Raw genomic sequence first — 108718 nt, forward strand, 5'->3', positions numbered from 1 at the left:
CAGGGGGGACCCTGTGGGAGAGTAGGACGCCGCCGAACAATCATTGTGGGAAAGCCCCGCACCTTATGGTGCGGGGCTTTTCTGCGTTCCGGACCAGGGGCCGCCACCCCTGTGCTCGTCACCGTCGTGGCTGAAGGTAAGGTCAGGGGGCATCATCGGCACGTTCCCACAGGAGGCCCCCGGGTGGAGGTCCAGGAGACTCGCGTTCAGACGGAACGGGTCCTCACCATCCCCAACATCCTCAGCATGGCTCGCCTCGTCGGCGTGCCGCTCTTCCTGTGGTTGATTCTCCGACCCGTGTTCGGTGGTCCCAACAGCGACGGCTGGGCTCTGCTGGTACTGATGCTGAGTGGCATCAGCGACTATCTCGACGGGAAGCTCGCCCGCCGCTGGAACCAGATCAGCAGCCTCGGCCGGCTCCTGGACCCGGCCGCGGACCGGCTCTACATCGTGTCCACCCTCATCGGGCTCACCTGGCGCGAGATCCTGCCGCTCTGGCTGACCGCCGCCCTATTCGCCCGCGAGCTGATGCTCCTGGTGATGGTGGCAATCCTCCGCCGGCACGGCTATCCGCCGCCGCAGGTGAACTTCCTCGGCAAAGCCGCGACTTTCAACCTGATGTACGCCTTCCCGTTGCTCCTGCTCAGTGACGGAACGGGCTGGCTTTCGTCACTCGCTGAAGTTTTCGGGTGGGCCTTCGCCGGATGGGGTACAACTCTGTATTGGTGGGCAGGGATCCTCTACGTGGTCCAGGTCCGTCGACTCGTGAAGGCGGATACCGCGGCCGATTGAGCCCGTCTGTCCCGTGCCGTGCAGCGTCGCCGGCATGTACGAGGACGTCCGAGGGCAACCGAACGGACAGGTGAGGTCGGCCGGACCGTCGTCTCTTCAAGGAGGACGCTTCCGACATGAAGGCCGTCGTGATGGCCGGTGGCGAGGGAACTCGACTTCGCCCCATGACCTCGAGCATGCCCAAGCCTCTTCTGCCGGTGGCCAACCGGCCGATCATGGAGCATGTCCTGCGACTGCTCAAGCGGCACGGTCTCACCGAGACCGTTGTCACGGTGCAGTTTCTCGCCTCACTCGTCAAGAACTACTTCGGCGACGGCGAAGAACTCGGGATGGAGCTCACGTATGCCAACGAGGAGAAACCGCTCGGTACCGCGGGGAGTGTGAAGAACGCCGAGGAAGCGCTGAAGGACGACGCCTTCGTCGTCATCTCGGGCGACGCGCTCACCGACTTCGATCTCACCGACCTGATCGCCTTCCACAAGGAGAAGGGCGCTCTGGTCACCGTCTGTCTGACCCGGGTGCCGAATCCTCTGGAATTCGGCATCACGATCGTGGACGAGGAAGGGAAGGTCGAACGCTTCCTGGAGAAGCCGACCTGGGGACAGGTCTTCTCGGACACCGTGAACACGGGTATCTACGTGATGGAGCCCGAGGTCTTCAACTACGTCGAAGCGGATGTTCCGGTCGACTGGTCGGGTGACGTCTTCCCGCAGCTCATGAAGGAAGGCAAGCCGATCTACGGCTATGTCGCCGAGGGCTACTGGGAGGACGTCGGCACCCACGAGAGCTATGTCAAGGCTCAGGCCGACGTGCTCGAGGGGAAGGTCCAGGTCGAACTCGACGGCTTCGAGATCTCCCCGGGCGTCTGGGTCGCGGAGGGCGCGGAGGTCCACCCCGACGCCGTCCTGCGCGGACCGCTCTACATCGGCGACTACGCCAAGGTCGAGGCCGGCGCCGAGATCCGTGAGCACACCGTCATCGGCTCGAACGTGGTCGTCAAGAGCGGTGCCTTCCTCCACCGGGCCGTGATCCACGACAACGTCTACGTCGGTCAGCAGTGCAACCTGCGCGGATGCGTGATCGGGAAGAACACCGACGTCATGCGGGCCGCCCGCATCGAGGACGGCGCCGTCATCGGCGACGAGTGCCTGATCGGCGAGGAGTCGATCGTCCAGGGCAACGTCCGGGTCTACCCCTTCAAGACCATCGAGGCCGGCGCCTTCGTCAACACCTCGGTCATCTGGGAGTCCCGCGGCCAGGCGCACCTCTTCGGCGCACGCGGGGTGTCCGGCATCCTCAATGTGGAGATCACGCCCGAACTGGCCGTGCGGCTCGCCGGCGCGTACGCGACGACCTTGAAGAAGGGGTCCACGGTCACCACGGCGCGTGACCACTCCCGAGGCGCCCGGGCGCTCAAGCGCGCGGTGATCTCGGCGCTGCAGGCGAGCGCCATCGACGTGCGCGACCTGGAGAACGTACCGCTGCCGGTGGCACGGCAGCAGACGGCGAGAGGCAGCGCGGGCGGGATCATGCTGCGGACCTCGCCGGGCGTCCCCGACTCGGTCGACATCATGTTCTTCGACGAGCGCGGGGCCGACCTGTCGCAGGCGGGACAGCGGAAGCTGGATCGCGTCTTCGCACGTCAGGAGTACCGGCGTGCCTTCCCGGGCGAGATCGGGGACCTCACCTTCCCGGCGAGCGTCTACGACTCGTACACCGGCTCCCTCCTGCGGAACGTGGACACCACCGGCATCGCCGAGGCGGGGCTCAAGGTGGTCGTCGACGCGTCGAACGGCAGCGCCGGTCTTGTTCTGCCGAGCCTGCTCGGACGGCTCCAGGTCGACTCGCTGACGATCAACCCGGGCCTCGACGAGTCGCGGCCCACGGAGTCGGCCGAGACCCGCAGGGCCGGACTCGTCCGGCTCGGCGAGATCGTCGCGTCGGCGCGGGCGGCATTCGGAGTCCGGTTCGACCCGGTGGGCGAGCGGCTCTCCCTCGTCGACGAACGCGGGCGGATCATCGAGGACGACCGATCACTTCTGGTCATGCTCGACCTGGTCGCCGCCGAGCGGCGCTCGGGGCGGGTCGCGCTGCCCGTGACCACCACCCGGATCGCGGAGCAGGTCGCCGCGTACCACGGGACCCAGGTGGAGTGGACGACGACCTCGCCGGACGACCTCACCCGGGTCGGCCGGGAAGAGTCGACGATCTTCGGCGGGGACGGGCGCGGCGGGTTCATCATTCCCGAGTTCAGCAGCGTCTTCGACGGTGCGGCGGCCTTCGTCCGCTTGATCGGCCTGGTCGCGCGGACCCAGCTCACGCTGAGCCAGATCGACGCCCGCATCCCGCGGGCGCACGTCCTCAAGCGGGACGTCGCGACGCCGTGGGCCGTCAAGGGCCTCGTCATGCGCCGGGTGGTGGAGGCGGCCGGCGACCGGTCCGTGGACACCACCGACGGCGTCCGGGTGGTGGAGGCCGACGGCCGCTGGGTGATGGTGCTGCCCGACCCGGCCGAGGCCGTCACCCATCTGTGGGCGGAGGGTCCCGACGACACCTCGGCCCAGGCACTGCTCGACGAGTGGTCGAGTGTGGTCGAGAGCGCAGGTCAGTAGCCGGATGTGACCGGTGGACCGGGTGGTGTCCGAGTGACACCCCCCGGTTCCCGGTGGGGCCATTCGGCGGTAGCAGTCGCGACGTGCGACGATGTGCGGCATGTCGCAGCAGCCCCCCGTTCGGAGCACCGGAGCACCGCCCCCGCGTCCGGACGCCTCCATGTCGCTGCTGAACAACGTGATCGACCACGCGCTCGACGACGGATACGCGGAGGCGTCCGCCCGGCGCGAGGCGGAGGGCGGCGGCGGTCTGCCGCGGACCCTGCGTGCCAAGCTCGGTCTGGCGGCCGGCCTCGTGCTGGCCGCGGCCGTGGTCACGGTCGGAGCCGCCGAGGCGCGGATCTCCGCGCCGGTCATCGCCAAGGAGCGGCAGGAGCTCATCGACCGGATCGACGCCGAGTCCTCGGCGGCCGACCAGCTCGAGCAGGACGTCGAGAAGATCCGGAGCGAGGTCGGGGAGCGGCAGCGCAAGGCGCTGGAGCAGCACGGCGGCGACCAGGCCGAGCTGGTGGCGCTCCTCTCGGGCGCCACTCCGGTGCACGGTCCCGGGGTGAAGCTCGTCGTCGACGACGCCAAGGGCACCGACTCGGGCGGTGGCGGCCCCCGGGAGAGCAGCGGGTTCACCGACACGGGCCGGGTGCGCGACCGGGACATGCAGCGGATCGTCAACGGTCTGTGGGAGTCGGGCGCCGAGGCCGTCGCGATCAACGGGCAGCGGCTGACGTCGCTCTCGGCGATCCGGGCCGCCGGCGACGCCATACTGGTCGACAACAAGCCGCTGGTGCCGCCGTACACGGTGCTCGCGGTGGGGGACGGGCAGCGGCTCAGTACCGCGTTCCAGGACAGCGCCGACGGTCAGTACCTGCACGCGCTGCAGGAGAACTTCGGCATCCGGACCCGTATCTCGGCCGAGGCCGACGTGCGGCTTCCGGCAGCGCCGAGCCTGATCGTTCGCACAGCAGAGCCGAGGGGAGCCGGGGCGGCCAAGCCCACCGGGCGGGCCACGGCCGACACAGGGAAGGGCACATCTTGATCGCCGTACTGGGCCTGATCGTGGGAGTGGTGGTCGGACTTTTGGTCCGGCCCGAGGTTCCGGCGGTGGTCGAGCCCTATCTTCCGATCGCCGTGGTGGCCGCCCTCGACGCCGTCTTCGGCGGTCTGCGGGCCATGCTGGACGGGATCTTCGTCGACAAGGTCTTCGTGGTCTCCTTCCTCTCCAACGTGGTCGTGGCCGCGCTGATCGTGTTCCTCGGCGACAAGCTGGGCGTCGGCGCGCAGCTGTCGACCGGCGTGGTCGTCGTCCTCGGCATCCGCATCTTCTCCAACGCGGCCGCCATCCGGCGGCACGTGTTCCGGGCGTGAGGCCGATGAGCGACCACAGCGACGAGCACAAGCCGAAGCACGCCGGCGGTCATCCGCCCCGGCACCGCGACGAGCAGTCCCACCGGCACGCCGCCCCCCAGCACGCGCAGGGTGACGAGGACACGAGGCGCGACGGCGCGGAAGGCCCCGAGGGCGTGACCGGCGCCGAGAACGGTGCCGCGCCCGTGGACGGCGACGCCCGCCCCGAGGGTTCCGCCCCGACCGCCCCCGCGACGCCTGTGGGACCTGCCGGCCCCGGGGCCCCCGCCCGGCCCGCCGTGCCCGGCGGCACCGGACGCCCGCCCGCTCCCACCGGTCCCGGAGCTCCCACCGGTCCCGGCGCCCCCACGGGCCCCGGCACTCCCGAAGGCTCCGCTGCGCCCGGCCGCCCCGCCGGTCCCGGTGCGTCCGGCCGTCCTGCCGGTCCCGGAGGACCTGCCGGGGCGGGAGCGCCCGGCGGCCCCGCCCGTCCCGGTGCGCCCGGCGGCCCCGGCGTACCCGGGACACCGGGCCGTCCCGCCGGTCCCGCCCGTCCCGGAATGCCTTCCGGCACAGGGGGTCCCGTCGGCAACGCTCGTCCCGGTGTTCCCACCGGTCCCGCGACGCCGCCCGGCCACGGAGCTCCCGGTGTATCCGGAGCTCCCGCCAACCACGGAGGCCCTGCCCGGCCCGGCGTTCCCGGAGCCCCCACCAACCACGGAGCCCCCGGCGGTCCCACCGGCCCCGGGGCTCCCCGCCCCGTCGGCCCCGTCGGCCGGCCGCTCCCGCCCGCCCAGAGCGCCGCGGAAGCGCCCGCCGCTTCCGGGGACCCGGTCCAGGACGCTCCCGAGGGGTCCGAGCCGGCGCTGACGGGTCGGCAGCGGCTCGCCGCCGGGCTGTGGCCGCCGCGCGTCAGCCGGGCCCAACTCATCGTCGCCGTGCTGCTGTTCGTCCTCGGCCTCGGGCTCGCCATCCAGGTCCGGTCCACCAGCGACAACAGCGCGTTGCGCGGCGCCCGCCAGGAGGACCTGGTGCGTATCCTCGACGAACTCGACGACCGCACCCAGCGTCTGGAGGACGAGAAGACCCGCCTGGAGAGCCAGCGCTCCGAGCTGGAGTCCAGTTCGGACCAGGCCGAGGAGGCGCGCAAGCAGACACAGGAGAAGGAGAGCCAGCTCGGCATCCTCGCCGGCACCGTCGCCGCCGAGGGCCCGGGCATCACGCTCACCATCGACGACGGCTCCGGCGCGGTCGAGTCGGACATGCTGCTCGACGCCATCCAGGAACTGCGGGCCGCCGGCGCGGAGGCGATCCAGGTCAACGACGTACGGGTGGTCGCGGACAGTTACTTCTCCGGTGGGGACGGTGACATACAGATCGATGGAACGAAGGTGACCGCTCCGTACGTCTTCAAGGTCATCGGCAAGCCCGAGGATCTCGAGCCCGCGCTCAACATCCCCGGTGGCGTCGTGCAGACGCTGGAGAAGGAGCAGGCCACAGCCACGGTGGCCCGGTCCGAGAAGATCATTGTGGATGCCTTGCGACCTGCGAAGCGGCCTGACTACGCTCAGTCGTCCTCGCAGTGAGGCGGGGGTGGATGGCGGTCGCGCGACATGGGGATGACGTTGCGGGGGGTCGCCGCACCACAAGCGTGGTGCGTGGTGGAAACTGTCCGGAGGGTATGGACGTTGTGAAGATGTCCCGGTCGGCAGGTGTGTTGAGTCAGGGTTCGTCCTGCCCCACGGGCGGGTCTGTTTCAGTCAAGGGGAATCGCCCGTGAAGTGGTTTGCGAAGTTGTTCGGCAAGAGCGCAAGCGAGGACGGCGGCAACGCCAGGCACCGCGCTCCGCGTCATGCCCAGAGTGAGGAGCAGGGTGGCGAGCGCCCGCTGTTCCGCGACGAGGTCGGTGGACACGGCGCGTCGTCTGTTGACCCTGCCGGTGCCGCCCGCATAGGTTTCGGGGATCCATCAACCTCAAGTACGGGTGGAGGGTTCACCCCCGACCCGTACGCGACCCAGGCCTCCGCGGGTCAGCCGCGGCAGGAGGATCCGTCCATGCCGGTGTGTACGAGGTGCGGTCACCGCAATGCCGCGGACAGTCGGTTCTGCTCCCACTGCGGCGCGCCGCTGCGGGGCGGGGTCGCTCCGGAGCGACCCTCCGAGACCACGTCGACGATCTCCATCTCGGGCCTCGAGGCCTACTACGACTCCGAGGCCACCGGTCAGACGGCGGTTCCGTCGCTGTCCCCCGAGGCCCTGGCCGCCGTCGAGGCGCTCCCGCCGGGTTCCGCCCTGCTGGTGGTGCGCCGGGGGCCGAACTCCGGCAGCCGCTTCCTGCTGGACAGCGAGCTGACCACGGCCGGCCGGCACCCGCAGAGCGACATCTTCCTGGACGACGAGTCGTCGTCGGTGTCGCGCCGCCACGTGGAGTTCCGCCGGCAGCCCGACGGCACCTTCGTGGTCGCCGACGTCGGCAGCCTCAACGGCACGTACGTCAACCGGGAGCCGATCGACGCGGTCGTGCTGTCCAACGGCGACGAGGTGCAGATCGGCAAGTACCGGCTGGTGTTCTACTCGAGCCAACGGGGCGTGTGACGCCTCGGGGAAGCCGTCAGGGAAGGTCCATGCTGCGTACACCGACGGGCGGTGCCGGACACGGCACCGCCGCCGCGGGAGAGCGGCTGGTCAGCATCGGGACGGTGCTGAGCCAGCTGCGCGACGAGTTCCCCGAAGTGACCATCTCCAAGATCCGGTTCCTGGAGGCCGAGGGGCTCGTCGAGCCCCGGAGGACGGCCTCCGGATACCGGAAGTTCAGCCCGGAGGACGTCGAGCGCCTCGCTCGGATCCTTCGGATGCAGCGGGACCACTATCTTCCGCTGAAGGTCATCCGGGAGCATCTCGACGCCCTCGCCCGGGGCGAGACGGTCAAGCTCCCGTCGCCCAGCCCGCAGCGGGACCTGCTGGACGGGGCCTGGGACGGTGACCCCGACCGGCCGACCGCCGCACGGGTGGGTCGTGCCGAGCTGCTCGCCGCCGCCGAGGTGGACGAGTCGGAGCTGGCGGAGTGGGAGTCGTACGGACTCGTGACGCCGGGACCCGAGGGCGGCTACGACGCCGAGACGGTCACCGTGGCGCGACTTGTCGCGGATCTGGGGAGATTCGGTCTGGAACCTCGTCACCTTCGAGCCGTCAAGGCCGCCGCGGACCGTGAGGCGGGGCTCGTCGAACAGGTCGTCGCACCCTTGCGCCGGCACCGTAACCCGCAGACCAGGGCCCATGCGGAGGCCACGGCGAAGGAGCTCGCCGGGCTCTCCGTCCGGCTTCACGCCGCCCTGGTCCAGACCGCCCTGGGGCTCCGTCTGCCGTGATCTTGGGGGAGCCCGACTACCCAAACCGGTCGGGCACGTCCTAGGGTTGCTGTGTGAACGAGCTCGACGTTGTGGGTGTCCGGGTGGAAATGCCCTCCAACCAGCCGATCGTGCTCCTGCGTGAAGTGGGAGGCGATCGGTACCTCCCCATCTGGATCGGACCGGGGGAGGCGACCGCGATCGCCTTCGCCCAGCAGGGCATGGCTCCCGCCAGGCCGCTGACGCACGACCTCTTCAAGGACGTGCTCGAGGCCGTGGGGCAGGAGCTGACCGAGGTCCGCATCACGGATCTCCGTGAAGGGGTCTTCTATGCGGAGCTGGTCTTCGCCAGCGGTGTCGAGGTGAGCGCGAGACCTTCCGACGCAATAGCGCTGGCTCTGCGCACGGGTACACCGATCTTCGGAAGCGACGGTGTGCTCGACGACGCCGGTATCGCGATTCCGGACGAACAGGAGGACGAGGTGGAGAAGTTCCGCGAGTTCCTCGACCAGATCTCCCCCGAGGACTTCGGGACCAACAGCCAGTGAGCCGGGCCGGCCGCTGATCCGGACCGTTCGACGGTCCCGGGTCGGTGGGCCGGCCTCTCGCTTCCGATGGCCGGAAGTCGACTGCCGTTGACGGGGTGCTGTCAGAGCATTCGAGTAGCCTTTCCCGGAAGAGAGACACGGGAAACCACTCTCAGGGTGATTATCACTCGGCGTGCCGAGTGTGGCGATCGTTGACGCACCCCGAGCGACTGCCTACCTTCGTGTGGGCAGGTCAAGGACGGAGGGTCGGCGTGATGAGCAGCGGCGACGGTACGGCAGGGGGCTCTCTCGGGCGGGCGCCCGCGGAGAGCGGTCCGTATCCGCTTCACGGCAGGGCGGGCGACCTCGGGACGGATGCCGGTGCGGTGACGGACACCGTGGGATACCGCGGCCCGACCGCGTGCGCGGCGGCGGGGATCACGTACCGCCAGTTGGACTACTGGGCCCGGACGGGGCTCGTCGAACCGAGCGTACGTGCCGCCTACGGCTCCGGGACGCAACGGCTCTACAGCTTTCGGGACGTCGTCGTCCTCAAGATCGTCAAGCGCTTCCTCGACACCGGGGTCGCGCTGCAGAACATCCGCGCCGCCGTCCAGCACCTCCGCGCCCGCGGCTTCCGCGATCTGGAGCGGATGACGCTGATGAGCGACGGGGCGACCGTCTACGAGTGCTCCTCGCCCGACGAGGTCGTGGACCTGCTCCAGGGCGGGCAGGGCGTCTTCGGTATCGCGGTCGGCGTGGTCTGGCGTGACGTCGAGTCGGCGCTGTCGCAGCTGCACGGGGAACGCGTCGACACCGGCGAGACCCTCGTCGGGCACAACCCGGGCGACGAGCTCGCGCGACGGCGCCGCGACCGGGCCGTCTGAGCGGGCGGGTGTCCCGGCCCGCGCGTCCTGGGGCGTCGGCGGGAGCCCGGTCTTGGGCGGGGGTCCGATTGTCAGTGGCGTAGGGGAGCATCGGAGATGTGAGAGCCGCGCCGACGATCCTGCATCTGGACATGGATGCCTTCTTCGCCGCCGCCGAGCAGGCCGCGAAGCCGAGTCTCCGCGGGAAGCCGGTCGTGGTCGGGGGCCTCGGCCCCCGTGGCGTCGTCGCGACCTGTTCGTACGAAGCCCGCCGTTTCGGCGTCCATTCGGCGATGCCGATGGGGCAGGCCCGCCGGCTGGCGCCCAACGCCGCCTATCTCGTGCCGCGCTTCGCCTTCTACCGGGCGATCAGCGAACAGGTCATGGAACTGCTCGGGCGGCTCTCCCCGCTCGTCGAGCCGCTGAGCCTGGACGAGGCCTTCGTGGACCTGGAGGCCGGGGGCGCGGCCGAGGACGCCGCGAGCGCGCGGGAGGCCGGTGAGCGGCTGCGCAGGGACATTCTCGGGGCCACGGGGCTGACGGGGTCGGTGGGGCTTGCGGGTTCCAAGATGATCGCGAAGATCGCCTCGGAGGAGGCGAAGCCCGACGGGCTCGTGCTCATCCGACCCGGGACGGAGAGGGAGCTGCTCGGCCCGAAGTCCGTGCGGATCCTGCCCGGGGTCGGACCGGCGACCGGGGAGCACCTGCGGAGGGCCGGGATGACCACGGTGTCGGACCTCGCGGAGGCGGGCGAGGACGAGCTCGTACGCCTGCTCGGACGGGCGCACGGGACGTCCCTGTACCGGATGGCCCAGGGGTACGACGACCGGCCCGTGGTGGCCGAGCGGGACGCGAAGTCGGTCTCGGTCGAGGACACCTTCGACGTGGACCTGCACGACCGGCTGCGGATCCGCATGGAGGTCGAGCGGCTGGCGGAGCGCTGTGTGGGCCGGCTGCGGGGCTCCGGGCACTCCGGGCGCACGATCGTCCTCAAGGTGCGGCGGTACGACTTCTCGACCCTCACGCGGTCCGAGACCCTGCGCGGACCGACGGACGACCCGGTGGTGGTCCGGGAGGCGGCGGGCCGGCTGCTGGAGTCCGTGGACACGACGGGCGGGATCCGGCTCCTCGGCGTCGGCGTGAGCGGCCTGGCGGACTACACCCAGGAAGACCTCTTCGCCCAGGCGGAGGCGCGGGCGGAGGAGACGGGGACGCGACCGGGTTCGGCGGACCCGGCGGGGGCGGATCCGGAGACCGGCCCGGCGGCACGGGAGGCCGAGACGGCCGTGCCGGAACCGGAGCCGTCCGCCGCCGAGCGCCGCTGGGCACCCGGCCACGACGTGCGGCACTCCGTGTTCGGCGCCGGCTGGGTGCAGGGCAGCGGAGTGGGGCGGGTCACCGTCCGCTTCGAGGAGCCGGGCTCGGCGCCGGGCCGCGTACGCACCTTCCTCGTCGACGACCCGGACCTGGCGCCGGCGGACCCGCTGCCCCTGGTCGAGGGCGGGCCGACGGGTGTGGCGGCCGCCCGGACGGGGCCGGGGCCCGGAGGGCCCTGACCCTCGCCGCGGCGACGACCCGGAGGCCGGTCAGGCGTCGCCCTGCCCCGCCAGGCGGCCGAAGTCGCGGTCCGGGGGCGGCGGGGGGAGGGCGATGTCGTAGTGGCGGTAGAGCTGGAGCTCCTGCTCGGGGGAGAGGTGCCGGCCCACGCCGAAGTCGGGGGCGTCCTTGATCAGGGCGCGTTCGAACGGGATGTGGAGGCCGTCGCCGACCAGTTCGCTGGGCTCCAGGGGGACGAAGGCGTCCCGGCTGAAGAGGCCCGTACGGACCGCCGCCCATTCGGGAACTCCGGTCGCGTCGTCCAGGTACACCTCGTCCACGGTGCCGATCTTGTGTCCGTTGCGGTCGAACGCCTTGCGGCCGATCAGGCTGCGCGGATCGATGTCGGTCTGCACGGTCCCTCCAACTGGTCGCAACTGCTCTACAAGGACTACGAAAGTGCACATCTGGGATGTCGGCCACTTGAGCGACGGGGAGCGGAACCTCGCTGGTAGGCTGGCTGTGGCTGCTGACCCCGTGCGGGAGAGTCCTCCGGAGAAACCTTTCGGAGGCGCCGAAGGAGCAAATCCTCCCCGGAATCTCTCAGGCCCCTGTACCGCACGGACGAGGTCACTCTGGAAAGCAGGGCGGGAGTCGTCCATCGACCTCCGCCCTCACCGACGGTGAAAGCCGGCGTGCTCCTTCGGCATGCCGGTGAAACTCTCAGGTTGAGATGACAGAGGGGGAGGCCGTCCGGGTACCCGCGCCGTGGTGCCCCTCGCAGGTCGTGACGACCAGGAGGCCTCCGTACATGACCGCCAACCGCACTCCGCTCTCCGAGCTCGAACAGGGCATCCCGTTCGAGCAGCGGCACATCGGGCCCGACGCCGAAGCCCGGGCCAAGATGCTCGCGCAGGTCGGCTACGGCTCCCTCGACGAGCTCACCGACGCCGCGGTGCCGGACGTGATCAAGAACGCCGAGGCGCTCGGCCTGCCCGCGGCCCGCACCGAGGCCGAGGTCCTCGCCGAGCTGCGCACCCTCGCCGACCGCAACCAGGTCCTCGCCCCGATGATCGGCCTCGGCTACTACGGCACCTTCACGCCGCCGGTGATCCTCCGGAACGTGATGGAGAACCCCGCCTGGTACACCGCGTACACGCCGTACCAGCCGGAGATCTCGCAGGGCCGCCTGGAGGCGCTGCTCAACTTCCAGACGGTGGTCGCCGACCTGACCGGTCTGCCCACCTCCGGCGCCTCCCTCCTGGACGAGGGCACCGCCGCCGCCGAGGCGATGGCGCTGTCCCGCCGGGTCGGCAAGGTCAAGAACGGCGTCTACCTCATCGACGCCGACACCATGCCGCAGACGATCGCCGTCATCGAGACCCGCGCCGAGCCGACCGGTGTCGAGGTCGTCGTCGCCGACCTCGGCGAGGGCATCCCGGCCGAGATCGCCGAGCGCGGCGTCTTCGGCGTCCTCCTCCAGTACCCCGGTGCCTCCGGCGCCGTGCGCGACCTGAAGGCCGTCGTCGACCAGGCCCACGAGCTCGGCGCCATCGTCACCGTCGCCGCCGACCTGCTCGCCCTCACCCTGCTCACCTCGCCCGGTGAGCTCGGCGCCGACATCGCCGTCGGCACCACCCAGCGCTTCGGCGTCCCCATGGGCTTCGGCGGTCCGCACGCCGGCTACATGGCCGTCCAGGACAAGCACGCCCGTTCGCTGCCCGGCCGCCTCGTGGGCGTCTCCGTCGACGCCGACGGCAACCGCGCCTACCGCCTGGCCCTGCAGACCCGCGAGCAGCACATCCGCCGCGAGAAGGCCACCAGCAACATCTGTACGGCCCAGGTCCTGCTCGCCGTCATGGCCGGCATGTACGCCGTGTACCACGGTCCGGACGGCCTGAAGCAGATCGCGGAGCGCACCCACCGCTACGCCGCCATCCTGGCCCGCGGCCTTCGCGACGGCGGCGTCGAGGTCGTCACCGACACCTTCTTCGACACCGTCACCGTCCGCGTGCCCGGCAAGGCCGACGAGGTCGTGGCCGCCGCCCGCGAGGCCGGCGTCAACCTCTACCGCGCCGACGCCGACCACGTGTCCGTGTCCTGCGACGAGACCACCGGCCGCGCCCAGCTCGCCGCCGTCTGGTCCGCCTTCGGCGTCGAGGCCGACGTCGCGGCCCTGGACGCCCTCGCCGAGGACGCGCTGCCCGCCGGACTGCTCCGTTCCGACGCGTACCTGACCCACCCGGTCTTCCACGCGCACCGCTCCGAGACGTCGATGCTGCGCTACCTGCGCAAGCTCGCCGACCGCGACTACGCCCTCGACCGCGGCATGATCCCGCTCGGCTCCTGCACCATGAAGCTGAACGCGACCACCGAGATGGAGTCGGTGACCTGGCCCGAGTTCGGCCAGATGCACCCCTTCGCGCCGGTCGAGCAGGCCCAGGGCTACCTCACGCTCATCACCGAGCTGGAGGAGCGCCTCGCCGAGGTCACCGGGTACGACAAGGTGTCGATCCAGCCGAACGCCGGTTCGCAGGGCGAGCTGGCCGGCCTGCTGGCCGTCCGCGCCTACCACCGCGCCAACGGCGACCTCCAGCGCACCGTCTGCCTCATCCCGTCCTCCGCGCACGGCACCAACGCCGCCAGCGCCGTGATGGCCGGCATGAAGGTCGTGGTCGTCAAGACCGCCGACGACGGCGAGGTCGACATCGAGGACCTGCGGGCCAAGATCGCGCAGTACCGCGACGAGCTGTCCGTGCTGATGATCACCTACCCCTCCACCCACGGTGTGTTCGAGGAGCACGTCGCCGACATCTGCGCCGAGGTCCACGACGCCGGCGGTCAGGTGTACGTCGACGGTGCCAACCTCAACGCCCTGGTCGGTCTCGCGAAGCCGGGCCGGTTCGGCGGCGACGTCTCGCACCTGAACCTGCACAAGACCTTCTGCATCCCGCACGGCGGCGGCGGCCCGGGCGTCGGCCCGGTGGGTGTGCGCGCCCACCTCGCCCCGTACCTCCCGAACCACCCGCTGCAGCCCACCGCGGGCCCGGAGACGGGCGTCGGCCCGATCTCGGCCGCCCCGTGGGGCTCGGCCGGCATCCTGCCGATCTCGTGGTCGTACGTCCGCCTGATGGGCGGCGAGGGCCTCAAGCGCGCCACGCAGGTGGCCGTCCTGGCGGCGAACTACATCGCCAAGCGCCTGGAGCCGCACTACCCGGTGCTCTACACCGGACCGGCCGGCCTGGTCGCCCACGAGTGCATCGTCGACCTGCGTCCGCTCTCCAAGGCGACCGGTGTCAGCGTCGACGACATCGCCAAGCGCCTGATCGACTACGGCTTCCACGCGCCGACGATGTCGTTCCCGGTGGCCGGCACGCTGATGATCGAGCCGACCGAGTCCGAGGACCTCACCGAGCTCGACCGCTTCTGCGACACGATGATCGCCATCCGCGGCGAGATCGAGAAGGTCGCGTCGGGCACGTGGCCGGCCGACGACAACCCGCTGCACAACGCGCCGCACACCGCGGCGGCGCTGGGCGGCGAGTGGAACCACGCGTACACCCGTGACGAGGCGGTCTTCCCGGCCGGCGTGTCCGCGGCGGACAAGTACTGGCCGCCGGTCCGCCGGATCGACGGGGCCTTCGGCGACCGCAACCTGGTCTGCTCCTGCCCGCCGATGGACGAGTACGACAACTGAGCATGAATGAGGGCCGGTTCGGAGATTCTCTCCGGGCCGGCCCTTTGTCGTGCGGGGCGCCGCCGGACGGGGCGGAGCCGGGGGCCGCGGTCTCGCGCGGCCTCTCGCGCGCGGTGGCTGCCGTGCGCGGCGGTGGCGTGCGGGGGATCAGGCGGCCTGGGCCACCTGGCCCGCCGTCAGCGGGCGGTGCGGGGCGATGATCTGCCCGTCGGGCAGCAGTTCACCGGTGTCCTCGAAGAGCAGGACGCCGTTGCACAGCAGGCTCCAGCCCTGCTCGGGGTGGTGTGCCATCAGACGGGCCGCCTCCCGGTCGGCGGAGTGGGCGGTCGGGCAGGCGGGCTGGTGCTGGCACATGGATGGGTTCTTTCGCTGTGTCGTGGTGTGTGTCCTGCGGCTCGACGCGGTGTTCATGGCCGCTCCCCGTGGTCGGTTCGGTTGGTCCAGTCTTCCCCTACGGACGTCGATCCGCAGGGATTTCGCGGCAGCTCTTCCTACTGCATGAAGACGTATCACCCGCCCGGGCGGTTCAAGTCAACTGGGCCATCTCTTCGGGTGGTTCGCTATGGCCCGGGTGGGCTAGTCCGTCCGGGGGGAGGTGTTCGAGGCGTCCGTTCGGCGCCCGTGTTCGACCTTCCGGGCGCAGAACAGTGCCCCGCGACGCGGACCGGTCGCGGGGCTCGGGGCTCTCGGAGTGACGGCTCAGGCCGGCGCCGGAGTGCCGAACAGCGGCGGTGGCGCGAGCCGCAGGGTCAGGACCGGCAGCAGGTCGGCGACCCGGTGCGGCAGATGGGCGGCGATACCCGGCGGTGCGGGCGCGAGCGGGATGAGCAGGTCCGCGGGGTCGGGCGCGGAGGTGCCGTCCGCGGCGGTGTCGCCGTGCAGCCACAGCGTCAACATGTAGAGCTCCGGTACCGACAGCAGGCGCGGCTGGTAGGGCGTGGCCAGCGTCTCGGCCTGGAGCAGGGCGCGTTCGGTGGCCGTGACGTAGGGCCCTTCGAAGAAGTGCGAGAAGGTCCAGCCGTCCGGGGTGAGCATGGTGTCCGCCGCGGCGACGGCCCGCTCGGGTCCCCGGATCAGGAAGCGCCAGCCGACGAGCCTGGTGCGCGGTGCGTGCCCCGGCGGGACGACCTGGTCCCGTACGTCGAGGACGTGGACGGGCAGGGGCAGTTCGGGGCTCAGCGGTCCCTGGGCGGACCGGAGGGCGGGCGTTCGCGCCTCGCGGACGGCGGTGGGGGAGCCGAGCGCGGCGAGGACACTACGCAGTGCCGGCGCAGGGGCCGGGGAGGGTCGGAGCATGATGGGTCGCCTCTCACTCAGGAGACACGGTGTTGCGTGGGCAGGTACGACGGCGCTGTCGGCTGCCGGGCCGGAGGGGAGTCAGGATCCACGGCCGGGCGCCAACACTCTGCCTCGTTCGCGGAGTTTATACGACACGTGTTCACACGATGTTTCCGCTAGCCGTCGCCGATATTGCGGACAAGGCTTCATCCGGCCTTATTTCTACCGCGATTCCGAGGATTTATGAAGAGTGTGCGTCGCCTGCCTGCGACGCTGCCCGCACGGCGGACGGCCGGTTCACGACCCTTGCTTCCGGGCTCGTATGACTCCGGAATATGTCCATTGCCGGGTGCCTGCGGAATGTGCCCGTCGGATGCTTCTCCCAGCCTACCGTCGAAGAGGGGTGTCGCACAGACGTTATGGATCAGTCGGCCGGGGCATCATCGTCCGTGACGCGCGGCCTTCGCCGCAGCCGCCGGAATCGAGGAGGGACGCTTCCATGGGGGAGAAGGTCGTGGCAGACGGGTTCGGCCTGTCCGATCGGCAGAGGTACCGCAGGAAGCTCCAGCAGTGTCTGGCGGGACTCGCGAGGCTTCTGGCGGAGAAGAGGTTCGACCGGCCGCAGAATCTGATGGGCCTGGAGATCGAACTCAATCTCGCAGGATCGGACGGTATGCCGCGCATGGTCAATGCGGCCGTGCTCGACCGGATCGCGAGTACGGATTTCCAGACCGAACTGGGAATGTTCAACCTCGAAGTGAACATCGCCCCGCACCGGATCGGCGGCCGGGTTTTCGACCGGCTCGCCGAGGAGCTCAGGATCGGTCTGGGATATGCCGATCGCAAAGCCCGGGAAGTCGATGCCGGCGTGGTCATGATCGGAATTCTGCCGACGCTCGCGCAGAGCGATCTCGTCTTCGAGAACCTTTCGGACGTGGACCGCTACACGCTTCTCAACGATCAGATAGTCGCCGCCCGGGGGGAGGACTTCGCCCTCGACATCCAGGGGGTGGAACGGCTGACCTGCACGTCGACCTCGATCGTGCCCGAGGCGGCCTGCACCTCCGTCCAGCTGCATCTGCAGGTCACCCCGGGCCGGTTCGCCTCGGTGTGGAACGCCGCGCAGGCCGTGACCGCGGTGCAGACGGCGGTCGGGGCCAACTCGCCCTTCCTCTTCGGCCGTGAGCTGTGGCGGGAGTCGCGTCCTCCGTTGTTCCAGCAGTCCACGGACACCCGGCCGCCGGAGCTCCAGGCGCAGGGCGTTCGGCCGCGGACCTGGTTCGGCGAGCGCTGGGTGGACTCCGCGTACGACCTGTTCGAGGAGAACCTCCGGTACTTCCCGCCGCTGCTCCCGATCCTCGACGACGAGGATCCGCTGCGCGTCCTGGACGAGGGCGGCGTGCCGCGACTGCAGGAACTCGTCCTGCACAACGGGACCGTGTACCGCTGGAACAGGCCGGTGTACGGATGGGTGGACGGGGTTCCGCACCTGCGGGTGGAGAACCGGGTGCTGCCGGCCGGGCCGACCGTCACCGACGTCGTCGCCAACGCCGCCTTCTACTACGGCCTGGTCCGCAGCCTGGCCGAGGAGACCCGTCCGGTCTGGAAGCGACTGCCGTTCGAGGACGCGGCCGCGAACTTCGACGCGGCCTGCCGGTACGGCATCGAGGCCGAGCTGCGCTGGCCCCGGCCGGGACGCTCGGGCGGCGTGGCGAGCGTCCCGGCCGTCCGGCTCGTCCTGGACGAGCTGCTGCCGCTGGCCGCGGCGGGCCTGGACGCCTGGCACATCGAACCGGCGGACCGGGACTTCTATCTGGGGGTGATCGAGGAGCGGTGCCGCCGACGGGTCAACGGCGCCTCCTGGCAGGCCGACACCTTCCACAAGGCGCTGGAGTCGGGCCTGGACCGCGACGCCGCCCTGGCGGCGACGACCCGGCGCTACGCCGAGCTGATGCACGAGGGGGAGCCGGTGCACACCTGGCCGGTGGGCATCGACTGAGCGGGGCGCACGGCGGGGTGAGGGCGCCGGGCGCGGACGACCGCCTTCCAGGGGCGTCCTGCCGATCTTGCCGGGCTCGCGGTGTCCCGGCCCGATCGACAGGACACCCCCTGGGAATGGCGCCCGCGGCAGGCCGTCACGCATGATCTCCGTACCCGGAACGCGATGGGGAAGTGGAGACAGGTGTGGTGTCGGATCAACGAGTGGTCGCCGATTCGTTTCCCCCCGAAGGGCTGCCGCGCAAGGTGCTGCGGTCCGAGACGGCGATCGTGCTGGCGCTCTCCCTCGGGGCCAGCGGGGTGTCGGCCTGCATCAGCTTCATCGGGTCGCTGACCAAGCCCGGCGGCCTCAAGGAGCAGGCGGCCACGCTCAACGGCTCGTTCGCGCCCGGGCGGCCCTGGCTGGACCTGGCCTGGCAGCTGTTCAGCATCGCCTCGGCGCTGGTGCCGGTCGTCCTCGTCGCGCACCTGCTGATGCGCGAGGGCGCCGGTATGCGCTCGATCGGCTTCGACCGGACCCGGCCGTGGCCCGACCTGAGGCGGGGCGCGCTGGTCGCCGCCGGGATCGGCAGCGCCGGCCTCGCCTTCTACCTCGGGGCGCGGGCGGCCGGGTTCAACCTGACCGTCGTCCCCGAGGCGCTGCCGGACGTGTGGTGGAAGTACCCGGTGCTGATCCTGTCGGCGGTGCAGAACTCGGTGCTGGAGGAGGTCATCGTCGTCGGCTACCTGCTGCGCCGGCTCGGCCAGTTGGGCTGGACGCCGACGGCGGCGCTGATGGCGAGCGCGGTGCTGCGCGGCTCGTACCACCTGTACCAGGGGATCGGCGGCTTCGTCGGCAACATGGTGATGGGCGTCGTCTTCGTCTGGCTGTACCGCCGCTGGGGGCGCGTCGGCCCGCTGGTGGTGGCGCACGCGCTGCTCGACATCGTGGCCTTCGTCGGATACGGCCTGCTGGCGGGGAAGGTGGGCTGGCTGCCCACGGCCTGAGGGCCGTCCCGTCCGGCCGGTCCTTCGAGGACCGGCCGGCGACGAGGGCCGAGGGACGGGGAAGGGGCGTACGGCGACGGCCGTACGCCCCTTCCGGCGTTCGCGGACGCCTCAGGCGTGCAGCTCGCCGTCGACGACGGTGACGGCGTGGCCGGTCAGCAGGGTGCGGTCGCCGCGCAGCCGGGTCCGCACGATGCCGGTGCGGGCGCCGCCCTGGAAGCCGGTCAGCTCGTCGCGGCCGAGGCGCGCGGACCAGAACGGGGCGAGCGCGGTGTGCGCGCTGCCGGTGACGGGGTCCTCGTCGATGCCGACGGCGGGGAAGAAGCCGCGCGAGACGAAGTCGTAGCCGCGATCGGGCTGTTCGGCGGCGGCGGTGGCGATGACGCCGCGCCGGGAGAGCCGGGTCAGGGCCGCGAAGTCCGGGGCCAGGGCCCGGACGGTCGCCTCGTCGCGCAGTTCCACCACGAGGTCGCCGACGTGGGCGGCGGTGTCGTGCACCGAGACGACGTCCGCGCCCAGGGCCTTCTCCAGGCCCTCCGGGGTCGGGACGGCGGTCAGTGCCGAGGTGGGGAAGTCCATCGTGACGGTGCCGTCCTCGCCGGCCGTGGCGCTGAGGATCCCGCAGCGGGCGGCGAAACGGACGGTCCCGGTCGCCCTGCCGGTGGTGTGGAGGACGTGCGCGGTGGCGAGCGTGGCGTGGCCGCACATGTCGACCTCGGTGGTCGGGGTGAACCAGCGCAGCGCCCAGTCGGCCTCGCCGCCGGCGGGCAGCGGGTGCGCGAAGGCGGTCTCGGAGAGGTTGACCTCGGCGGCCACCTTCTGGAGCCAGTGGTCGTCCGGGAAGGAGTCCAGGAGCAGGACCCCGGCCGGGTTGCCGGAGAAGGGACGGTCGGTGAAGGCGTCGACGATTCGAATCCGCATGTCCGGGACGCTACCGGGCCGGCGAAGTGGCGGGCCAAGGCCAATCCCGGGTCACTGGCCCGATGTGCCTGACTCGCCCCGGTGGACGTCGACCGTCGGTCACCGACTGCCCCCGCGCCACCGGGGCGGCGACCGCCGACGCGGTGACCGCCTGGAGCCGACGGCTCTCGCACACGGGTGGGAGCGCCGGTCAGGCGAGGTAGTCCGCGCGCCCCTCGTCGTCGAGTTCGAAGGGACCGTCGGGGATGACGCAGAATTCGTTGCCCTCGGGGTCGGCCATCACCAGGAACCCGCCGTCGGCGTACTCCTCCAGCCGGCGCCCGCCGAGTGCCTCGACACGCTGCTGCTCGGCGACCGGGTCCGGTGAGCTGATGTCGAAGTGCAGACGGTTCTTGCCCGACCTGGGCTCGCCGCTCCGCTGGAAGCCCAGGCCGAGGCCCTTCTCGCGCCGCAGCCACACGTAGGGACCCATGCGGCCCACCACCGGCCTGCCGAGCAACTCGGACCAGAACGCGGCGAGCCGCTCAGGGTCGGTGGCATCGACGATGAGGGCGTTGATCTGCACTGGTGAGTCCGCCATGCCCTGATCCTCTCAACCCTTGGCAAACGAACAGTTCCGATATATCGTTGACGCATCGCGACAGATCAACGATGCATACCCGATGGAAGGAGCGTTGCGATGCGTTCACATGGACACGAACACGGACATGGCTACTGCGGACCCGGCCCTCGCGGTGACTTCGAAGGGCGGCGCGCCGCCTTCGGCCCCTTCGGGCCGGGATTCGGTGGCGGGCCCTTCCGGGGCGGACCGTTCCCCGGCGGGCGCGGCCGCGGCGGCGGTGGCCGGGGGAGGGCGCGGCGCGGCGACGTGCGCGCCTCGATCCTGGCGCTGCTCAAGGACCGCCCGATGCACGGCTACGAGATGATCCAGGAGATCGGGGAGCGCAGCGGCGGGGCCTGGAAGCCCAGCCCCGGCTCCGTCTACCCGACGCTCCAGCTCCTCGAGGACGAGGGGTTGATCGTCAGTGAGAGCGAGGGCGGCAAGAAGCTGTTCACGCTCACCGACACCGGCCGCGCCGAGGCCGAGTCCGGCCCGGAGGCCCCCTGGGAGGAGGCCGGGCGCGGTGTCGACTGGGATGCCGTGAACGAGATCCGGCAGGCCGGCTTCGGTCTGATGGAGGCGTTCGGCCAGGTCTGGAAGACCGGCAGCGCCGAGCAGCGGCAGAAGGCCGTCGAGGTGATCAACGAAGCACGCAAGAAGCTGTACCTGATCCTGGCCGACGAGGGCTGAGCGCGTACGGCCGGACGGGCCCCGCGGCGATCCGCCGCGGGGCCCGTCCTGTCGTGCCGTCCTCGTGCCGCGTGCCCCGCGCACCGGTCCCGAGGGGCCGCGTCGTGTGCCGTGTCCGGGGTGGCCGCGGTGCGACGGCCGGCGGTCCGGGACGGTGCCGTCAGGCCACCAGGCCGGCGAACTTGCGCAGCGACTCGTTCAGCGCCGCCGTCGCCGAGTCCTTGAGCTTGGTCGCCATCAGCGAGACCGCGGCGCCGGTGAACTCCCCGTCGATCCGCAGGGTGGTGGCCTCCCCGTCCGGCGCGAGCGAGTAGCGCGTGCCGACGTTGACCCCCATCGGGCCCTTGCCCCTGATGGCCAGGACGCGGACGGACTCCAGCTCCTCCACGGTCCAGGTCACCTCGGCCGGGAAGCCCATCAGCTTCATGTTCTCCGCGAAGGTGGCACCCGTCTCGAGGGTGGCCGGGCCGCCGTTCGGGAAGCTGGTGTGGGTGGCGTTCCACTCCCCGTACGAGGCGAAGTCGGTCAGCTGCGCCCAGACCCTGTCGGCCGGTGCCTCGATCCGTGCCTCCGCGCTGACTTCGGCCATACGACCACCCCTTCACACGTTCACGCGTCCGCGTGTCCTCATGGGCCTTCGGTGTCGACGGAACGTAGCCGCACGACCTCGAACATTCAATACTGATGAACCGTCAGGTCTTCGCCGTCCCCGGTCCACCAGATCCGCGCCGCGTCGAAGCAGTCCGAGGCCCGCGGGCCACGGCCCTCGTCATGGCAGTGGAAGGCGGCCCAGAAGAGGTCGGCCGGCAGCGCTGTCCGTGGCGCGTACACGCGGTAGACGTACTGCCGCCCGTCGAGAGCGAGGAGGGCCACCATCCAGAACATGCCGGGAGGACGAGACGGGAGGGGCCCGTGGTTGCGTACGGGGCGCGGCGCAAGGCGGCGCGCGCCCCCGAGGCCGGATCCGCGCGATCTCATCCCCAGGGAGGAGGAGCCGCGCACCCGTGCCCCACTCCGGTGGGATGCGGACATGCTTCTCACCGGTGACGCCGTGGCCGCCGTGACCTGATGAGGTGGGAGGGTGCAAAGTCCCGTCCCTCACGTGCCCCGGCAGCCCACGACCTGGCAGCCCGCGGCGGCGCAGCCCGCTGCCCGGTACGTCGCGGCCCGGCGTGCGGAGATCGAGGCCAGACTGACCCCCACGCTCGCGACCGTGGTCATGGGCGCCCGTCGCAGGGCGCTGCGCGACGGCGACCGGCAGATCGACACCGCCCACCTGCTGCACTCCCTCATCGAGTCCGACCCCGACGTCGGCACCGCCTTCGAGGGCGGTGGCCGGCTCGCCCGGGTGCTCGGCTATCTCGTCCAGCGGTCCATCGGGTACGGGCTGCGCTGGCAGGGCACCGTCGAGGAGGCCGGTGCCGCGTCCGTGCCGGGAGCCGGGGTCGTCCTGCCCGGCCGGCCTGCCGCCGCCCTGTCCGGCTGGTCGCCCGCCGCCGTGGCAGCGCTCGACGCCGCCCGGGAGCGGGCCGTGCGACGGGGCGAGGCGCGCCCCCGCGGTCTCGACCTGCTCGCGGCGATCGCCGCCGACGCCGACTGCCGGGCGGTCGAGGTGCTCCGCCGGGCGGGCGTCGACGCGACCGCGCTGGCGGCCCGGATCGGGGAGCCGTCTCAACAGGTGTAACGGGGGTTACGCACCTGACGCCGTCCTGTCATGATGGCCCGATGCACGCGTCTCAGGGGAGAAGCGCCGGCCTGGGACTCGCCCTGGCCTCGGCCTTCGCATTCGGTGGTTCAGGTGTGGCGGCGAAGCCGCTCATCGAGGCGGGACTCGACCCGCTCCATGTGGTGTGGCTCAGGGTGGCCGGCGCCGCCCTCCTCATGCTGCCGGTGGCATGGCGCCACCGCGACCTCGTGCGCCGCAAGCCGGCGCTGCTCGCCGGCTTCGGCCTGCTCGCCGTCGCGGGCGTCCAGGCCTGCTACTTCGCCGCGATCTCCCGGATCCCCGTCGGTGTCGCCCTGCTCATCGAGTACCTCGCCCCGGCCCTCGTCCTCGGCTGGGTGCGCTTCGTCCAGCGCCGTCCGGTCACCCGCGCCGCCGCCCTCGGCGTCGTCCTCGCCGTCGGCGGACTCGCCTGCGTCGTGCAGATCTGGTCGGGCCTCGGCTTCGACCTGCTCGGCCTGGTCCTCGCGCTGGCCGCGGCCTGCTGCCAGGTCGGCTACTTCGTCCTCTCCGACCACGGCGGCGACGAGTCCGACGCCGCCGATCCCATGGGCGTCATCGCGTACGGGCTGCTCGTCGGCGCCGTCGTGCTCACCGTCGTGGCCCGGCCGTGGGGCATGGACTGGTCGGTCCTCGGCGGCAGCGCCGACATGAACGGCGGACATCTGCCCGCCTGGCTGCTGCTGGCCTGGATCGTCCTCGTCGCGACCGTCCTCGCCTACGTCACCGGTGTCGTCTCGGTGCGCCGGCTCTCGCCCGCGGTCGCCGGTGTCGTCGCCTGCCTGGAGGCGGTCGTCGCGACCGTCCTGGCCTGGGTGCTGCTCGGCGAGCACCTGGCGGCCCCGCAGATCCTCGGCGGGGCGATCGTCCTGGTCGGCGCCTTCATCGCCCAGTCCTCGACGCCCAAGGCGCCGATGCCCGGGCCGGTGGCCGGCTCGGACCCCGTCCCGCGGGACGCCCTCACGTCCGCCGAGCGGGCGTAGGTTCCCTCCGCCGCGTACCGGCCCCTCCCACGGCCGACCTGCCGGGCCCCCGACGGGTCCCTCAGCTCGTGGGGGGACGGCGGCCCAGCTGGTGGGCCCGGGCGGCCTCGTCGCCCGGGCCCCGGCGCGCCGCGAGGCCCTCGGCGATCCGGTCCTGGACCGGCACCGGCTTGTGGTGGGCGTACTTGAACTTCGCGCGCACGTCGGTGACGTCCAGACGCAGCACCCGCAGGCCCGGCAGGAGCCGCCGGAAGGGCCCCTCGTCCGGCGCGACCGGTGCCGTGCCGCCCTCGGGCTGGAAGTGGGCGACCTGCCGGTTCAGCAGCTCCGCCTTCTCGGCCGGGTCGTCGACCACCTGCGCCGTGCAGCGCAGCTGGACGGCGGCGTAGAACGAGGTCGGCGTCCCGTGCGCGGCCGGGGCGCCCTCGGGTGCCGCCCAGGGCCCGGGGACGAACACGTAGTCGTCGACCACGCTCAGCAGCACGGTCGGGTCGGCCTCCAGGGCCGTCCACAGGGGGTTCGGGCGGGCGAGGTGGGCGAGCACCCGGCCGTACGGGCCGGGCTCGGCGTCGTACCGGAAGTGCATCGGCTGGACCCACGGCGGCTCGCCGGGCAGGCCGTTGACGGCGAGCTGCCCGAAGTCGTGGCGGGCCAGCCAGTCCCGCCACGTGTCGGTGTCCTGCACGGCGTCCCAGGGATGGACGAGCACGGCGTCGCCCTCAGCCGGCGGGGAGGTAGTCGGGCAGGGCGACGGCCGGGTCGAGGTCGTCGGCCGGGATCGGCGTGCCGTACGTCCTGGCGACAGGGACCACCCCGGTCCAGTGCGGCAGGGCCAGGTCCTCGGGTTCGTCGTTCGGGCCGCCCGTGCGGAGCTTGGCGGAGACCTCGTCGAGGTCGAGCCGCAGGACGGCGGTGGCCGCGAGCTCCTTGGCGTTGGCCGGGCGGGAGTCGCGGGAGCGGCCCGGGACGACGTGGTCCACCAGGGCGTCGAGCGCGATCCGCAGCTCCTCGGGGTCGGTGACCTGGTGAGCCGTGCCGTGGACCACGACCGAGCGGTAGTTGATCGAGTGGTGGAAGGCGGACCGGGCCAGGACCAGGCCGTCGACGTGCGTCACGGTCAGGCAGACCGGAAGGCCCGGTGCGTCGGTGCCGCGGCCCGCCATGCGCAGCGGCCGCGATCCGGTGGAGCCGTGCACGTAGAGGCGGTCGCCGATCCGCCCGTAGAGGGTCGGCAGGACCACGGGGGCGCCGTCGCGCACGAAGCCGAGGTGGCAGACGTAGGACTCGTCGAGTATCGCGTGCACGAGCGCGCGGTCGTAGGAGGCGCGGTCGCGGGACCGGGTCGGCACGGTCCGCTCGGTCGGCTCGTAGGAATCCGTCATTGCCCTCTCCATTGCACTAGTGCATAATGTGGTTTGTGCTAGGAGAGTATCGGATCGAGGGGCGCCGCGCATCGGAGATCGCCGCGAGTGTGGAGCGCGGGGTCGGCACGGGCGCGTTGGAGCCGGGCGGACCGCTGCCGCCCATGCGGGAGTTGGCGGTCACGCTCGGGGTGAACCCGAACACCGTCGCGGCCGCGTACCGGACCCTGCGCGAGCGGGGCGTCATCGAGACGGACGGGCGGCGCGGCAGCCGGGTGCGGGCCAAGCCGGCCACCACGACGCGCGGGTCGATCCGGGTGGAGGCCCCGGCCGGGGTGCGGGACGTGAGTCAGGGCAATCCCGACGCGGCCCTGCTGCCCTCCCTGGGCGAGGCGCTCGCCGCGGCGGCGCGGCGGGAGTCCGAACGGCCCGGGATGTACGGCGAGGCCCCCGTGGACGCGGACTTCGCCCGGCTCGCTCGTGCCGCGCTGGACGCCGACGGCGTCCCCGACGGGCCCGTCGGCGTCGCCTCCGGCTCCCTCGACGCGATCGAGCGGGTGCTCGCCGTCCACCTCAGGCCCGGGGACGCGGTCGCGGTGGAGGATCCGGGCTGGGGGAGCCTGCTCGACCTCGTACCCGCGCTCGGCCTGCGGCCCGTCCCGGTCGCGGTCGACGACGACGGGCCGCGGCCGGAGGCGGTCGCCCGGGCGCTGCGGGAGGGCGCGCGGGCCTTGATCGTGACCGACCGCGCGCAGAACCCGACCGGCGCGGCCGTCGGCGCGGACCGCGCGACCGCGCTGCGCCGGGTGCTCGGCGACCACCCGGACGTCCTGCTCGTCGAGGACGACCACGGGCACGGGTTCGTCGGTCTCCCGCTGCATCCGCTGGCGGGGGCGACGCGCCACTGGGCGATGGTGCGGTCGGTGGCCAAGGCGTACGGCCCCGACCTGCGGATCGCCGCCTTCACCGGCGATCCGCTGACGGTCGACCGGGTCCTCGGGAGGCAGCGGCTCGGGCCGGGCTGGGTCAGCCGGCTGCTCCAGCGGGCCGTCGTGCACCTGTGGACCACGGGAGCCGTGGACACACCGGCCGTGGCGCGCGCCTACGGGGAGCGGCGCGACGGACTCGTGCGAGCCTTGGAGCAGCGCGGGATCGAGGCGCACGGGCGCAGCGGCATGAACGTCTGGGTGCCGGTCTCCGACGAGACGGGGGCGGTCACGCGTCTGCTCGCCGCCGGCTGGGCGGTGGCCCCGGGGGCCCGGTTCCGGATGGACGCCTCGCCGGCCGTCCGGCTCACCGTCTCCGGGCTGGCCCCGGCCGAGATCGACCGGCTGGCCGAGGCGGTCGCCGCCGCGGCGGGCCCGGCGCCCGCGCGCAGTTACGGCTGAGCGGCGTGTGACGGCCGGGGAGCCCCCGACCGTCGCCGCTCAGCCGTCCGCGGATCCACCCGCGGCGACGGTCACCTCGCCGGTGCCTCGCTCGCCGTGCACGCGGCGAGTGCGGGCTCCGGGGCGGCCGGGGGAGCGGCGACGGTCGGGGGAGCGGCGGACGCGGGCACCGCCTCCGGCCCTCCGGCCGTTCGGTCCCGCTTCCGGCCCGAGGTCCGGGTCTGGGTCAGGGCCGCGCCCGCCAGCACGATCACCGCGCCGACCGGGGTGTTCCAGGTGAGCCGCTCGTCCAGCAGGGCGACGCCCGCCGCCGTGGCGATGACCGGGATGAAGTACGTGACCATCGCCGCCGTGGTGGGCCCCACCTCGTCGACCACGCCGTACTGGAGGAGCATCGCGTACCCCGTGCCCAGCGCGCCGAGGGCGATCACGGCCAGCAGGGGCAGCAGCTCGACGGACGTCGGCAGCGAGGTGAACAGCGGGGTCACCACGGCCAGCTGCAGGGTGCCGAGCGCCACCTGGGAGCCGGCGAGGGACAGGTGGGAGACGCCGGTGCCGGCCAGGGTCCGGCGGACGTAGATCCAGCCGACCGCGTAGCTGGCGGAGGCGAGCAGGGCCAGCGAGGTGCCCGTGACGTCGAGACCGGAGAAGCCCTGCCAGGCGCCGAGGACGGTCAGCACGCCGACGAAGCCGATGCCCAGACCCGCCGCCCGGACCCTGGTCGGGCGGTCCTCGGAGAGGGCGACCATCGACAGGACCATCCCCCACAGCGGGGTCGTGGCGTTGCAGATGTCCGCGAGCGTCGAGGGGATCGTCAGCTCCGCGTAGGCGAAGAGCGAGAACGGCAGCGCGTTGAGCAGGAACGCGGCGACCGCGAGATGGCCCCAGGTGCGGGCGCCGCGCGGCAGGCGTTCGCGCTTGACCGCGATGGCGACGGCGAGCACGACCGTGCCGAAGAGGAGCCGCCCGAAGGTGACCTGGAAGGGCGCGAAGCCCTCGGTGCCGACCTTGATGAAGAGGAAGCTGAAGCCCCAGATCAGGGCCAGGACGCCGAAGCGGACGCGCCAGTTCAGCATGCGCGGGAGGCGGGCCGCGCGTGAGGTGCGGGGGAGGGGCCGGGGCGGGGTGGCGGAGCTCATGCTCCTCAGGGTGACTCCTCGGATCTCTTAGAACAAGCGAGAATTCCTGGAGGTGTCGCCGTAGTATCGCTTACATGTTGAATCTGGAGCGCCTGCGCACCCTGGACGCCGTCGCGCGGCACGGTTCGGTGAGCGGCGCGGCCGACGGGCTGCACGTGACCACCTCCGCCGTCTCGCAGCAGCTGTCGAAGCTGGAGCGGGAGATCGGCCAGCAGCTCCTCGCCAAGAACGGCCGGGGCGTGCGCCTCACCGACGCCGGTCTCCTTCTCGCGGAGCACGCGGCGCGGATCCTCTCGCAGGTGGAGCTGGCCCAGGCGGACATCGAGGCGCAGCGCGGACAAGTGGTGGGCGAGGTCCGGATCGCGGCCTTCCCGACGGCCGCGCGCGGCCTCTTCCCCCGGGCGCTCGGGGCCCTGCGCGTCGCCCACCCCGAGCTGCGCGTGAGGACCTCCGAGCTGGAGCCCGAGCGGGGCATCAGGGAGGTGCTGCGGGGCGACGCCGACCTCGCGATCGTCCTGGACTGGAGCAACAAGCGGGCACCGGTGCCCGGCGGCCTGGAGCGCGTCCATCTGCTCGACGACGCCGCGGACGTCGCGATGCCCGCGGGGCATCCGCTGGCGGGCCGCGAGGTGGTGGACCTGGAGGACTTCGGCGACGACGACTGGGTGTCCTGGCCGGAGGGGGAGTTCTGCCACGACTGGCTGATGTTCACCCTGCGCTCGCAGGGCATCGAACCGCGTATCGCCCACCTCGCCGGGGAGCACCACACCCAGCTGGCCCTGATCGCCGCCGGGTTCGGCGTCTGCGTCACCCCACGGCTCGGCCGCGGCCCGGCCCCGGAGGGCATCGCGTTCGTGCCGGTACGGCAGAAGATGAAGCGGCACATCTACGCGACCTGGCGCACCGACGCCGGCCGGCGCCCGTCCATCCGTGCCGCCGTCGAGGCGCTGCGGGCGGCCGGGACGCCGCTGAACAGCTGACGGCGGGGCGTCGTCCGTCCCCGGGACGCGGGTTCGGCCGGAAGGCGCCGGTCCCCGCCGGCCCGAGCCGGCCCGGACGGTGCCGCCCGTCCGGGCCGCTCACCCCCCCGGGCGCGGTCCCTCAGAGCCCGGCCAGTTTGCGGAAGTCCCACGAGGCGACCGCGTCCGGCGTCAGCTTCAGCCAGGCGTGCCGGCCGTCGTGCGGCATCGTGTCGAGGCCGAAGTTCTTGGCCGCGAAGAGCCTTTCCGGCACGTCGAGTTCGGCACAGGGCTCACCCGTCCGCGGGGCCTCCCCGACGAAGACCGCGGTGCCCGACAGCTCGGCGCCGCGCAGCTCGCCGTAATCCTCACCGTCGTCCACGACCACGGCGATCCGCGGATCGGCCCGCAGATCGGCCCAGCGCCGGCTGCGGGTGATCGAGTACAGCCACAGCGAGGTCCCGTCCCAGACGTACCAGAGCGCGCCGACGTGCGGGCGCCCGTCCGCGGAGACGGTCGCGACCCGGCAGGTCCGCTGTTCGGTGAGGAAGGTGTCGAGCTCGGCCGGGGTCATCATGATCCTGCGTCCGCGACGCTGTGCGACGGTCATCGTCCCGCCCCTCGTAGAGTTCTGATGAAGTGTCAGAAATCATGGAGGCTCTTCCCTCCGCAGGCAAGGGTGGTTACCCTCGCCCGCCCGGAGTGCGCAGAAGGGGAGGACCATGACCGGCAACGCCCAGTGGGAACGGCTCCAGGAGCAACTCGACCCCGCCACCACGGTACTGCTCACCGTCGAATGCCAGGAAGGGGTCGTCGGCCGGGCCGGAGCGCTGCCCGAACTCGCCGCCGCGGCCCGCGCGTCGGGCGCTCTGGGCCGGGTGGCCCGGCTGGTCGGGGCCGCGCACGAGGCCGACGTGCAGGTGATGCACGCCGTCGCCGAACGGCGGCCGGACGGGCGCGGGGCCAACGGCAACGCCCGGCTGTTCCGGGCCGCCGCCCGCCTGCCCGTGCAGCAGCACAGCGGCAGCACGGCCGTCCGGATCGCCGAACCCATCGAGGTCGCCGACCAGGACCTCGTCGTCCGCCGGCTGCACGGGCTCTCGCCCCTCGCCGGCACCGACGTCGACCCGCTGCTGCGCAACCTCGGCTGCCGGACCCTGGTCGTCACCGGGGTGTCGGCCAACGTCGCCATACCCAACGCCGTGTTCGACGCGGTCAACCTCGGCTACACCGTGGTCGTCCCCGGGGACGCCATCGCGGGGGTGCCGGCCGACTACACCCCCGCGATGATCCGTCACACGCTCGCGCTCGTCTCCACCGTCACCACCACCGAGGAGGTGCTGCGCTGCTGGAAGAGCCCGCGTCGCGTCACCCGTGCGTGATCGAGTCCCCTTCGACCTTGATCGGCGCCGGCGGCAGCGGGCTGGGGGCGGGGCCGCCCTTGACGCTGCCGTCCGAGGCGTCGAAGAGGCTCTGGTGACAGGGGCAGCTGATGACCCCGTCGCTGACGCCGCTGACGGCGCAGCCCTGATGGGTGCACTTCGAGGAGAAGGCCTTGAACTCGCCGGCCGTCGGCTGGGTGATCACCACGCCCTGGTCGGCGAACACCTTGCCGCCGCCCACCGGGATGTCCGCGGTCTTCGCGATCGGGCCGCCCCCCGCGCCGCCCGCTCCGCCGTCCGCCGCGCCCGTCGTCCCGCCCGAGCCGCCCGCCTTGTCGTCCGTGCCACCGCCGCAGGCGGTGAGCACCGCCACCACGCCCATGCCCCCCGCTGCCGAGACGACTGTCCGGCGTGCCACTGCGCTCATACCGTTCCCCTTGCGTTCCGTCCGCATCGACCTGATCACTGTGTCAGCAGAAGGTACGCGGACGGGAGCGGGAACGTTCATGCCCCCCGAAAGAAACCGGCGTCCGCCTGGTGCCGGCCGGACGCGCCGGCCCGCCCGGCGGTCCGCGCACTCTCCGATCAAGAGGCGGCTTCTCCCGATAGCCTGGGGAAATGCTTACAGAAGTGACGGCGACCCGCTATGTCACGCCCTTGCGTGAGGGCGGCTCGCTCCCCGGCATCGTCGAGGCCGACGATCTCGGTACGTACGTCATGAAGTTCACCGGCGCCGGACAGGGGCGCAAGACCCTGGTCGCCGAGGTCATCTGCGGACAGCTCGCCCGCCGCCTCGGCCTGCGCGTACCCGAACTGGCCTCCATCCAGCTCGACCCGGTCATCGGGCTGTCCGAACCGGACCAGGAGGTGCAGGAGCTGCTCAAGGCGAGCGGTGGCCTCAACCTGGGGATGGACTACCTGCCCGGCTCCCTCGGCTTCGACCCGCTGGCCTACGAGGTGGACCCCCGGGAGGCCGGCAAGGTCGTCTGGTTCGACGCGGTGATCAACAACGTCGACCGTTCGTGGCGCAACCCCAACATGCTGGTCTGGCACGGCGACCTGTGGCTCATCGACCACGGGGCCACGATGATCTGGCACCACAACTGGCCCGGCGCCCAGGCGTCCGCGGCCAAGCCGTACGACGCCTCGGACCACGCCCTCGCGCCCTTCGGGCCGGACGTCGCCGCCGCCGCGGCCGAACTCGCTCCGCTGGTCACCGAGGAGCTGCTCACCGAGGTCGCCGCCGACGTGCCCGACGAGTGGCTGGTCGACGAGCCCGGTTTCGACACCACCGACGCGCTGCGGCGCGCCTACGTGGAGGCGCTGCTCCCGCGTGCCGCCACGATCCACGAGCGGATCACCCTCGGCCCGCGCGCGGAGCGCCGGGTCTCGCAGGCCCCCGGCTGGCTGACCGACCACCTCACCGACTGGCCGCACCCCACCAAGAAGGACCGCACCGGCACGAGCGAGGGCGACGGACAGTGAGCAAGCGCGATGTCTTCGAGTACGCGCTGCTGCGCGTGGTGCCGCGCGTCGAGCGCGGCGAGTTCTTCAACGCGGGCGTGGTGGTCTACTGCCGTGCCCGGTCCTTCGTGGCCGCCCGTACCCATCTGGACGAGACCAAGCTGAAGGCGCTCGACGCGGGCGCGGACGTGATCGGCGTCCGGGCCGCGCTGCACGCGGTCGAGGGGGTCTGCCGCGGTGGCGACGACGCGGGGCAGGCGGCCCGTGACGACGCGGGACGGCGCTTCCGCTGGCTGATCGCCCCCCGCTCGACGGTCGTCCAGCCGGGTCCGGTGCACACCGGCCTGACCGAGGATCCCGCGGGCGAGGTCGAGAGACTGCTCGATCTGCTGGTGCGCTGACCGCCCGCGGAGGGGCCGCGGCCCCCGCGGGTGCGCCGTGGCGATCGGGCCGGATCGGCGGGACGCGCCCCGGGTCCGGCCGTGCCGCGCCCCGGCGCGCGGCGGAAGGTGATCGGGTGCACCCGGTGGGCCGTTGACACCGGGTGCCAGGGCTTCTAGCGTCTCGTCTACTGAAGGTACTAAGCGGTCGCTCATGTGCGGGACGTACCGGGCCGGCCGCATCCAGTCATGATCCAAGGGCGAGGAGAACCAGCATGTCCACCACCGAGCAGCGCGTGGCCGTCGTGACCGGCGGGGCGCGCGGTATTGGCGCCGCGACCGCGGTGCGCTTGGCCGCGGAGGGTCGCGCCGTCGCCGTACTCGACCTCGACGAGGCGGCCTGCAAGGACACCGTCGAGAAGATCACGGCGGCGGGCGGCACCGCCCTCGCCGTCGGCTGCGACGTCTCCGACAGCGCCCAGGTGGAGGCGGCCGTCGCGCGCGTCGCCGCCGAGCTCGGCGCCCCGACGATCCTCGTCAACAACGCGGGTGTGCTCCGCGACAACCTGCTCTTCAAGATGAGCGAGTCCGACTGGGACATCGTCATGAACGTCCACCTCAAGGGCGCGTTCCTGATGGCCAAGGCGTGCCAGAAGCACATGGTGGACGCGGGCTTCGGCCGGATCGTCTCGCTGTCGTCCTCCTCGGCGCTCGGCAACCGCGGCCAGGCCAACTACTCCGCGGTCAAGGCCGGCCTGCAGGGCCTGACCAAGACCCTCGCCAAGGAGCTCGGCAAGTTCGGCGTCACCGCCAACGCCGTCGCCCCCGGCTTCATCGTCACCGAGATGACCGCGCAGACCGCCGAGCGCGTCGGCATGGGCTTCGAGGAGTTCCAGGCGGCCGCCGCCTCCATGATCCCGGTGCAGCGCGTGGGCTACCCCGAGGACATCGCGAACGCCATCGCCTTCTTCACGGGCGACGACGCCGGCTTCGTCTCCGGCCAGGTCATGTACGTGGCCGGCGGCCCGCTCAACTGACGCCCGAGCGGAAAAGGAGACGAGCATGAGCAGCAAGGAGCTTCCGGAGCTGTCCGGCAAGGTCGCCCTGGTCACCGGCGCCAGCCGGGGCATCGGCTACGGCGTCGCCGAGGCGCTGGTCGCCCGCGGCGACCGCGTCTGCATCACCGGGCGGGGCGAGGAGGCGCTGAAGGAGGCCGTCGAGCGCCTGGGCGCCGACCGGGTGATCGCGGTGCCCGGCAAGGCCCACGACGAGGCCCACCAGGCCGCCGCGGTCGCGGCGACGATGGAGGCATTCGGCCGGGTCGACTTCCTGGTCAACAACGCCGGCACGAACCCGGTCTTCGGGCCGATGGCCGATCTCGACCTCGGTGTCGCCCGCAAGGTCTACGAGACCAATGTGATCTCGGCCCTCGGATTCGCGCAGCAGACCTGGCACGCCTGGCAGAAGAACCACGGCGGCGCGATCGTGAACATCGCCTCGATCGCCGGACTCGCCCCTTCGCCCTTCATCGGGGCGTACGGGATGAGCAAGGCGGCGATGGTCAATCTCACCCTCCAGCTGGCGCACGAATTCGCGCCCGTCGTCCGGGTCAACGCGATCGCCCCGGGCGTCGTGAAGACCAAGTTCGCCGAGGCGCTCTACGAGGGCCGCGAGGCGGAGGCGGCGGCCGCCTACCCGCTCGGCCGCCTCGGCGTGCCGGAGGACATCGGCGGCGCCGCCGCCTTCCTCACGTCCGACCAGTCGGACTGGATCACCGGCCAGACTCTGGTGGTCGACGGAGGGATTTTCCTCAACGCCGGTGTCGAGTGACCGATAACCGGACACTTTCCTGAATTCCTGACCGGATTGGCCCCGGTTGTTCGTTGAATGCCTCAAGTGCCCCGCCCGGGTCAAACATTGACCTGGCGGGGCGCTGCGGTATGGTCGGCCGACCCATGGCTGAACGAGGAGCGTGCACGTGTTCAACCGGACCAGTCTGCAGGCCGCTGCAGCCCTTGCGTCCATATCCCTGGTGTCCGGATGCAGCCTGATTTCGGGCGATGAACCCGCCGGGGAACAGAGAATCGTCATCGGTACGACGAGTTCTCCCACCACCCTCGATCCAGCCGCCGCGTGGGATAATTCCTGGGAGCTTTTCCGGAATGTCTTCCAGACGCTGGTGAGCTTCCCGACGGGTAGTACGACGCCACAGCCCGACGCCGCCGACTGCAAATTCAAGGACACGTCCAGCCAGGTCTACGAATGCACCCTCCACGAGGGGCTGAAGTTCTCCAACGGACACAATCTGGACGCCAAGGCGGTCCAGTACTCCATCGAGCGCATCCGGACGATCGACTTCGAGGGCGGCCCCAACGGCCTGCTCGGTTCGCTGGAGGAGATCGAGACCGTCGACGACCGCACCGTCGTCTTCAAGCTGAACAAGCCGGACGCGACCTTCCCCTTCGTCCTCGCCACGCCCGCCATGTCGCTGGTCGACCCGGCCGAGTACTCCGCCGACAAGATCCGCGAGGACGGCAAGCTGGTCGGCTCCGGCCCCTACGTCCTCGACGAGTACGAGGACGGCAGCAAGGCCGAGCTGACGAAGAACCCCAGCTACAAGGGATTCGCCGAACGCAAGAACGGCGGCGTGACCATCCGGTACTTCAAGGAGTCCGAGGCGATGGTCGGCGCGCTGAAGAAGAAGGAGATCGACGCCACCTACCGAGGTCTGACCTCGGAGGAGGTCATCGCCCTCCAGGACGACAAGCCGGAGAACGAGGGGCTGCAGCTCGTCGAGTCCCCCGGCTCGGACATCCGCTACCTCGTCTTCAACACGAAGGACGCGGCCGTCGCCAAGGCTCCCGTCCGCAAGGCCATCGCCCAGGTCGTCGACCGCAACGCGCTCGTCTCCAAGGTCTACCAGGGCACGGCCGAGCCTCTGTACTCGATGATCCCCAAGGGCATCGTCGGTCACACCACCGAGTTCCTCGACCGCTTCGGCGAGCCGAGCGTCGACAAGGCCCGCGCCATCCTGCGGGGTGCCGGGATCACCGAGCCCGTCCAGCTGACCTTCTGGTTCACCACCGACCGCTACGGCTCCGGCACGGCCCTGGAGTTCGCCGAGCTCAAGCGGCAGCTGGAGGAGTCCGGTCTCTTCAAGGTCGCCCTGCGCGGCAAGCCCTGGAAGGAGCTCCAGGCGGGCTTCAAGACCGGCAAGTACCCGGTGTTCGGCCGAGGCTGGTCTCCCGACTTCCCGGACCCGGACAACTTCATCGCTCCCTTCGTCGGCAAGAACAACGTGCTCCAGACGCCGTACGAGAGCCCGCGGATCACGCAGGAGCTGCTGCCGAAGTCCCGGCGCGAGAGCAACCGCGGCGCGGTCATGGACGAGTTCGAGTCGGCCGAGGAGATCATGGCCCAGGACGTCCGGCTGCTGCCGCTGTGGCAGGGCAAGCTCTACATCGCGGCCAGCGAGGACGTCGGCGGCGCCGAGCGCGCCCTCGACCCGCAGACGGTCATGCAGCTGTGGGAGCTGAGCCGCAGGACCAGCTGGTAGGACACCGCCCCGGACGCACGGAGGAGGGCGTTGTCAGTGGCCCCCGGTAGGTTCTTCTCTCGTAGAAGTGCTGTCCTACCGGAGGTTGTTGACGTGACCGACACCGACATGCTGCCCGAGTCCTGGAGCGGCGTCCTCGGCGAAGAGCTGGAGAAGCCGTACTTCAGGCAGCTCACCGAGTTCGTCGAGAAGGAGCGGGCCGGCGGACCGGTCTACCCGCCGCGCGACGAGGTGTTCGCGGCGCTCGCGGCGACCCCGTACGACAAGGTGAAGGTCCTGGTCCTCGGGCAGGACCCCTATCACGGCGAGGGACAGGGCCACGGCCTCTGCTTCTCCGTGCGGCCCGGTGTGAAGACCCCGCCGTCCCTGCGGAACATCTACAAGGAGATGCAGGCCGAGCTCGGCCACCCGGTCCCGGACAACGGCTACCTCATGCCGTGGGCCGAGCAGGGCGTCCTGCTGCTCAACGCGGTCCTCACGGTCCGCGCCGGCGAGGCCAACTCGCACAAGAACCAGGGCTGGGAGAAGTTCACCGACGCGGTGATCTCCGCCGTCGCGTCCCGGCCCGACCCCGCCGTCTTCGTGCTGTGGGGGGCGTACGCCCAGAAGAAGCTCCCGCTGATCGACCAGGACCGTCACGCCGTGGTGAAGGGCGCCCACCCCTCGCCGCTGTCGGCGAAGAAGTTCTTCGGCTCCCGCCCCTTCACCCAGATCGACGAGGCCATCGCGGCGCAGGGCCACGAGCCGATCGACTGGCGCATCCCGAACCTGGGCTGACGCCCTGCCGCCGGGCCGGTTCCCACCGCCGGGCGTCCCAGCCGGCCGGCGGTCCGGCCCGCGGCCGCCCGGCTGACAGGCCCGGCGGTGCCGCCCGAGCCTGTGCCGCATCGGCCGCGGCTGCGGCTAGCGTCGGTGCGACCCGACGGACAGCAGGTGGAGGCCGCAGTGACCGAGCAGCAGCAGATGTCGGACGACGGCCTCCTGACCAGGATCGGACAGGCGACGATGCTGCTCCACGGCGGGGACCGGGAGGAGGCGCGGAACCGCCTCGGCGAGCTGTGGGACCAGCTGGGCCCGGACGGCGACCCGCTGCACCGCTGCACGCTCGCCCACTACCTGGCGGACGCCCAGGACGACCCGGACGCGGAGCTGGCCTGGGACCTGCGGGCGCTGCTCGCGGCCGAGGGCCCGGGCGGCGAGGGGCCCGCCCGGGACGACGCCGCGGTCGCCCTGCGGGCCCTCCACCCCTCGCTCCACCTCAATCTGGCCGCCGACTACCTGAAGGTGCGGCGCCCCGACGCGGCCCGCGACCACCTGGACCGGGCACGCGCGGCCTCGGACGCCCTGGACGACGACGAGTACGGCGACGGGGTCCGCGCCGGGATCGAGCGTCTGGAGGTACGGCTCCGCTCCCTGTGACGGGCCCGGAGCCGCGCCGCGTGCGGCCGGTCGACCCGACGGGGGCGCCTCAGCGCCGGTACGTCCCCCGGCAGATCTTCGCCTGGTCGCTGTCGGGCCGCCAGCCGCCGTACCGCTCGCCCAGGTCGCAGACGTCGCCCCGGTGGCGGGGCGGCTTCGGCGGCGGGTGCTCCACGGCGGTGCGGTCGCGGGGCCCGTGCTGCTCGGGCACCGCCGACACGCGCCCCCTGCCGGGGTGCGCGGCCGGGCCGCCGGCGTTCCGTCGCTGTTCCCGCCCCTCCGGTGGGGCGCTGGGAGCCGGCCGGTCGGGCGGGGGAGCGGGAAGGGCCTCTTCGAGGGCCTCGCGGGCCGGCCCCTCGACGATCTGCGGCGCCGCGTCCTGAGTGGGGCGGCCGACGTCCCCGGGCGGCGCGGGGGCCACCGGGCGTGCCTCGACCGACACGCAGCCGGAGAGGGCGGCGACGGCCACCCCGACCAGGATCTTCACTGTGGTTCTCGTTCCGTGCACCCGCGCCACTCTGCTGCCCCGGCGGTGATCTTCACACCCCTACCCGCCGGGAATGCCTCGCACGGGTGACGGCGGCGGCGAGGGTGACCCGGGCCGCCCTCCGGCCGCCCGTCCCCCGACCCATTCGTTTGGCTGCCCGCGTCACTCCCCGCCGTCCAGCATGCCGCGGAGCAACTCCTCGAAGCCGGTGCGCAGTTCCGCGCGGCTCGGGACGGCGGAGTGGAACGAGCCCGCGGCGCAGGAGAACATCAGCCCCTCGCACCAGGCGATCAGGGACAGCGCGTGGCGCTCGGGGGCGGTGGAGCCGGCCTCCGTCATCAGCGCGATCACCGGTCCGTGGAACGCGGCGCCCGCGGTGTCGAAGAAGCTGCGCAGCTCGGGGCGGCGCGTGGCCTCCAGGGCAAGCTCGTAGCGGGAGACGAGCAGCGCCCGGTGGTCGGTGAGGTAGCGGTGCAGGGCCAGGGAGAAGGCGTCCAGCAGGGCCTCTCCGCCGCCGTCCCGGGCCGGCATCTCGTCCGGCGTCAGGACGGTCGCCTCCCGTTCGACCTGGCGTCGCACGGCCGTCTCCAGCAGGGCCTGGCGGGTGCGGGCGTGGTTGGAGGTCGAGCCCTGCGGGAGTCCCGCCCGCTCGTCCACGGCGCGATGGGTCAGTCCGCGCATGCCCCGCTCGACGAGCAGGTCGAGGGCGGCGTCGCCGATCCGCTCGGCACGCGAGGCGGCCGGGTCCGCGGGAGCGTGCGGAGCCGGGGGAGCGGTGGGGGCGCCGTCCGGGGAGCCGGGATGCGCGGGGGTGCGGGCGGTCATGGGGACAACCTACTACCGCCCCTACTACACCTGTAGTACGGTCAAGGTGTCACTACAGGTGTAGTAGCGAGGGAGAAGTCATGCACCAGCAACGGGCCGTCGTCATCGGCGCGGGCATCGGCGGACTCACAACCGCCGTGGCCCTGCACCAGCGCGGCCGGCACGTCACCGTCCTCGAACGCGCCGCGGCCCTCACCCCCGTCGGGGCCGGCATCGGCCTCGCCCCCAACGCCCAGCGCGCCCTCGACGTCCTCGGGCTCGGCGACCGTGTCCGCGCGCTCTCCGCCTGGCAGGGCGACGGCGGCATGCGCGCCCCCGACGGCCGTTGGCTCGCCCGGACCAGCGCCCGGGCCGCCGCCGCACGCTTCGGCGGCCCGCTGGTGCTCCTGCACCGCGCCACCCTCGTCGACCTCCTGGCCTCCGCCCTCCCCGACGGAACCGTGCGCACCGGCGTCACCGCCTCCCTGGCCGACCACGGCGACGACGACCGACCCGCCGTCGTCCGCACGGCCGACGGCGACATCGAGGCCGACCTGGTCATCGGCGCCGACGGCATCCACTCGGGCGTCCGCCGTGCCCTCTTCCCGGAGTACCCGGGGCCGCGCTACTCCGGATCCACCACCTGGCGCGTCGTCGTCCCCGCGCCCGAACGGCCCTTCCTCCCGCACGAGACCTGGGGTCCCGGCCGCCTCTGGGGAACCCAACCGCTCAAGGACGGCCGGACCTACGCCTACGCCATGGCCGCCGCACCGGCGGGCGCGCACGCACCCGACGACGAGAAGGCCGAACTCCTGCGGCTCTTCGGCGACTGGCACCACCCCGTCCCCGAGATCCTCGCGGCCGTCGCGCCCGAGGACGTCCTGCGCCACGACGTCCACCACATGCCCGAACCGCTGCCCGCCTTCCACCGCGGCCGGGTGGCACTGCTCGGCGACGCCGCCCACGCCATGCAGCCCACCCTCGGCCAGGGCGGCAACCAGGCGATCGAGGACGCCGTCGTGCTCGCCCACCACGCCGGCCGCGGACTCCCGGCCGGCGAGGCGCTGGCGGCGTACACGGCCGATCGACTGCCGCGCACCACCGCGATGGTGCGCAAGGCCGCCCGGACCGGTCGGCTGGCCCTGCTCTCCGCCGGTCCCGCCGTCGCCCTGCGCAACTCCCTCGTCGCCGCCGTCTCCCGCTTCGGGCCCGGGCTCGTCCTGCGCGGCTTCGACGGCATCGCCGACTGGCGGCCACCGGCCACCGTCGGCCTGCCCGCGTATGCTGACCGGCGCGAACGGCGCACGGCCGACGCGCGACGGCGTACCAGCAACAGCTAGGGAGAACCCCCGTGAAGGTCGGCTGCATCGGACTCGGCGACATCGCGCAGAAGGCCTATCTGCCGGTCCTGGCCGCCCTTCCCGGAGTCGAGCTGCACCTCCAGACGCGGACGCCGGCCACCCTGGAGCGGGTCGCCGCCGTCCACCACGTCCCGGCCGCCCGCCGGCACACCGACCTCGACTCGCTGCTGGAGGCGGGCCTCGACGCCGCGTTCGTCCACGCCCCGACCGCCGCGCACGCCGAGATCACCACCCGCCTCCTGCGGGCCGGTGTACCGACCTACGTCGACAAGCCGCTCGCCTACGACTACGACGACTCCGTGCGACTGGTCGAGCTCGCCGAGGAGCGCGGCGTCGGTCTGGCGGTCGGCTTCAACCGCCGCCTCGCGCCCGGCTACGCCCAGTGCGCCGAGCACCCGCGCGAGTTGATCCTCCTGCAGAAGAACCGCGTCGGCCTGCCCGAGGACCCGCGGACCTTCGTCCTGGACGACTTCATCCACGTCGTCGACACCCTGCGCTTCCTGCTGCCGGGCGTGGTCGAGCACGTGGACGTACGAGCCCGCGTCCGCGACGGCCTGATGCACCACGTCGTGCTCCAGCTCTCCGGCGACGGCTTCACCGCCATCGGCATGATGAACCGGATGAACGGCTCCACCGAGGAGATCCTGGAGGTCTCGGGCCAGGACACCAAGCGCCAGGTCCTCAACCTCGCCGACATCGTGGACCACAAGGGCCAGCCGACCGTCCGCCGACGCGGTGACTGGGTGCCCGTCGCGCGCCAGCGCGGCATCGAACAGGCCGTGCTCGCCTTCCTCGACGCCGTCCGGGCGGGCGAAGTCCTCAGCGCGCGCGACGCGTTGCTGACCCACGAGCTGTGCGAGCGCGTGGTCCGCGAGGCTCTGACCCAGGCATCCTGAGCGAGCCCGCGCCCTCGACGGCACCGGCCACCGCCAGCACGGCCAGCGCGCCGTACAGGGGCCAGTCGCCGAAGCGGACGTAGACGGTGGAGCCCCGCGCGAGCGGGACCTCGTGGACGGCGACGGCGCTCCGGTCGGTGCCCAGGGGCGCGCCGACGCGGGCGCCGTCCGGGCCGTACACGGCGCTGACGCCGGTCAGCGTCGCGTGCACCACCGGTCGGCCCGTCTCCGCCGCGCGCAGCGCCGCCAGCGAGGCGTGCTGCGCCGGCGCCCAGCTGTGCTGGAAGGTCGAGGTCGCCGACTGCGTGACCAGCAGCTCGGCGCCGCTCCTGGCCAGCCGCCGGCTCATGTCAGGGAACGCCGACTCGAAGCAGACCAGCGGGCCGATCCGCAGCCCCGGACGGCCGTCCTCGGCCGGCAGGTTCATCACCACCGCCTCGGTGCCCCGGCGCCGGTCCTCGCCCGCCGCCTTGCCGACCGAGGTCGCCCAGCCCAGCACCGCACGGGCCGGGACGTACTCGCCGAACGGCACCAGCCGCATCTTGTCGTACCGGTCCCCGGTCGGCCCCTCGGCGTCGATCAGCACGCTGCTCTTGAAGATGCCGGGCCGGTCGGCGCGGCGCGCGTCCACGTTCACCAGGATCGGGGCGTCCACCGCCCGCGAGAGCGCGGTCAGCCGGGCGGCCAGCTCGGGGCGGGCGGTCAGGTCGGCCCCGACGCTGCTCTCCCCCCACACCACCAGATCGACGTCCCGGCCCACCAGCGTGCGGGTGAGTTCCTCGCCCCGGGCGAAACGGCGTTCCGCCCCGCCGGAGCCGTCGAACACGCCCGGCTGGACGACGGCCACCCGGACCGTGCCCCGCTCGGACGGCGGCCCCACGCCCCACCACAGCAGACCCGTCGTGAGCGCGCACACCACGAGCGCCGCCACCATGGTGAGCCGCACGGCGGCCACCGACACCAGCAGGGCCGCGGCGGTGTTGGCCGCCACCACCAGCAGGCTCACCAGCCAGACACCGCCGACCGAGGCAAGCCGAAGGGCCGGCTCCACCTGCCACTGGCTCGCGCCGAGGAGCCCCCATGGCCCGCCCAGACCCTCCCAGGAGCGGGCGAGTTCGATCACCAGCCAGCCGGCGGGGACCACGACGAGCGCGGCGGCGGCCCGGACCGCGGACGGCTCGTACCCGAGCATCACGCGGACCAGCCACCCCCAGGGCAGCCACAGCAGCCCGAGCAGTGCGGCCAGGACGAAGAGGAAGACGTGCAGGCTCGGCAGCAGCCAGTGGTGCATGGCCAGCATGAACCCCAGCCCGCCCAGCCAGCCCTCCAGCGCCGCCCGGCGCGCGGTCGGGGCGGTGCGCAGCAGCAGCATCCACGGCACGAGCGCGACGTAGGCGAACCACCACAGACCGGGTGCGGGGAACGCGAGGGCGGGCAGGGCACCGGCCCCGACCGCACCGGCGGCCCGGGCGGCGCGCGCCCGGCGCGCGGCCCGCCCCGCCGCGTCCGGAGCCCCGGCCCCGCCGCCGCCGACGTCGTCCGCGGAACCCGCTTCGGGCCCCGGCCCGCCGTCTGCCGCGCCCCGCGTCCCGCGCCGGCCGAACGGAACCCGCATACCGCGCCTCCCGGTGTCGCCTCCAGTGTGACCGGAGTGCGCGGGACCTGCTACGACCGCCGCCACTTCTCCCGTACGGTCACCGAGCGGAGCCGCCATCCGGCGTCCGTCCGGCGCAGAACGAACGAGTACCGGCCGCCGCAGACGAAGTCCTCGCCGGACTCGAACCGCATCGGGTTCACGTAGTCGGCCTCGACCTCCGCGCTGTCGCCGGGATAGCCGCCGAGGTCCTGGATGCGGACCCGCCGGTTCACGATCAGGTGCTGGCGTACGGGGAAGAGCCGCATCGTCTCCTCGAGCCAGTCGGCGACCTCGGCCGCCGGCCCCTCCACACCTCCGGAACCGCGGTAGTCGGCGCGGCCGTCGCGGGTGAACAGCGCCCGGTAGCCGGTCCAGTCGGAATCGTCCACGGCCACCGCGTATCCGGTGACCACGTCGTCGATGGCCAAGCGGTCCATCACGGTCGCGAGATCCACGCGCTGTGTCATCGGATCAGTGTCGGCCAGCGAAGGCGCGGGGCCAAGAGCCGCGCGGGAATGGCAGCGGCGGATACCGGTCATACTTCTGGGATGCGCATCGACTTCGATCCCGACCGCAGCGACCGGAACGCCTTCTACCGGTTGCTCACCGCCACTGTGGTGCCCCGGCCGATCGCCTGGATCTCCACGACCGCGGCGGACGGGACGGACAACCTCGCCCCGCACTCCTTCTTCACGATCGCCTCGGTGACGCCGCCGGTCGTCCAGTTCACCTCGGTGGGCCGCAAGGACTCGCTGCGCAACATCGAGGACACGGGTGCGTTCGTCGTCAACCTGTCCCCGGAGCCGCTCTTCGAGCAGATCAACGCCACGGCGACGGACTTCCCGCGCGGGGTGAGCGAGTTCGACGCATGCGGCGTGCGGCGCGAGCCGAGCCTGCGGGTCGGGCCGCCGCGGGTGGCGGACGCTCCGGTGGCCCTGGAGTGCGAGCTGCACAGCACCGTGCGGATCGGCGACTCGACCGTCGTCTTCGGCCGGGTGGTGCACGCGGCGGTCGACGAGTCGGTCATGGTCGACGGCCACCCCGAGATCACCCGGATGCGGCCGCTGGCCCGTCTCGGCAAGAACGAGTGGGGCACGCTGGGCGGCGTCCGGGAACTCGCCCGGGTGCCGTACCAGGCGTAGCGACGTACCGGTACCGGCGGCGCGACCCCGGCCCTCCCGGCGGGATCCCGCCCGTCCCGGGGGGTGCGTGGGCCCTGGGCCTGGGCCCTCGTGCGCCCTGGGCCTGGGCCCTACGCGGCCTCCCAGCGGTGCGGGCGCCCTCCCCGCCACTCCACCAGGTGAGGGTCGTCCAGGATCATGTCGGCGTCCTCGAGCCCGGCCCGGCGCAGGAACTCGACGAGGTCGGTGTCGTTGTGCGCGAGGCCCACGATCGTCCCGCGGACGGTGACGCGCCGGCCGCCGCCGGGGGAGGGGCGGTGGACGACGACGGGTGCTTGCCATGCCATGGTTCCAGGGTGCTTCGGCTCGCCGGATCCCGCCCGGCGGCCGCGGCGGTGCCGCTTCGCACGGGGTGTGAACGGAACGCCTCGACCCGCATGCCGCACACGCTCGCGGACGGCGGGCCGACACGCGAGGATCGTCCTGTCCGTCCGGGTGGGTACGACCGAGAAGAGTCGCCGGATCAACCCCCCGAGTCCGGCGACCCGTCCCGATCTGGCGTGGTCTCCGGTCACCGCCCGGACGGGCGACGAGCCGGTCCGCACCCCGGTGGCCGCCGGCCGTGGGCGGGCGCCCCGCGGGCGCCGCGGCCGGGGCCGGGCCGTCGGGCGCGTCAGCCGGCCGACTCGCCCGCGTGCGGGCTCAGGACGTCCGTGCCGACCAGGACGAACAGCAGGATGCCCAGCAGGATCCGGTAGATCACGAACGGCATGAACGACTTCGTGGTGATGAACTTCATGAACCACGCGATCACCGCGTAGCCCACGACGAAGGCGATGAGCGTCGCGAAGATCGTCGGCCCCCAGGACACGTGCCCCTCGCCGGCGTCCTTCAGCTCGAAGACCCCGGAGGCCAGCACGGCGGGGATGGCCAGCAGGAACGAGTACCGGGCCGCCGCCTCGCGGGTGTACCCCATCAGCAGGCCGCCGGAGATCGTCGCACCGGAGCGGGAGACGCCGGGGATCAGTGCCATCGCCTGGCAGGCGCCGTAGATCAGGCCGTCCCGGACGCCGAGGTCCTTGAGCGTCTTGCGCTCGCGGATCGCCCGGTGGCGGCCGCCGATCTCGTCCCGGGCGGCGAGCCGGTCCGCGACGCCGAGGACGATGCCCATCACGATCAGGGTGGTGGCGATCAGCCGCAGGTCCCGGAACGGGCCCTCGATCTGGTCCTTGAACGTGACGCCCAGGACGCCGATCGGGATCGAGCCCACGATGACCAGCCAGCCCATCTGGGCGTCGTGGTCGCCGCGCATCGACTTGTCGCGCAGCGAGGCGAACCAGGCCGTGACGATCCGCGCGATGTCCTTGCGGAAGTAGATCAGGACGGCGGTCTCCGTCCCGATCTGCGTGATCGCGGTGAAGGCGGCGCCCGGGTCCTCCCAGCCCGCGAAGGCGGCGGTGAGCCGCAGATGCGCGCTGGAGGAGATGGGTAGGAACTCCGTCAGCCCCTGGACGAGTCCGAGGATGAACGATTCGAACCAACTCATGGGGCTGGGGCTCTCCTTTGGATCTTGCCGGGCTCGTGGGGCCGGTACGCGCCGGTCCCCACTCACTGATCCGGCCTGATCCCGACGAGAGGCCCTGGGGCCTTCCCGATGCGCTCGTGCGGTCGGTGGAGGGTCGCGGTGCGGTCACGCCGAAGGCCGTGCCCGTGGCTCACGCGGGGGCACGCGAGGTCACGGCGCACGGCCGTGGCGGTGGGATCGGAGATCCCCCGCCGGTCGGTGCGCAGCGTACCTTCCCAAGATGACGAGCCCGTTCCCAGGTCCGGGACGGGGTGTCCCCGGGGGCGGACCGTCCGGGCGGTCAGCCCTCGACCGGGCCCGCCGTCGTCCAGCCGGGTGCCTGCACGTGCGGGGTGAGGCTCGCGGCGTCCGCTTCGTCGCCGCAGTGCGCGCACACGACGCGGGGGATCAGCACCTCGCCGCAGCGGTGCTCCAGGAGGACCGGCCGGACCGTCCGGTCCAGATGCCGGTCGCCCCAGCTCATCAGCGTGAGCAGAACCGGCTGCAGCTCCGCGCCCGCCGGTGTCGTCCGGTACTCGAAACGCTGCGGACGGTCGCTGTACGGCACCTTCTCCAGGATCCCGGCCTCGACGAGCCGCTTCAGACGCGCGGTGAGGACGTCCCGCGGGGCTCCGGTGTTACGGGCGATCCGGTCGAAGCGGCGCACGCCGAGCGAGATCTCGCGCAGCACGAGGAGCGCGTACTTCTCGCCGACCAGGGCGAGGGCGTCGGCGATGGAGCAGGGGCGGGGAGCGGCCTTCATGAGCCCAGGGTAAGGCAGTTCACCGAGAGGGTTTGAAATTCCAACTCACTCGGTTATGTTACTCGCGAGTGTTGGTCCAGTTTTCCAACTCAGGAGTCGTGTCATGCGAGACGCCGTCATCGTCGAAGCCGTCCGGACGCCCATCGGCAAGGGCAAGGCGGGCGGAGCCCTCTCCGACGTCCATCCCGTCGCCCTCCTCTCCCACACCCTCGGCGCGCTGATCGAGCGCGCCGGCATCGACCCGGCCCTCGTCGACGACGTGATCGGCGGCACCGTCGACCAGGTCGGCGAGCAGGCCATGAACACCACCCGGTACGCCTGGCTCGGCGCCGGGCTGCCCGAGTCCGTGCCCGCCACCACCGTCGACCGGCAGTGCGGCTCCTCCCAGCAGGCCGTGCACTTCGCCGCCCAGGGCGTGCTCTCGGGCGCGTACGACATCGCCGTGGCCTGCGGGGTCGAGTCGATGAGCCGCGTCCCGATGTGGTCCAACGTGCCGCCCGGTGCGGATCCCTTCGGGCCCGGCGTCGCCGAGCGCTACCCCGAGGGCCTGGTCCCGCAGGGCATCAGCGCGGAGCTCATCGCCGCGAAGTGGTCCCTCGGCCGCGAGGCCATGGACGCGTTCGCCGCCGCCTCGCACGCCAAGGCGGCGCGCGGCTGGGAGGCCGGGCTCTTCGACGCGGAGGTCGTGCCGTACGGCGACGTCCGCCGCGACGAGTCGGTGCGGCCCGCGACCACGCCCGAGATCCTGGCGGGACTCCGCCCGGCCTTCAGCGACCCGGTCTTCGCCGAGCGCTTCCCCCAGATCGAGTGGTCGGTGACCGCCGGCAACAGCAGCCCGACGAACGACGGAGCCTCGGCCGTCCTCGTCATGGCGGCCGAGACCGCGGAACGGCTCGGCCTGCGCCCGCTCGCCCGGCTGCACAGCTTCGCGGTGACCGGGTCGGACCCGCTGCTCATGCTGACCGGGGTCATCCCCGCGACCGAGAAGGTGCTGCGCCGGGCGGGGCTGGACATCGGCGACATCGACCTCTTCGAGATCAACGAGGCGTTCGCCAGCGTCGTACTCGCCTGGCAGCAGGAGACGGGCGCCGACCCGGCCAAGGTCAACGTCCACGGCGGCGCGATCGCGCTGGGCCACCCGCTCGGCGCCAGCGGCACCCGCCTGACGACCACGCTGGTGCACGCGCTGCGGGCGCGGGGCGCCCGCTACGGCCTCCAGGCCATGTGCGAGGCGGGCGGCCTGGCGAACGCGATGATCGTCGAGGCGCTGTAGGCCGGCGGTCTTCCCGGGCCGGTGGTCTTCCCGGGCCGGAGGAGACCACCGGGACGAGACGCCCCCCGGGCAGGTCCTAGTTGTCGGCCGGCCCCGCCGCGCCCACCAGGGCCCTGGCCGGTTCCGGTGCGGCGGGGGCCGGGGCCGGCGCTCGCAGGCCGTGCCGTTTGCGCCAGGCGACGACCGCCGCGGCCAGGCCGGACACCACGATGAACCCCGTCGAGATCAGGAAGGCGGGAGAGGTCGGCGAGCCGGCCTCGCTGCCCGCCACCACGTACGCGGCGGTGTTCGGGATCGACCCGAGGCCCGTGGCCAGCAGGAACGGGACGTATCCCATACGGGACACCGCCGCGCAGTAGTTGGCCGCGGCGAAGGGCACACCGGGGAAGAGCCGGATCGCCAGCATCGACCGGAAGCCGTGCCGGCTGAGGACCCCGTCCGCCGCCTTCAGCCACCGGCCGCGCAGCAGGGGCCGCAGCGCGTCCTGGCCCAGCACCCGGCCGAGCGTGAAGGAGATGCCCGCCCCCAGCACCGTCCCGGCCACCGCCGCGACCAGCCCGGCCTGGGTGCCGAACAGCGCACCCGCCGCCAGGTTCAGGATCGGCCGCGGCACGAAAGCGGCGGTGCACACGCCGTACGCGAGACCGAACAGCATCACGGCGCCCGCGCCCGCCACCTGTGGGGGCCAGCCCTCGGCCAGCAGCCGCTGCGGCTCGTACAGCACCACCGTCGTCGCCGCGCCCAGGAGCAGCACGGCGAGCAGGGACAGGCGGGACCAGGGCGACAGCAGGCTCCGGGAGCAACGGAGCGCGAGGGAGACCGGCGGCCGGACGACGGGGTCGGACATCCGGGGAGAGTAACCGACGAGCCCGTGTGATCGCCGTAACGTCCGTCATGCCCGCGCGACCGCACGCCTACAGTGACGGCATGACCGTCACCGGGCCCGACAGCGCCCTCGCCGACACCGTGCTGGCCCGGCTCACCCGGCTGTACCCCGAAGCCGGGAACCCGTTCCGGGCCCAGGAGATGACGGCGTACATGAAGGGTGTGGCCCCCTTCCTCGGCGTCCGCACCCCCGAGCGGCGCGCCCTGTCCCGCCTGGTCCTCGAAGGCCTCCCGCGACCGGACGAGGACGACTGCACCGCGGTCGCCCTGCGCTGCTTCGCGCTGCCCGAGCGCGAGTACCACTACTTCGCCGTCGACTACCTGCGTCGCCACGTGAAGCACTGCTCGTCCGGCTTCCTGCCGGTGGCGCGGCGGCTCGTCACCACCGTCTCCTGGTGGGACACGGTCGACCACCTCGCCGCCCACGTGGTCGGCGGACTCGTCGCCGCGGACCCCGCGCTCGCGGCCGTGATGGACGACTGGATCGAGGACGACGACCTCTGGGTCGCGCGCACCGCGATCCTGCACCAGCTGCGGTTCAAGCAGGCCACCGACACCGAGCGGCTCTTCGCCCACTGCCTGCGCCGCTCCGGGCACCCCGACTTCTTCATCCGCAAGGCGATCGGCTGGTCGCTCCGCGAGTACGCCAAGACCGACCCCGACGAGGTGCGCGCGTTCGTCGAGGAGAACCGGGACCGGCTCTCCCCGCTCTCCGTGCGCGAGGCGCTCAAGAACCTGTAGGCGATCCCGCGGGGGACCCCCCGGCCGCCGGCAGCTCCGCGATCAGGGCGTAGCGCTCGTCGCGGACCGCCGCGCCCCACAGCTCGGTGCGCGGTGCGAGGTCCTCGACGCGTATCCGCCCGACCAGCGGGCGTACGGCGTCCGCCAGGGCGGCGGCGGTGACACCCCCGTGCCAGGGCAGCGCCTCGGCGCCGTCCACGTACGGCCTCGCGCCCTCCGCGGCCTCGCGCCAACGGCCCTCGACGAGCACGAGGGTGCCGCCCGGGCGCAGCCGGGCCGCCCAGGCGCGCAGGGCGGCCGACGGGTCCGGCAGCGTCCACACCAGGTGCCGGCACAGCACCACGTCGAACCGCTCCTCGCCGACGGGCGGTGCCGCCGCGTCGCCCACCAGGAACCGGCCCGGCAGCCCGGCCGCCTGCAGCTTCTCGCGGGCCCGGGCCACCATGCGCGACGACAGGTCGACTCCGGTGACCCGGTGCCCCGCCGCGGCCGTCAGTTCCGAGAGCGAGCCCGTGCCGCACCCCACGTCGAGCACGTCCGCGGGTGCGGTCGGCAGCCAGGACGTCAGCAGCCGCGACCAGGCGTCCCGGGTCGGCCGGGGCCGCAACCCGTGGTCCGGCTCGTCGTCGAAGCACGCGGCGGCGGCGTCCCAGTAGGCGGCGATGGAGGTGGAGTCGGTCATGCGCACGATTCTGCCGCCCGCCACCGACAACGGGCCCGCCTCCGACGACTTCGCGTCCGGAACCCGCCGCGGGGTGCGCCCGAGCCCGGCCCCGCCTCCGGAGGCAGCACCGGGACGGCCGGACGCGGGCCCGAGGCCCGGCACCGGCCTTCGCCGACCGCGAGCCCGCCCGGCTCCGGCACCGGGCGGGCCCCTGGTCCGAAGTCCCGGCACCCGTCCCGCCCTTGGCGACCCGCCCGGCGAAAATGGTTCGACGCCGACGGCCCCGCCCCGCCATGATCGGGGACATGTCCCGGTACGCCTTCCTCGCAGCACGGCCCGCAGTCGCGGCCGCGCCGAAGGCTGCCGTCACTCCCGGCGTGACCACGTCCGCCGAAGCCGTCACCGCAGCTGCCGCGGTCGTCGCGGCAGCCGCCACCGCCTTCGTCCTCGACGGCGCCCGAAGCTGACCCTCCCCGGATCGTCCGGCGGACCCCGCAGGGGGAGGGTCGGTCCGGCCCCGGGGTCCCCGCACACGCTTCGAGCTCAAGGAACGAGCGAACCATGTCCAAGACGGCTTACGTCCGTACCAAGCCGCACCTCAACATCGGCACGATGGGCCACGTCGACCACGGCAAGACCACCCTGACCGCCGCCATCACCAAGGTCCTCAGCGAGCGCGGGACCGGCACCTTCGTGCCGTTCGACCGCATCGACCGCGCGCCCGAGGAGGCCCAGCGCGGGATCACCATCAACATCGCGCACGTCGAGTACGAGACCGACACCCGGCACTACGCCCACGTCGACATGCCGGGCCACGCCGACTACGTCAAGAACATGGTCACCGGTGCGGCCCAGCTCGACGGTGCCATCCTCGTCGTGTCCGCGCTGGACGGGATCATGCCGCAGACCGCCGAGCACGTCCTGCTGGCCCGTCAGGTCGGCGTCGACCACATCGTCGTGGCGCTCAACAAGGCCGACGCCGGGGACGACGAGCTGACCGACCTGGTGGAGCTGGAGGTACGGGAGCTGCTGACCGCCCACGGCTACGGCGGCGACACCGTGCCCGTGGTCCGGGTCTCCGGCCTGCGCGCCCTGGAGGGCGACCCGCGCTGGACGGCGGCCGTGGAGGCGTTGCTCGACGCGGTGGACACCTACGTGCCCATGCCCGTGCGGTACGTGGAGGCGCCGTTCCTGATGTCGGTGGAGAACGTGCTGACCATCACCGGCCGCGGCACCGTCGTCACCGGGGCGATCGAGCGCGGCACGGTCAGGGTGGGGGACCGGGTGGAGGTGCTCGGCGCCGGCGCGGAGACCGTCGTGACCGGCGTCGAGACCTTCGGCAAGCCCATGGAGGTCGCCGAGGCCGGCGACAACGTCGCCCTGCTGCTGCGCGGCGTGCCACGCGACACGGTCCGCCGCGGCCACGTGGTGGCTGCGCCCGGCAGCGTCGCGCCGAGCCGCCGGTTCACCGCCCGGGTCTACGTCCTGTCGGCCAAGGAGGGCGGCCGGACGACTCCCGTGTCGACCGGCTACCGGCCGCAGTTCTACATCCGGACCGCGGACGTCGTCGGAGACGTCGACCTCGGTGAGACGGCGGTCGCCCGCCCCGGCGACACGGTCACCATGACCGTCGAGCTGGGCCGGGACGTGCCCCTCGAGTCGGGTCTCGGCTTCGCGATCCGCGAGGGCGGACGCACGGTGGGGGCCGGCACGGTCACCAGCGTCGGCTGACAGGGCGTCCACGAACCGATGGGGCCCGTGTTCCGCAGCCGCGGAATGCGGGCCTCCGTCCCGTGGCGACATGCGGCGGTCGCCGGGCGCACGAGCTCGTGCGCCCGGCGCCTCGGACCGCGGGCACAATGAGAGCGTGAACGAGCAGATACCGGTCATCCGGGACGTCGACGGGGGCACCGCCCGGCTCATGCCCGATGTGGACCGCGAGCGTGCCTGGCTGCTGACGGTCGACGACGCGCCCCAGTCGTACGTCGACCTGGACGAGCCGGCGCACCTCGAGTTCGAGTACGCGCGCCGCCTCGCCCACGTCCTCGACGGCGCCGCGGCCGACGGGGCTCCGCTGGACGTCCTCCACCTCGGAGGCGGGGCACTGACCCTGCCGCGCTACGTCGCGGCGACCCGGCCCGGCTCGCGCCAGGACGTCGTCGAGGCCGACCGGGGGCTCCTGGAGCTGGTGTCCGAACACCTGCCGCTGCCGGAGGGTTCGGGCGTCACCGTGCACGGCGCGGACGCCCGTGCCTGGCTGGAGGGCGCCCCGGCCGCGTCCGTGGACGTCCTGATCGCCGACGTCTTCGGCGGCTCGCGGGTACCCGCGCACCTGACCTCGGCCGAGTACGCGGCGGCGGCCCGGCGGGCGTTGCGACCGGGCGGGCTCTACGCCGCCAACCTGGCCGACGGAGCCCCCTTCGACTTCCTCCGTTCCCAGCTGGCGACCTTCGCCACGGTCTTCCCCGAACTCGCGCTGATCGCCGAACCCGCCGTCCTGCGCGGCCGGCGCTTCGGCAACGCGGTCCTCGTCGCCTCCGACCGTGAGATCGACACGGCCCGCCTCGCCCGGCGGGCCGCGGCGGACGCCTTCCCCGCGCGCGTGGAGTACGGGGCCGCCCTCGACCGCTTCACGGCGGGCGCCCGGCCGGTCGGGGACGCGGACGCGGTGCCGTCCCCGGTGCCGCCGTCGGGCGCCTTCAGCGTGGGCTGACGGACCGGGTGGCCGCGGGGGCGCCGAACGCGGCGGGGATCCCGGTGAGCGTCTTGTCGATCTTGCCGGGCAGCCGGGCGCCCTGCGGCGAACCGCCGCGTCAGTCCGCCGGGTGCGCCGACGGAGGTCCCGAGGGCGCCACGGGCCCCGGACCGACGGCTTCCACGGGTGCCGCCGGGCCGACGGCCTCCGCGGGCGTGATCGGCTTCGGGAGCCCGGCGGGCGGCGCCGGCGCGGTCGGCGCACCGGAGCCGTCCGGATCCGCGGGCTGCGCGGCGGCGATCCGCTTCGTCCGGCGCGTCAGATTGCGGACGTCCGGGACGAGCAGGACCAGCGCCGTGACGACCACGATCAGGGTCGCCGACCCCCACAGGGCCTCGTGCCGGCCGAAGACACCCTCGGCGGGGCCCGCGAGCGCCGTGGAGAGCGGGAGCATGGCCGTCGAGCCGAACCAGTCGTAGGCCGAGACCCGGGACAGCTTCTCCTCGGGGATCTCCTGGTGCAGCGTCGTCATCCAGGAGACGCCGAACACCTCGATGGCCACGCCGCTGACGAACATCGCCGCGGAGAGCCCGTACACGTCGAGCGGCACGGCGAGGGCCGCCGAGGGCAGCGCGATCGGGAAGACGCACAGAGTGCCGGCCAGCAGCATCCTGCGCGGCTTCCAGCGCATCATCAGCAGCGCGCCGGCCAGGGTGCCGACACCGAACGCGGCCAGCGACAGGCCCCAGGGCCGGGCGCCGCCGAGCTCGTCCCGGGCGACCAGCGGCCCGTACACCGACTCGGCCGCGCCGACCAGCGCGACCACGATGGAGAACTGGGCGACGATCGACCACAGCCAGGGGCGGCCGATGAACTCCTGCCAGCCCTCGCGCAGGTCGGCGAGCAGACCGCCGCCCGCCTCGCGCTCCCGGATGTGGCTCACGTCGAGGAACGCGCGCAGGGCGCCCGCGACAGCGAAGGCCGCCGCGTCGATCGCCAGCACCCAGCCGGGCCCGAAGGCGGCGATCATGGCGCCGCCCAGCGCCGCGCCGCCGATGCCGGCGCCGTGCATGGCCATCCGGAACAGCGCGAAGGCGCGGCTGACCTGGTCGCCGCTGACGCTGGACATCAGCATGCCCTCGGCGGCCGGGTTGAAGAACGCCTGACCCGTGCCGCACAGGGCGGTCAGCAGCATCATCTGCCACAGCTGCGGCTCGCCCGCCAGCACCAGGTAGGCGAAGACGGCCTGCGAGACGCAGTTGAGGGCGTTGGCGGCGACCATGACCCGGTGCCGGGGCACCCGGTCGGCGATCGCGCCGCCGATGAGCAGGAAGAGCACGAGCGGCAGCGTGCGGGCCGCCGCGACGAGCCCCACGTCCCCGCCGTCGCCGCCGGACTGCAGCACGGCGAACGCCGCCGCGATCAGGGCACCGTGGGTGCCGAGGTTGGTGACGACCGCGGCGGCGGTCAGCAGCACGTAGTTGCGCCCGGCCCACTCGGGGCGACGGGGGCGCGACGACGTGCGGGGGGAGGCGGCGGAATTTCTCACTCCGGGACTATCCCTGGCGCCGCCCCCCGCTGCCAAACCGTGTGCCGTCCGCCGGGCGCCCCGGCGGCTCCCGTCAGGACGCCGGGGCGAGCCGCACGGTCGTGAGGATCTGCTGGATGGTGGCGTCCGGCAGTTCGTCCTTGACCCCGTCGGCCGCGTAGATCACGAACGACGAGAAGTCGCCCTTGGCGTTCTTGAAGGAGAACGCGAGGGACTTGCCGTCCGACTCGCACTTGTTCCGCTTCTTGATCCCCGGGGCGGTGGCCGTCGACACGCTGCCCGAGAGGCCGGACTTGGTCGTGTAGGGCACCGCCTTGGTGATCTTGATGGTGCCCTTGGGCATGTGCTGGGCGTAGCCGGCCCACACCCAGTTGCCGGCCTCGTTGAAGGCGGCCTCCGCGGTGTCCTTGGCGCCCTGGCCGCCCTTGGTGCCGGCGGTGCTCAGACCCCAGGTCGACGCGGTGCCGTTCTTGTCCGTGTCGAAGGAGCACCAGTTGCTCTTGAAGTGGGCGGGCGAGGACATCGTGACGACGGGGGAACCGTCGTTCTTCTTCTCGTCCTCGAAGTACGTGATCACACCCGGCTTCGACACCTCCCACGCGGGCGGCACGTCGAACAGCGTGCCGTACTTGGGGTTGTGCACGACCTTCCAGCCGGGGATCGTCGGCTGCTGCTCGGCGTCGTCGCGCGGGTTGTCGATCGACGGCGAGGCGGACTGGGAGCCCGGAGCCGAGGCGGTGGGCTTGGGATCGCCGCCGCCGGCGTCGGTCTTCTTGTCGTCGTCCTTGCCGAGGACGAGGAAGCCGGCGACGCCGGCCGCGACCACCACGGCGGTGGCGGCGACGATCGCGACGAGGGTCGTCTGCTTCTTCTTGCCGCCGTCGGGACCGCCCGGCTGCGGGGGCCCCGGCATCGCGTACTGCGGCGCGGTCTGCTGGTAAGGGTTCGCCTGCGGGTAGGCGGGCTGCGTCGGCTGCTGCGGATAGCCGTAGCCCGGCTGCCCCGGCTGCTGGGCGGGCTGCTGCTGATAGCCCGGCTGCTGGTACGGGTTCGGCTGCTGGTAACCCGGCTGCTGGTACGGGTTCTGATTCTGGTCCTGCGGGTTCTGCTCGCCCCCGGGCGGCTGCTGTCCTGGCCACATGGCCAGTAACCATAGAGGTGCGGCGATGCCCCGGCTACGCCCGCCCCCGTACGGGCGTGCGAGAGCGGACTCTGGCCTTCCCTGCTACTCGTGGGTAACATCGGCTCATGAGCGCAGATCAGATGTCCGTCGGCGAGATGCTCGCCGCCACGGTTCCCATGGCCAGGACCCTCAAGCTGGAGTTCCTGGAGACCACTCCGGAGCGTGCCGTCGTCCGGCTGCCCGACCAGGCCGACTACCACAACCACGTCGGCGGCCCGCACGCCGGAGCCATGTTCACGCTGGCCGAGTCCGCCAGCGGCGCGATCGTCCTGGCCGCCTTCGGTGACCAGTTGAGCCGCGCTGTGCCGCTCGCCGTGAAGGCGGAGATCGGCTACAAGAAGCTCGCCATGGGCGTCGTGACCGCCACCGCCACGCTGGGCCGCCCCGCCGCCGAGGTCGTCGCCGAGCTGGACGAGGGGCTGCGCCCCGAGTTCCCGGTCCGTATCTCCCTCACCCGTGAGGACGGCGCCGAGACCGGCGAGATGACGGTCGTCTGGACCCTGCGCCCGAACTCCTGACCCGTAGGCAGCCGTCGTCCGCCCCCGCACCCGCCTCCCGGGTCCGGGGCGGACGCGTTCCGGGGCCTCCGGCCGCCCCGCCCCGCCGCGTCGGTGGGCCCCGCCGGGCGGCCTCGGGGCCGCCCTTCCGATTCGAGGTCCGGCGGGGGCGACCAGGTAGGCTGCCCCGGCGCGCGGCAGCCGCGCGCCGCGGCCACGGGCCGACACGGTCGATACGGGAGGAACCCCGCGTGCACGTCCAGGAGTGGCTGGAGACGATCCCCGCGGTCGCCGTCTACGCGCTGGTGGGAGTGGTGATCGGGCTGGAGAGCCTGGGCATCCCCCTGCCGGGCGAGATCGTCCTCGTGAGTTCCGCGCTGCTGGCCTCGCAGCACGGCGCCATCGACCCGTACATCCTCGGTGCGTGCGCCACCGTCGGGGCGATCGTCGGCGACTCCATCGGCTACGCGATCGGACGCAAGGGCGGCCGGCCGCTGCTCGCCTGGCTCGGGGGGAAGTTCCCCAAGCACTTCGGCGAGGCGAACATCGCGCTCGCCGAGCGGTCCTTCGAGAAGTGGGGCATGTGGGCGGTCTTCTTCGGCCGGTTCGTCGCCCTGCTGCGCATCTTCGCCGGTCCGCTCGCCGGCGTCCTGCGCATGCCGTACTGGAAGTTCCTCACCGCCAACGTCCTCGGCGGCATCCTCTGGGCCGGCGGCACCACGGCCGTCGTCTACTCCGTCGGTGTGGTCGCCGAGGCGTGGCTCAAGCGCTTCTCCTGGCTGGGCCTGGTCCTCGCCGTCCTGATCGGCCTCACCTCGATGCTGGTCCTGAAGAACCGCGCCAAGAAGGCCGTGGCCCGCGCCGAGGCCGCGAAGGAGCAGGCCGCCGGGGCGTCGCCGGAGCCGGTGCCGGTCGCCGACTGACGACGGCGCGCGGCGGAAGCCCGGCGACGACAGCGCGCGACGACGGAAGAAAGGGCGCGGCTCCCGGTACGGGGGCCGCGCCCTTCCGCGTGGCTCTTCGGCGCGGGCGGGTCCCGCGGGACCGCGCGCTCAGTCCGCGAAGGCCTCGGCGTGGCCCTTCGCCAGGTGCAGGTACATCTCCGCGTTGAGACGGATGCCCGCCCGCTCCTCCTCGGTCAGCGGGCGCCGGACCTTGGCCGGGACGCCCGCGACCAGGGAGCCCGGCGGGATCTGCATCCCCTGGGGCACCAGAGCCTGCGCGGCGACGAGCGAGCCGGCGCCGACGGTGGCGCCGTTCAGGATCGTCGCGCCCATGCCGACCAGCACGTCGTCCTCGACCGTGCAGCCGTGCACGGTCGCGTTGTGCCCCACCGTCACCCGGTCCCCGATGGTGACCGGGAAGCCCGGGTCCACGTGGACCGTGCAGTTGTCCTGGATGTTGGCGTCCTCGCCCACGACGATGGGCCCGCAGTCCGCGCGCAGCACCGCGTGGTACCAGACGCTGGCCCGGGCGCCGAGCGTGACCTCGCCGAGCACGACGGAGGTCGGCGCGGTGAACGCCGTCGGATCGATCCGCGGCTCCTTGCCGCCCACACCCTTGATCAACGCCTCTGTCATCGTTCGCTCCCGATCGCTCGCACGTGCGTCACGCCACGGGAACTCTAGGGGGTGTCCCATGACCGACATCACAGGGCACCGCACTGAACTGCCACGACGGCGGCGACTACCGTGTGCGGGTGCCCAGGAACAGAAACACGTTCTCGTCTCTCGCCGCCTGGCGGCGTCGTGTCGTCGCACGCGCCCTGCAGGGCGGCTGGCGCTGGGCGCAGCAGGCCGGTGCCGTGACCGCCGAGCATCCCGGGCGGCTCCGCTTCCGCCGGCTCGGCGCGGGCACCCGGCTCGCCTTCCCGCAGGGCACCGTCTTCGGCGAGGCGTGGATCGAGATCGGCGAGTGCTGCATCATCGCCGAACAGGTCACGCTCACGGCCGGCATGATGCCCGGCCTCGACCTCGGCACCGAGACCGTCCTGACCCTCGGCGACGGGGTCGTCCTCGGGCGCGGCAGCCACGTCATCGCGGACACCACCGTGACCATCGGCTCGGACACCTACTGCGGGCCGTACGTGTACATCACGTCGACCAACCACAGCTACGACGACCCGCACGAGCCCATCGGGCGGCAGTGGCCGCGCTCGGAGCCGGTCGAGATCGGGCCCGGCTGCTGGCTGGGCACGGGCTCGGTGATCCTGCCGGGCGCCCGGATCGGGCGGAACGTGGTCGTCGCCGCGGGCGCCGTCGTCCGCGGCGAGGTGCCCGACCACTCGGTCGTGGCCGGCGCCCCCGCCCGTGTCGTGCGCAGCTGGGATCCGGAGAAGGGCTGGCAGCCGCCGCTGCGGACACCGGCCCCGGTGCCGATACCGGACGGGGTGACGCCCGAACAGCTCGCCGCCCTCGCGCAGCTCGAACTCGAGGTGGACGGCGACCTGAGCGAGGCTCTGAAGGACGCATGACCGGCACGCGGCCGGGTCCCCGTGAAGTGCGCCGGGGGCCGGGGCCGTGTCCGCGTCAGCCGGTGGCGAGCAGCACGGTGCCGACCAGCGCGAGGCCCGCGCCCGCCGCCTGGACCGCGCGCAGCCGCTCCTTGAGCACCCCGCGTGCCGCCAGCGCGGTCACGACCGGGTAGAGGTTCGCCAGGACGGCGGCGACCGTGACCGGCCCGAGCTGCGCCGCGATCGAGTACGTCCCGTTGGCGGCCACGTCCGCGAGGCCGACGAAGGCGAGGGCCGGCAGGGCTGCCCAGACCACCCGCATCCCGCCGCCGTCCTCGGGCAGCGCCCGCCCGCCCCGCTTCACCGAGACGTACAGGGCGCCACCGCCCACGACCACGTTGGTGACACGCTGGACGAACAGGGCGAGGAAGAGGCCGGTGAGGGTCGAGGAGGCCTCCGCGATCAGCGCCATCACCGAGCCGAACCCGAAGGCCGCGACCAGCGTGAGCAGGACCGAGCGCCGCTGGACGGGGGCGCCGCGCAGCTCGGGTCCGCCGGCCAGGACGACGCCCGCGATCGCCACGCCGATGCCGGCGAACTGCAGCAGCCCCGGCCGGTCGCCGATCAGCAGGCCCACGGACACGGGGACGACGACCCCGAGCGAGCCGAGCGGCGAGACCACGCCCATCGGCCCGAGGGCCAGCGCCTTGTAGAAGCAGAGCATCGCCACCGGGCCGACCGCGCCCGCCGCGACCGCGTACCAGAGCTGAGGGCCCGCCTCGCTCCAGCCACCCGTGGCGATCACGACGGCGCCCAGCACCACCACGGCTACGGCCTGGGACGCGACCACCACGGTCAGCGCGGGCATCCGCCGGGTGAGCAGGCCGCCACCGAAGTCGGCCAGCCCCCACAGCAGGCTGGTGGCCAGGGCGAACAGTGCGGTCATGGAATCCTCGCGGTCGCGCAGTACAGTGCGGTGAACATTCGGGTGCACCCCACCGTAGTGCAGTGTATTGAACTATGTCATCCAAAATATTGGACGGAATGTGTCTGACCTCGATCAGCTGACGCAGTCGCTCGCGCGCAACCTGAAGCGATGGCGCAACGAGCGCGGCTTCACGCTGGACGCGCTGGCCGCCCGGGCCGGCGTCAGCCGCGGCATGATCATCCAGATCGAGCAGGCCCGCACGAACCCCAGCGTCGGCACCACGGTGAAGCTCGCCGACGCCCTCGGTGTCTCGATCACCACCCTGCTCGACTACGAACAGGGTCCCCAGGTCCGCCTCGTGCCGCCGGGCCAGGCCGTCCGCATGTGGTCCACCTCCACGGGCAGCCACACCACGCTCCTGGTCGGCACCGAGGCGCGCGGACCACTGGAACTCTGGGCCTGGACGCTGATGCCGGGCGACGGCAGCGCGTCCGATCCGCACCCCGACGGCACCACCGAGCTGCTCCACGTCAGCGCGGGGGTGCTCACCCTGGTCGTCGACGGTGAGGAACACACCCTGTCGGCCGGGACCTCCGCGGTCTTCGAGGCCAACACGCCGCACGCGTACCGCAACGACGGCGAGGAGCCGGTCGAGATGACCATGGCGGTCTCCATCCCGCCCGTACGCTGAGACGCCCGGCCCCCGGCCGGGAGGCGCTGTTAGCGTGCCGACATGCGCGCACCCATCGGAGACTTCGACGACGCCCGGCCCGCCCCCGACTGCCTCGACCTGCTGACCGAGCCGGTCGCCGCCGCCGTCCGCGCCTGGACCGGAGCCGTACCGGCCGACCAGCTCCTGTACGTGGACACCGACCCCGAGATCGCCGACACGGCCGTCTTCGTCGAGCACCACGGCCGTGAGCTGCTCGACACGTCCGCGAACTGCGTGATCGTCGCGGCCAAGCGGGGCGGAGAGGCGCGCCTGGCCGCGTGCGTGGTGCGCTCCGCGACGCGCATCGACGTCAACGGGGTCCTCCGCAAGCACCTGGGCGCCCGCCGGGTGTCCTTCGCGTCGATGGACGCCGCGACCGGCGAGAGCGGCATGGAGTACGGCGGGATCACCCCCGTCGGCCTGCCCGCGTCCTGGCCGGTCCTCGTCGACGCGGCCGTCGTCGACACCCCGTGGGTGCTGATCGGCAGCGGCCGCCGCCGCGGGAAGCTGATCGTGCCCGGCAAGGCCTTCGCCCAGCTGCCCGGCGCGGAGGTCCTGGAGGGCCTCGGCGTCCCGGTCGCCGGCTGACGCGTCAGGCCAGCCGCGGGATCTCGATGGCGGGGCACCGGTCCATGACCATGTCCAGGCCGGCCTCCCGCGTCCGCTCGTACGCCTCGTCGTCGACGACGCCGAGCTGGAACCACACCGCCTTCGCGCCGACGGCCACCGCCTCGTCCGCGATCCGCCCCGCCTGCTCGCTGTTCACGAACACGTCGACGACGTCGACCGGGAACGGGATGTCCGCGAGCGAGGCGTAGCCCTGCTCGCCGTGCACGGTCTCGGCCTTGGGGTGGACGGGTACGACCCGCTTGCCGAAGCGCTGCAGGACGGCGGCGACGCCGTACGCCGCGCGCGACCGGTTCGACGACAGGCCCACGACGGCCCAGGTGTCACCCGTGCCCGTCAGGATCCTGCGAACGGTCTCCGACTCGGTGGTCGCGGCCTCGACGCTCATGTACTGCCTCCGGTGACTGGGTTCCTGTCTGACCAGAACCGGCCGGGGCCCGGGGTGATTCCCCGTACGAGGGATCCCGCGGGCCTGCGCCCGGCCCCGGAGGCCCGCGGCCCTCGGGCCCGGACAACGCTTAGGCTGACCGGATGCAGGAGCAGTACCGCACCCTGGCCCGCGAGGGCGTGCACGAGACCGAGATCAACCGCTCGCGCTTCCTCTGCGCGCTGGCGCCCGTCGCGACCGAGCGGGAGGCACAGGACTTCGTCGCCCGCATCCGCAAGGAGCACCCGACCGCCTCGCACAACTGCTTCGCGTACGTGATCGGCGCCGACGCCGGCGTCCAGAAGGCCAGCGACGATGGTGAACCCGGAGGCACCGCCGGCGTCCCGATGCTCCAGATGCTGATGCGGCGCGAGGTGCGCTACGTCGTCGCCGTCGTCACCCGCTACTACGGCGGCGTGAAGCTCGGCGCCGGCGGCCTGATCAGGGCGTACGGCGGCGTGGTCGGCGAGGCGCTGGACGCGCTCGGCACCCTCACCCGGCAGCGCTTCCGGCTGGCCGAGGTCACCGTCGACCACCAGCGCGCGGGCAAACTGGAGAACGACCTGCGGGCGACGGGACGAGCCGTGCGCGAGGTGCGGTACGCCGAGGCGGTCACGATCGAGATCGGGCTTCCGGACGCCGACGTGGACACGTTCCGCGCCTGGCTCGCGGATGTGACGGCCGGCACGGCGTCCCTCGAGCTCGGCGGCGAGGCGTACGGCGACGCCTGAGGCCCCGGCCCGTACAGGCCGGGCGCCGGAAAGGGGATCCGGCCGTCCGGCGAGCGACTCCGGACCCGACGTGCACCCGGAGCCGGTGCCGGAAGCGGTGTGGATCATGCGCTCAGGGGCGCTAGCGTGGTTGCCGCTGACACCGGTGCCCGCGAGGGTGCCGTGACGGTGGGGGCGGAGGAACGGAACGACATGCGGGGCGGAGCGGCACCTTGAGAATTCTGCACACGTCGGACTGGCACCTGGGGCGCTCGTTCCACCGGGTCGGCCTGCTCGACGCCCAGGCCGCCTTCCTCGACCACCTCGTCACCACGGTCCGCGAGCGCGAGGTCGACGTCGTGCTCGTCGCCGGCGACGTCTACGACCGGGCCGTGCCCCCCTTGCCCGCCGTGGAGCTCTTCGACACCGCCCTGCACCGGCTCGCCGAGACCGGGGTGCCGACCGTGATGATCTCCGGCAACCACGACTCGGCGCGCCGCCTCGGCGTCGGCGCCGGACTCATCGAGCGGGCCGGCATCCACCTGCGCACCGACCCGGCGGGCGTCGGCACCCCCGTCGTCCTCGCGGACGCCCACGGGGACGTGGCCCTCTACGGCCTGCCGTACCTCGAACCCGCCCTCGTGCGCGAGCAGTTCGGCGCCGCGAAGGCGGGACACGAGGCGGTGCTCGGCGCCGCCATGGACCGGGTCCGCGCCGACCTCGCCGAGCGGCCCGCGACCACCCGTTCCGTGGTCCTCGCCCACGCCTTCGTCGCGGGCGGCGAGCCGAGCGACAGCGAGCGGGACATCACCGTCGGAGGGGTCTCCGCGGTCCCCGCCGGGATCTTCGAGGGAGTCGACTACGTCGCCCTCGGCCACCTGCACGGCAGCCAGCGGGTCACCCCCCGGGTGCGCTACTCCGGATCGCCGCTGGCCTACTCCTTCTCCGAGGCCGACCACCGCAAGACGATGTGGCTGATCGAGATCGGCGCCGAAGGCGGCATCGAGGCCGAGGAGCGGGTCGACTGCCCCGTGCCCCGGGCGCTCGCCCGGATCAGGGGCCGTCTCGACGACCTGCTCGCCGATCCCGCGCTCGCCCGCCACGAGGAGTCCTGGATCGAGGCGACGCTCACCGACCCGGTTCGGCCGGCGGAGCCGATGGTCCGGCTCGCCGAACGCTTCCCCCACACCCTCAGCCTGGTCTTCGAGCCCGAGCGCACCGAGAGCGACGACGGAGCCTCCTACGCCCAGCGGCTGCGCGACCGCAGCGACCAGCAGATCGCGGAGGACTTCGTGGCCCACGTACGCGGCGGCGCGGGACCGGACGGCGAGGAGCGGACGGTGCTCCTCGGGGCCTTCGACGACGTCCGCGTGGACACGGCCGGGCGGGAGGTGGCCCGATGAGGCTGCACCGGCTCTCCGTCACCGCGTTCGGGCCCTTCGGCACCACGCAGGAGATCGACTTCGACACCCTGTCCTCCGCCGGGCTGTTCCTCCTCCACGGACCGACCGGGGCCGGCAAGACCTCCGTCCTCGACGCCGTGTGCTACGCGCTCTACGGTGCCGTGCCCGGCGCCCGGCAGACGCCCGGCGCCTCTCTGCGCAGCGACCACGCCCCGGCCGGCACCCCCACCGAGGTCACCCTCGAACTGACCGTGGGGGACCGCCGGCTGGAGATCACCCGGCTGCCGGCCCAGCCTCGGCCCAAGAAGCGGGGCGGCGGCTTCACCACCGAGAAGGCCCAGAGCAGGCTGCGCGCCTACGACCCCGGTACCGGCACCTGGACCGGGCTCAGCAAGTCCCACCAGGAGATCGGCGAGGAGATCACCCAGCTCCTCGGCATGAGCCGCGAACAGTTCTGCCAGGTCGTCCTGCTGCCGCAGGGCGACTTCGCCCGCTTCCTGCGCGCCGACGCGGAGGCACGGGGGAAGCTGCTGGGCCGCCTCTTCGACACGCGGCGGTTCGCCGCCGTCGAGGAGCGCCTCGCCGAACTGCGGCGCGGCGCCGAGCAGCAGGTCCGCGAAGGCGACGAGCGGCTGCTCGCACTCGCCCACCGGATGGCGCAGGCCGCGGGAGGCGCGGCCGTCGAGGAACGCCCCGGCGAGCCCGGGCTCGCCGAAGCCGTGCAGACCCGGGCGGCCGTGGCGCGCTGCGAGGCTCGCGAGGTCCTCGACATCGCGGAGTCGGCCGTCGCGTCCGCCGAGGGCCGGCAGACGGCGGCCCGGCAGGCGCGCGACGAGGAGCGGGACCTCGCCGGCCGGCAGGCGCAGGCCGCCGAAGCCCGCCGCCGACAGGCGGAACTGACGGCACGCCGGCCCGAGCGGGACCGCTGGCAGGCCGCCCTCGACCGGTCCCGCAAGGCCGACCTCGTGGCACCCGCCCTGGGCCTGCGGGCCGACGCGGAGGGGGAGCACGCGGCGGCCGACGCGGCCCGCCGTCGGGCCCGCGGCGGGCTCCCGCCCGAGCTCGCCGACGCGGGTGCGGAGGAGCTCTCCGCCCGGGAGAACCGGCTGCGCGAGGAGCTGGGCGGCCTGGAGTCGGCGCGGCGGGCGGAGCGGCGCACCACCGAGATCGCCCGGGAGCGGGCCGTGCTGGACCGGCGGGCGCGCGAGGACGAGGAGATCCTCCAGGACGCGTCCGGCTGGCTCGCCGGCTGGGAGTCGCGCCGCGCGGAGCTCAGGGAGCAGGTGGAGTCGGCGCAGGACGCCGCCGCCCGCGCCGAGCACCTCGCGGGTCGTCTCGAACCGGCCCGCCGCCGGCTGGCCGCCGCCCGCCGCCGCGACGAGCTCGCGGAGCGCGTGGGCACGGCCGCCTCCCTGCTGACCGAGGCCCGCGAGCGGCGCAATGACGCCCGCGAGGCCTGGCTCGACGTCAAGTCCCGCCGTCTGCAGGGCATCGCCGCCGAACTCGCGGCCGCGCTGACGCCCGGCGACCCGTGCCGGGTCTGCGGCTCCGCCGACCACCCGGCCCCCGCCCGTACCGGCGCCGACCACGTCGACCGTGCCGCGGAGGAGACGGTGTACGCCACCTTCACGGCGGCCGAGGAGTCCCGCAGCAGGGCGGAGCGCGCCCGCGCGGTGGCCGAGGAGGCGTGGTCCGCCGCCCGGGCCGAGGTGCTGGCCGGCCGCGTGCCCGAGTCCGCCGCCGACGTGCGCCCCGCGTCGCCCGGGGACGGCGCGGTGCCCGCGGCGCGTACCGCGCCGGACGCCGCCCGCTTCCCGGGAGACACCGGCGAGCCCACCGTCTCCGAGCTGGCCCGCGAGGCCGAGGAGCTGGCCGGACTGCACGCAGAGGCGCACGCGCGCGCCGCCCGGACGCACGCGGCACGCGAGGCGCTCGCGCGCGCCGAGCGGGAGCACGAGGGACGGCTCGCGGCGCAGCGGGAGGCCGAACGCCGGGTCGCCGCCCGGACCTCGCAGCGCGAGGCGCTCGACCGCGAGCAGACCGCGCTGGACGACGAACTGGCCCGCGGCCGGGGCGAGTCGGGGAGTGTCGCCGAGCACGCCACCCGACTGGAGCGGCGCATCGCCCTGCTCATGGAGGCCGCGGGCGCGGTACGCGCCGTCGAACTCACCGCCCAGCGGCTCAAGGAGGCCGACGCCAGACTCGCCGACGCCGCCTACCGCGCCGGGTTCGACACCCCGGAGCAGGCCGCCGCCGCCCTCCTGGAGGCGCCCGAACGCCGCGACCTCCAGCACCGGTTGGACGCCTGGCAGGCGGAGGCCGCCGTCGTCGCCGACCGGCTCGCCGACCCCGGCACCCAGGCGGCGGACCGGCTCCCGCCGGCCGACCCCGAGTCGGCGGAGTCCGCGCACACCGCGGCCGAGCGGGCCCTGCGCGACGCCGCCTCGGCCCTCGCCACCGCGCGGGCCCGGTGCGCCGAACTGGCCGGGCTCTCCCGGCAGGCCGACGCCGAGGTGCGCCGCCTCGGCCCGCTGCGCGGCGCGTACGAGCGTGTGGCTCGGCTCGCCGGCCTCACCGCGGGCACCTCCGCCGAGAACGAGCGCCGGATGCGCCTGGAGTCGTACGTCCTGGCGGCCCGGCTCGAACAGGTCGCGGCCGCCGCCACGGCCCGCCTCCAGCGGATGTCCTCCGGCCGCTACACCCTCGTCCACTCCGACGCCCGGGCCGGCGGCCGGCGGGCGGGCCTCGGGCTGCACGTGGTCGACGCCTGGACGGGCCACGAGCGCGACACGGCGACCCTGTCGGGCGGGGAGACCTTCTTCGCCTCCCTCGCCCTCGCGCTCGGCCTCGCCGACGTCGTCACCGAGGAGGCCGGCGGTGTACGGCTCGACACCCTCTTCATCGACGAGGGCTTCGGCAGCCTGGACGACCAGACCCTCGACGAGGTGCTCGACGTCCTGGACTCCCTGCGCGAACGGGACCGCAGCGTCGGCATCGTCAGCCACGTCGGCGATCTGCGCCGCCGGATCCCGGCCCAGCTGGAGGTCGTCAAGGAGCGGAACGGCTCGGCCGTGAAGCTCAGGGCCGGGGGAGCGGGACCGCTCGACCGCTGATCGAGCGCCGAGGGAGAGGACCGTTCGGTGGGTGATCGCGCCGCGGGGAAGGACCGTCCGGCGGCGACCCTTCGCCGGGGCAGCGGTCCGCTCAGCGGCTGATCGAGCGCCGGGGCAGGGGCGACGAGTACACGACGCTCGTCGTCACCGAGCCGAGCGTCATGATCTTCCCGGAGATCTCCTCCAGGTGCTTCATGGAACGGGCGGCGACCTTGAGGACGAAGCAGTCGTCGCCGGTGACGTGGTGCGCCTCCAGGACCTCGGGGGTCGCGTCGAGGAGGTCGTGGAACGGCTTGTAGTTGCCGTGCGGGTAGCGCAGCCGGACGAAGGCGAGGATCGGCAGACCGAGCCGCTCGGGATCGACCACGGCCGTGTACCCGGCGATGACCCCGGTCTCCTCCAGCCGGCGCACCCGCTCCGTGACGGCGGACGCGGACATGGAGACGGCCCGGGCCAGTTCGGCGAAGCTGGCCCGCCCCTGCTCCTGGAGGGCGTCGAGGATGCGCCAGTCGGTGGCGTCGGGTGTGTATCCGGTCATGACCGACGAATAGCAGGCGAATCCCCGGGCGATCAAGCGATGCCCGGGGACTTCTCACGGTCCGGACCGTGTCACGGCCGGGATTCCCCGCCCGGTCGGCCTCCTCAGAGGCGGGAGATCTCGTCCACCAGGTCGTCGAGACCCAGCGGCCCCTGCGACAGCGCCGCCATGTGCCACGCCTTCGCGTCGAACGCGTCGCCGTGCGCCGCCTGCGCGTTGGCCCGGCCCAGCAGCCACGCCCGCTCGCCCAGCTTGTAGCCGATGGCCTGGCCCGGCATGGAGAGATAGCGGGTCATCTCACTCTCGACGAAGGCCGGCGGCCGGCTGCTGTGCTGCTGGAAGAACTCCTGCGCCAGCTCGGTGGTCCACCGCTCGCCGGGGTGGAAGGGCGAGTCCGCGGGGATCTCCAGCTCCAGGTGCATGCCGATGTCGACGATCACCCGGCAGGCCCGCATCATCTGCGCGTCCAGGTAGCCCAGGCGGCGCTCGGCGTCCGGGAGGAAGCCCAGCTCGTCCATGAGCCGCTCGGCGTAGAGCGCCCAGCCCTCCGCGTTGGCGCTGACCCCGCCGATCGTCGCCTGGTAGCGCGAGAGCCGGTCGGCGACGTGCACCCACTGCGCGATCTGCAGGTGGTGACCGGGGACGCCCTCGTGGTACCAGGTCGACACCAGGTCGTACACCGGGAAGCGGGTCTGGCCGTCGACGGGCAGCCAGGTGCGGCCGGGGCGGGAGAAGTCCTCGGACGGACCCGTGTAGTACGGCGCGGCGGCGCCGCCGGGCGGGGCGATCCGGGACTCCACCCGGCGGACCCGCTCGGCGAGTTCGAAGTGGGTGCCGTCCAGCGCGTCGATGGCCTCGTCCATGAGGTTCTGCAGCCAGAGCCGGACCTCCTCGACGCCCTCGATGTGGGTGCCGTGGACGTCCAGGTGGGCCAGCGCCTCCCAGGGGCCGGAGCCCGGAAGGATGCGCTCGGCCTCGGTCCTCATCTCGCCGAGCAGCCGGTGGTACTCCGACCAGCCGTAGGCGTACGCCTGGTCCAGGTCCAGATCCGTGCCGTTGAAGTAGCGCGACCAGCGCTGGTAGCGCTCGCGGCCCACCGTGTCGGGCGCGCCCGCGACGGCGGGGGTGTAGACGTCCCGCATCCAGTCCCGCAGCGCTGTGACCGACTCGGTCGCGCCGCGCGCCGCCGTGGCGAGTTCCGACCGCAACTCGGGGGCGAGCGACTCGGGGCCGCCGGCGGCGAAGGACTCGAACCAGCCACGGCCCTCGGCGTCGGGGCCCGCCCACTCGGTCAGCTGGTCGACGAAGGTCGCGGTCGGCCGCGGGCCGCCGAGCAGCTTCCGCTCCAGGCCCAGTTCGAGCGAGGCGCGGTACCCCTCCAGAGCCGCGGGAACCGCGCGCAGCCGCCGTGCGACCGCGGCCCAGTCCTCCTCGGTCTCGGTCGGCATCACGGTGAACACCATCCGCACGCTGTGCGCGGGGGAGCGCATGTTGCTGACGGTACACAGCCCCTCGTCGGCGTCGTGGACGGCGAGTTCGGCGTTCAGACGTTCCCGCAGCAGGCGGCCGCAGCGGCGCTCGGCATCGGTGTCCGCGCCCGGCTGCCGCTCGGCCTCGTCGAGCAGGCGCAGGGTGTGGCGGGCGAGTTCGGCCACCGCCTCCTGTCCGGCGGGCGAGAAGTCGGGAAGGAGGCCGGCGCTCTCCGCGACTCCCAGGTAGGTTCCGGTGATCGGGTCGAGGGCGATGAGTGCGTCGACGTAGGTGTCGGCGACCTGGCGGGGCAGCGGGCTGCGGGAAGTCTCTGGCATGAGGCTCATCCTCGTGCCTGTGCGGGCCCCGCGTCACCCTCGTTCGATCTCACTCGGCCGACAAATGAGCGCCCGCGGCGGGAGGCAGCAGCGGTCCGCACTCCCACTGCTGGAAGATCAGCCGGGTCTCGACGCGGGCCACCTCGCGGCGCGAGGTGAACTCGTCGAGGACGAGTCGTTGCAGGTCGGCGGGGTCGGCCACGGCGACGTGCACCAGGTAGTCGTCCGGGCCGGTCAGATGGAACAGCGCGCGGGACTCCGGCAGCGCGCGGATCCGGTCGACGAACGGACCGATCAGTTCGCGCCGGTGAGGGCGGACCTGGACGAGGAGGAGCGCTTCCAGACCGCGGCCGAGTTTGGCCGGATCCAGTCGTAGCTGGTGCCCGAGGATCACTCCCGTACGGCGGAGGCGGGCCACCCGGTCCAGGCAGGTGGAGGGTGCCACGCCGACCTCGGCGGCGAGCTCGCGGTAGGTGCTCCGGGCGTCGTTCTGCAGGAGGCGAAGAATGTGCAGATCGATCGGGTCCAGTACGACAGAATCGGCCATTCGGCGAACGTAGCACGGTGTTTCCCCACTACTTTCCGGTATCCGTTCACAGTGCCGCCATGGACTACGACGCCTCGACCACCCCCAGGGCTCTGGCCACCGAAGCCGTGCACGCCGGCCGTGAAGATCTCGCCGGCCTCGGCCTGCACGCCCCGCCGCTCGACCTCTCCACCACCTACCCGTCGTACGACACCCGGGCCGAGGCCGCGCGGATCGACGACTTCGCCACCACCGGCGCCCGGCTCGACGGGCCCCCCGTCTACGCCCGCCTGGACAACCCCACCACCGCGCGCTTCGAGGACGCGCTGGCCCGGCTGGAGGGCACCGAGTCGGCGGTGGCGTTCGCCAGCGGCATGGCGGCGCTCACCGCCGTCCTGCTGGCCCGGGCGAGCCTCGGCCTGCGGCACGTCGTCGCCGTCCGGCCGTTGTACGGCTGCAGCGACCATCTGCTGAACGCGGGCCTGATCGGCACCGAGGTGACCTGGACCGACCCGGCGGGCATAGCGGACGCGATCCGGCCCGACACCGGCCTGGTCATGGTGGAGACCCCCGCCAACCCGACGCTCGCCGAGGTCGACATCCGCGCCGTCGCCCACTCCTGCGGTTCCGTGCCGCTGCTGGTCGACAACACCTTCGCCACCCCGGTGCTCCAGCGCCCGGCCGGCCAGGGCGCCCGGATCGTCCTGCACAGCGCGACCAAGTACCTGGGCGGCCACGGCGACGTCATGGGCGGCGTGGTGGCCTGCGACGAGGAGTTCGCCCGCACGCTCCGCCAGGTGCGCTTCGCCACCGGCGGGGTGCTCCACCCCTTCGCCGGCTACCTGCTGCTGCGGGGCCTCGCGACCCTGCCGGTCCGGGTCAGGGCGGCCTCCACGACGGCCGCCGAGCTGGTCCGGCGCCTCGCCACCGACCCGCGCATCGCCCGCGTGCACTACCCGCGGGTGGGCGGGGCGATGGTCTCGTTCGAGGTGTACGGAGACCCGCACGACGTGATCGCCGCGGTACGGCTGATCACGCCGGCGGTGAGTCTCGGCAGTGTCGACACCCTGATCCAGCACCCGGCCTCCATCAGCCACCGGATCGTCGACGAGGGCGACCGGCGGTCGGCCGGCGTCAGCGACCGGCTCCTGCGGATGTCGGTCGGTCTGGAGGACGTCGAGGACCTGTGGCGGGATCTGACCCAGGCGCTCAGTGCTCCGCCTGCTGGTACGTCCCGGGCCGGCGTCGGCTCCGCGACCGAGCCGCGCCCAGTCGGGCGGTGATGACCAGGGTCCCCTCCTCGATCTGGTAGTCGAGGGGGAGGTTCAGCGCCCGCATCGCGGCCACCATCCCGGTGTTGGACGACTGCGTCACGGCGTAGACGCTCTCGCAGCCCGCCTCGACCGCCATCGCGACGAGCCTGCCCAGGAGCTCGGAGCCGATGCCCCGGCGCTGCCAGTCGTCCTCCACCATCAGGGCGACCTCCGTCTCGTCGCCGTCCCAGAGCAGATGGCCGAGGGCGACGAGACGGCCCGAGGTCGTCTGCACGGCGAGGGTGCGGCCGTAGCGGGGGCTGAGCAGGTGGTTGAGATAGCGGTCCGCGTCGCCGACCGGGCCGTGGTACCGCAGGCCGAGGGTGCGCGCGGAGCAGCGGTCGTGCATGGCACGCGCGGCGGCCACGTCGCGCTGGTCGGCCCGGCGGACGGTGATCTCGTTGCCCTCGGGCAGGGTGAGGACGTCCTGGCTGCGCGGGATGCGCGGTCCGAGCCGGGCGTCCAGCTCGACGAGGGCCCGGGCGCGGGCGAACTCCGACGGGGTGAACGGCAGGTACGGCCGCTCGATGGTGATCACCCCGCCGTTCGGGTCGCGCAGTCGCATCACGGTGTCCTCGAGGACGCCCTCGACGGGCGCGGTCTCCCCGGTGGGCCGCCCGGTCAGCGAGACCGCGGGCAGCGAGTGGATGGTGCAGCGGCCCAGCAGCTGGCGCAGGGCGAGCGGGAGCTCGGCGGCGTCGAGGGCGGTGCGGGTGGCCAGGCCGAGCAGCCGGGTCGGGGTGTCGACGAGGTCGTGGGCGTCGGCCCGTTCGATCCAGGTGCCGGTGCCGCCGGCCGCGGCGATCTCGTGGCCGAGGCGGTCGGCCTGGAGCTCCGCGGGCGCCCGCAGGAGGAACTCGTCGACGGTGCCGTCGGCGAGCGGGTGGGTCTGGAGCGTCAGGATGTCGACGCCCTCGTGGGCCAGTGCCGTGCACAGGGCGGCGAGGCTGCCCGGGGTGTCCCGGACGGTGGTCCGCATCCGCCACAGCACGGTCTCGGCGGGTGCGGCGTCCGCGTCCGGGGAGGCCCCGGACGCGGACGGCGGCAGCGGGCGCGTCCCGCTGCCGCCGGGATCACCGGTCGGCGGCGCATGGCTGTGGCGCCGTGCCCACCAGGTGTGGAAGGCCGCCGTCGCGATCAGCGCGATCGCCGAGAACACGAGCATGAACGGGCCTTCGGCGCCCTTCACCACCGTCTTGGCGATCGTGTCGGCGACCACCACGGCGGTGAACAGGGCGGCGAGTTCGATCAGGTCGTGCCGCCAGTGGTGCGGGCGGCGGGCACTCTTCGCGGATGTCACATCAGTCATGAACTCACTGTGACCCAGTGGTGTTGCGTGATCACGAACGCTTTGTGACTGACGGGTTAAGCGCCCATCTATGAGCTTAGTGACCGATTTCAGTCGCTTGTGTCGGAGACTGATCGGCCCCCTGTCGGAGTGCGGCCGGCAGGCACCGTCGGTGCCGGCCGGCCACCGCCCCCGCCGCCCGACGGCGCGCAGGCCCGTGCCAACAGCCGGACGCCCCGCGCGATCTCGGCGGGACCGAGGTGCGCGTACCCGATGACCAGACGGACGTCGCCGTCCGCCGGACGGGCCGTGCCGTAGTCCTCCAGCGGGCGCAGCGCCACTCCGGCCGCGGCGGCCCGCTCCAGGAAGCTCCGGGGCGGCCCGTATCGACCCGGCACGCGCGCGATGACGTGCAGCCCGGCGGCGATTCCGCTCACCCGCGTCCCCGGAAGCTCCTGCCGCAGGGCGGCCACCAGCGCGTCCCGCCGCTCCCGGTAGGCCCGCTGGCAGCGCCGCAGCTGCCGGTCGTAGCCGCCGCGCGCCACGAACTCCGCGAGCAGCGCCTGGTCCAGGGCCGGGTTCCCGAGGTCCATGGTCCGCTTGCGATCCACCACCTCGTCCACCATGCCCTCGGGCACCAGCATCCAGCCGAGCCGGAGCCCCGGCGCGAGCGACTTGCTGACCGATCCGGCGTACACCACCCGCCGCGGATCGAGCCCCTGCAGGGCGCCGACGGGTGCCCGGTCGTAGCGGAAGTCCCCGTCGTAGTCGTCCTCCATGATCCAGCCGTCCACGCGCCGGGCCCAGTCGAGGAGCGCCGCCCGTCGGCCCGCGGAGTAGGCGATCCCGGAGGGGAACTGGTGGGAGGGCGTCAGGACCACGGCCCGTACCCCCGAGGCCGCCAACGGGCCCGGAAGCAGACCCTCTTCGTCCATGGGCAGCCACAGCGCGTCCAGCCCGGTCGAGGCGAAGAGCCGCCCGTGCTCAGGGCTCCCCGGATCCTCGATCCCCACCGTCCGCAGACCGCGGGCGTGCAGGGCGAAGCCGAGCAGGGTCGACGCCTGCGCGACCCCGGAGCACACGACGAGCCGCTCGGGATCGGCCACCACCCCGCGGCGGCGCGCCAGCATCGCGGCGAGCGCCGTACGCAGTTCGGGCAGCCCCCGCGGGTCCGGATACCCGAGCGCGCCATGGGGCAGCCGGGACATCACGGAGCGGTGGGCCGCCGACCAGGCGGACCGGGGGAAGAGCGAGAGATCGGGCGTGCCGGGACGGAAGTCGACCCGCACGGCCGGTCCGCGGTCCGCCGGACCACGGGCCTCCGGCGCCGCCGCCCGAGCCGCGTCCCCCACCCAGGTGCCCGAGCCGCGGTCGCTGCGCAGGTAGCCCTCGGCGGTGAGCTGCTCGTACGCCTCCGTCACGAGACCCCGGGAGACGCCGAGATCGGCCGCGAGGTCACGGCTCGAAGGCAGCCGGGTTCCGGCCGTCAGCCGCCCCGTGCGCACCGCCTCGCGCAGCGCCTCCTGGAGCGCCCTGCCCCGCCGCCGTGCCGGTGCCGCGGCCGCCGGCAGCAACAGCTCCCAGGCCGGCTGTCCGCCCGCCGCGGTCATCGCGCCGCCCCGCCGTCCCCGCCCGCGCGTCCCTCCGTGGTCCCGCATCGAGAACCTCCCCCTCCGGCGCGTACGCGCCGCTTCCCCGGTGGTGCCGTCCCGGGCACCGGTGCTCCGCCACCATCCTTCACCGCGGTCGAGGATGGTGGCAGCCGCCGCCCCCCGCCCCGGCCTCCCGGAGGATCGGGCATCCGCGGGAACCCCGTCGAACGGTGACCGACGCGCTGCCCGGCCGGATCCGGACGGTGGCCGCCCGGGGACGACGCCTACGGCAGGCCGGGAAGCCGCACCGTGACGAGGAGACCGCCGGCGGGGCCGGCGACGAGGTCGAGGGTCCCGCCGTGGGCGTCGACGACGCTCCGCACGATCGCGAGGCCGAGGCCGACACCGGCGTGCTCGTCGGTGCGTACGCGTTCGGTTCCGCGCCGGAAGGGTTCGGTGAGGGTCGGCACCAGTTCCGGCGGGAGCGGCTGCCCCGTGTTCTCGACCCGCACCACGCTCACGTCGCCCCGCGACTCCGTGCGGACCGTCACGGTGCCGCCGGCGGGGAGATTGTGGACGACGGCGTTCTGGACGAGGTTCGTCATCATCCGCAGCAGGAGCTCGGCGGATCCGGCGGTCGGGGTCGCTCCGCCGGTGACGTCGAGCGTGACCCCGCGCTGTTCGGCGAGGGGGAGCAGGGTCTCGGCGGCCTCCTCGGCGACGAGGGAGAGGTCGACGTCCTCGCGGGTGAAGTTCCCGCGGTCGCTGCGGCCGAGCAGCAGGAGCGCCTCGGTGAGGCCGATCGCGCGCGTGTTCACGGCCTGCAGGCGTGCGAAGAGTTCCTGCGGATCCCGCGTGGGGTCCTTGCGGGCGACGTCGAGCAGGGTCTGCGAGATGGCCAGCGGCGTGCGCAGTTCGTGGGAGGCGTTCGCGGCGAACCGCCGCTGCTCGGCCACGTGCGACTCGAGCTGCTCGAGCATGGTGTCGAACGCGTCGGAGAGTTCCCGGAACTCGTCCTGGCGGCCTTCCATGCGGATCCGGTGGGACAGTGATCCGTTCCCCGCCCGCCGTGCCGCGGTCGTGATCCGGGTGAGCGGTGCGAGCATCCGGCCGGCGAGGACCCATCCGCCGACGAGGCCGAACACCAGCAGGAAGCCCATCGCCACGGCCGCGGCGGGGGCGAAGGTGCGCACCAGGAGGTAGCGGTTGGGCGCGATCCCGAGGAGGCCCTGGGAGGTGTCGGGTACGTAGCGCAGCAGGAACACCCACACCACGGCCAGGAGGAGGGTCCCGGCGACGGCGAGGAACCCGGCGTAGCTGAGGGTGAGTCTCAGCCGGGCGCTGAGCCCCCGGCGTCTACGCATGCCCGCTGCCGGGGCCGGCCGTACCGGGGCCGCCGTCGATGCGGTAGCCGACACCCGGCACCGTGGCGATGATCCATGGTTCGCCGAGCCGTTTGCGCAGTGCGGAGACGGTGATGCGGACGGCGTTGGTGAAGGGGTCGGTGTTCTCGTCCCAGGCCCGTTCCAGGAGCTCTTCGGCGCTGACGACACCCCCGTCGGCGGCGACGAGGACGTCGAGCACCGCGAACTGCTTGCGGGTGAGCGCGACGTAGCGCCCGTCGCGGAAGACCTCCCGGCGGAAGGGGTCCAGGCGCAGCCCCGCGATCTCGCGGACCGGGGGCCGGAGGTACGCGCGCCTGCGGTCGAGGGCCCGCAGCCGCAGGACGAGCTCCCGCAGCTCGAACGGCTTGGTGAGGTAGTCGTCCGCACCGAGCCCGAACCCGGACGCCTTGTCGTCGATCCGGTCGGCGGCGGTGAGCATCAGGATCGGGATGCCGCTGCCGGAGGCGACGATGCGCCGGGCGACCTCGTCGCCGGAGGGGCCGGGGATGTCGCGGTCGAGCACCGCGAGGTCGTAGGAGTTGACGCCGAGCAGTTCCAGGGCGGAGTCGCCGTCGCCGGCGATGTCGGCGGCGATCGCCTCCAGCCGCAGGCCGTCCCGGACGGCTTCGGCCAGGTAGGGCTCGTCCTCCACGATCAGTACGCGCATGCCCGAAGCCTAAAGGGCTGTCCAGCGCGCCCTGTCGCCGTCGTCCGCGCAGGTGAAGCGGCCCCGCCCCTCCGTCGCGGCCCGCCCTCCGAAGTGGTCCCCGATCTCTCCGGGGAAGTGGACCTCAACCCGGGCCGCCCCGCTTCCTAGCGTCGGGAGCATGAACGCGAACACCCTGCGAGGGACGCTGCTCGTCACCTTCGCCTACGCCCTGGTCGGTGCCTCCTTCACCGCCAACAGCCTGCTCGGCGCCTACCCCTACGCGGGCGGCCAGGCCCTGCGCTACGCCGCCGCCTGCCTGCTCCTGCTGCCCCTCCTCGGCCCCGGCGGCCTCGCCCCGCTGCGCCGCCTGACCGCCCGCCATCTGCTGCGCATCGCGGTCCTGGCGGGCGTCGGCATGGTCGGTTTCAACCTCGCCGTGCTCGCCGCCGAACGCACCTCCGAGCCGGCCGTTCCCGGCGTCTTCGTCGGCTGCGCACCCGTCGTGGTGGCCGTGCTCGTGCCGCTCCTGGGCGGGCGCAGGCCCCGCCGCCCGGTCCTGCTCGGCGCGCTGCTCGTCGCCGCCGGTGCCTTCGCGGTGCAGGGCTGGGGCCGCACCGACCCGGCCGGCATCCTCTACTCCGCCGGGGCCCTGGCCGGCGAGGTCGGGTTCACCGTCCTCGCCGTGCCCGTCCTGAGGCTGCTCGGACCCCGCCTGCTCACCGCCGTGGTCTGCGGCGTCGCCGCCGCCGAGTCGGTCCTGCTGGGCCTCGTCCTGGACGGGGCCGCGTTCCTGCGCGTGCCGACCGCCGTGGAGGCCGGGGCGCTGGTCTGGCAGGCGGCCGTGGTGACGGTGGTCGGCTTCGTCGCCTTCTACATGGGCGTCCAGCGCATCGGCGTGGAGCGGGCCACCCTGTTCACCGGCATGATCCCGGTCGCCGCCGCCATGAGCGCGCCCTTCGTCGCCACCGGTGGCTTCGGCCTCCCGCAGGCCGCCGGCAGTGTGCTCGTGGCGGCCGGGGCGGCCCTGGGGACGGGCCTGTTCTCGGGTGCGGGCGGGTCAGCGGCTGCCGTCCAGGATCACCCGAGCGACCAGAGCCGGATCGTCGTTCATGGGGACGTGCCCGCAGCCCGGCAGCCGGACGAGCCGGGCCCCGGGGACCGTGCGCTTGGCGCGGACGCCCTGCCGGGGGAGCAGCAGCCGGTCGCGGCTGCCCCACGCGATGGTGACGGGCACGGCCGGGACGTCGTCGGTGAACAGCACGCCGCGGCCGGCCCCCAGGGTCTGCCGGAAGCCGGTGGCCTCGCGCAGGGCGAGCGTCTCGGCGACCACGGCCTCCGGTGAACGGCGCCCGGGCCGGGCGTAGATCGTGCTGGTCAGGGCGGTGCGGCCGACGGTGCTGCGGGACAGCCGCTCGATCAGCGGCACCGGCATCGACAGCGCGGCGGCGCGCATCGCCCGGAGCGTCCCGAAGGCGTACCGGCGCTCGCCCTCCGACCAGAACCCGGCCGGGGACAGGGCGGTCACCGAGCGGGCCAGCTTCTCCCTGCCGAGCTCCAGGGCGAGCAGCCCGCCCAGCGAGTTGCCGGCCACGTGCGGCCGCTCGATGCCGACGGCCTCGCAGAACGCGCCCAGCACGGGCACCACCGACGAGAGACCGTACGCGTGTCCCTCCGGCAGGGCCGGGGACGCGCCGAAGCCCGGCAGGTCGACGGCGACGACGTCGCGCTCGGCGGCGAGGACGTCCAGCACCGGTTCCCAGGCCTGCCAGTGATGACCGATGCCGTGGAGCAGCAGCAAGGGCGTTCCCGCGCCCCGGCGTTCGTAGGCCACCGAGACCGTGCGCGTTCCCCCGGGGGACGCGATCGGGAAAGAGATCCGTTCGGACATGCTCCTGCTCCCTGCCTTAGACACCCTGTCAGCAAGAATTACCGTTCGGTAGCCACGAGTTCAAGAGGCCGGACGGAAACTGGACAGGGCCGGGCCGGTCGGCTGGGATGGGGAGGTGGCTACCGAAACACTGACCGACGTCTTCGAGGAACACCGGCCGATGCTCACGGGTGTCGCCTACCGCATGCTCGGCCGCGTCGCCGACGCCGAGGACGTGGTCCAGGAGGCATGGCTGCGCTGGGCTGCCGAGGACCGGGACGACGTGCGCGAACCGCGCGCCTACCTCGTACGGATCACCACCCGGCTCGCCCTGGACCGTCTCCGCCGGATCAAGGCCCGCCGCGAGTCCTACGTCGGGCCCTGGCTGCCCGAACCCGTCGTCACCGACTTCGGGCCGGCCGTGCCCGACACCGCCGAGCGGGCCATGCTCGCCGACTCGGTCTCGCTCGCCGTGCTCGTCGTCCTCGAATCCCTCTCGCCCCTGGAACGTGCGGTCTTCGTGCTCCGTGAGGCGTTCGGCTTCCCCTTCGGGGAGATCGCCACCGCGCTCGACCGCTCCGAGGCGGCCGTCCGGCAGCTCGCCGGAAGGGCCCGCCGTCACGTCGACGAGGGCCGGCCGCGCTACGACGTCGACCCGGCCGAACGGCGCGACCTCACCGAACGCTTCCTGGCCGCGGCCGCCGGCGGCGACCTCGAACAGCTGATGAGGCTCCTCGCCCCGGACGTGCGTCTCGTCGGCGACAGCGGCGGAAAGACCAAGGCGCCGCTGCGGATCATCGAGAGCGCCGACAAGGTCGGCCGCTTCCTCGTCGCCGTCTCCGAGGGCGCCCAGGCCGAGTTCGAGTTCCGCGTCGTGGAGCTCAACGGCGGCCCCGCGCTGGTCGCCCTGACCGGGGGCAAGCCCGACTCCGTCTTCCAGATCGAGGTGCGGGACGGCCGCATCCAGTGCCTGTACATCGTCCGCAACCCCGACAAGCTGCACGCGGTGCCCGCCGCCTGACCCCGCGCCGCCCCGTCGGCGGCACGCCCGCCACGCCGCGTCCGCCACCCCCGCCCCGTCTCCGGCCCCCGGAGGCGGGGCGCTTTGCTGCGCACGGCTCACGCGGGCGCGAACGTCCTGTGAACGAACTGCGCCGGATGCCCGGATACGCGGGCCTCCGACGCAGGATTGGTCTTGACCAAGTAGGTGCGCCGCCCTATGGTCGCAGAGTTAGTGCAGGAACCTTTAATAAACAAGGGCGCGGAAAACTGCCGGGGACACGGCGATTGCGGAGGATCAGGGTGGGGACCACGCAGCTGGAGACGGTGCCGGAGCCTAAGTACTGGCACCTCAAGACCGTGATCGGCGAGGCGCTCGACTCCGACTTCGCCGTCGGTGAGATCCTCCCCAACGAGCGGGACCTGGCCGCGCGCTTCGGCGTCGCCCGGGCCACCCTCCGCCAGGCCCTGGAGCAGCTGGAGCTCGAAGGCCGCCTGCAGCGCCGCCGCGGCGTGGGCACGACCGTCGCCCCGCCCCGGGTCGGCGTCGACGTCTCCACCACCCAGCACACCTGGCCCGGCGTCGGCGAGGACACCTGGCAGTCCGTGGACTCGGCCACCGACGCGGTCCCGCCCGCCGTGGCCCGTCTCCTCGACATCGAGCCCGGCCAGCAGGTGCACATCGTGCGCCGGCTGCGCGTCACGGAGGGCCAGCCCGTCGCGGCCGAGCTCCTCTACGTGCCGTCCGGCTCCGTCCCCGGACTGTCCGCCGCCGGTGTCCCCTCCGGCCCCGCCCGCGCCGGCGGCGTGCTGCGCGAACTCCAGCGCCTCGCCCTGGACGGCCAGGACCGTTCGGTGGAACTCGGCTCCGCGCGTGCCGACGACGCCAAGGAACTGGACCGCCTGCCCGGCGCTCCCGTCCTGGTCGTGACGACCCGCTACCTCTCCGAGGGCCGCACCGCGGCCGTCTCGCTGGCCACGTACCGCGCCGACACCTGCCGCCTCACCTTCGGCGACTCCGGCGACCTGGTCATGGCCTCCTGACACCACCCGGCCCGCCGGCGGGAACTCCCGTCCGGCCGACCGAACCCCGCACCACGAAAGGACGGGCGCCCGCGACGCGGGCGCCCGTCCCTTCGTCGTCGGCTCGTGTCAGCGGCGGGCGGTGACGGTGCCCTCCACCGCGAACAGCTGCTCCTCCACATGGTCCAGGGCCAGGCGCAGCGCGCCCGTACCCACGGCGGCCTCGCCCAGCATCGACAGGACCACCCGCGGGGGGCGCAGGCAGAAGCGGGCCAGTTCGTCCCGCAACGGCTGGAGGACTCCGTCCAGGCCGGCCGCCCAGCCGCCGATCACCACCAGTTCCGGATCGAGCGCGAGCACCAGCGCCGCCACGTCGTGGACCAGCCGCTGGGTGAAGCGCTCGACGGCCGCCTCCGCCCGCGCGTCGCCCTGTCGTGCCAGGGCGAAGACCTTCGCGACGGCTTGCTCGTCCAGCGGGTGCAGCGGCTCGTCCGTCGTCGACAGCAGGTGCTCCGGAGTGACGCCCCGGCCCAGCAGGTGCAGGGCGCCGATCTCCCCGGCCGCCCCGCCGTACCCGCGGTGCAGCCGTCCGCCGATCAGCGAGCCCGCGCCCGGGCTCAGCCCGGCCAGCACGAAGACGATGTCGTCCGAGTCGGTCGCCGCACCCTTCCAGTGCTCCGCGACCGCCGCCGCGTTGGCGTCGTTCTCCACCAGCACCGGGCAGCGGAAGGACCTCCGCAGCCGTTCACCGAGCGGCAGTCCGGTCCAGCCGGGGAGCGCCGTTCCGAGCCGGACGGTGCCGTCGGCCTCCACGATGCCCGGAGTTCCGACGCCGACCGCCCGCAGGTTCGCGCGCGGCACGCCGGCCCTGCGGAGCACGTCGGCGACGACCGTACGGACCCGCTCCAGGCGCTCGTCCTCCGGAGCCGCCTCCGAGACCTCCCGGGCACCGGCGCCGATGATCCGCCCGTCCAGGCCGGAGAGCAGCGCGGCGACCCGGTGCGGGCCGATCTCGATGCCCAGCAGATGCCCCGCCTCGGCGCGGAACCGGAACCTCCGGGCCGGCCGCCCCTGGCGTCGCGCCTCACCCTCCTCGGGAGCGGCCTCGACGACCAGCCCGCCTTCGATGAGCCCCTCGACGACGCCCTCGACCGTCGGCCGGGACAGGCCCGTGATCCGGGTCAGATCCGTGAGCGTCAGCGCGTCGGCGCCTCGCAGGGCATGGAGCACCACCGCGGAATTGATCCGCCGCAGCAGCGACGGGTCCCCGCCGGTCAGCCTCCCCACCGTGTGTCCTCCCAGCTCGCGCGCATGTTCTGCCGGATGTTACTCAATGGACCGGAGGGCGGCGAGCGCCGCCCGTGGCGTGGACGGCGCTCGCCGCCCTCCTGACGGATCACCAGCTGTCGGTGCCCACCGCTTTACTGGACCCATGACGCTCGCACAGCACCTCGCCGCCATCGACCTGCTGCGCGCCCGCGCCTTCCCCGACCAGCCCTACCACCTGGCCGAGTTGGCCCCCTCCGGTGCCTGTCCGGAGGCGCCCGGAGAGGACCGGGCGGAGGCCGAGCGGGAGGCCCTCGCCCTGCTCCTCGCCGCCCGTTGGGGACCACCCCACCTCGTCGGCCTGTCCGGTCTCCTGCTCAGGTCCGGGGCGGGGGAGGAGATACCGAGGCCCTGGGACCTGCTCGCCGGCGCGGTGCCGGACATCCAGCTCTGGCGGACGGAGGAGCCGGCCGCCTGGGTCGCCCTCGGCGTCACCGGCTCGGGCGAGGAGGAGCGCCGGCTCGTCGTCTGCGTCACCGAGGTCGATCCTCCCTGAACACCCGCGCGACTCCACCCCGGCCGTGCCGCCGGCCGTTCCGCCCGGACGCCTCGCCCACCGTCCCGCGGGCCCGCTACACCCGCCGGTCCGGTACGCCCGCCCGCTCCCGCAGCCTGCCGAACTCCTCGGCCATCGACTCCAGGGTCCAGTGCGCGTTCAGCCCGCTCGGATTGGGCAGTGCCCAGATCCGCGTCCCGCCGATCGTCCGCTCCTGCGGCCCGATCACCGCCCTCCGCTCCCCGAACGCCGTGCGGTACGCCGTGATGCCGACCACCGCCAGCCACCGGGGGCGCACCCGCTCCACCCGCGCGGTCAGCCGCCGGCCGCCCTCCCGGAACTCCTCGTCGGAGAGCTCGTCGGCCCGCGCGGTCGCCCGCGCCACGACGTTCGTGATGCCGAGCCCGTACGCGAGCAGCTCCTCCTGCTCCTCGGGCCGCAGCCGCCGCGGGGTGAAGCCCGAGAGATGGAGGACGGGCCAGAAGCGGTTGCCGGGGCGGGCGAAGTGATGCCCCGTCGCGGCCGACATCAGCCCCGGGTTGATCCCGCAGAAGAGGACGGAAAGGCCGCCCGCCACCACGTCGGGAATGACGCGGTCGCGGGCGGCCTCCAGCTCCTGCGGGGTGAACCCGGTCAGAGGATCGACCCGGGGGTGTACCCGGCGGCCTCCGGGTGCTGCTTGACGATCTCCTCGACACGGGAGACGACGACGGCGACCTGGTCGGCGGCGGCGCCGGTGAAGGACAGCTTGTCCGCCATCAGCGCGTCGAGCTGCGCCCGGTCCAGCGGGATCCGCTCGTCGGCGGCCAGCTTGTCGAGCAGCTCGTTGCGCTCGGCACCCTGCTCGCGCATGGCGAGGGCGGAGGCGACGGCGTTCTCCTTGATCGCCTCGTGGGCGACCTCGCGGCCGACACCGGCGCGGACGGCGCCCATGAGGACCTTCGTCGTGGCCAGGAACGGCAGGTAGCGGTCCAGTTCGCGGGCCACGACGGCCGGGAACGCGCCGAACTCGTCGAGCACGGTCAGGAAGGTCTCCAGCAGGCCGTCGAAGGCGAAGAACGCGTCGGGCAGCGCGACCCGGCGGACCACGGAGCAGGAGACGTCGCCCTCGTTCCACTGGTCGCCGGCCAGCTCTCCGGTCATCGAGGCGTAGCCGCGCAGGATGACCATCAGGCCGTTCACACGCTCGCAGGAGCGGGTGTTCATCTTGTGCGGCATCGCGGAGGAGCCGACCTGGCCGGGCTTGAAGCCCTCGGTCACCAGCTCGTGACCGGCCATCAGGCGGATCGTCTTGGCGACCGACGACGGAGCGGCCGCCAGCTGCACGAGCGCGGTGACCACGTCGTAGTCGAGGGAGCGCGGGTAGACCTGGCCGACCGAGGTGAAGGCCTCGGCGAACCCGAGGTGACCGGCGATCCGCTGCTCCAGCTCCGCCAGCTTGGCAGCGTCGCCGCCGAGCAGGTCGAGCATGTCCTGCGCGGTGCCGACCGGGCCCTTGATGCCCCGCAGCGGGTAGCGGCCGAGCAGGTCCTCCAGGCGTCCGTAGGCGACGAGCAGCTCGTCGGCGGCGGTGGCGAAACGCTTGCCGAGGGTCGTGGCCTGGGCGGCGACGTTGTGCGAGCGGCCGGCCATGACCAGCTCGGCGTACTCGCCGGACAGCTTGCCCAGGCGGGCGAGGACGGCGACGGTGCGGTCGCGCATCAGCTCCAGCGAGAGCCTGATCTGGAGCTGCTCCACGTTCTCGGTGAGGTCGCGGGAGGTCATGCCCTTGTGGACGTGCTCGTGACCGGCGAGGGCGTTGAACTCCTCGATCCGGGCCTTCACGTCATGGCGCGTGACCTTCTCGCGCTCGGAGATGGAGGCGAGGTCGACCTGGTCGAGCACGCGCTCGTAGTCGGCGAGGGCCTCGTCGGGAACCTCGATCCCGAGGTCCTTCTGAGCACGCAGCACGGCGAGCCACAGCTGACGCTCCAGCTTCACCTTCTGCTCGGGGGACCAGAGGACGGCGAGCTCCGCGGAGGCGTAGCGGCCGGCCAGGACATTCGGGATGCGGGGCTTTGCAGTCGCAGCAGTCACGTGACCAGAGTTTACCTGGTGCGCATGGAGGATCTGATAGCGCCATGGAGGGGGCGAAAGCGCAGGTCAAGGTGCACGTCAACGCGCCCATGAGCGTGGGCGCGTGAGACGAATGTGAGACGTCTGCCGTAGCAATCCACGAAGAGAGTCCGTTGCTAACTAGGAACGGATGGTGTTAACTAGAGGCAGCCGCCCTCCCGAAAACGGGAACGGCCCCAACCGGTGGTTGCACACCGGCCAGGGCCTAGGCATCGACCCTTCCTGAGAGGGACCGAACCATGAGCAACACCGTACAGCGTGCTACCCGCATCCCCGTGAACTTGCTGCCGGGCATCCCGGCTCAGCCGGCGCCGCAGCCCCGGATCGTGCCCGCCGTCCTCGGCCGCGGGGGCCGCCGCATGCAGGTCTACATCGAGTGCCCGGAGTGGTGCACGATCGACCACAGCACGGGCAACGTCGAGCTCGAGGACATCACGCACTACTCGACGTCCGACGTCGCGCAGGTCCCGACGTTCTTCAGCGCCGACACCTCGCACACGGACCTGACGCTCACCGTCTCGTCCGACCCGACCTCCTCTGACCCGCGCTGCCGCGAGGCCCACCTGCTGGTCGACACGGGCACCGACGAGGAGGCCCGCCTCACGCCGGAGATGGCCGAGGAACTGGCAGACGACCTCATTGCGTTCGCGTCGCAGCTGCGGCACAAGGCCCGTCAGGTGGCGGCGTTCAACCGGAAGCAGGCCCGTCGATGACCGGCCGCGACCCCCTCGAGGGGATCTCGCCGGAGCGGCTGGCGTGGCACCAGGGCGCCCTGGACGGTGACCCTGTCGTGTGTGCGGCGCCGCAGCCGGGACAGCCCGACTACCCGTGCGTGTGGAACCGGTCGGCCCACCTTCAGCACCGGGACGTGTTCGGCCGCACCTGGTCGGCGCTGCCCGAGGAGCCGCTGCGGGTGGCCCGTAAGTCGCCCGTGGTGGACGGCATGGTGACCGTCGAGACCGGCGACCACGGTCCGGTGCGGGTGGCCGAGCCGTCGTGGTGCACCGGCATCCACGAGGCTGAGGCGTACCGGGAGGACATCGAGCACCAGGGCGTCGAGCATGTCGCCGAGGTCGAGACCCCGTGCCACGGGCCGGTGCCGGTGCTGAGCGTGCAGCTGGCGCAGCGGCCGTTCTCCGCGATCGATGGCCGGGTGCACGCGGTGCTGAAGGTGGACGAGGACTGGCACGAGTTGAACGCGGCCGGTCTGGATGCGGCGGCCGGCCTGCTTGTCGAGCACGCGTCGACTCTGCGGAAGCTGGCCCGGGAGCTGTCGGTGTTGGAGGCGTCCCGTGGCGTCTAAGTGGCCGATCCCGCGGCCGACCGAGGCCGCCGCCATCCGTGCGGCGGCCCTCGGGTCCGGGGTCATCCCCCCGATTCAGGTCGTCATGACCGATCTCCGTACTGCGCGCCGGCTGGGCGACAGGCACGGCGTCAATCTCTGCGCGCACCGGGCGGTGCGGGTGGCTCTCGGAAAGGTGGGCGAGCAGTGAAGGACATCGACCCCACGCGGGCCCTGGCCATCGCGGCCGGCGTGGTCATCATCGCCCTTACGGGCATCGCGTTCTGGCTGTCCTACGCGCACCTGGCCGAGGTGGCCCTCGGCCACGGACTGGGCAGCGCGGAGATCCGGGCGTGGGCGTGGCCGGCCTGCCTTGATCTGTTCGTCATCGCCGGGGAGATCATGTGGCTGCGTGCCGCCTTGGTCCACCGTGTCGACGTCTGGGCGATCGTGCTGACGGCGGTCGGTTCGCTGGGCTCCATCGTCCTGAACGTGGCTGGCGTGACCGGTGACCGGAACCCTGCCGAGGTGCCGCTGCTGGACTACGTGGTGGCCGCCGTGCCGCCCACGGCCGCGCTGCTGGCGTTCGGGGCGCTGATGCGTCAGGTTCATCAGGCCCTGGCCGCGCGGGAGGTGACTGTCCCATCTGGGACACCTGGTGCACGGAGCGTAGTCGAGGTGACCGCCCCGGTGACCATCGACCGGGCCGAGGACTTGGATGTTATGCAAGACCTCCCACCGCTCGAGGTGGTCACTGCTCCGGTCATGGAGCTGCCGTCGGCGTCGCCGGTCTGGGATGACTTCGCTACCAGCAAGGTGACCGCAGCTGTACCGGCCGAGACCCGTCGGGAAGTGGTCACCGAGATCGTGACCCGCACCCCGGCTGATCTGCGCAGGGAGGCCAAGAGGCTGCACCGTCAGGCGGTCACCTCGGGCGGCCGCGGTGTGACCATCGCGCAGCTGCAGGACGAGCTCGGACTTTCGCGCAGGGACGCGACCCAGCTCCGCCGTGACGTGGTCACCGAGGGGGCGTCGTGAGCGACATCGAGCGGGCCGCCCGTGATGCCGTCGAGGCTCAGGCCAACTCCGAGCAGCTGGCCCTAGTGATGGCCATCCTGCAGGCGCAGCAGGTCACCCAGCCCGTACAGCAGCCGGCCCCGGTGCAGCAGCAGAACACCGGCAAGTGGATCGCCCTGGGGGTGGCCGCCCCGTTCCTCGCGGTCACCCTCGCCATCTCCGTCATGGCGTTCGCCATCTCCGCGGTCGCCCTGACCATCTGCGTTCTCGTCCTGCGCGGCCTGTGGGCCGACTTCCAGAAGGGCAAGCGATGACCGACAACCCGAAGCTGACGGCTGGCGAGAGCGCTCAAGTCGCCTGGTACGTGGCCCGCATGTGCAAGCGCTCCCTCGCGAGCGAGACCGTCCACCAGGGCGACCTCGAGCGCAAGGTCGAACGGATCCTCGACAAGGCCCGCAAGCGCCAGGAGAAGGGACAGCAGCGATGAACCCGCTGACGAAGTTCTGCTGGGGCCTGCTCGGCCGCTCGTGGGCCCACGAGTCGCACGAAGAGCTGCACGAGGACCTGGGCAAGCAGCTCACCCGTCAGGGCGCCCGGCGCTGGCAGGAGCACCGCAACGGGGCCCAGCAGCTGGGTGACGGTTACGCGTTCCAGCCCGGCCTGGTCGCCGAGTGCGTCGAGCTGTACGACGCGCTGCTGTACGTGCGGGCTCTGAAGGGCGCCGCGTTCATCAAGGGCCTGACCCACCTGTCCAACGAGCTGCACCAGGCCGAGGACGCGCTCATCGCAACTATGGACCACCTGACCGCTGCCGCCCACGCCACCATCCCGGCGTCCGAACAGGAGAGCCACGCATGACGGACATCCTCGAGCGGCCCATGAACGGGCACGCCGTCGTCAAGGTGAGCCTGCTCAAGCCGCGTTACACCGTCGTCCCGAAGCAGCCGGCCGCGGAGCCGGACGTCGTCGAGGCGGTCGACCTGCCGGACAATCCGCTCGCCGACTGGCTGACCGTTCCCGATCTGCCGGTGCTGCCCGTGTGGGCCCGCACCCCGGCCCTGCTCAAGGCCAACACCCAGGCGCTGGGGCGGCTCTGCTGGTGGCACACCCGCTTCCATGGCATCCGCGTCCCCAAGTACGCGGTGAAGACGGTGTGGCTGGCCTCCCGTGGCTTCTACCGGGCCACGGTGGGCCTGTGGCCGACCCTGTCCGCGCAGGACCACACAGCGGCCGTCAAGGCGCTGCGAGCGCAGTCCAGGGCCAAGCCGGAGGACGTCGACCTCGCGACCCGCCTGCAGATGGCGCACGCGGCCCGTACCCGCACCCGCAGGTGGCGGTTCGGGGCTGCGGCCGTCGGCGTGGCCGGCGCGGCGATCGGCCTGTACCTGGCTCCGCCGCTGCTGCAGACCGGGATGGCCGGGGCGATCGTCACCCCGCTCGCCTACCTCGGCCGCGGCGAGCACACGCAGCTGCTCGACCAGGCCGCCCCGCCGCTGCGGGTGGACATGTCCGCCCAGCAGCTCAACGACGCCCTGCGCGCTTCTGGCCTCCTCAAAAGCGGCAAGGGCGACGACGAGGGGCCGAAGGTCTCTTGCATCATGGGCCCGGTCCGCGACGGACAGGGCTGGGCAGTGGTCTTCGACCTGCCGAAGGGCGGCGGGAAGACTGCTGCGGACGTTCTCGCCAAGCGGACCACCATCGCCGCCGAGCTCGGCGTAGACGAGATCCAGGTGGTCATGGCCCGCGTCCGACGTGCGCAGGGCGGTAACGCCGGCCGGGTGTCCATGTGGGTGGCCGACGATGACCCCTACCTGGCGGACCCGGTGCAGTCGCCGCTGGCGAAGGCGGAGCGTTTCTCGCTGTGGGAGCCGGTCCCGTTCGGGCAGGACGCCCGCGGCAACCGCGTCGCGGTGCCGGTCGTGTGGCAGTCGATGTTCTTCGGCGGACTCCCCCGGCGAGGGAAGACGTTCACGCAGCGGCTCCTGACCGCGGCCGGCCTGCTCGACCCCTACGTGCGGCACTACGTCGCCGACTTCAAGGGCGGGCAGGACTGGATGCAGATGCGGCAGGTCGCCCACCGCCTGGTCCTCGGCGCCGAGGACGACGCCATCGAGGCGTTCAAGGCCATGCTCGACGAGCTGCTGACGGAGATGGAACGACGCTTCGCGATCCTGCGGGAGCTCCCGACGTCCATCTGCCCCGAGGGCAAGCTCACCCCGGAAATTGTCGAGCGCTACAACATGCCGTTCATCTTCTTCACGGTCGATGAGCTGCAGGAATGCTTCATCGCGATCAGCGACGAGAAGGAGCGCAAGGCCGTCATCGACGACATGGCGCGCATCGCTCGCCGAGGGCCGGCCGCCGGGTTCATCTCCAACTACGCCTCCCAGCGCCCGGACGCCGAGTCGGTGCCGACCAAGCTCCGGGAGATCATCACCATCCGGGCGTGCACGCAGGTCACCGACCAGACGTCCAGCGACATGGTGCTCGGCAAGGGCAAGGCGTCCATGGGCGCCGACGCGTCGGTCCTCTCGGAGGACCACAAGGGCGTCGTCGTCCTGGTCACCGGCCCGGCATCGTTCGCCACGGTCAAGAACGACCTGCTGACGACGGCGGAGTTCAACGCCCTGTGCGCCAAGGGCCGGGCCATGCGGAAGGAGGCTGGGCAGCTCACCGGGGACGCGGCGGGCGACGTCATGACCGAGGCCGGCGAGCACGGCTACCGGGTGCCGGCTGTCGTCTCCGACGTGCTGGAGGCGATGCGGCACGCGCCGCGGATGTTCACCCGCGACCTGCTGCAGCGGCTCGTCGTCATGGACGAGGACACCTACGGCGACTGGGACGCCGAGAAGCTGGCCAAGGAGCTCGAGCTGGCGGGCGTGAAGCGCGTCAGCAAGCAGGTGAAGATCGAGGGCACCAACGGCGCGGGCTATCACCGGCGCGACATCGAGGGCGCCATCCCGGCGGAGTACCTGACCAGGTAGAGGGGGAGGGCTTTACTTCCCCCTCTACAACCGCCCCTCGCCCGCACTACGGCGCAGCCTCTCGAGGGCCCCCAAAGTAGCGGGGCCCCTTTACCCCGGTAGCAGGGGTGGTAGAGGGCTCTGACCTGCAAGGTAGCGCGGGTAGAGGGGGTACGGACGGCCCCCTGGCTTCACGGCCAGGGGGCCCTTTCGCATGCCCGGCAACCATGGGGATATCCCTACGGTTGACCGCCCGGCCTGGGCCGGCGCAGGACTCGGTGGTGTTCTCTCATATCTGGCGGCCCGCCCGGACAACCCTGGCGAGCTGCTTCTGACGCTGGTCCACGACGCCGTGGACCTTGCCCATGAACTCGCCCGAGTCGAGGTACAGGTCGCCCTCGAACACGCCGCCCGTCGGCTCCGTGGCCCTGCTGGTGAGTGCAGCAGCCTGGGTGCTGGTGAACACCGGCTCGGGCCGGCCTGTGCCGTTGTAGGCAAGGTTGAGACCGGGCTGGAGGTAGCCACCGCTGTCGTACTTGCCCTGGTAGGCGTACTGGTGGGTGAACAGCTTGTCGTTCCAGGCACGGGCCCGGGACCCGATGACGACTCCGTCGCCGCCCCGGGATTCCACGTTGACGCCGTTGATGGTGCCGGCGGTGTGGCCGACACCGGCGTTCGTGATGCCGATCCGGTAGGGCGAGCGCCCGTTGAGGACCCATCCCGGGGGCGCAGTCTTCCCGGCGAATGCGCCGGTGGCCCACCTGCGGTGGGGCTTCTCGCCGCGAATGACGGATTCGATCGCGGAGACGAGGCCCGAGCAGTCCCAGGACGGATTGCCGTTGCCCGCCCACTGGTAGGGCAGGCCGGCCTGCGTGCGGGCCCAGGAGAGGGCGCGCGCGAAGCCGCCTCCTCCGATGCCGGCCTCACCGAGGCGTTTGTCGGACTCGCCGGAGAACCCCAGGATGGAGCTGATCATCTTCTTGGGGATGCCGCTGATCATGCTGCGGTACAGGGAGGCCGAGCCGGAGATCTTGGCAATGAGCGGTTCGACGACGCTCTTCAGGCCCGCGGTCGCCGAAGCCTTGACGCCGTCCTTCAGCCAGGACACGCCGCTCTTGGCCAGGTCCACGGTGGCGGACGTGGCCTTGCCGACCCAGTCGAAGATGCCGCCCTTGGCGAACCCCTGGTACTGGTCGAGGGGCTTGCCGGCCATGGCCGCCCGGTTGACGGCGTGCAGGCGGGCCCGCTCGTAGGGGTCGCGCATCGCCTCGGAGACGTAGACACCTTCGCCGCGGCGCATCGGGACGAGCTGGTCGTCGCCCTGCCGGTAGGAGGACTGGCCCGGCAGGATGCCGCCGCGCGCCCATCCCTTGGTCTCCATCTTGTCGATGGTGGGGGCGCCGAACGCCTTGGCGATCATGTTCCACGTCGGGACGATGCCCGCGTTGTAGATCTTATCGATGATGAAGCGGACCGGCTTCTTCGCGATGTCCTGGACCTTGTTCCAAGCCTTCTCGATGAAGCCCTTGGCGTCCTCGAAGGAGCGGCCGACGGACTCGACGCCCCGCTTGATGCTGTCGAAAGCAGGCTTGAGGGCCTTGTCCCACAGCCAGCGGCCCTTGTCCCCGATCCAGGTGAAGACCGGGCTGAGGATGTGGTCCCAGAGCCAGCGCGCTGCCTGTCCGAGGGCGTCCATGCGCCTCATGAAGTTGTCGAAGGCCGGCTTGATGGCGTTGTTCCACAGCCACACGGCCGCGTCCCCGATCCACCCGAACACGGGCTTGAGGACGTTGTTCCACAGCCACAGCGCCTTGTCCGCGATGGCGGTGAACACGGGCTCGAACGCGTTCTTCCACAGCCAGGTTCCGACCGCGGCCAGGACCTTGAACGCGATCACCAGAGGGACGATGAGGACCGTCAGAACGATCGTCGCCAGGATCCGGGCCGCCGCGCCGATGAAGCCGAACACGGGGCTGAGGACGTTCGTCCAGAGCCACGATGCGGCAGCCCCGATCGCCTTGAACGCGATCACCAGAGCGTCGAACACCGGCTTGAGGACGTTGTTCCAGATGAAGCTGATCGTGGCTTTGATGCCCTCCCAGGCACCCTGCACGATCCGGCGGAACGTCTCCGAATGCTGGTAGGCGTAGATGATCGCCACGACCAGGGCGATGATCAGCGTGATGATGATGCCCACCAGGTTGGCCCGCATCGCCGCGTTCAGGGCGAGCGTCTGCCCCGTCATCACCGCCGTCGCGATACCGGCCGCCGTGACCGCGGCCCGCCAGATCGCCATGCCGATGGCGGCCAGCTTCGCCCCGATCGCGATGGACGCGAACGCCACACCCAGCGCGGTCAGCACGTCCACGGGCACCGCGGACACCCCGGCAGCGATGGCGTTGAGGAACGACGTCGCCGTCCCGGCCAGAGGCGCCAAGGCCACCCCCAGGTCGAAGAACGCCCGCACCAGGTTGCCGAGCATGTCGGACACGATCGGGCCGTTCTCCGCCGCGTAGGACAGGAACCGCTCGAAGGCCGGCGACCCCTTCAGGCTGGTGCCCCACGTCGCGAACCGCTGCGTCATCGTCTGCATCCGGTCCGAGATGCCGTCCATGTGCGGCAGGAAGGCGTCGATGACACCGGCCATGCCCTTGAAGATGCGGCCGAACGAGATACCCAGGCCCTCGATCGCCGGGCCGACGGCGCCGGACAACTCGGCCTTGAACTGCTTCCACCAGGGCGACTTGAACCCTGCCGACACCCTGTCCTGCAGCCGACCGATAGCCGCTGCGGCAGCCACGACGAACGGGGTGAGGCCCGGCAGTGAGCGGCGGATGCCGTCGAGCGCCCGGGTGAAGATGGGCATCACCTGCGGCTGCAGCGACCGGGACCAGGCGGAGAACGCGGACCGCAGCTGCACGAAGCTGTCGAACGTGCCCCGGGCCGCCGGCGTCATCTTCGCCAGAGCGGCCTGGTACTTCTGCTGGGCCGTCGCCGCGGCGCTCGAGGACGTCGCCGTCTCCATCTGCGCCGAAGCGATCTGACGCTGCGCGGAAGCGATGGAGTCCGCGGCCTGCTGCTGCACCCGGGCCACGTTCTGCTGGGCCTTCACAACGGCCTGCTGGGCATCCGCCACGGCCCGGGTACGGTCCCGCACGCTCTCCTGCGAGTCGGCCAGCCGGCCCTGGGCGTCGCGGACCGTCTCCGACCCCTCCACCCCGGCCTTCGACGCCTCGGAGGTCTCCTGCTTCAGCCGCTTCGTCTCGGTCGTCTGCTCCTTCAGGCGGAGCGTCGCCTGCTCGACCGCCAGGGCGGCCCGCTCACGGTCGAGGGCCGTGGACTTCTTGTCCTTGGCGACCTCGAGCTGACGTTCCTCCGCCTCGGCCAGCGACAGGGCCGCATCCTTCTGCGACAGCTGGGCCGACTCGTACCGGGTGGCCAGGTCCTCGAGCTGGCGGGCCGCCGACTTCCTCGCCTCGATCAGATCCAGCTGCGCGCGACGGGAAGCGTCCTGGGCGTCCTGCAGCCGTTCCTCGGCGTCGACGACGCCGCGCTCGGCACGGGCGACCTGATCGCGGGCCGCGGAGATCTGCTGGGCTGCCGAACGTTGGGCCGCAGCCAGACCCTGAGTCGCCGACGCCTGCCGAATGGCCCTCTGCTGGGCCTGTACGGCTGCGGCGGCCCCAGAGTTCGTCGAGGACGTCGCAGCGTCCTGGGCGGCCTTCTGGGCCTGCAGAGCGCCCGCTACGTCCTTCAGCCCCGGGGCGGCAGCAGCAGCCACCGCGCCCAGGCCCACACCCGCGGCAGTAGCAGCAGCGGCGACCGCGCCCAGGCCGGCCGCGACCACGGGCAGGATCGGCAGGATCGCGGGGCCGAACGCGGCAGCAGCCGTCACCAGCATTCCGAAACTGCGAACCGCGGCATCCACCCGCACGTCGACGTCCCGGCCGTCCAGAGCGTCAATCTCGGCTCGCAGCGCAGCCAGTTCGCCGACCGCGGCAGCCGTGTTGATGCGGACCGCCACATCAGGGCTCGAGGCCCCCAGGCGGGTCAGCTCACGTTCCAGCTCCTCGAGCTGGCGGCGGGCCGTCGCCGCGTCCACGTCGATACCGACGCGCTGACTGGCGAGCGTCTCCAGCTGTACGCGCAGGGCCCGGATGTCGGCGTCCGCCTCGGATGTGTTGGCGCCGATCTGAATGTCCGGCAGAGACCTCAGAGCGGCCTCGATGCGGGTACGGGCCATGCGGCCGAACGCCCCACCGGCATCCGAACCCTGCCGGGCCGCGGCCGTGGTCGCCTGCCGGCCGCCCCGGGTCACGCCGTCGCGGATCGCGTTCGTCACGTTGACCGTGATGTGCCGGCCGATCGTGCGGCCGATGTCCTCGCCCACACGGTTCGCCGGCCCCAACAGGCCCGACCGCAACTGGGCGTAGATACCTCTCGTGTTCGGGACGACGTCGACTTCGACGGACCCCACTTGAATCGCCATGCTGCCCCCTTTCAGGCAGTCCTGGCGCGGGCCCTTGAAAGGTCTAAGCAAGATCAGTTGTTGCGCGACTTCCACCAGGCAGGCGGTTGCCGGTACGGCTCCGGGTTCTCCCCGCGGCGCCAAGCCCGGCAGGCGACCGCCCAGGAGATCCGGCCGTACCCCACGGCCGCGGGGCACTCGAGGTCCGACACCCACCAGTCCTCGGGCCGGTACTCCGCCACCCAGGCAGGAGCACCGGCATCGTCGACCGGACGGCTACGGCGTCTCACGCCACAGACCGCACGCCGTAAGAGCCGCGGGCCCCACCGCGACGCTGAGGACGCTCGTCCTCCTCGCCCGACGGCATCCGCAGCGACGCCAACAGACGGGCCAGGACGAGGGACTGCTGCCGGTGCTCCGTGATCACCGGGTTGGTGACCTCCTCGCCCTTGGCGTTGCGGACCGTCAGCCGGCCCCGGGACGCCTCGAGGGACAGGCGGTCGAGCAGGTCCGCCGTGCGGCAGGCCTGCAGCAGGATCAGCTGCTCATGGACGTCCAGGTCGAACGGCTCGGCCACGGACTCCCACAGCCGGGTGCCCGACTCGTCGAGCCCGCCCGGGGTCGGTGTTACGGCTACAGGCGCCTGACCTGCGGTGATGGTCTGACGGCTCATGGGTGGCCCTCCTACTCTCCCTGACGGGACGTCAGTGGACGGGGTAAACCCGCAGGTCAGCGGGCCGCATGGGATCGATTCAGGGTGCAGCGGCAGTCAGGTGCTATACGGTCCCGATCGCCGCGGGGGCCGTATACCCCCTATCCCCCCACCCCCAGGGGGCCCCAGCCGGCTGGAGTGAGGGCCGGCTGGGGCATCGGCGCTGGTGCGGCTGAGAGGTCCGCACCATGGGTCTCAGGCGCTGTCATGCAGCAGCGCTGAGTGCCGTTGGCGCCGAGTTCGTGGGTCACGCTGCGACGTCACCGTCGAGCGGCTGCGAGGCGATCGCGTCCAGCTGGTGAGGATGCAGGCTGTCACCCAGCTCGGAGGGCGGCATGATGCCGTACTCGATCGCCTTGCTCATCTTCCACATGGCGTCGTCGGTGTTGGGCAGCGACTGCATGGCCTGCAGCGTCTCGGCCTCCGCGGGCCGCTCGGCCACGTACTGGTGGACGACGCGCGCCCAGCTCGGGTCACCGGACCAGTCCGCAGCGCGGGACGCGATGGCCTTCGCGAGGATGCTGTCGCCGTCCCGCTCGGCCCGCTGCAGCATGCGCTCTGCCTCGGCCGGCGACTCGATGCGGGCTGCACGGTCGTTGGCGTCGCGGGAGGCGATGACGGCCTGCGGGTCGGGGTTGAACCCGGTGGTGCCGAACAGCTTCCGCTCGAGCTTCTTGCGCTCGCGGGCGACGGTCTGCACCTCCTGGTCCTTCAGCTCGTCGAGGGCGGTGCGGGCCTGGATGTAGGCGCGGGCGAGCATGGTGCGCTTGGCGGCGGCGGTCAGGTTGCGCTGGCCGTTGATGCGGGCGACCTTGGCGTCGAGCTGCTGGCGGATCTCTTCTGCGTTCATGACTGGTCTCCTTGTGCTGCGGTCTCGTGGGCGAGGACTTGGGCCCCGCGGATGGCTGCCTGGATGGCTTCGGGGGCGACGAACTGGCGGACCAGTTCGGCCATGGCGAGTAGGGATCCTTCGGTGGCTGCCGCCGCCTCTTCGGGCGTGAGGTTGTGCAGCAGGTGGCGGACGCTGGTGTCGTCGTCCCGGAGGGCCGCCGAGGTGATGAGGGCGGCGGTGCGCAGGAACGGGGCGGGTGCGGTCACGACGCCTCCCCGGGACTGTCGGTGTAGGCGGTGGGCCGGTTGGGGCACTGGGTGTTGTGCTGCTGGGTGCAGCGGTCGCCGCCGCGGCAGAGCTTGGCGCCGCATCCTTTGCTGCACAGCAGGTAGGTGCCGCGCATCAGGGGGCGGGCGCAGGTGCCGCAGAAGCCGAGGCGGATCCCGCGGCGCTTGGCCTTTGCGCGGTGACGGGCCATGAGGCCGGCCTTGCGTCGGCCGGCGAGCTCGCCCCGTACCTGCTCCTGCTGCTGCGTCTTTGCCTTGGCCGCAGCTATCCGGGCCTGCACGGCCTGTTCGACGTAGGAGGTCATCGGTTCCCTCCAGCCTGCCGCGCGACGACCTCGGCAACGGCAGCGATGAGCCGGTCCGTATTGGCGTCGAGCCAAGCGCTGGTGGCTTCCTTGACTGCCGTCTCAATGAGTTCGGGGGTGCTGATGTCGTGCTGACTGAGCCAGAAGTCCCAGGCGTCGCACACGCCCTTCCTCGTGGCCTCAGATTGCGGATTCAAAGTGACTCCTGGTTTGTGGTTGCTGTCGAAAGGCGGCAGCAGAAGGGGGTGAGTGGGGGGCTTGGGTGGGCCCCTGTCTTTCTCGTTCTTGGGAGGGGGTGCACGTTCCACCCCCTTAAAGAGGGGGGTGGAAACGTGCACCTAAGGGCCGTGCACCTGCGTGCACCTGTGCGTGCACCTGTGACCTGGGGGTTTACGGGGAGCGTGCACCTCCCGTGCGGGCCGTGCGGGGTGCACGTCGATTCGGGTGCGTGCACCCCTGCGTGCACCTCATGGCGTCCCCTGGCTGACGGGGTAGTAGCTCGCCGATCCGCCCGGGTACGCGGGCTCCACGCGTGTCAGCTCGCCCGCTGATGCGTGCTTCTCGAGCTTTCGGCGCGCCTTCTCCTTCTGGGCCCGGGTGGGGTTCTTCACCTCGAACAGCGCCTCGGCCGCAGCGAGTGCGGTAAGCCCCTCAGAGCCAGCAACGCGGGCCATTTCAAGGAGATCTGTCGTCTGCGTGACCCTCGTGACGCCGGCGGTGTGGTCGTGCGTCAGGTGCAGCGGGCCGATCTCGTCCATCGGCTGCTTCAGGTGACGCAGGTTCACGACCGGGTCGCCAGCCTCGCCCCACAGCAGAACGATGGATCCGGCACCGGACGTGATCCAGACCGAGCCGTAGATGTCGGCCATGGTGTTGGGTGCCGCGCCGTTCGGTCCCCGCTTCACCAGGTGGTGGAGCTCGAGGACCTGGATTCCCTCCTTCAGCGCCATTTGGCGCGCCCGGTTGTACCCGGCGCCGACCTGGTCATCGGAGAGGCCGACGGCAGCGTCCTTGAGCGAGTCGAGGACGACAGTGTCGGCCCCTGCCTGGTGACACATGGCGGCGAGGATGTCCGTGCGCTGAGCCAGGTCGAACGGCGGCGGCCCTTCCCAAACGACGAGCCGGTCGTTGAGGATCGCCGGATCGTCGTAGGCGAAGATGCGGTGTCCGGCCCGTCGAGTCTGGGACGGCCTGTCCATGGCCAGCAGCAGCACTCGTTTCCCGGGCGCCACTGGATAGCCGAGGACTCCGTCCTGCAGGCCGATGCGGGCCCGGATGATCTGGTGGGCAAGGGTGGTCTTACCGACGCCCTGGGGGGCGGCGAGGATGAGCGCTTCGCCCTCTGCCCAGATCACTTCGCTGCCGCGGCCCCATACGGCGGGCGGGGTGGCCGGGACGTTCTGGAAGTAAGAGCCACCCTGCTTGTACACGGTCGGCAGCACCGTCTCCGCGACCTCAGGAGGGGGCGCCAGGGCCAGAGGCGGGCCCGCTCCCCAATCCTCAGGCCACATGTCGGGCTGGCTCATGCAGCCTCCCGTCGGTTGCGCGCGAGCATGTCTGCGTGGCGCTGGTTGAGTTCGTCGAGGGTGGGGCCGTGCCAGGACGGCACGCGGTAGGCGAGCGCGTTGTCGAGGTCCTGGGCGATCTCGTCGCCGAACTTGCGCCACATCTCGGCGAACAGGAGGGCGCCGGCCAGCTTGCGCGGGTCGTCGGGCTCGAGGGCTCGCCAGGCGAGTGACGCGTAGTCGGGGTAGTCGCCGGCGAGGTAGTGCTGCTTGGCGGCGGCCCAGTAGTCCCGCAGGATGTCGGCGGGTTCCTGCTCGGCCTCGACGTGTGGCACAGTGGCTACGGACGTACCGCCCGCAGCGGAGTCTTCTTGAAATGGCCCGACTAGCCCTCGGGCCATTTCTGCGTTCTGGGTCACGCCGCCTCCGGGTCCTTCTGGCCGCCGCCGCTCGGCTCTCCTGAGAGGAGCCGCACCAGGTCGGCGGTGACGACGACGTGTCGGGCGCCGAGCGGAATGGTCTTCACGGGCGAATCGCCACGCTTGACCCGGTCCCGCAGGTGACTGGCGCTGCAGCCGATGGCGCGCGCCGCTTCGGGCACGCTCACTGTGGCCGGCCACTTGCGGATGTCAGCGAGCGTCGGCTGTGCAGGCTTCTTCACGCCGCGCTCCTGGTGGTCACGGTGCACTCGGCGAGGAACTTCTCGATGGCGCTGCGCCGGTAGAAGACGCGTCCGCCGCGCCCCTTGCCGGTCTTGATGTACTCGGGCCCCTCTCCTCGCCACCGCCGCTCTGCCAGCGCCGAAGTCGTGCCGAGAACCGGGTACTCCTGGGCGACTTGCTTGGACGACAGGAACTCTTCCTCCACGGACCGAACTCCTTTCGGGAACATGCGTTGCTTATGTGCAGCAAGTGTTCCTATACTGCACCTATGGAGACTGTAGCACCCGACACCGGGACCACAACAAGGTCAAGGCTGTTGCTTAATCTGATCCCTATGGCAGAGCAGCAGCGCGGCCGACGCGCGATCGAAGTAGGACCGACGGGCCGCGCCGTGGCGGCGAACATCGCTCGACTGCGGGAGCGTCGAGGTCTGACGACTCGCCAGCTCTCCGCAGCACTGGAGCGCGCCGGACGGGCCGTTCCCGCCTCCGGAATCACGCGCATGGAGAAGGCGGAGCGCGTTGTCACCGCCGACGAGCTCGCCGCATTCGCCGCCGTCTTCGGAGTCTCACCATCCGCGCTTCTGCTGCCCATGACTGTGCGGGCGGACGATGACGTCGAGGTGACCGGCGGTGGCCATGCGCCGGCAGCTGAAGCGTGGGCGTGGGCAAACGGCCAGCGGCCACTCATCCTCACGCCGGGCATCGAACAGACTCAGATGCTCGAGTATCAGCTTTTCGGTAAGCCTCAGTGGCTTCGTGAGCCCAGCCACCTGATCCTGAGGGGCGAGCGGGGCCCGGAGGAGCTGCAGCAGGCTCGCCGCAAGTACGAACTCCTGGCCAGCATCGGAGGAGCCAGCCTGGACAGGCTGAAGGAGCTGGACCCCGAGGCGTTCGAGGTGGGCGGGGATGGCTGAACCGAAGCGCATCGTGCTGCGGGGCGGCAAGGTGCGCTACCGCGTAGTGGTCGACGCCGGGCACGACGAGAACGGCAAGCGGCTGCAGCTCACAATCACCAAGGACACCAAGAAGGAATGTGGGGCCGAGCGCGATCGGGTCCTGGCGCAGCGTGCGGCCGGGACATTGATCGTTCCCAACAAGATCACGTTGGGGGAGTGGTTGGAGCAGTGGCTGGAGTACAAGCGGCGCGACGTCGAGGAGACGACGATCCGCACGTATCGGCTCGCCCTGGTCCACGCCGTCGAGCGCCTCGGCCACGTCCGGCTGCAGGAGCTCACCGAGACCCAGCTGCAGGACTTCGTCGATGAGGTGGTGACCGTCGGCCGCAGGAAGGGTGGCGCGCCTGGCACGCGCCTGGCCGTGTCGACCGTCGACGGCATGCTGACTCGGCTCAAGGAAGCGCTCGGCCGGGCCGTCGTCCGCAAGCTCATCTCCGTGAACCCTGCCCAGTACGTGCGCGTCTCGCTGGCCGACAAGAAGACTGACAAGCGGGAGCGCACCAGAGTCGAGCCGTGGACCGTTGCCGAGGTGCAGACGTTCGTGCGCGGCATCACTGAGGATCGGCTTTTCGCCCCGCTCCTGTTGTCACTGATGGGGCTGCGGCCGGCGGAGGTCTGCGGGCAGCGCTGGACGGACATCGACCTCGAGGCCGGCATCCTGTCCATCACCGTCACGCGGACGATGGTCGGCAACCATCGCGTCCTCGAGAAGGACACCAAGACGGCGTCCGGCGAGCGGTCTCTGCCGCTTCCGCGTGCCCCATGGGAGGCCCTGCGTCGGCTCCGTGAGCAGCAGGTCGAGGAGAGGCGGGCCGCAGGCGAGGCGTACACAGACAGCGGGTACGTCGTCGTCGACGAGCTGGGCGTCCCGCGGAACACTCGCCAGCTGCGCGAGCACACCTACGCCCTCATGGCCACGCTCGGACTCCGGCGCGTGCGGCTGTATGACGCGCGCCATGCGGTTCTGAAGGCCCTGGCCCTGTCTGGGGTCCCCGACGTCATCCTCGCGGCTTGGGCCGGCCACACGAACGCGGCCTTCACCAAGCGGAAGTACGTGTCCATCGAAGCCGAGGACATGCGCGCCGCCGCCGAGGCCCTGGACGCGTTCCACGGTGGGGACCGCAAAGCCCTGGTGTGAGAGATTGTGAGAAAGGATCTCCTCCGACGTCTCACTTTTAGCGCCTGACCTGCGCTAACGTTCTTCCCCGTATAACAGTGACCAGATTCTACTGGCGGTTTCTGCAGGCCAGTGACACGGCCGTCTTCGTCTCTTGCTACGAGACGCCCGTCACTCCGGTCGCCGGTCGGGGCGCCCGACACCCCACCCGGGTGCCGTCGCCCGCGTCCCGCGTCGCCGGTGGGGCGCTTCTCACACCCCCGGCGGTTCGAAGGGCAGCAGCTCCGGGCGCTTGGCCGGGCGGCCGTCCCCGGAGGAGCGGCCGGTCAGGCGCCGGCCGATCCAGGGACCGAGGTACTCCCTGGCGAAGCGGGCGTCGTCGACCCGGCGGGTCACCCACCGGGGAGGCGCCGCCGCGGGCAGCGGGGTCGTCCAGTCGCTCTCGGCGGCCAGGCCCAGGCCCTGCCAGACGGCCTCCGCCACCCGCCGGTGTCCCTCGTCGGTGAGGTGCAGGCGGTCGACGTCCCACATCCGCGGGTCGCCGAGCGCGGGCGGGCCGTACAGGTCGACCACCAGGGCCCCGTGGCGTGCGGCGAGTTCGTCGACATGGGCGAAGAGCTCCTCCATGCGTGGCCGGAAGCGCTCCATGACGGGGCCGTTGCGTCCCGGGCTGCGCATCAGGACCAGCCGCCCGCAGGACGGGGCCAGCCGTTCGACCGCCTCGGTCAGCAGGCCCCGCACGCGACCCATGTCACATCGCGGCCGCAACGTGTCGTTGAGCCCGCCGACCAGCGTGACCACGTCCGCCTTCATGTCGGCGGCCACGTCGACCTGTTCGTCGACGATCTGGCCGATGAGCTTTCCGCGGACGGCGAGGTTCGCATATCGGAATTCCGGGGTACGCGCCGCGAGACGCTTCGCGAGGAGGTCGGCCCATCCCCGGTAGGAACCGTCCGGCAGTCGGTCCGACATACCCTCGGTGAAGCTGTCGCCGACGGCGACAAGACTTGTGTAGGTGGCATTCATCTCCATGGCGGTGCGATCATACCGAACGGTATGGCTCTCGGGCCGTCGGAGCCCGGGAGGGGAGACCGTGAGCGACACGCTCGAGAACACGCTGGCCGAGGCGCTGGCCGAACTGGTGACGGTCGTCGAGACCTGCGACGGGGACACCCTCGCCCCGGACACCGCCGTGACGTGGCTGGAGAGCACGGGGTACCTGCTGAACAGGCTCCCCGTCGCCGAGCGGCACACCCTCGACCGGCTCTTCCGCGAGGCCGCGCTCCGCCGGCCGCCCGGTGCCTGGCGCGAGCGGATGCTGAAGGTCTCCGAGGGCTTCGGCCTGACCGAGGACGCGCACGGGGCCGCGTGCGACGCGGTCGAGCGGCACACGCGACGCCTCGTCGAGACCGTCCGGCACGCCGACCCCGCCACGCCCGTCCCGACCTGCCCCGGCTGGACGCTCGCCGACCTCGTACGGCACGTGGGCACCGTGCACCGGTGGACGGAGCACCTCGTCCGTACCGGGGCGACCACCCGGGTGCGGGCCGCGGAGGTCCCCCTCGACCTGCCGGCGGGACCGGCCGGTCTGCCCGACTGGCTGGCGGCCGGTGCCGAGACGGCCCTGGCCGCCCTGCGCGCCGCCGACCCCGGGACCCCCGTCTGGTCCCCGGGTGCCGACCCGCACGTCCGCTACTTCCCGCGCCACGTGCTCTTCGAGACCGTCGTCCACCTCGCCGACGCCGAACTCGCCCTCGGGCGCGAGCCCGGCCTCGCGCCCGGCACGGCGGCCGACGGGATCGACGCGTTCCTGGAGAACCTGCCCTACCTTCCCGGGGCCGCCGAACAGGTCGCCCGACTCGACCGCGACGGGACGAGCATCCGTCTGACCGCCACCGACACCGGCGCGGCCTGGACCGTCGTCCTCGGCGGCGGCGGCTTCACCTGGCACCGGCGCGGCGAGAGCGAGGCCTCGGCCGCCGTCGAGGGAGCCGCCGCGGACCTGCTCCTGTTCCTGTACGGGCGCCGCGGCGCCGAGGACCCGTGCCTCACCGCCTCGGGCGACCGCACGCTGCTGGACGCCTGGGTCGCGGCGACCGCTCTGTGACGGCGCGGGGCACAGCGCCCCGCGCCGGACTTCCGGACGGCCGACGGGACCCGGCCCCCCGCGGGGGGCCGGGTCCCGTCGCGCTGCCAACGCCTCACACGGGGGGCGCGTACCGGCCCGCCGTCACGGCGCCGCCGGGCGGCCCACCAGCTCCCGCAGCACGTCCTCCATCGTGACGAGGCCGGCCAGCTTGCCGTCCTCGCCCAGGACCGCCGCGAGATGGGTGCGTCCGCGCCGCATCGCGGTCAGGACGTCGTCCATCGGCGAGGCCGCCCGGACCCGGGCGATCGGCCGCAGGGCCGAGACCGGGAACGGCAGATCGCGCGGGGTGACGTCCAGAGCGTCCTTCACATGGAGGTAGCCCATGATCCCGCGGTCCGAGTCCACCACCGGGAAGCGGGAGAAACCGGATCGCGCCGAGAGCGCCTCCAGCTCCTCGGGCGTCGTCCCCACCGCGGCGTACACGACCTTCTCCACCGGCATGACCACGTCCCGGACCGGACGGCGGCCCAGCTCCAGGGCGTCGTGCAGCCGCTCCGCGGCCCGGTCGTCGAGCAGACCGGCCACACCCGAATCGGTGACCATCCGGGCCAGCTCGTCGTCCGAGAACGTCGCCGACACCTCGTTCTTGACCTCCACCCGCAGCAGCTTGAGCAGGGTGTTCGCGAAGGCGTTGATCGCGAAGATCACCGGGCGCAGCGCCCGGGCGACCGTCACCAGCGGCGGGCCGAGGATCAGCGCCGTACGGACCGGCTCGGCCAGTGCGACGTTCTTCGGGACCATCTCGCCGAGCAGCATGTGCAGATAGGTCGCCAGGGACAGCGCGATCACGAACGAGATCGGGTGCACCAGGCCGTGCGGCACGCCGATCGCGTCGAAGACCGGCTCCAGCAGGTGGGCGATCGCCGGCTCGGCGACGATGCCCAGCACCAGGGTGCAGAGCGTGATGCCGAGCTGGGCCGCGGCGAGCAGCGCCGAGACGTGCTCCAGGCCCCACAGGACGCTGCGCGCCCGTCGGTTGCCCTCCTCCGCCTGCGGCTCGATCTGACTGCGGCGCACCGAGATCAGGGCGAACTCCGCGCCGACGAAGAAGGCGTTCACGACCAGGGTCAGCAGACCGATCAGCAACTGGATCGCGATCATCGTCCCGCCTCCCCGTTCTCGTCCGTCCGGTCGTCCGTCCGGCGGTCCGTCCGGCGGTCCGTCCGGGACCTGCCGGTGCCGCCCGATCCGCCGTCCGCCGAGCCGTCGCGCACGCCGAGGTCCGCGTCGTCGTCCGGCTCGTCCGGCGGCGCGTGCATCAGCACCCGCGCCGCGCGCCGACCGGTGGCGTCCACCACGTCGAGCCGCCAGCCGGCGAGCTCCACGCTGTCCCCGACGGCAGGGATCCGGCCCAGCTCCGTGGCGATCACGCCCGCCAGCGTCTCGTAGGGGCCGTCGGGCACCCGCAGGCCGATCGCCTCCAGCTGGTCGGTTCGGGCGGCGCCGTCCGCGGACCAGAGCTCGCGCCCCTCCGTGTCGGCACCCGCCCGCGCCAGGTCCGGGGTCTCGTGCGGATCGTGCTCGTCGCGGACCTCGCCGACGACCTCCTCGACGATGTCCTCGAGAGTCGCCACGCCGGCCGTGCCGCCGTACTCGTCGATCACGACCGCCATCGTCTGCCGGCCGGAGAGCCGGTCCAGGAGCTTGTCCACGGTCAGCGTCTCCGGCACCAGCAGCGGCTCGCGCAGGATGTCGCCGATCCGCCGGCGCGGCCGGTCCTCGGCCGGTATGGCCAGGACGTCCTTGATGTGGGCGATCCCGACGACCGCGTCGAGGCTTCCCCGGTAGACGGGGAAGCGGGACAGACCGGTCGCGCGGGTCGCGTTGGCGACGTCCTCGGCCGTGGCCTGCACCTCCAGCGCCGTGACCTGGACGCGCGGGGTCATCACGTTCTCCGCGGTCAGCTCGGCGAGGTTCAGGGTCCGGACGAACAGCTCCGCGGTGTCCGCCTCCAGCGCGCCCTCCTTCGCGGAGTGCCGGGCCAGCGCCACCAGCTCCTGCGGAGAGCGGGCGGACGCCAGCTCCTCGGCCGGCTCCAGCCCGAACCGGTGCACGATCCGGTTGGCGGTGTTGTTCAGATGGCTGATCAGCGGCCGGAAGGCGGCGGTGAAGACCCGCTGCGGAGTCGCCACCACCTTGGCCACCGCCAGCGGGGAGGAGATCGCCCAGTTCTTGGGGACCAGCTCGCCGACGACCATCAGGACGACGGTGGACAGCGCGGTGCCGATGACCAGGGCCACCGAGGAGGCGACCGCGGGGGAGAACCCGAGGTCCTCCACCGGCCCCCGGATCAGGGCGGCGATCGACGGTTCGGAGAGCATGCCGACGACCAGGTTGGTGACGGTGATGCCGAGCTGAGCGCCGGAGAGCTGGAAGGTGAGCGTCTTGACGGCCTTGAGCGCGCTCGCCGCACCGCGCTCACCCCGCTCGACGGCGGCTTCGAGCTCGCCGCGCTCGACCGTGGTCAGCGAGAACTCGGCCGCGACGAAGGCGCCGCAGGCGAGCGACAGCAACACTGCCACGAGGAGCAGGAGCACTTCGGTCATCGGTTCACCTCCGTCCCATGATCAGTCAGGGGGAGGAGGATCGCTCGATGTCGGTCCCGGTCGTGTCGCAGCGCGCTACTGGGAGGCTCGCCCATGGGCGGACGCTCACACCTTTCGGTCGTCGTGGAAGAGGAAGCACCCATGGTAAAGGATGGGCAAAGCAGGGTTGCGATCAGCCCGTGAGCGGCTTCACCCAGCGGGTCCACTGGTCCTGCGGCCCGTAGGAGGCCGCCCGCCAGGCATGCTGCCCGAGCTCGTTGCGGTCGAGCACCATCGCGTCCACCCGCCGGCCCCCGAGCCGTACGAAGTGCTCCTCGGCCGCCGCGAGCAGCGCGCCGCCCACCCCCCGCCGGCGGTGGTCGGGGTGCACAGCGAGCCGGTAGAGGTGACACCGCCAGCCGTCGAACCCGGCGATGACGGTGCCGACGAGCTCACCGTCGTGCTCCGCGAGGATCAGGGCCTCGGGATCGCGGGCGACGAGCCGCTCGATCCCGTCGCGGTCGTCGCTGATGCTGGTCCCCTCGGCGGCGAGCTTCCAGAAGGCGAGCACGTCGTCGAGGTCGGCCGCCACGGCGGCGCGGATGCGCGGTTCGGTCATGGGCCGCATCCCACCACCGGCCCCGGGCGGCCGTCGACCGCGTTTCGCCATCCGGGCAGGGCGGGTGCCGTCGCGGCAGGGTGTCTGCGCGGCCGTACTCCGGGGCCGGCCTCCGTCGCCGCGACCACCCCGACCCGGCGGCGCGCCCCCGGGCCCGTCGCCTCAAACCTTTCGCGCCGTGCCCAGCACACAGAACGACGACGGCAGCCGGGGCCCGCCCTCCGGAACCGTGAACGTGCGGTACGCCGTCGGCTCGAAGCCCGCCGCCTCGATCGCCGCCAGCGGATCGCGCGCCGTGTGGCACCCGCCGAACAGCAGCGGCCACACCGTGCGGTCCAGCGCCCGCTGAGTCCGCGCCATGCCCCGCCCCGGAGCCAGACCGTGCTCGAAGAAGCGGAGTTCGCCGCCCGGACGCAGGACCCGATGCAGCTCCGCGAGCGCCCTCGGCACGTCGCGGACGGTGCACAGCACCAGGGAGGCCACCGCCGCGTCGAAGGCCTCGCTCTTGACCGGCAGCGCCTCCGCCGCACCCGGCGCCACGTCCACCGGGACCTCGGCGCGCCGCCCGGCCTCCACCGCCAGACGGCGCAGATGTCGCTCCGGTTCGACGGCCACCACCTCGGACACGGTGCCGGGGTAGTGCGCGAAGTTCAGCCCGTTCCCGGCCCCGACCTCGATGACCCGGCCCGACAGTCCGGCCAGCAGCTCCGCCCGGAGGGCGGCGACGCCGCCCTTGTCGTCGGCGGAGACGCTGAAACGTGCGTAGAAGCGGGCGAAGAGCGGATGGTGGACGGCGTCCCGGGGAACCCGGGTCGTACGCGGTGACATCGCGGACCTCCTCCGACGCGCGGGAGCGCGGACACGGACGGGGTGATTCTGCCCCGTACCGCCCCGATCAGCCCGTCACGAAGCAGAACTCGTTGCCCTCCGGGTCGCGCATCACCTGGAAGGAACCCTGTTCGTCCGTGACGATCCCGCCGCTCCGCACCGCTCCGAGCCCGGTCGCCTCGTCGGCCGCCGCGGCCACGGCGGCCACCTCCAGATCCAGGTGGACCCGGTTCTTCGCCGTCTTGCCCTCGGGGACCCGCTGGAAGGCGAGCCGGACGAACTCCGGCGGGTCGACGTACGACCAGTCGGGACCCCGGTCCACCGGAGTCCCGCCCAGCAGCCCGGCCCAGAAGCGCACCAGGGCCGCGGGGTCGGCGCAGTCGAAGACCATCTCCTGAACGTGTGCGCGCATGGCCCTCAGCCTACGGAGATCACGCCCGGTGCGCCGAGGAGAAGGAATCCGCGTCCCATTCGCCGCCCAGTGCCGGGGCGAGCCAGGTCCGCGCCGCCACGCGGAACGCCGCCGGCTCGAGCGCGCCCGCGCCCGCCGGTACGGCCCCGAGCAGCGGCCCGCCGGCCGCCTCGGGCAGGTCCGTCAGGTTGCAGCGTTCGGCCAGGTCCGGGGCGGCCGGCCAGCTGCCGACCACCACGCCGAGCTGCGCGACGCCGCGCGCCCGGAGCGCCTCGGCGGTCAGGGTGGTGGAGTTGAGGGTGCCGAGCCCGGCCGGCGTCACCACCAGGACCGGTGCGTCCAGCAGCCGGGCCACGTCGGCGAGCGTGCCGCCGTCCGCGTCGAGGCGGACGAGGAGCCCGCCGGCTCCCTCCACCAGGACGAGATCGTGCTCCGCGGCGAGTTTCGAGGCGGCGGCGGCGATCTCCGACGGGCCCACCGGCGCCATCCCCGCCCGCCGGGCGGCCGTGGCGGGCGCCAACGGCTCCGGGAAACGGGCCAGTTCGACCGACGCGGCGGCGCCGGAGAGCCGGACGGCCTCGTCCGCGTCCCCGCGTTCGCCGGGCTCGAGTCCGGTCTGCGCCGGCTTGAGCACGGCCACCGAACGTCCGGTCGCGGTGGCCGCGGCGGCCACCGCGGCGGTCACGATCGTCTTCCCGATCTCCGTACCCGTACCGCTGACGACGATGACGGTCATGGTGTGCTGCGTCCTTTCCGAGGACCCGCCGCCACGCACGGGCGGCGGGCGAAGTACCGATCGGCCGGAGCCGGTCACCGGGCGCCGTCGTACGGCCCCGGCCTCCGGACGGCCCGTTGTGCCGGGGCGCGGACCCCGGATTCGCACCGAGATCCGCGCCCCCGCCTCGCTCCGGGGCGGAAGCGGTCAGCCCGCCGCGGCCGCCGCGCGGACCGCCTCGCAGATACGGGCCACGTCCGCGTCGCCGGTCACGAAGGGCGGCATGGTGTAGATCAGGTCGCGGAACGGCCGCAGCCACACGCCCGCCCGCACCGCCGCCTCCGTGGCCGCCGCCATGTCGATCTCGTGGTCGAGCTGCACGACACCGATCGCGCCGAGCACCCGCACGTCCCGTACACCGGGCACGTCGGCCGCCGCCGCGAGCCCCTCCCGGAGTCCCGCCTCGATCCGCTTGACCTCGACCGCCCAGTCCTGGGACAGCAGCAGGTCGATCGAGGCACAGGCCACCGCCGCGGCCAGCGGATTGCCCATGAACGTGGGGCCGTGCGCCAGGACCGGGACCTCGCCGCGCGAGATGCCGTCGGCGACCCGCGAGGTGCACAGCGTCGCCGCCATCGACAGGTAACCGCCGGTCAGGGCCTTGCCGACACACATGACGTCCGGCGCGACGCCGACGTGGTCCGCGGCGAACAGCGCGCCCGTGCGGCCGAAGCCGGTGGCGATCTCGTCGAGGACCAGCAGGACGTCGTGCTCGTCGCACGCCTCGCGCAGGACCCGCAGGTACTCGGGAGCGTGGAAGCGCATGCCTCCGGCACCCTGCACCACCGGCTCCACGATGACCGCGGCCAGCTCCTCCGCGTGCTGCCCGATCCGCTCGCGGAGCAGCTCCGCGTACGCCTCGTCGTACTCGGCGGGCGGCGCGTCGACGAACACCTGCTTCTGGAGCACGCCCGACCAGAGGTCGTGCATCCCGCCCTCGGGATCGCACACCGACATCGGCGTCCAGGTGTCCCCGTGGTACCCGCCGCGCCAGGTGAACAGCCGGTGCTTGCCCGGCCGGCCCACCGAGCGCCAGTACTGCAGGCACATCTTGGCCGCGACCTCGACGGCGACGGAACCCGAGTCGCTGAGGAAGACGTGCCGGAGCGGACCGGGGGTGATCTCCACCAGCCGGGCGGCCAGCCGGACGGCCGGCTCGTGGGTGAGCCCGCCGAACATGACGTGGCTCATCCGGTCCAGCTGGTCGCGCGCCGCCTCGTTCAGCACGGGGTGGTTGTAGCCGTGGATGGCCGACCACCACGAGGACATGCCGTCGATCAGCTCGGTCCGTCCGTGCACCGGCTCGGCGAGACCGAGGCGCACACCGGACGCGGACGCGACGACCAGCGGATCCGTACGGCCCGGCATGGGGCCGTACGGATGCCAGACGTGCGCCCGGTCCAGTGCCAGCAGTTCGCTGTTACGCATTCGGCGCGAGGTCCGTGCCGGCGCCCCGGCGCCGCACCGCCACGAGGTCGGTCCGGGCGTTCGGGCCCTCGCCCTCCCCGGCGGACCCGGCCGCCGCCACCGGCGCGGCCTCCGCAGGCGCCGCGTGCCCGCCGCACGGGCCGCAACCGCCGCCCTGCTCGTGCGAGCCGCAGCCGCCGCCCGCCCCGGCCTCGGCGTGCGAGCCGCAGCCGCCCACCGCGGCGGCCGCGTCGACACGGTGCCTCGGCAGCGTCGTCGTGCCCGCGCCCTCCACCTCGAAGCCCGCGTCCGCGATCATGTCGAGGTCGGCCTGACCGGCCTGCCCCTCACTGGTGAGGTAGTCGCCCAGGAAGATCGAGTTCGCGATGTTCAGCGCCAGCGGCTGCATCGAGCGCAGGTGCACCTCGCGTCCGCCGGCGATCCGCACCTCCACGTCGGGGCAGACGAAGCGGACCATCGCCAGGATCCGCAGGCAGCGCTGCGGGGTGAGGTGCCACTCCTTGGCCAGCGGCGTGCCCTCGAAGGGGATCAGGAAGTTCACCGGCACCGAGTCGGAGTCGAGCTCGCGCAGCGCGTACACGACGTCGACCAGGTCCTCGTCGCTCTCGCCCATGCCCGCGATCAGACCGGAGCACGCCGACAGACCGGCGGCGTGCGCCTTCTGCACGGTGTCCACGCGGTCCGCGTAGGTGTGCGTGGTCGTGATCTCCCCGTACGTCCCCTCGGACGTGTTCAGGTTGTGGTTGTACGCGTCGGCTCCCGCGGCCCGGAGCCGCTCCGCCTGGCCGTCCGAGAGCAGACCGAGGCACGCGCAGACCTCGACGCCCTCGTTCTGCTCCTTGATCGCCTCGATGGTCTTGCCGACCCGGTCCACGTCCCGGTCCGTCGGACCGCGGCCGCTCGCCACCAGGCAGACCCGCTTCGCGCCGCCCGCGACACCGGCCGCGGCGGCCTCGGAGGCCTCGTCGGGCTTCAGCCAGGTGTACTTGAGGATCCCGGCCGTGGAGCCGAGCCGCTGCGAACAGTACGAGCAGTCCTCGGGGCACAGCCCGGACTTCAGATTGACCAGATAGTTGAGCTTCACCCGGCGTCCGAACCACTGGCGGCGCACCTTGCCGGCCGCGGCCACCACATCGAGGAGTTCGTCGTCGGAGGTCGCCAGCACGGCGAGCGCTTCTTCACGGGTCGGCAGTTCGCGCCGAAGCCCCTTGTCCACCAGCGTGTTCAGCAGGTCCATAAAGGCTGATCCTCGCTTACCGCACACCCCGCGGCCAAGGAGGAACTGAACAAACGAGGCCGTTTGATGTGTGGGCATGGCCACACCCTGACCTTGCCCGCGGAGCGTTAGGGTCTGTGCGCTGCCTACAAAAGGATCTGCCTCATGCATCGGGACGAGGACACGCGCCGCACCGCGTTCGACTGGACCGAAGCCGAGGCGCGCCGGCGAGCGGACGCCGGGCTCGTCCGTACGCTGCGGCCGCGCTCCGCGGAATCGGAGCTCCTCGACCTGG

General features: G+C 72.5%; 114 protein-coding genes, 1 pseudogene and 1 riboswitch (1 of these 116 cut by a window edge). Of the genes and pseudogenes, 58 read left to right on the forward strand and 57 right to left on the reverse strand.

Going from position 1 to position 108718, the window contains the following annotated elements:
- The first annotated feature begins 183 nt into the window (after nucleotides 1–183).
- From ACGFZF_RS24500 to ACGFZF_RS24545, 10 genes are all read left to right on the forward strand, one after another.
- Nucleotides 184–792: a CDP-alcohol phosphatidyltransferase family protein gene (locus ACGFZF_RS24500; RefSeq protein WP_393557320.1), complete on the forward strand. Its 609-nt coding sequence runs from the start codon at nucleotides 184–186 to the stop codon at nucleotides 790–792.
- 116 nt (nucleotides 793–908) lie between these two features.
- Entirely contained in the window at nucleotides 909–3404 is a 2496-nt protein-coding gene (locus ACGFZF_RS24505; RefSeq protein ID WP_393557321.1) for a sugar phosphate nucleotidyltransferase, read from the forward strand.
- A gap of 100 nt (nucleotides 3405–3504) precedes the next feature.
- A complete protein-coding gene (locus ACGFZF_RS24510) occupies nucleotides 3505–4437 on the forward strand; it encodes a DUF881 domain-containing protein (RefSeq protein WP_393557323.1) in 933 nt (310 codons plus the stop codon).
- Entirely contained in the window at nucleotides 4434–4766 is a 333-nt protein-coding gene (locus ACGFZF_RS24515; RefSeq protein ID WP_015032176.1) for a small basic family protein, read from the forward strand. The genes ACGFZF_RS24510 and ACGFZF_RS24515 overlap by 4 nt, the downstream gene beginning before the upstream one ends.
- Before the next feature lie 539 nt (nucleotides 4767–5305).
- The gene (locus ACGFZF_RS24520) at nucleotides 5306–6331 is read left to right on the forward strand and encodes a DUF881 domain-containing protein (RefSeq protein WP_393557325.1); all 1026 of its coding nucleotides are present in this window, start codon (nucleotides 5306–5308) and stop codon (nucleotides 6329–6331) included.
- 82 nt (nucleotides 6332–6413) lie between these two features.
- Nucleotides 6414–7340: an FHA domain-containing protein gene (locus tag ACGFZF_RS24525; RefSeq protein ID WP_393557861.1), complete on the forward strand. Its 927-nt coding sequence runs from the start codon at nucleotides 6414–6416 to the stop codon at nucleotides 7338–7340.
- Nucleotides 7341–7369: 29 nt separating this feature from the next.
- Nucleotides 7370–8113 carry a MerR family transcriptional regulator gene (locus tag ACGFZF_RS24530; RefSeq protein WP_393557327.1) on the forward strand — a complete coding sequence of 248 codons (744 nt, stop codon included), beginning with the start codon at nucleotides 7370–7372 and terminating at the stop codon, nucleotides 8111–8113.
- A gap of 53 nt (nucleotides 8114–8166) precedes the next feature.
- Nucleotides 8167–8640: a bifunctional nuclease family protein gene (locus ACGFZF_RS24535; RefSeq protein ID WP_005475662.1), complete on the forward strand. Its 474-nt coding sequence runs from the start codon at nucleotides 8167–8169 to the stop codon at nucleotides 8638–8640.
- A 254-nt stretch (nucleotides 8641–8894) separates the two neighbouring features.
- Nucleotides 8895–9506 carry a MerR family transcriptional regulator gene (locus tag ACGFZF_RS24540; RefSeq protein ID WP_393557330.1) on the forward strand — a complete coding sequence of 204 codons (612 nt, stop codon included), beginning with the start codon at nucleotides 8895–8897 and terminating at the stop codon, nucleotides 9504–9506.
- A gap of 98 nt (nucleotides 9507–9604) precedes the next feature.
- Nucleotides 9605–11041 (forward strand): DNA polymerase IV, encoded by a 1437-nt coding sequence (locus tag ACGFZF_RS24545; protein ID WP_393557332.1) that lies wholly within the window; start codon nucleotides 9605–9607, stop codon nucleotides 11039–11041.
- A gap of 30 nt (nucleotides 11042–11071) precedes the next feature.
- On the opposite strand, the gene ACGFZF_RS24550 is transcribed toward ACGFZF_RS24545, so the two are convergent.
- On the reverse strand, nucleotides 11072–11488 hold the full coding sequence (locus ACGFZF_RS24550; protein WP_356602590.1) for a PRC-barrel domain-containing protein: 417 nt from the start codon (nucleotides 11486–11488) through the stop codon (nucleotides 11072–11074).
- A 63-nt stretch (nucleotides 11489–11551) separates the two neighbouring features.
- A riboswitch (glycine riboswitch) is annotated at nucleotides 11552–11650 on the forward strand.
- A gap of 182 nt (nucleotides 11651–11832) precedes the next feature.
- Here ACGFZF_RS24550 and gcvP point away from each other — a divergent pair.
- Nucleotides 11833–14718 carry an aminomethyl-transferring glycine dehydrogenase gene (gene gcvP, locus ACGFZF_RS24555; protein WP_393557334.1) on the forward strand — a complete coding sequence of 962 codons (2886 nt, stop codon included), beginning with the start codon at nucleotides 11833–11835 and terminating at the stop codon, nucleotides 14716–14718.
- 147 nt (nucleotides 14719–14865) lie between these two features.
- On the opposite strand, the gene ACGFZF_RS24560 is transcribed toward gcvP, so the two are convergent.
- Together ACGFZF_RS24560 and ACGFZF_RS24565 are read right to left on the reverse strand one after the other, a co-directional pair.
- On the reverse strand, nucleotides 14866–15072 hold the full coding sequence (locus ACGFZF_RS24560) for a DUF5999 family protein (RefSeq protein ID WP_147977010.1): 207 nt from the start codon (nucleotides 15070–15072) through the stop codon (nucleotides 14866–14868).
- Between the two features lie 345 nt (nucleotides 15073–15417).
- Nucleotides 15418–16014: a hypothetical protein gene (locus tag ACGFZF_RS24565; RefSeq protein WP_356602586.1), complete on the reverse strand. Its 597-nt coding sequence runs from the start codon at nucleotides 16012–16014 to the stop codon at nucleotides 15418–15420.
- A gap of 481 nt (nucleotides 16015–16495) precedes the next feature.
- Here ACGFZF_RS24565 and ACGFZF_RS24570 point away from each other — a divergent pair, with 481 nt between their 5' ends.
- Both ACGFZF_RS24570 and ACGFZF_RS24575 read left to right on the forward strand, forming a co-directional pair.
- Complete coding sequence (locus tag ACGFZF_RS24570; protein WP_393557337.1) at nucleotides 16496–17995, forward strand: glutamate-cysteine ligase family protein; 1500 nt, start codon at nucleotides 16496–16498, stop codon at nucleotides 17993–17995.
- A 188-nt stretch (nucleotides 17996–18183) separates the two neighbouring features.
- Nucleotides 18184–18981, forward strand: a complete 798-nt coding sequence (locus ACGFZF_RS24575; protein ID WP_393557339.1) for a CPBP family intramembrane glutamic endopeptidase — start codon at nucleotides 18184–18186, stop codon at nucleotides 18979–18981.
- A 111-nt stretch (nucleotides 18982–19092) separates the two neighbouring features.
- On the opposite strand, the gene ACGFZF_RS24580 is transcribed toward ACGFZF_RS24575, so the two are convergent.
- Complete coding sequence (locus ACGFZF_RS24580; RefSeq protein ID WP_356602580.1) at nucleotides 19093–19902, reverse strand: PhzF family phenazine biosynthesis protein; 810 nt, start codon at nucleotides 19900–19902, stop codon at nucleotides 19093–19095.
- A gap of 190 nt (nucleotides 19903–20092) precedes the next feature.
- Entirely contained in the window at nucleotides 20093–20482 is a 390-nt protein-coding gene (locus tag ACGFZF_RS24585; RefSeq protein ID WP_384875120.1) for a VOC family protein, read from the reverse strand.
- 99 nt (nucleotides 20483–20581) lie between these two features.
- On the opposite strand from ACGFZF_RS24585, the gene ACGFZF_RS24590 reads away from it, so the two are divergent.
- Nucleotides 20582–21193: a PadR family transcriptional regulator gene (locus ACGFZF_RS24590; protein WP_393557342.1), complete on the forward strand. Its 612-nt coding sequence runs from the start codon at nucleotides 20582–20584 to the stop codon at nucleotides 21191–21193.
- A gap of 160 nt (nucleotides 21194–21353) precedes the next feature.
- Here ACGFZF_RS24590 and ACGFZF_RS24595 read toward each other — a convergent pair whose 3' ends face one another.
- Together ACGFZF_RS24595 and ACGFZF_RS24600 are read right to left on the reverse strand one after the other, a co-directional pair.
- Nucleotides 21354–21782: an SRPBCC family protein gene (locus ACGFZF_RS24595; protein ID WP_393557344.1), complete on the reverse strand. Its 429-nt coding sequence runs from the start codon at nucleotides 21780–21782 to the stop codon at nucleotides 21354–21356.
- Nucleotides 21783–21868: 86 nt separating this feature from the next.
- Complete coding sequence (locus tag ACGFZF_RS24600) at nucleotides 21869–22078, reverse strand: hypothetical protein (protein ID WP_393557346.1); 210 nt, start codon at nucleotides 22076–22078, stop codon at nucleotides 21869–21871.
- 196 nt (nucleotides 22079–22274) lie between these two features.
- Here ACGFZF_RS24600 and ACGFZF_RS24605 point away from each other — a divergent pair, with 196 nt between their 5' ends.
- Both ACGFZF_RS24605 and ACGFZF_RS24610 read left to right on the forward strand, forming a co-directional pair.
- A complete protein-coding gene (locus tag ACGFZF_RS24605; protein WP_393557348.1) occupies nucleotides 22275–22877 on the forward strand; it encodes a Clp protease N-terminal domain-containing protein in 603 nt (200 codons plus the stop codon).
- A 41-nt stretch (nucleotides 22878–22918) separates the two neighbouring features.
- Complete coding sequence (locus ACGFZF_RS24610) at nucleotides 22919–23899, forward strand: DMT family transporter (RefSeq protein WP_393557350.1); 981 nt, start codon at nucleotides 22919–22921, stop codon at nucleotides 23897–23899.
- Between the two features lie 61 nt (nucleotides 23900–23960).
- Here ACGFZF_RS24610 and ACGFZF_RS24615 read toward each other — a convergent pair whose 3' ends face one another.
- Complete coding sequence (locus ACGFZF_RS24615; protein WP_393557352.1) at nucleotides 23961–24608, reverse strand: FMN-binding negative transcriptional regulator; 648 nt, start codon at nucleotides 24606–24608, stop codon at nucleotides 23961–23963.
- A gap of 10 nt (nucleotides 24609–24618) precedes the next feature.
- The gene (locus ACGFZF_RS24620) at nucleotides 24619–25281 is read right to left on the reverse strand and encodes a pyridoxamine 5'-phosphate oxidase family protein (protein WP_393557354.1); all 663 of its coding nucleotides are present in this window, start codon (nucleotides 25279–25281) and stop codon (nucleotides 24619–24621) included.
- Nucleotides 25282–25316: 35 nt separating this feature from the next.
- Here ACGFZF_RS24620 and ACGFZF_RS24625 point away from each other — a divergent pair, with 35 nt between their 5' ends.
- On the forward strand, nucleotides 25317–26648 hold the full coding sequence (locus ACGFZF_RS24625; protein ID WP_393557356.1) for an aminotransferase class I/II-fold pyridoxal phosphate-dependent enzyme: 1332 nt from the start codon (nucleotides 25317–25319) through the stop codon (nucleotides 26646–26648).
- Nucleotides 26649–26719: 71 nt separating this feature from the next.
- On the opposite strand, the gene ACGFZF_RS24630 is transcribed toward ACGFZF_RS24625, so the two are convergent.
- Nucleotides 26720–27787, reverse strand: a complete 1068-nt coding sequence (locus tag ACGFZF_RS24630) for a DMT family transporter (RefSeq protein ID WP_393557358.1) — start codon at nucleotides 27785–27787, stop codon at nucleotides 26720–26722.
- Between the two features lie 74 nt (nucleotides 27788–27861).
- Here ACGFZF_RS24630 and ACGFZF_RS24635 point away from each other — a divergent pair, with 74 nt between their 5' ends.
- Nucleotides 27862–28767 carry a LysR substrate-binding domain-containing protein gene (locus ACGFZF_RS24635; RefSeq protein ID WP_356602561.1) on the forward strand — a complete coding sequence of 302 codons (906 nt, stop codon included), beginning with the start codon at nucleotides 27862–27864 and terminating at the stop codon, nucleotides 28765–28767.
- Nucleotides 28768–28888: 121 nt separating this feature from the next.
- Here ACGFZF_RS24635 and ACGFZF_RS24640 read toward each other — a convergent pair whose 3' ends face one another.
- A complete protein-coding gene (locus ACGFZF_RS24640; RefSeq protein ID WP_393557361.1) occupies nucleotides 28889–29356 on the reverse strand; it encodes a pyridoxamine 5'-phosphate oxidase family protein in 468 nt (155 codons plus the stop codon).
- A gap of 112 nt (nucleotides 29357–29468) precedes the next feature.
- Between ACGFZF_RS24640 and ACGFZF_RS24645 the strand changes: the two genes are divergently transcribed.
- Nucleotides 29469–30128, forward strand: a complete 660-nt coding sequence (locus ACGFZF_RS24645) for a cysteine hydrolase (RefSeq protein ID WP_393557363.1) — start codon at nucleotides 29469–29471, stop codon at nucleotides 30126–30128.
- Here ACGFZF_RS24645 and ACGFZF_RS24650 read toward each other — a convergent pair.
- Nucleotides 30115–30555 carry a Rieske (2Fe-2S) protein gene (locus ACGFZF_RS24650; protein ID WP_356602555.1) on the reverse strand — a complete coding sequence of 147 codons (441 nt, stop codon included), beginning with the start codon at nucleotides 30553–30555 and terminating at the stop codon, nucleotides 30115–30117. The two genes, ACGFZF_RS24645 and ACGFZF_RS24650, sit on opposite strands and share 14 nt — an antisense overlap.
- Nucleotides 30556–30746: 191 nt before the next feature.
- Here ACGFZF_RS24650 and ACGFZF_RS24655 point away from each other — a divergent pair, with 191 nt between their 5' ends.
- From ACGFZF_RS24655 to ACGFZF_RS24685, 7 genes are all read left to right on the forward strand, one after another.
- Nucleotides 30747–31613, forward strand: coding sequence for a HipA family kinase (locus ACGFZF_RS24655; RefSeq protein ID WP_393557365.1), 867 nt, complete (start codon nucleotides 30747–30749; stop codon nucleotides 31611–31613).
- A complete protein-coding gene (locus ACGFZF_RS24660) occupies nucleotides 31610–31993 on the forward strand; it encodes a DUF3037 domain-containing protein (RefSeq protein WP_147976993.1) in 384 nt (127 codons plus the stop codon). The genes ACGFZF_RS24655 and ACGFZF_RS24660 overlap by 4 nt, the downstream gene beginning before the upstream one ends.
- 254 nt (nucleotides 31994–32247) lie before the next feature.
- Nucleotides 32248–33009 (forward strand): 3-oxoacyl-ACP reductase FabG, encoded by a 762-nt coding sequence (gene fabG / locus ACGFZF_RS24665; RefSeq protein WP_147976992.1) that lies wholly within the window; start codon nucleotides 32248–32250, stop codon nucleotides 33007–33009.
- 25 nt (nucleotides 33010–33034) lie between these two features.
- Nucleotides 33035–33802, forward strand: coding sequence for an SDR family oxidoreductase (locus tag ACGFZF_RS24670; protein WP_393557368.1), 768 nt, complete (start codon nucleotides 33035–33037; stop codon nucleotides 33800–33802).
- A 148-nt stretch (nucleotides 33803–33950) separates the two neighbouring features.
- On the forward strand, nucleotides 33951–35528 hold the full coding sequence (locus tag ACGFZF_RS24675) for an ABC transporter substrate-binding protein (protein WP_393557370.1): 1578 nt from the start codon (nucleotides 33951–33953) through the stop codon (nucleotides 35526–35528).
- Between the two features lie 93 nt (nucleotides 35529–35621).
- Nucleotides 35622–36305 carry a uracil-DNA glycosylase gene (gene ung, locus ACGFZF_RS24680; protein ID WP_393557372.1) on the forward strand — a complete coding sequence of 228 codons (684 nt, stop codon included), beginning with the start codon at nucleotides 35622–35624 and terminating at the stop codon, nucleotides 36303–36305.
- A 168-nt stretch (nucleotides 36306–36473) separates the two neighbouring features.
- Nucleotides 36474–36947, forward strand: coding sequence for a hypothetical protein (locus ACGFZF_RS24685; RefSeq protein ID WP_393557374.1), 474 nt, complete (start codon nucleotides 36474–36476; stop codon nucleotides 36945–36947).
- A 49-nt stretch (nucleotides 36948–36996) separates the two neighbouring features.
- Here the strand turns inward: ACGFZF_RS24685 and ACGFZF_RS24690 are convergent, their stop codons facing one another.
- Both ACGFZF_RS24690 and ACGFZF_RS24695 read right to left on the reverse strand, forming a co-directional pair.
- Nucleotides 36997–37455 (reverse strand): hypothetical protein, encoded by a 459-nt coding sequence (locus ACGFZF_RS24690; protein ID WP_393557376.1) that lies wholly within the window; start codon nucleotides 37453–37455, stop codon nucleotides 36997–36999.
- Between the two features lie 141 nt (nucleotides 37456–37596).
- Nucleotides 37597–38259, reverse strand: a complete 663-nt coding sequence (locus tag ACGFZF_RS24695; RefSeq protein WP_393557378.1) for a TetR/AcrR family transcriptional regulator — start codon at nucleotides 38257–38259, stop codon at nucleotides 37597–37599.
- A gap of 80 nt (nucleotides 38260–38339) precedes the next feature.
- Here ACGFZF_RS24695 and ACGFZF_RS24700 point away from each other — a divergent pair, with 80 nt between their 5' ends.
- Nucleotides 38340–39578 (forward strand): FAD-dependent monooxygenase, encoded by a 1239-nt coding sequence (locus tag ACGFZF_RS24700; protein WP_393557380.1) that lies wholly within the window; start codon nucleotides 38340–38342, stop codon nucleotides 39576–39578.
- An 11-nt stretch (nucleotides 39579–39589) separates the two neighbouring features.
- Complete coding sequence (locus ACGFZF_RS24705) at nucleotides 39590–40495, forward strand: Gfo/Idh/MocA family protein (RefSeq protein WP_393557382.1); 906 nt, start codon at nucleotides 39590–39592, stop codon at nucleotides 40493–40495.
- Here ACGFZF_RS24705 and lnt read toward each other — a convergent pair.
- Nucleotides 40419–42110: an apolipoprotein N-acyltransferase gene (gene lnt / locus ACGFZF_RS24710; protein WP_393557384.1), complete on the reverse strand. Its 1692-nt coding sequence runs from the start codon at nucleotides 42108–42110 to the stop codon at nucleotides 40419–40421. The genes ACGFZF_RS24705 and lnt overlap by 77 nt on opposite strands.
- Before the next feature lie 50 nt (nucleotides 42111–42160).
- A complete protein-coding gene (locus ACGFZF_RS24715; RefSeq protein WP_393557386.1) occupies nucleotides 42161–42598 on the reverse strand; it encodes a nuclear transport factor 2 family protein in 438 nt (145 codons plus the stop codon).
- Nucleotides 42599–42679: 81 nt separating this feature from the next.
- Here ACGFZF_RS24715 and ACGFZF_RS24720 point away from each other — a divergent pair, with 81 nt between their 5' ends.
- A complete protein-coding gene (locus ACGFZF_RS24720) occupies nucleotides 42680–43273 on the forward strand; it encodes a flavin reductase family protein (RefSeq protein WP_393557388.1) in 594 nt (197 codons plus the stop codon).
- A gap of 110 nt (nucleotides 43274–43383) precedes the next feature.
- Here the strand turns inward: ACGFZF_RS24720 and ACGFZF_RS24725 are convergent, their stop codons facing one another.
- The 3 genes from ACGFZF_RS24725 to ACGFZF_RS24735 all read right to left on the reverse strand — a co-directional run bounded on the left by ACGFZF_RS24725 (nucleotide 43384) and on the right by ACGFZF_RS24735 (nucleotide 45579).
- Nucleotides 43384–43599: a hypothetical protein gene (locus tag ACGFZF_RS24725; RefSeq protein WP_356602527.1), complete on the reverse strand. Its 216-nt coding sequence runs from the start codon at nucleotides 43597–43599 to the stop codon at nucleotides 43384–43386.
- Between the two features lie 326 nt (nucleotides 43600–43925).
- Nucleotides 43926–44798 carry an undecaprenyl-diphosphate phosphatase gene (locus ACGFZF_RS24730; protein ID WP_356602525.1) on the reverse strand — a complete coding sequence of 291 codons (873 nt, stop codon included), beginning with the start codon at nucleotides 44796–44798 and terminating at the stop codon, nucleotides 43926–43928.
- Nucleotides 44799–45117: 319 nt separating this feature from the next.
- The gene (locus tag ACGFZF_RS24735) at nucleotides 45118–45579 is read right to left on the reverse strand and encodes a winged helix-turn-helix transcriptional regulator (protein WP_393557391.1); all 462 of its coding nucleotides are present in this window, start codon (nucleotides 45577–45579) and stop codon (nucleotides 45118–45120) included.
- 103 nt (nucleotides 45580–45682) lie between these two features.
- On the opposite strand from ACGFZF_RS24735, the gene ACGFZF_RS24740 reads away from it, so the two are divergent.
- On the forward strand, nucleotides 45683–46852 hold the full coding sequence (locus ACGFZF_RS24740) for a thiolase family protein (protein ID WP_393557393.1): 1170 nt from the start codon (nucleotides 45683–45685) through the stop codon (nucleotides 46850–46852).
- A gap of 76 nt (nucleotides 46853–46928) precedes the next feature.
- On the opposite strand, the gene ACGFZF_RS24745 is transcribed toward ACGFZF_RS24740, so the two are convergent.
- Nucleotides 46929–47699 carry a TVP38/TMEM64 family protein gene (locus tag ACGFZF_RS24745; RefSeq protein ID WP_393557394.1) on the reverse strand — a complete coding sequence of 257 codons (771 nt, stop codon included), beginning with the start codon at nucleotides 47697–47699 and terminating at the stop codon, nucleotides 46929–46931.
- Between the two features lie 80 nt (nucleotides 47700–47779).
- On the opposite strand from ACGFZF_RS24745, the gene ACGFZF_RS24750 reads away from it, so the two are divergent.
- On the forward strand, nucleotides 47780–48478 hold the full coding sequence (locus ACGFZF_RS24750) for a DNA alkylation repair protein (protein ID WP_393557396.1): 699 nt from the start codon (nucleotides 47780–47782) through the stop codon (nucleotides 48476–48478).
- Here the strand turns inward: ACGFZF_RS24750 and ACGFZF_RS24755 are convergent.
- Nucleotides 48465–49160, reverse strand: a complete 696-nt coding sequence (locus tag ACGFZF_RS24755) for a class I SAM-dependent methyltransferase (protein ID WP_393557398.1) — start codon at nucleotides 49158–49160, stop codon at nucleotides 48465–48467. The two genes, ACGFZF_RS24750 and ACGFZF_RS24755, sit on opposite strands and share 14 nt — an antisense overlap.
- A gap of 287 nt (nucleotides 49161–49447) precedes the next feature.
- On the opposite strand from ACGFZF_RS24755, the gene ACGFZF_RS24760 reads away from it, so the two are divergent.
- The 3 genes from ACGFZF_RS24760 to ACGFZF_RS24770 all read left to right on the forward strand — a co-directional run bounded on the left by ACGFZF_RS24760 (nucleotide 49448) and on the right by ACGFZF_RS24770 (nucleotide 51855).
- Nucleotides 49448–49609, forward strand: a complete 162-nt coding sequence (locus tag ACGFZF_RS24760; protein ID WP_393557400.1) for a hypothetical protein — start codon at nucleotides 49448–49450, stop codon at nucleotides 49607–49609.
- 94 nt (nucleotides 49610–49703) lie between these two features.
- Nucleotides 49704–50873, forward strand: a complete 1170-nt coding sequence (gene tuf / locus ACGFZF_RS24765; RefSeq protein ID WP_356602511.1) for an elongation factor Tu — start codon at nucleotides 49704–49706, stop codon at nucleotides 50871–50873.
- Between the two features lie 136 nt (nucleotides 50874–51009).
- Nucleotides 51010–51855, forward strand: a complete 846-nt coding sequence (locus ACGFZF_RS24770; RefSeq protein ID WP_393557402.1) for a spermidine synthase — start codon at nucleotides 51010–51012, stop codon at nucleotides 51853–51855.
- A 100-nt stretch (nucleotides 51856–51955) separates the two neighbouring features.
- Here the strand turns inward: ACGFZF_RS24770 and ACGFZF_RS24775 are convergent, their stop codons facing one another.
- Together ACGFZF_RS24775 and ACGFZF_RS24780 are read right to left on the reverse strand one after the other, a co-directional pair.
- Nucleotides 51956–53386: an MFS transporter gene (locus ACGFZF_RS24775; protein ID WP_393557404.1), complete on the reverse strand. Its 1431-nt coding sequence runs from the start codon at nucleotides 53384–53386 to the stop codon at nucleotides 51956–51958.
- Between the two features lie 73 nt (nucleotides 53387–53459).
- Nucleotides 53460–54527, reverse strand: coding sequence for a hypothetical protein (locus tag ACGFZF_RS24780; protein ID WP_393557406.1), 1068 nt, complete (start codon nucleotides 54525–54527; stop codon nucleotides 53460–53462).
- 122 nt (nucleotides 54528–54649) lie between these two features.
- Between ACGFZF_RS24780 and ACGFZF_RS24785 the strand changes: the two genes are divergently transcribed.
- Nucleotides 54650–55087 carry a DUF4442 domain-containing protein gene (locus ACGFZF_RS24785; protein WP_393557863.1) on the forward strand — a complete coding sequence of 146 codons (438 nt, stop codon included), beginning with the start codon at nucleotides 54650–54652 and terminating at the stop codon, nucleotides 55085–55087.
- A 230-nt stretch (nucleotides 55088–55317) separates the two neighbouring features.
- The gene (locus ACGFZF_RS24790) at nucleotides 55318–55989 is read left to right on the forward strand and encodes a DedA family protein (RefSeq protein WP_356602503.1); all 672 of its coding nucleotides are present in this window, start codon (nucleotides 55318–55320) and stop codon (nucleotides 55987–55989) included.
- 129 nt (nucleotides 55990–56118) lie between these two features.
- On the opposite strand, the gene ACGFZF_RS24795 is transcribed toward ACGFZF_RS24790, so the two are convergent.
- The gene (locus ACGFZF_RS24795; protein ID WP_393557408.1) at nucleotides 56119–56646 is read right to left on the reverse strand and encodes a gamma carbonic anhydrase family protein; all 528 of its coding nucleotides are present in this window, start codon (nucleotides 56644–56646) and stop codon (nucleotides 56119–56121) included.
- Nucleotides 56647–56765: 119 nt separating this feature from the next.
- On the opposite strand from ACGFZF_RS24795, the gene ACGFZF_RS24800 reads away from it, so the two are divergent.
- Nucleotides 56766–57539, forward strand: coding sequence for an acyltransferase (locus ACGFZF_RS24800; RefSeq protein WP_393557410.1), 774 nt, complete (start codon nucleotides 56766–56768; stop codon nucleotides 57537–57539).
- 55 nt (nucleotides 57540–57594) lie between these two features.
- Here ACGFZF_RS24800 and ACGFZF_RS24805 read toward each other — a convergent pair whose 3' ends face one another.
- Complete coding sequence (locus ACGFZF_RS24805) at nucleotides 57595–58464, reverse strand: DMT family transporter (RefSeq protein WP_356779160.1); 870 nt, start codon at nucleotides 58462–58464, stop codon at nucleotides 57595–57597.
- A gap of 100 nt (nucleotides 58465–58564) precedes the next feature.
- On the opposite strand from ACGFZF_RS24805, the gene ACGFZF_RS24810 reads away from it, so the two are divergent.
- Both ACGFZF_RS24810 and ACGFZF_RS24815 read left to right on the forward strand, forming a co-directional pair.
- On the forward strand, nucleotides 58565–59137 hold the full coding sequence (locus ACGFZF_RS24810; RefSeq protein WP_393557413.1) for a helix-turn-helix domain-containing protein: 573 nt from the start codon (nucleotides 58565–58567) through the stop codon (nucleotides 59135–59137).
- A gap of 42 nt (nucleotides 59138–59179) precedes the next feature.
- Nucleotides 59180–59746 (forward strand): YbaK/EbsC family protein, encoded by a 567-nt coding sequence (locus ACGFZF_RS24815; RefSeq protein WP_393557416.1) that lies wholly within the window; start codon nucleotides 59180–59182, stop codon nucleotides 59744–59746.
- Nucleotides 59747–59750: 4 nt separating this feature from the next.
- Here ACGFZF_RS24815 and ACGFZF_RS24820 read toward each other — a convergent pair whose 3' ends face one another.
- Nucleotides 59751–60173, reverse strand: coding sequence for a CoA-binding protein (locus ACGFZF_RS24820; RefSeq protein ID WP_393557418.1), 423 nt, complete (start codon nucleotides 60171–60173; stop codon nucleotides 59751–59753).
- Nucleotides 60174–60316: 143 nt separating this feature from the next.
- Here ACGFZF_RS24820 and ACGFZF_RS24825 point away from each other — a divergent pair, with 143 nt between their 5' ends.
- From ACGFZF_RS24825 to ACGFZF_RS24835, 3 genes are all read left to right on the forward strand, one after another.
- Nucleotides 60317–60943: a YigZ family protein gene (locus ACGFZF_RS24825; RefSeq protein WP_393557420.1), complete on the forward strand. Its 627-nt coding sequence runs from the start codon at nucleotides 60317–60319 to the stop codon at nucleotides 60941–60943.
- Between the two features lie 212 nt (nucleotides 60944–61155).
- Entirely contained in the window at nucleotides 61156–62325 is a 1170-nt protein-coding gene (locus ACGFZF_RS24830) for an exonuclease SbcCD subunit D (RefSeq protein ID WP_393557422.1), read from the forward strand.
- Complete coding sequence (locus tag ACGFZF_RS24835) at nucleotides 62322–65438, forward strand: AAA family ATPase (protein ID WP_393557424.1); 3117 nt, start codon at nucleotides 62322–62324, stop codon at nucleotides 65436–65438. The genes ACGFZF_RS24830 and ACGFZF_RS24835 overlap by 4 nt, the downstream gene beginning before the upstream one ends.
- Nucleotides 65439–65529: 91 nt before the next feature.
- Here the strand turns inward: ACGFZF_RS24835 and ACGFZF_RS24840 are convergent, their stop codons facing one another.
- The 3 genes from ACGFZF_RS24840 to ACGFZF_RS24850 all read right to left on the reverse strand — a co-directional run bounded on the left by ACGFZF_RS24840 (nucleotide 65530) and on the right by ACGFZF_RS24850 (nucleotide 68331).
- The gene (locus ACGFZF_RS24840; protein ID WP_393557426.1) at nucleotides 65530–65976 is read right to left on the reverse strand and encodes an Lrp/AsnC family transcriptional regulator; all 447 of its coding nucleotides are present in this window, start codon (nucleotides 65974–65976) and stop codon (nucleotides 65530–65532) included.
- 104 nt (nucleotides 65977–66080) lie between these two features.
- Nucleotides 66081–67793 carry a DUF885 domain-containing protein gene (locus tag ACGFZF_RS24845; RefSeq protein WP_393557428.1) on the reverse strand — a complete coding sequence of 571 codons (1713 nt, stop codon included), beginning with the start codon at nucleotides 67791–67793 and terminating at the stop codon, nucleotides 66081–66083.
- Between the two features lie 40 nt (nucleotides 67794–67833).
- Nucleotides 67834–68331, reverse strand: coding sequence for an Lrp/AsnC family transcriptional regulator (locus ACGFZF_RS24850; protein ID WP_147976960.1), 498 nt, complete (start codon nucleotides 68329–68331; stop codon nucleotides 67834–67836).
- 59 nt (nucleotides 68332–68390) lie between these two features.
- Here ACGFZF_RS24850 and ACGFZF_RS24855 point away from each other — a divergent pair, with 59 nt between their 5' ends.
- The gene (locus ACGFZF_RS24855) at nucleotides 68391–69593 is read left to right on the forward strand and encodes a trans-sulfuration enzyme family protein (protein WP_393557430.1); all 1203 of its coding nucleotides are present in this window, start codon (nucleotides 68391–68393) and stop codon (nucleotides 69591–69593) included.
- On the opposite strand, the gene ACGFZF_RS24860 is transcribed toward ACGFZF_RS24855, so the two are convergent.
- The 4 genes from ACGFZF_RS24860 to ACGFZF_RS24875 form a co-directional block, all read right to left on the reverse strand.
- The gene (locus ACGFZF_RS24860; protein ID WP_393557432.1) at nucleotides 69520–70932 is read right to left on the reverse strand and encodes a GNAT family N-acetyltransferase; all 1413 of its coding nucleotides are present in this window, start codon (nucleotides 70930–70932) and stop codon (nucleotides 69520–69522) included. The genes ACGFZF_RS24855 and ACGFZF_RS24860 overlap by 74 nt on opposite strands.
- 89 nt (nucleotides 70933–71021) lie before the next feature.
- Nucleotides 71022–72521: a PLP-dependent aminotransferase family protein gene (locus tag ACGFZF_RS24865; RefSeq protein WP_393557865.1), complete on the reverse strand. Its 1500-nt coding sequence runs from the start codon at nucleotides 72519–72521 to the stop codon at nucleotides 71022–71024.
- Nucleotides 72522–72787: 266 nt separating this feature from the next.
- Nucleotides 72788–73867, reverse strand: a complete 1080-nt coding sequence (locus ACGFZF_RS24870) for a sensor histidine kinase (RefSeq protein ID WP_393557434.1) — start codon at nucleotides 73865–73867, stop codon at nucleotides 72788–72790.
- A complete protein-coding gene (locus tag ACGFZF_RS24875; protein WP_393557436.1) occupies nucleotides 73860–74555 on the reverse strand; it encodes a response regulator transcription factor in 696 nt (231 codons plus the stop codon). Before ACGFZF_RS24875 ends, ACGFZF_RS24870 begins: the two co-directional genes overlap by 8 nt.
- A 160-nt stretch (nucleotides 74556–74715) precedes the next feature.
- Here ACGFZF_RS24875 and ACGFZF_RS24880 point away from each other — a divergent pair.
- Nucleotides 74716–75072, forward strand: a pseudogene (locus ACGFZF_RS24880) (EamA family transporter); the annotation flags it as partial.
- 522 nt (nucleotides 75073–75594) lie between these two features.
- On the opposite strand, the gene ACGFZF_RS24885 reads toward ACGFZF_RS24880, so the two are convergent.
- Nucleotides 75595–76425, reverse strand: a complete 831-nt coding sequence (locus ACGFZF_RS24885; protein ID WP_393557438.1) for an alpha/beta fold hydrolase — start codon at nucleotides 76423–76425, stop codon at nucleotides 75595–75597.
- Nucleotides 76426–76540: 115 nt separating this feature from the next.
- Here ACGFZF_RS24885 and ACGFZF_RS24890 point away from each other — a divergent pair, with 115 nt between their 5' ends.
- Both ACGFZF_RS24890 and ACGFZF_RS24895 read left to right on the forward strand, forming a co-directional pair.
- Nucleotides 76541–77425 carry an RNA polymerase sigma-70 factor gene (locus ACGFZF_RS24890; RefSeq protein ID WP_393557441.1) on the forward strand — a complete coding sequence of 295 codons (885 nt, stop codon included), beginning with the start codon at nucleotides 76541–76543 and terminating at the stop codon, nucleotides 77423–77425.
- Nucleotides 77426–77706: 281 nt separating this feature from the next.
- Nucleotides 77707–78447 (forward strand): GntR family transcriptional regulator, encoded by a 741-nt coding sequence (locus tag ACGFZF_RS24895; protein ID WP_393557443.1) that lies wholly within the window; start codon nucleotides 77707–77709, stop codon nucleotides 78445–78447.
- Between the two features lie 108 nt (nucleotides 78448–78555).
- Here ACGFZF_RS24895 and ACGFZF_RS24900 read toward each other — a convergent pair whose 3' ends face one another.
- Nucleotides 78556–79713 carry an ROK family transcriptional regulator gene (locus tag ACGFZF_RS24900; RefSeq protein ID WP_393557445.1) on the reverse strand — a complete coding sequence of 386 codons (1158 nt, stop codon included), beginning with the start codon at nucleotides 79711–79713 and terminating at the stop codon, nucleotides 78556–78558.
- Between the two features lie 145 nt (nucleotides 79714–79858).
- Here ACGFZF_RS24900 and ACGFZF_RS24905 point away from each other — a divergent pair, with 145 nt between their 5' ends.
- A complete protein-coding gene (locus ACGFZF_RS24905; RefSeq protein WP_393557447.1) occupies nucleotides 79859–80248 on the forward strand; it encodes a hypothetical protein in 390 nt (129 codons plus the stop codon).
- Between the two features lie 76 nt (nucleotides 80249–80324).
- Here the strand turns inward: ACGFZF_RS24905 and mug are convergent, their stop codons facing one another.
- Together mug and purB are read right to left on the reverse strand one after the other, a co-directional pair.
- A complete protein-coding gene (gene mug, locus ACGFZF_RS24910; protein ID WP_393557867.1) occupies nucleotides 80325–80885 on the reverse strand; it encodes a G/U mismatch-specific DNA glycosylase in 561 nt (186 codons plus the stop codon).
- The gene (gene purB, locus ACGFZF_RS24915; protein ID WP_147976948.1) at nucleotides 80882–82324 is read right to left on the reverse strand and encodes an adenylosuccinate lyase; all 1443 of its coding nucleotides are present in this window, start codon (nucleotides 82322–82324) and stop codon (nucleotides 80882–80884) included. Before purB ends, mug begins: the two co-directional genes overlap by 4 nt.
- A 278-nt stretch (nucleotides 82325–82602) precedes the next feature.
- Between purB and ACGFZF_RS24920 the strand changes: the two genes are divergently transcribed.
- From ACGFZF_RS24920 to ACGFZF_RS24950, 7 genes are all read left to right on the forward strand, one after another.
- Complete coding sequence (locus ACGFZF_RS24920; RefSeq protein ID WP_393557449.1) at nucleotides 82603–83076, forward strand: DUF6907 domain-containing protein; 474 nt, start codon at nucleotides 82603–82605, stop codon at nucleotides 83074–83076.
- On the forward strand, nucleotides 83073–83666 hold the full coding sequence (locus tag ACGFZF_RS24925; protein ID WP_393557451.1) for a DUF6907 domain-containing protein: 594 nt from the start codon (nucleotides 83073–83075) through the stop codon (nucleotides 83664–83666). The genes ACGFZF_RS24920 and ACGFZF_RS24925 overlap by 4 nt, the downstream gene beginning before the upstream one ends.
- A gap of 186 nt (nucleotides 83667–83852) precedes the next feature.
- On the forward strand, nucleotides 83853–84683 hold the full coding sequence (locus ACGFZF_RS24930) for a DUF2637 domain-containing protein (RefSeq protein WP_393557453.1): 831 nt from the start codon (nucleotides 83853–83855) through the stop codon (nucleotides 84681–84683).
- Nucleotides 84680–84976, forward strand: coding sequence for a hypothetical protein (locus tag ACGFZF_RS24935; RefSeq protein ID WP_393557455.1), 297 nt, complete (start codon nucleotides 84680–84682; stop codon nucleotides 84974–84976). Before ACGFZF_RS24930 ends, ACGFZF_RS24935 begins: the two co-directional genes overlap by 4 nt.
- A complete protein-coding gene (locus ACGFZF_RS24940) occupies nucleotides 84973–85149 on the forward strand; it encodes a DUF6257 family protein (RefSeq protein WP_393557456.1) in 177 nt (58 codons plus the stop codon). The genes ACGFZF_RS24935 and ACGFZF_RS24940 overlap by 4 nt, the downstream gene beginning before the upstream one ends.
- Entirely contained in the window at nucleotides 85146–85520 is a 375-nt protein-coding gene (locus tag ACGFZF_RS24945) for a hypothetical protein (RefSeq protein WP_393557458.1), read from the forward strand. Before ACGFZF_RS24940 ends, ACGFZF_RS24945 begins: the two co-directional genes overlap by 4 nt.
- Complete coding sequence (locus ACGFZF_RS24950) at nucleotides 85517–87646, forward strand: cell division protein FtsK (protein WP_393557460.1); 2130 nt, start codon at nucleotides 85517–85519, stop codon at nucleotides 87644–87646. The genes ACGFZF_RS24945 and ACGFZF_RS24950 overlap by 4 nt, the downstream gene beginning before the upstream one ends.
- 268 nt (nucleotides 87647–87914) lie before the next feature.
- On the opposite strand, the gene ACGFZF_RS24955 is transcribed toward ACGFZF_RS24950, so the two are convergent.
- From ACGFZF_RS24955 to ACGFZF_RS25005, 11 genes are all read right to left on the reverse strand, one after another.
- The gene (locus ACGFZF_RS24955; protein ID WP_393557461.1) at nucleotides 87915–92114 is read right to left on the reverse strand and encodes a hypothetical protein; all 4200 of its coding nucleotides are present in this window, start codon (nucleotides 92112–92114) and stop codon (nucleotides 87915–87917) included.
- A gap of 53 nt (nucleotides 92115–92167) precedes the next feature.
- Entirely contained in the window at nucleotides 92168–92383 is a 216-nt protein-coding gene (locus ACGFZF_RS24960) for a hypothetical protein (protein WP_393557463.1), read from the reverse strand.
- Nucleotides 92380–92766, reverse strand: a complete 387-nt coding sequence (locus ACGFZF_RS24965; RefSeq protein ID WP_393557465.1) for a hypothetical protein — start codon at nucleotides 92764–92766, stop codon at nucleotides 92380–92382. The genes ACGFZF_RS24960 and ACGFZF_RS24965 overlap by 4 nt, the downstream gene beginning before the upstream one ends.
- A gap of 286 nt (nucleotides 92767–93052) precedes the next feature.
- On the reverse strand, nucleotides 93053–93655 hold the full coding sequence (locus tag ACGFZF_RS24970) for a hypothetical protein (protein ID WP_393557467.1): 603 nt from the start codon (nucleotides 93653–93655) through the stop codon (nucleotides 93053–93055).
- Nucleotides 93652–93903, reverse strand: a complete 252-nt coding sequence (locus ACGFZF_RS24975; protein WP_393557469.1) for a hypothetical protein — start codon at nucleotides 93901–93903, stop codon at nucleotides 93652–93654. The genes ACGFZF_RS24970 and ACGFZF_RS24975 overlap by 4 nt, the downstream gene beginning before the upstream one ends.
- On the reverse strand, nucleotides 93900–94229 hold the full coding sequence (locus tag ACGFZF_RS24980) for a hypothetical protein (RefSeq protein ID WP_393557471.1): 330 nt from the start codon (nucleotides 94227–94229) through the stop codon (nucleotides 93900–93902). Before ACGFZF_RS24980 ends, ACGFZF_RS24975 begins: the two co-directional genes overlap by 4 nt.
- Entirely contained in the window at nucleotides 94226–94393 is a 168-nt protein-coding gene (locus ACGFZF_RS24985; RefSeq protein WP_393557473.1) for a hypothetical protein, read from the reverse strand. Before ACGFZF_RS24985 ends, ACGFZF_RS24980 begins: the two co-directional genes overlap by 4 nt.
- A 303-nt stretch (nucleotides 94394–94696) precedes the next feature.
- Nucleotides 94697–95755, reverse strand: coding sequence for an AAA family ATPase (locus ACGFZF_RS24990; RefSeq protein WP_393557474.1), 1059 nt, complete (start codon nucleotides 95753–95755; stop codon nucleotides 94697–94699).
- Nucleotides 95752–96069: a hypothetical protein gene (locus tag ACGFZF_RS24995; RefSeq protein WP_393557476.1), complete on the reverse strand. Its 318-nt coding sequence runs from the start codon at nucleotides 96067–96069 to the stop codon at nucleotides 95752–95754. The genes ACGFZF_RS24990 and ACGFZF_RS24995 overlap by 4 nt, the downstream gene beginning before the upstream one ends.
- 80 nt (nucleotides 96070–96149) lie before the next feature.
- Complete coding sequence (locus ACGFZF_RS25000) at nucleotides 96150–96395, reverse strand: helix-turn-helix transcriptional regulator (protein WP_393557478.1); 246 nt, start codon at nucleotides 96393–96395, stop codon at nucleotides 96150–96152.
- Complete coding sequence (locus tag ACGFZF_RS25005) at nucleotides 96392–96601, reverse strand: DNA-binding protein (protein WP_393557480.1); 210 nt, start codon at nucleotides 96599–96601, stop codon at nucleotides 96392–96394. Before ACGFZF_RS25005 ends, ACGFZF_RS25000 begins: the two co-directional genes overlap by 4 nt.
- Nucleotides 96602–96730: 129 nt before the next feature.
- Here ACGFZF_RS25005 and ACGFZF_RS25010 point away from each other — a divergent pair, with 129 nt between their 5' ends.
- Both ACGFZF_RS25010 and xerC read left to right on the forward strand, forming a co-directional pair.
- Nucleotides 96731–97312, forward strand: coding sequence for a helix-turn-helix domain-containing protein (locus ACGFZF_RS25010; protein WP_393557482.1), 582 nt, complete (start codon nucleotides 96731–96733; stop codon nucleotides 97310–97312).
- Nucleotides 97305–98492, forward strand: coding sequence for a tyrosine recombinase XerC (xerC, locus tag ACGFZF_RS25015; RefSeq protein ID WP_393557484.1), 1188 nt, complete (start codon nucleotides 97305–97307; stop codon nucleotides 98490–98492). The genes ACGFZF_RS25010 and xerC overlap by 8 nt, the downstream gene beginning before the upstream one ends.
- Before the next feature lie 231 nt (nucleotides 98493–98723).
- On the opposite strand, the gene ACGFZF_RS25020 is transcribed toward xerC, so the two are convergent.
- Entirely contained in the window at nucleotides 98724–99503 is a 780-nt protein-coding gene (locus tag ACGFZF_RS25020) for an SGNH/GDSL hydrolase family protein (RefSeq protein WP_393557486.1), read from the reverse strand.
- A 61-nt stretch (nucleotides 99504–99564) separates the two neighbouring features.
- On the opposite strand from ACGFZF_RS25020, the gene ACGFZF_RS25025 reads away from it, so the two are divergent.
- A complete protein-coding gene (locus tag ACGFZF_RS25025) occupies nucleotides 99565–100578 on the forward strand; it encodes a maleylpyruvate isomerase family mycothiol-dependent enzyme (protein WP_393557488.1) in 1014 nt (337 codons plus the stop codon).
- Nucleotides 100579–100701: 123 nt separating this feature from the next.
- On the opposite strand, the gene ACGFZF_RS25030 is transcribed toward ACGFZF_RS25025, so the two are convergent.
- From ACGFZF_RS25030 to bioB, 8 genes are all read right to left on the reverse strand, one after another.
- Nucleotides 100702–101721 carry a hemolysin family protein gene (locus ACGFZF_RS25030; RefSeq protein ID WP_393557490.1) on the reverse strand — a complete coding sequence of 340 codons (1020 nt, stop codon included), beginning with the start codon at nucleotides 101719–101721 and terminating at the stop codon, nucleotides 100702–100704.
- Nucleotides 101718–103166, reverse strand: coding sequence for a hemolysin family protein (locus ACGFZF_RS25035; RefSeq protein WP_393557492.1), 1449 nt, complete (start codon nucleotides 103164–103166; stop codon nucleotides 101718–101720). Before ACGFZF_RS25035 ends, ACGFZF_RS25030 begins: the two co-directional genes overlap by 4 nt.
- Before the next feature lie 172 nt (nucleotides 103167–103338).
- Entirely contained in the window at nucleotides 103339–103764 is a 426-nt protein-coding gene (locus ACGFZF_RS25040; RefSeq protein ID WP_356779179.1) for a GNAT family N-acetyltransferase, read from the reverse strand.
- A gap of 162 nt (nucleotides 103765–103926) precedes the next feature.
- Nucleotides 103927–104592, reverse strand: a complete 666-nt coding sequence (locus ACGFZF_RS25045; protein WP_393557494.1) for a class I SAM-dependent methyltransferase — start codon at nucleotides 104590–104592, stop codon at nucleotides 103927–103929.
- Between the two features lie 67 nt (nucleotides 104593–104659).
- Nucleotides 104660–105004, reverse strand: a complete 345-nt coding sequence (locus tag ACGFZF_RS25050) for a VOC family protein (protein ID WP_393557496.1) — start codon at nucleotides 105002–105004, stop codon at nucleotides 104660–104662.
- Between the two features lie 19 nt (nucleotides 105005–105023).
- On the reverse strand, nucleotides 105024–105740 hold the full coding sequence (bioD, locus tag ACGFZF_RS25055) for a dethiobiotin synthase (protein WP_393557498.1): 717 nt from the start codon (nucleotides 105738–105740) through the stop codon (nucleotides 105024–105026).
- 186 nt (nucleotides 105741–105926) lie between these two features.
- Nucleotides 105927–107207: an adenosylmethionine--8-amino-7-oxononanoate transaminase gene (locus ACGFZF_RS25060; protein WP_356779181.1), complete on the reverse strand. Its 1281-nt coding sequence runs from the start codon at nucleotides 107205–107207 to the stop codon at nucleotides 105927–105929.
- Nucleotides 107200–108444: a biotin synthase BioB gene (gene bioB, locus ACGFZF_RS25065; protein ID WP_393557501.1), complete on the reverse strand. Its 1245-nt coding sequence runs from the start codon at nucleotides 108442–108444 to the stop codon at nucleotides 107200–107202. The genes ACGFZF_RS25060 and bioB overlap by 8 nt, the downstream gene beginning before the upstream one ends.
- 144 nt (nucleotides 108445–108588) lie before the next feature.
- On the opposite strand from bioB, the gene ACGFZF_RS25070 reads away from it, so the two are divergent.
- Nucleotides 108589–108718 carry the start of an 8-amino-7-oxononanoate synthase gene (locus tag ACGFZF_RS25070; protein ID WP_393557503.1) on the forward strand. The gene runs 1034 nt beyond the window's last position, so only the first 130 of its 1164 coding nucleotides appear in the window; it begins with the start codon at nucleotides 108589–108591; its stop codon lies off the right edge, out of view.

Origin of the sequence: Streptomyces sp. NPDC048338 (assembly GCF_043201055.1) — a bacterium.
Taxonomy (GTDB): Bacteria; Actinomycetota; Actinomycetes; order Streptomycetales; family Streptomycetaceae; genus Streptomyces.

Bases quoted from the DNA above. Each gene is read 5' to 3' on its own strand.
- ACGFZF_RS24510 (WP_393557323.1), top strand. From the start codon at position 3,505: ATGTCGCAGCAGCCCCCCGTTCGGAGCACCGGAGCACCGCCCCCGCGT.
- ACGFZF_RS24720 (WP_393557388.1), top strand. From the start codon at position 42,680: ATGCGCATCGACTTCGATCCCGACCGCAGCGACCGGAACGCCTTCTAC.
- ACGFZF_RS24620 (WP_393557354.1), bottom strand. From the start codon at position 25,281: ATGACGGATTCCTACGAGCCGACCGAGCGGACCGTGCCGACCCGGTCC.
- ACGFZF_RS24715 (WP_393557386.1), bottom strand. From the start codon at position 42,598: ATGACACAGCGCGTGGATCTCGCGACCGTGATGGACCGCTTGGCCATC.
- ACGFZF_RS24945 (WP_393557458.1), top strand. From the start codon at position 85,146: ATGAACCCGCTGACGAAGTTCTGCTGGGGCCTGCTCGGCCGCTCGTGG.
- ACGFZF_RS24820 (WP_393557418.1), bottom strand. From the start codon at position 60,173: ATGAGCGTCGAGGCCGCGACCACCGAGTCGGAGACCGTTCGCAGGATC.
- ACGFZF_RS24645 (WP_393557363.1), top strand. From the start codon at position 29,469: ATGACCGGCAACGCCCAGTGGGAACGGCTCCAGGAGCAACTCGACCCC.
- ACGFZF_RS24940 (WP_393557456.1), top strand. From the start codon at position 84,973: ATGACCGACAACCCGAAGCTGACGGCTGGCGAGAGCGCTCAAGTCGCC.
- ACGFZF_RS24855 (WP_393557430.1), top strand. From the start codon at position 68,391: ATGGACTACGACGCCTCGACCACCCCCAGGGCTCTGGCCACCGAAGCC.
- ACGFZF_RS24730 (WP_356602525.1), bottom strand. From the start codon at position 44,798: ATGAGTTGGTTCGAATCGTTCATCCTCGGACTCGTCCAGGGGCTGACG.
- ACGFZF_RS24695 (WP_393557378.1), bottom strand. From the start codon at position 38,259: ATGACCGCCCGCACCCCCGCGCATCCCGGCTCCCCGGACGGCGCCCCC.
- ACGFZF_RS24860 (WP_393557432.1), bottom strand. From the start codon at position 70,932: ATGACTGATGTGACATCCGCGAAGAGTGCCCGCCGCCCGCACCACTGG.
- ACGFZF_RS24905 (WP_393557447.1), top strand. From the start codon at position 79,859: ATGACGCTCGCACAGCACCTCGCCGCCATCGACCTGCTGCGCGCCCGC.
- ACGFZF_RS24550 (WP_356602590.1), bottom strand. From the start codon at position 11,488: ATGTGCACTTTCGTAGTCCTTGTAGAGCAGTTGCGACCAGTTGGAGGG.
- ACGFZF_RS24755 (WP_393557398.1), bottom strand. From the start codon at position 49,160: ATGACCGACTCCACCTCCATCGCCGCCTACTGGGACGCCGCCGCCGCG.
- ACGFZF_RS24805 (WP_356779160.1), bottom strand. From the start codon at position 58,464: ATGACCGCACTGTTCGCCCTGGCCACCAGCCTGCTGTGGGGGCTGGCC.
- ACGFZF_RS24560 (WP_147977010.1), bottom strand. From the start codon at position 15,072: ATGTGCCAGCACCAGCCCGCCTGCCCGACCGCCCACTCCGCCGACCGG.
- bioD (WP_393557498.1), bottom strand. From the start codon at position 105,740: ATGACCGTCATCGTCGTCAGCGGTACGGGTACGGAGATCGGGAAGACG.
- ACGFZF_RS25020 (WP_393557486.1), bottom strand. From the start codon at position 99,503: ATGGAGATGAATGCCACCTACACAAGTCTTGTCGCCGTCGGCGACAGC.
- ACGFZF_RS24885 (WP_393557438.1), bottom strand. From the start codon at position 76,425: ATGTCCGAACGGATCTCTTTCCCGATCGCGTCCCCCGGGGGAACGCGC.
- ACGFZF_RS24600 (WP_393557346.1), bottom strand. From the start codon at position 22,078: ATGTTCTGGATGGTGGCCCTCCTCGCTCTCGACGGGCGGCAGTACGTC.
- ACGFZF_RS24565 (WP_356602586.1), bottom strand. From the start codon at position 16,014: ATGCTCCGACCCTCCCCGGCCCCTGCGCCGGCACTGCGTAGTGTCCTC.
- lnt (WP_393557384.1), bottom strand. From the start codon at position 42,110: ATGCGGGTTCCGTTCGGCCGGCGCGGGACGCGGGGCGCGGCAGACGGC.
- ACGFZF_RS24650 (WP_356602555.1), bottom strand. From the start codon at position 30,555: ATGAGCGCAGTGGCACGCCGGACAGTCGTCTCGGCAGCGGGGGGCATG.
- ACGFZF_RS25030 (WP_393557490.1), bottom strand. From the start codon at position 101,721: ATGATCGCGATCCAGTTGCTGATCGGTCTGCTGACCCTGGTCGTGAAC.
- ACGFZF_RS24840 (WP_393557426.1), bottom strand. From the start codon at position 65,976: ATGACCGGATACACACCCGACGCCACCGACTGGCGCATCCTCGACGCC.
- ACGFZF_RS25035 (WP_393557492.1), bottom strand. From the start codon at position 103,166: ATGACCGAAGTGCTCCTGCTCCTCGTGGCAGTGTTGCTGTCGCTCGCC.
- ACGFZF_RS24740 (WP_393557393.1), top strand. From the start codon at position 45,683: ATGCGAGACGCCGTCATCGTCGAAGCCGTCCGGACGCCCATCGGCAAG.
- ACGFZF_RS24920 (WP_393557449.1), top strand. From the start codon at position 82,603: ATGAGCAACACCGTACAGCGTGCTACCCGCATCCCCGTGAACTTGCTG.
- ACGFZF_RS24990 (WP_393557474.1), bottom strand. From the start codon at position 95,755: ATGAGCCAGCCCGACATGTGGCCTGAGGATTGGGGAGCGGGCCCGCCT.
- ACGFZF_RS24750 (WP_393557396.1), top strand. From the start codon at position 47,780: ATGACCGTCACCGGGCCCGACAGCGCCCTCGCCGACACCGTGCTGGCC.
- ACGFZF_RS24970 (WP_393557467.1), bottom strand. From the start codon at position 93,655: ATGAACGCAGAAGAGATCCGCCAGCAGCTCGACGCCAAGGTCGCCCGC.
- ACGFZF_RS24585 (WP_384875120.1), bottom strand. From the start codon at position 20,482: ATGGCGGACTCACCAGTGCAGATCAACGCCCTCATCGTCGATGCCACC.
- ACGFZF_RS24630 (WP_393557358.1), bottom strand. From the start codon at position 27,787: ATGAGCTCCGCCACCCCGCCCCGGCCCCTCCCCCGCACCTCACGCGCG.
- ACGFZF_RS24655 (WP_393557365.1), top strand. From the start codon at position 30,747: ATGCTTACAGAAGTGACGGCGACCCGCTATGTCACGCCCTTGCGTGAG.
- ACGFZF_RS24785 (WP_393557863.1), top strand. From the start codon at position 54,650: ATGTCCGTCGGCGAGATGCTCGCCGCCACGGTTCCCATGGCCAGGACC.
- ACGFZF_RS24845 (WP_393557428.1), bottom strand. From the start codon at position 67,793: ATGAGCCTCATGCCAGAGACTTCCCGCAGCCCGCTGCCCCGCCAGGTC.
- ACGFZF_RS24700 (WP_393557380.1), top strand. From the start codon at position 38,340: ATGCACCAGCAACGGGCCGTCGTCATCGGCGCGGGCATCGGCGGACTC.
- gcvP (WP_393557334.1), top strand. From the start codon at position 11,833: ATGACCGCCAACCGCACTCCGCTCTCCGAGCTCGAACAGGGCATCCCG.
- ACGFZF_RS24745 (WP_393557394.1), bottom strand. From the start codon at position 47,699: ATGTCCGACCCCGTCGTCCGGCCGCCGGTCTCCCTCGCGCTCCGTTGC.
- ACGFZF_RS24795 (WP_393557408.1), bottom strand. From the start codon at position 56,646: ATGACAGAGGCGTTGATCAAGGGTGTGGGCGGCAAGGAGCCGCGGATC.
- ACGFZF_RS24570 (WP_393557337.1), top strand. From the start codon at position 16,496: ATGGGGGAGAAGGTCGTGGCAGACGGGTTCGGCCTGTCCGATCGGCAG.
- ACGFZF_RS24875 (WP_393557436.1), bottom strand. From the start codon at position 74,555: ATGCGCGTACTGATCGTGGAGGACGAGCCCTACCTGGCCGAAGCCGTC.
- ACGFZF_RS24965 (WP_393557465.1), bottom strand. From the start codon at position 92,766: ATGAGCCGTCAGACCATCACCGCAGGTCAGGCGCCTGTAGCCGTAACA.
- ACGFZF_RS24850 (WP_147976960.1), bottom strand. From the start codon at position 68,331: ATGGCCGATTCTGTCGTACTGGACCCGATCGATCTGCACATTCTTCGC.
- ACGFZF_RS24955 (WP_393557461.1), bottom strand. From the start codon at position 92,114: ATGGCGATTCAAGTGGGGTCCGTCGAAGTCGACGTCGTCCCGAACACG.
- ACGFZF_RS24735 (WP_393557391.1), bottom strand. From the start codon at position 45,579: ATGAAGGCCGCTCCCCGCCCCTGCTCCATCGCCGACGCCCTCGCCCTG.
- ACGFZF_RS24595 (WP_393557344.1), bottom strand. From the start codon at position 21,782: ATGGCCGAAGTCAGCGCGGAGGCACGGATCGAGGCACCGGCCGACAGG.
- bioB (WP_393557501.1), bottom strand. From the start codon at position 108,444: ATGGACCTGCTGAACACGCTGGTGGACAAGGGGCTTCGGCGCGAACTG.
- ACGFZF_RS25010 (WP_393557482.1), top strand. From the start codon at position 96,731: ATGGCAGAGCAGCAGCGCGGCCGACGCGCGATCGAAGTAGGACCGACG.
- ACGFZF_RS24760 (WP_393557400.1), top strand. From the start codon at position 49,448: ATGTCCCGGTACGCCTTCCTCGCAGCACGGCCCGCAGTCGCGGCCGCG.
- xerC (WP_393557484.1), top strand. From the start codon at position 97,305: ATGGCTGAACCGAAGCGCATCGTGCTGCGGGGCGGCAAGGTGCGCTAC.
- ACGFZF_RS24540 (WP_393557330.1), top strand. From the start codon at position 8,895: ATGAGCAGCGGCGACGGTACGGCAGGGGGCTCTCTCGGGCGGGCGCCC.
- ACGFZF_RS24815 (WP_393557416.1), top strand. From the start codon at position 59,180: ATGCGCGCACCCATCGGAGACTTCGACGACGCCCGGCCCGCCCCCGAC.
- ACGFZF_RS24530 (WP_393557327.1), top strand. From the start codon at position 7,370: ATGCTGCGTACACCGACGGGCGGTGCCGGACACGGCACCGCCGCCGCG.
- ACGFZF_RS24950 (WP_393557460.1), top strand. From the start codon at position 85,517: ATGACGGACATCCTCGAGCGGCCCATGAACGGGCACGCCGTCGTCAAG.
- ACGFZF_RS24870 (WP_393557434.1), bottom strand. From the start codon at position 73,867: ATGCGTAGACGCCGGGGGCTCAGCGCCCGGCTGAGACTCACCCTCAGC.
- ACGFZF_RS24520 (WP_393557325.1), top strand. From the start codon at position 5,306: ATGCCTTCCGGCACAGGGGGTCCCGTCGGCAACGCTCGTCCCGGTGTT.
- ACGFZF_RS24865 (WP_393557865.1), bottom strand. From the start codon at position 72,521: ATGACCGCGGCGGGCGGACAGCCGGCCTGGGAGCTGTTGCTGCCGGCG.
- ACGFZF_RS24505 (WP_393557321.1), top strand. From the start codon at position 909: ATGAAGGCCGTCGTGATGGCCGGTGGCGAGGGAACTCGACTTCGCCCC.
- ACGFZF_RS24610 (WP_393557350.1), top strand. From the start codon at position 22,919: ATGCACGCGTCTCAGGGGAGAAGCGCCGGCCTGGGACTCGCCCTGGCC.
- tuf (WP_356602511.1), top strand. From the start codon at position 49,704: ATGTCCAAGACGGCTTACGTCCGTACCAAGCCGCACCTCAACATCGGC.
- ACGFZF_RS24980 (WP_393557471.1), bottom strand. From the start codon at position 94,229: ATGACCTCCTACGTCGAACAGGCCGTGCAGGCCCGGATAGCTGCGGCC.
- ACGFZF_RS25050 (WP_393557496.1), bottom strand. From the start codon at position 105,004: ATGCGCGCACACGTTCAGGAGATGGTCTTCGACTGCGCCGACCCCGCG.
- ACGFZF_RS24835 (WP_393557424.1), top strand. From the start codon at position 62,322: ATGAGGCTGCACCGGCTCTCCGTCACCGCGTTCGGGCCCTTCGGCACC.
- ACGFZF_RS25060 (WP_356779181.1), bottom strand. From the start codon at position 107,207: ATGCGTAACAGCGAACTGCTGGCACTGGACCGGGCGCACGTCTGGCAT.
- ACGFZF_RS24635 (WP_356602561.1), top strand. From the start codon at position 27,862: ATGTTGAATCTGGAGCGCCTGCGCACCCTGGACGCCGTCGCGCGGCAC.
- fabG (WP_147976992.1), top strand. From the start codon at position 32,248: ATGTCCACCACCGAGCAGCGCGTGGCCGTCGTGACCGGCGGGGCGCGC.
- ACGFZF_RS24580 (WP_356602580.1), bottom strand. From the start codon at position 19,902: ATGCGGATTCGAATCGTCGACGCCTTCACCGACCGTCCCTTCTCCGGC.
- ACGFZF_RS24825 (WP_393557420.1), top strand. From the start codon at position 60,317: ATGCAGGAGCAGTACCGCACCCTGGCCCGCGAGGGCGTGCACGAGACC.
- ACGFZF_RS24780 (WP_393557406.1), bottom strand. From the start codon at position 54,527: ATGTGGCCAGGACAGCAGCCGCCCGGGGGCGAGCAGAACCCGCAGGAC.
- ACGFZF_RS24590 (WP_393557342.1), top strand. From the start codon at position 20,582: ATGCGTTCACATGGACACGAACACGGACATGGCTACTGCGGACCCGGC.
- ACGFZF_RS24640 (WP_393557361.1), bottom strand. From the start codon at position 29,356: ATGACCGTCGCACAGCGTCGCGGACGCAGGATCATGATGACCCCGGCC.
- ACGFZF_RS24670 (WP_393557368.1), top strand. From the start codon at position 33,035: ATGAGCAGCAAGGAGCTTCCGGAGCTGTCCGGCAAGGTCGCCCTGGTC.
- ACGFZF_RS25040 (WP_356779179.1), bottom strand. From the start codon at position 103,764: ATGACCGAACCGCGCATCCGCGCCGCCGTGGCGGCCGACCTCGACGAC.
- ACGFZF_RS25045 (WP_393557494.1), bottom strand. From the start codon at position 104,592: ATGTCACCGCGTACGACCCGGGTTCCCCGGGACGCCGTCCACCATCCG.
- ACGFZF_RS24925 (WP_393557451.1), top strand. From the start codon at position 83,073: ATGACCGGCCGCGACCCCCTCGAGGGGATCTCGCCGGAGCGGCTGGCG.
- ACGFZF_RS24725 (WP_356602527.1), bottom strand. From the start codon at position 43,599: ATGGCATGGCAAGCACCCGTCGTCGTCCACCGCCCCTCCCCCGGCGGC.